The 115,343-nt window shown below is 51.2% G+C and carries 91 protein-coding genes and 1 riboswitch (1 of these 92 only partly in view); of the genes, 35 read left to right on the top strand and 56 right to left on the bottom strand.

Features of this window, described 5'->3' with window-relative positions; genetic code table 11:
* Positions 1-2: 2 nt before the first annotated feature.
* From epsG to ABD07_RS05255, 5 genes are all read right to left on the bottom strand, one after another.
* Positions 3-908: a chain length determinant protein tyrosine kinase EpsG gene (gene epsG / locus ABD07_RS05275; protein WP_108697367.1), complete on the bottom strand. Its 906-nt coding sequence runs from the start codon at positions 906-908 to the stop codon at positions 3-5.
* A 31-nt stretch (positions 909-939) separates the two neighbouring features.
* Positions 940-2,304, bottom strand: coding sequence for a chain length determinant protein EpsF (epsF, locus tag ABD07_RS05270; protein ID WP_160817432.1), 1,365 nt, complete (start codon positions 2,302-2,304; stop codon positions 940-942).
* 79 nt (positions 2,305-2,383) lie between these two features.
* Positions 2,384-3,187 carry a polysaccharide export protein EpsE gene (epsE, locus tag ABD07_RS05265; protein ID WP_240142420.1) on the bottom strand — a complete coding sequence of 268 codons (804 nt, stop codon included), beginning with the start codon at positions 3,185-3,187 and terminating at the stop codon, positions 2,384-2,386.
* An 86-nt stretch (positions 3,188-3,273) separates the two neighbouring features.
* Positions 3,274-4,242 carry an EpsD family peptidyl-prolyl cis-trans isomerase gene (locus tag ABD07_RS05260; protein WP_160817430.1) on the bottom strand — a complete coding sequence of 323 codons (969 nt, stop codon included), beginning with the start codon at positions 4,240-4,242 and terminating at the stop codon, positions 3,274-3,276.
* Positions 4,243-5,035: 793 nt separating this feature from the next.
* Positions 5,036-8,944 (bottom strand): EAL domain-containing protein, encoded by a 3,909-nt coding sequence (locus ABD07_RS05255; protein WP_275689490.1) that lies wholly within the window; start codon positions 8,942-8,944, stop codon positions 5,036-5,038.
* A gap of 331 nt (positions 8,945-9,275) precedes the next feature.
* On the opposite strand from ABD07_RS05255, the gene ABD07_RS15175 reads away from it, so the two are divergent.
* On the top strand, positions 9,276-9,512 hold the full coding sequence (locus tag ABD07_RS15175) for a cupin domain-containing protein (RefSeq protein ID WP_338040526.1): 237 nt from the start codon (positions 9,276-9,278) through the stop codon (positions 9,510-9,512).
* A gap of 108 nt (positions 9,513-9,620) precedes the next feature.
* Here ABD07_RS15175 and rpmE read toward each other — a convergent pair whose 3' ends face one another.
* The 16 genes from rpmE to ABD07_RS05170 form a co-directional block, all read right to left on the bottom strand.
* Positions 9,621-9,833, bottom strand: a complete 213-nt coding sequence (gene rpmE, locus ABD07_RS05245) for a 50S ribosomal protein L31 (protein ID WP_108697361.1) — start codon at positions 9,831-9,833, stop codon at positions 9,621-9,623.
* A gap of 97 nt (positions 9,834-9,930) precedes the next feature.
* Positions 9,931-11,190 carry a transcription termination factor Rho gene (gene rho, locus ABD07_RS05240; RefSeq protein WP_108697360.1) on the bottom strand — a complete coding sequence of 420 codons (1,260 nt, stop codon included), beginning with the start codon at positions 11,188-11,190 and terminating at the stop codon, positions 9,931-9,933.
* Positions 11,191-11,340: 150 nt separating this feature from the next.
* Positions 11,341-11,667 (bottom strand): thioredoxin TrxA, encoded by a 327-nt coding sequence (trxA, locus tag ABD07_RS05235; protein WP_108697359.1) that lies wholly within the window; start codon positions 11,665-11,667, stop codon positions 11,341-11,343.
* Between the two features lie 217 nt (positions 11,668-11,884).
* A complete protein-coding gene (locus tag ABD07_RS05230; RefSeq protein WP_160817427.1) occupies positions 11,885-12,940 on the bottom strand; it encodes an ABC transporter ATP-binding protein in 1,056 nt (351 codons plus the stop codon).
* Between the two features lie 4 nt (positions 12,941-12,944).
* Positions 12,945-14,546, bottom strand: coding sequence for an ABC transporter permease (locus tag ABD07_RS05225; protein ID WP_160817426.1), 1,602 nt, complete (start codon positions 14,544-14,546; stop codon positions 12,945-12,947).
* A gap of 95 nt (positions 14,547-14,641) precedes the next feature.
* A complete protein-coding gene (locus ABD07_RS05220; protein WP_160817425.1) occupies positions 14,642-15,655 on the bottom strand; it encodes a Fe(3+) ABC transporter substrate-binding protein in 1,014 nt (337 codons plus the stop codon).
* A 115-nt stretch (positions 15,656-15,770) separates the two neighbouring features.
* Complete coding sequence (locus tag ABD07_RS05215; protein WP_338040524.1) at positions 15,771-16,532, bottom strand: DUF3750 domain-containing protein; 762 nt, start codon at positions 16,530-16,532, stop codon at positions 15,771-15,773.
* 109 nt (positions 16,533-16,641) lie between these two features.
* Positions 16,642-18,195 carry a GTPase domain-containing protein gene (locus ABD07_RS05210; protein ID WP_160817424.1) on the bottom strand — a complete coding sequence of 518 codons (1,554 nt, stop codon included), beginning with the start codon at positions 18,193-18,195 and terminating at the stop codon, positions 16,642-16,644.
* A complete protein-coding gene (locus tag ABD07_RS05205) occupies positions 18,192-19,421 on the bottom strand; it encodes a YcjF family protein (RefSeq protein WP_160817423.1) in 1,230 nt (409 codons plus the stop codon). The genes ABD07_RS05210 and ABD07_RS05205 overlap by 4 nt, the downstream gene beginning before the upstream one ends.
* Positions 19,422-19,554: 133 nt before the next feature.
* Positions 19,555-21,162 (bottom strand): type I restriction-modification system subunit M, encoded by a 1,608-nt coding sequence (locus tag ABD07_RS05200; protein WP_160817422.1) that lies wholly within the window; start codon positions 21,160-21,162, stop codon positions 19,555-19,557.
* Positions 21,163-21,175: 13 nt separating this feature from the next.
* Positions 21,176-22,036, bottom strand: coding sequence for a DNA damage-inducible protein D (gene dinD / locus ABD07_RS05195; protein WP_160817421.1), 861 nt, complete (start codon positions 22,034-22,036; stop codon positions 21,176-21,178).
* On the bottom strand, positions 22,036-23,031 hold the full coding sequence (locus ABD07_RS05190) for a PDDEXK nuclease domain-containing protein (RefSeq protein ID WP_160817420.1): 996 nt from the start codon (positions 23,029-23,031) through the stop codon (positions 22,036-22,038). The genes dinD and ABD07_RS05190 overlap by 1 nt, the downstream gene beginning before the upstream one ends.
* Positions 23,028-24,281 carry a restriction endonuclease subunit S gene (locus tag ABD07_RS05185; protein WP_160817419.1) on the bottom strand — a complete coding sequence of 418 codons (1,254 nt, stop codon included), beginning with the start codon at positions 24,279-24,281 and terminating at the stop codon, positions 23,028-23,030. The genes ABD07_RS05190 and ABD07_RS05185 overlap by 4 nt, the downstream gene beginning before the upstream one ends.
* Positions 24,271-27,255: a type I restriction endonuclease subunit R gene (locus ABD07_RS05180; RefSeq protein WP_160817418.1), complete on the bottom strand. Its 2,985-nt coding sequence runs from the start codon at positions 27,253-27,255 to the stop codon at positions 24,271-24,273. Before ABD07_RS05180 ends, ABD07_RS05185 begins: the two co-directional genes overlap by 11 nt.
* Before the next feature lie 288 nt (positions 27,256-27,543).
* Positions 27,544-29,022 (bottom strand): hypothetical protein, encoded by a 1,479-nt coding sequence (locus ABD07_RS05175; protein ID WP_160817417.1) that lies wholly within the window; start codon positions 29,020-29,022, stop codon positions 27,544-27,546.
* A gap of 2 nt (positions 29,023-29,024) precedes the next feature.
* The gene (locus tag ABD07_RS05170) at positions 29,025-31,847 is read right to left on the bottom strand and encodes a peptidoglycan-binding protein (RefSeq protein ID WP_160817416.1); all 2,823 of its coding nucleotides are present in this window, start codon (positions 31,845-31,847) and stop codon (positions 29,025-29,027) included.
* A 333-nt stretch (positions 31,848-32,180) separates the two neighbouring features.
* On the opposite strand from ABD07_RS05170, the gene ABD07_RS05165 reads away from it, so the two are divergent.
* Positions 32,181-32,789 (top strand): hypothetical protein, encoded by a 609-nt coding sequence (locus ABD07_RS05165; protein WP_160817415.1) that lies wholly within the window; start codon positions 32,181-32,183, stop codon positions 32,787-32,789.
* Positions 32,790-32,958: 169 nt separating this feature from the next.
* Here ABD07_RS05165 and ABD07_RS05160 read toward each other — a convergent pair whose 3' ends face one another.
* From ABD07_RS05160 to ABD07_RS05135, 6 genes are all read right to left on the bottom strand, one after another.
* Positions 32,959-33,138, bottom strand: a complete 180-nt coding sequence (locus tag ABD07_RS05160) for a type II toxin-antitoxin system HicB family antitoxin (protein WP_160817414.1) — start codon at positions 33,136-33,138, stop codon at positions 32,959-32,961.
* Positions 33,139-33,142: 4 nt separating this feature from the next.
* Positions 33,143-34,426, bottom strand: coding sequence for a sensor histidine kinase (locus ABD07_RS05155; protein WP_160817413.1), 1,284 nt, complete (start codon positions 34,424-34,426; stop codon positions 33,143-33,145).
* The gene (locus ABD07_RS05150; RefSeq protein ID WP_160817412.1) at positions 34,413-35,096 is read right to left on the bottom strand and encodes a response regulator transcription factor; all 684 of its coding nucleotides are present in this window, start codon (positions 35,094-35,096) and stop codon (positions 34,413-34,415) included. Before ABD07_RS05150 ends, ABD07_RS05155 begins: the two co-directional genes overlap by 14 nt.
* A gap of 137 nt (positions 35,097-35,233) precedes the next feature.
* Positions 35,234-36,571, bottom strand: a complete 1,338-nt coding sequence (locus ABD07_RS05145; protein ID WP_160817411.1) for a SulP family inorganic anion transporter — start codon at positions 36,569-36,571, stop codon at positions 35,234-35,236.
* 549 nt (positions 36,572-37,120) lie between these two features.
* On the bottom strand, positions 37,121-41,497 hold the full coding sequence (locus ABD07_RS05140; RefSeq protein WP_160817410.1) for a TIR domain-containing protein: 4,377 nt from the start codon (positions 41,495-41,497) through the stop codon (positions 37,121-37,123).
* Positions 41,498-41,546: 49 nt separating this feature from the next.
* On the bottom strand, positions 41,547-42,851 hold the full coding sequence (locus tag ABD07_RS05135) for a M18 family aminopeptidase (RefSeq protein ID WP_160817409.1): 1,305 nt from the start codon (positions 42,849-42,851) through the stop codon (positions 41,547-41,549).
* A 247-nt stretch (positions 42,852-43,098) separates the two neighbouring features.
* Here ABD07_RS05135 and ABD07_RS05130 point away from each other — a divergent pair, with 247 nt between their 5' ends.
* Positions 43,099-44,736 (top strand): L,D-transpeptidase scaffold domain-containing protein, encoded by a 1,638-nt coding sequence (locus ABD07_RS05130; protein ID WP_160817408.1) that lies wholly within the window; start codon positions 43,099-43,101, stop codon positions 44,734-44,736.
* Between the two features lie 50 nt (positions 44,737-44,786).
* Positions 44,787-45,386 carry a peptidoglycan L,D-endopeptidase MepK gene (mepK, locus tag ABD07_RS05125; RefSeq protein WP_160817407.1) on the top strand — a complete coding sequence of 200 codons (600 nt, stop codon included), beginning with the start codon at positions 44,787-44,789 and terminating at the stop codon, positions 45,384-45,386.
* 18 nt (positions 45,387-45,404) lie between these two features.
* Here the strand turns inward: mepK and ABD07_RS05120 are convergent, their stop codons facing one another.
* The 8 genes from ABD07_RS05120 to pyrE form a co-directional block, all read right to left on the bottom strand.
* A complete protein-coding gene (locus tag ABD07_RS05120) occupies positions 45,405-48,224 on the bottom strand; it encodes a CHASE domain-containing protein (RefSeq protein WP_160817406.1) in 2,820 nt (939 codons plus the stop codon).
* 329 nt (positions 48,225-48,553) lie between these two features.
* Complete coding sequence (bfr, locus tag ABD07_RS05115) at positions 48,554-49,021, bottom strand: bacterioferritin (protein ID WP_108697345.1); 468 nt, start codon at positions 49,019-49,021, stop codon at positions 48,554-48,556.
* A gap of 184 nt (positions 49,022-49,205) precedes the next feature.
* Positions 49,206-49,964, bottom strand: a complete 759-nt coding sequence (locus ABD07_RS05110) for a hypothetical protein (protein ID WP_160817405.1) — start codon at positions 49,962-49,964, stop codon at positions 49,206-49,208.
* 10 nt (positions 49,965-49,974) lie between these two features.
* Positions 49,975-52,830: an NACHT domain-containing protein gene (locus ABD07_RS05105; RefSeq protein WP_160817404.1), complete on the bottom strand. Its 2,856-nt coding sequence runs from the start codon at positions 52,828-52,830 to the stop codon at positions 49,975-49,977.
* A gap of 43 nt (positions 52,831-52,873) precedes the next feature.
* A complete protein-coding gene (locus tag ABD07_RS05100; protein WP_160817403.1) occupies positions 52,874-53,164 on the bottom strand; it encodes a type II toxin-antitoxin system RelE/ParE family toxin in 291 nt (96 codons plus the stop codon).
* The gene (locus tag ABD07_RS05095) at positions 53,161-53,388 is read right to left on the bottom strand and encodes an addiction module protein (protein ID WP_160817402.1); all 228 of its coding nucleotides are present in this window, start codon (positions 53,386-53,388) and stop codon (positions 53,161-53,163) included. The genes ABD07_RS05100 and ABD07_RS05095 overlap by 4 nt, the downstream gene beginning before the upstream one ends.
* 210 nt (positions 53,389-53,598) lie before the next feature.
* Positions 53,599-54,213: a PEP-CTERM sorting domain-containing protein gene (locus tag ABD07_RS05090; RefSeq protein WP_160817401.1), complete on the bottom strand. Its 615-nt coding sequence runs from the start codon at positions 54,211-54,213 to the stop codon at positions 53,599-53,601.
* A gap of 110 nt (positions 54,214-54,323) precedes the next feature.
* On the bottom strand, positions 54,324-54,968 hold the full coding sequence (gene pyrE / locus ABD07_RS05085) for an orotate phosphoribosyltransferase (protein ID WP_160817400.1): 645 nt from the start codon (positions 54,966-54,968) through the stop codon (positions 54,324-54,326).
* 27 nt (positions 54,969-54,995) lie between these two features.
* Here pyrE and ABD07_RS05080 point away from each other — a divergent pair, with 27 nt between their 5' ends.
* The 3 genes from ABD07_RS05080 to zapE are packed head-to-tail and all read left to right on the top strand — an operon-like array spanning position 54,996 to position 58,371.
* The gene (locus ABD07_RS05080; RefSeq protein WP_160817399.1) at positions 54,996-55,769 is read left to right on the top strand and encodes an exodeoxyribonuclease III; all 774 of its coding nucleotides are present in this window, start codon (positions 54,996-54,998) and stop codon (positions 55,767-55,769) included.
* Positions 55,766-57,142: an AmpG family muropeptide MFS transporter gene (locus ABD07_RS05075; protein WP_160817398.1), complete on the top strand. Its 1,377-nt coding sequence runs from the start codon at positions 55,766-55,768 to the stop codon at positions 57,140-57,142. Before ABD07_RS05080 ends, ABD07_RS05075 begins: the two co-directional genes overlap by 4 nt.
* A 17-nt stretch (positions 57,143-57,159) precedes the next feature.
* Entirely contained in the window at positions 57,160-58,371 is a 1,212-nt protein-coding gene (gene zapE, locus ABD07_RS05070; RefSeq protein ID WP_160817397.1) for a cell division protein ZapE, read from the top strand.
* Here zapE and ABD07_RS05065 read toward each other — a convergent pair.
* The gene (locus ABD07_RS05065) at positions 58,368-59,159 is read right to left on the bottom strand and encodes an adenosylcobinamide-GDP ribazoletransferase (RefSeq protein ID WP_160817396.1); all 792 of its coding nucleotides are present in this window, start codon (positions 59,157-59,159) and stop codon (positions 58,368-58,370) included. The two genes, zapE and ABD07_RS05065, sit on opposite strands and share 4 nt — an antisense overlap.
* Before the next feature lie 191 nt (positions 59,160-59,350).
* Between ABD07_RS05065 and ABD07_RS05060 the strand changes: the two genes are divergently transcribed.
* The 4 genes from ABD07_RS05060 (at position 59,351) to ABD07_RS05050 (ending at position 64,794) form a co-directional block, all read left to right on the top strand.
* Positions 59,351-60,259 carry a TIGR01777 family oxidoreductase gene (locus tag ABD07_RS05060; RefSeq protein WP_160817395.1) on the top strand — a complete coding sequence of 303 codons (909 nt, stop codon included), beginning with the start codon at positions 59,351-59,353 and terminating at the stop codon, positions 60,257-60,259.
* A 26-nt stretch (positions 60,260-60,285) separates the two neighbouring features.
* Positions 60,286-61,587, top strand: coding sequence for a cryptochrome/photolyase family protein (locus ABD07_RS05055; RefSeq protein WP_160817394.1), 1,302 nt, complete (start codon positions 60,286-60,288; stop codon positions 61,585-61,587).
* Between the two features lie 367 nt (positions 61,588-61,954).
* The gene (locus ABD07_RS14690; protein ID WP_164502760.1) at positions 61,955-62,110 is read left to right on the top strand and encodes a hypothetical protein; all 156 of its coding nucleotides are present in this window, start codon (positions 61,955-61,957) and stop codon (positions 62,108-62,110) included.
* 197 nt (positions 62,111-62,307) lie between these two features.
* Positions 62,308-64,794 (top strand): cation-translocating P-type ATPase, encoded by a 2,487-nt coding sequence (locus tag ABD07_RS05050; RefSeq protein ID WP_240142417.1) that lies wholly within the window; start codon positions 62,308-62,310, stop codon positions 64,792-64,794.
* 66 nt (positions 64,795-64,860) lie between these two features.
* On the opposite strand, the gene ABD07_RS05045 is transcribed toward ABD07_RS05050, so the two are convergent.
* The 3 genes from ABD07_RS05045 to ABD07_RS05035 are packed head-to-tail and all read right to left on the bottom strand — an operon-like array spanning position 64,861 to position 66,752.
* Positions 64,861-65,280 carry an ExbD/TolR family protein gene (locus ABD07_RS05045; RefSeq protein WP_160817393.1) on the bottom strand — a complete coding sequence of 140 codons (420 nt, stop codon included), beginning with the start codon at positions 65,278-65,280 and terminating at the stop codon, positions 64,861-64,863.
* A gap of 2 nt (positions 65,281-65,282) precedes the next feature.
* Positions 65,283-66,044: a MotA/TolQ/ExbB proton channel family protein gene (locus ABD07_RS05040; RefSeq protein WP_160817392.1), complete on the bottom strand. Its 762-nt coding sequence runs from the start codon at positions 66,042-66,044 to the stop codon at positions 65,283-65,285.
* Between the two features lie 3 nt (positions 66,045-66,047).
* Positions 66,048-66,752, bottom strand: a complete 705-nt coding sequence (locus ABD07_RS05035) for an energy transducer TonB (RefSeq protein WP_160817391.1) — start codon at positions 66,750-66,752, stop codon at positions 66,048-66,050.
* A 299-nt stretch (positions 66,753-67,051) separates the two neighbouring features.
* On the opposite strand from ABD07_RS05035, the gene ABD07_RS05030 reads away from it, so the two are divergent.
* The 7 genes from ABD07_RS05030 to ABD07_RS05000 all read left to right on the top strand — a co-directional run bounded on the left by ABD07_RS05030 (position 67,052) and on the right by ABD07_RS05000 (position 75,256).
* Positions 67,052-67,543, top strand: a complete 492-nt coding sequence (locus ABD07_RS05030) for an RDD family protein (protein ID WP_160817390.1) — start codon at positions 67,052-67,054, stop codon at positions 67,541-67,543.
* A gap of 242 nt (positions 67,544-67,785) precedes the next feature.
* The gene (locus tag ABD07_RS05025; RefSeq protein ID WP_240142416.1) at positions 67,786-68,694 is read left to right on the top strand and encodes a GGDEF domain-containing protein; all 909 of its coding nucleotides are present in this window, start codon (positions 67,786-67,788) and stop codon (positions 68,692-68,694) included.
* 178 nt (positions 68,695-68,872) lie between these two features.
* Positions 68,873-71,170, top strand: coding sequence for a DNA translocase FtsK (locus tag ABD07_RS05020; RefSeq protein WP_160817388.1), 2,298 nt, complete (start codon positions 68,873-68,875; stop codon positions 71,168-71,170).
* Positions 71,171-71,223: 53 nt separating this feature from the next.
* Positions 71,224-71,850, top strand: a complete 627-nt coding sequence (gene lolA, locus ABD07_RS05015; RefSeq protein ID WP_160817387.1) for an outer membrane lipoprotein periplasmic chaperone LolA — start codon at positions 71,224-71,226, stop codon at positions 71,848-71,850.
* On the top strand, positions 71,828-73,162 hold the full coding sequence (locus tag ABD07_RS05010) for a replication-associated recombination protein A (protein WP_160817386.1): 1,335 nt from the start codon (positions 71,828-71,830) through the stop codon (positions 73,160-73,162). Before lolA ends, ABD07_RS05010 begins: the two co-directional genes overlap by 23 nt.
* Positions 73,163-73,198: 36 nt before the next feature.
* Positions 73,199-74,515, top strand: a complete 1,317-nt coding sequence (gene serS, locus ABD07_RS05005) for a serine--tRNA ligase (RefSeq protein ID WP_160817385.1) — start codon at positions 73,199-73,201, stop codon at positions 74,513-74,515.
* A 42-nt stretch (positions 74,516-74,557) separates the two neighbouring features.
* Positions 74,558-75,256 carry a DUF6781 family protein gene (locus tag ABD07_RS05000; RefSeq protein WP_160817384.1) on the top strand — a complete coding sequence of 233 codons (699 nt, stop codon included), beginning with the start codon at positions 74,558-74,560 and terminating at the stop codon, positions 75,254-75,256.
* A gap of 10 nt (positions 75,257-75,266) precedes the next feature.
* Here ABD07_RS05000 and ABD07_RS04995 read toward each other — a convergent pair whose 3' ends face one another.
* On the bottom strand, positions 75,267-76,157 hold the full coding sequence (locus tag ABD07_RS04995) for a recombination-associated protein RdgC (RefSeq protein ID WP_108697322.1): 891 nt from the start codon (positions 76,155-76,157) through the stop codon (positions 75,267-75,269).
* A gap of 46 nt (positions 76,158-76,203) precedes the next feature.
* On the opposite strand from ABD07_RS04995, the gene ABD07_RS04990 reads away from it, so the two are divergent.
* Positions 76,204-76,533: a putative signal transducing protein gene (locus tag ABD07_RS04990; protein WP_108697321.1), complete on the top strand. Its 330-nt coding sequence runs from the start codon at positions 76,204-76,206 to the stop codon at positions 76,531-76,533.
* A gap of 25 nt (positions 76,534-76,558) precedes the next feature.
* Here ABD07_RS04990 and ABD07_RS04985 read toward each other — a convergent pair whose 3' ends face one another.
* Positions 76,559-77,584: a Fic family protein gene (locus tag ABD07_RS04985; RefSeq protein ID WP_160817383.1), complete on the bottom strand. Its 1,026-nt coding sequence runs from the start codon at positions 77,582-77,584 to the stop codon at positions 76,559-76,561.
* A gap of 155 nt (positions 77,585-77,739) precedes the next feature.
* Positions 77,740-80,154, bottom strand: a complete 2,415-nt coding sequence (locus ABD07_RS04980; protein WP_160817382.1) for an AAA family ATPase — start codon at positions 80,152-80,154, stop codon at positions 77,740-77,742.
* Between the two features lie 389 nt (positions 80,155-80,543).
* Between ABD07_RS04980 and ABD07_RS04975 the strand changes: the two genes are divergently transcribed.
* Complete coding sequence (locus tag ABD07_RS04975; protein WP_160817381.1) at positions 80,544-82,769, top strand: Tex family protein; 2,226 nt, start codon at positions 80,544-80,546, stop codon at positions 82,767-82,769.
* 27 nt (positions 82,770-82,796) lie between these two features.
* Here the strand turns inward: ABD07_RS04975 and ABD07_RS04970 are convergent, their stop codons facing one another.
* Positions 82,797-85,547: a TIR domain-containing protein gene (locus ABD07_RS04970; protein WP_160817380.1), complete on the bottom strand. Its 2,751-nt coding sequence runs from the start codon at positions 85,545-85,547 to the stop codon at positions 82,797-82,799.
* Positions 85,548-85,855: 308 nt separating this feature from the next.
* Positions 85,856-86,563 (bottom strand): PEP-CTERM sorting domain-containing protein, encoded by a 708-nt coding sequence (locus tag ABD07_RS14940; protein ID WP_240142415.1) that lies wholly within the window; start codon positions 86,561-86,563, stop codon positions 85,856-85,858.
* A 466-nt stretch (positions 86,564-87,029) separates the two neighbouring features.
* Between ABD07_RS14940 and ABD07_RS04960 the strand changes: the two genes are divergently transcribed.
* The gene (locus ABD07_RS04960; protein WP_160817379.1) at positions 87,030-87,740 is read left to right on the top strand and encodes a TetR/AcrR family transcriptional regulator; all 711 of its coding nucleotides are present in this window, start codon (positions 87,030-87,032) and stop codon (positions 87,738-87,740) included.
* An 82-nt stretch (positions 87,741-87,822) separates the two neighbouring features.
* On the opposite strand, the gene ABD07_RS04955 is transcribed toward ABD07_RS04960, so the two are convergent.
* The 3 genes from ABD07_RS04955 to ABD07_RS04945 all read right to left on the bottom strand — a co-directional run bounded on the left by ABD07_RS04955 (position 87,823) and on the right by ABD07_RS04945 (position 90,323).
* Positions 87,823-88,092, bottom strand: coding sequence for a hypothetical protein (locus ABD07_RS04955; RefSeq protein ID WP_160817378.1), 270 nt, complete (start codon positions 88,090-88,092; stop codon positions 87,823-87,825).
* Positions 88,093-88,304: 212 nt separating this feature from the next.
* Positions 88,305-88,565, bottom strand: coding sequence for a DUF5062 family protein (locus tag ABD07_RS04950; protein WP_108697314.1), 261 nt, complete (start codon positions 88,563-88,565; stop codon positions 88,305-88,307).
* 45 nt (positions 88,566-88,610) lie between these two features.
* Positions 88,611-90,323: a glutamine--tRNA ligase/YqeY domain fusion protein gene (locus ABD07_RS04945; RefSeq protein ID WP_160817377.1), complete on the bottom strand. Its 1,713-nt coding sequence runs from the start codon at positions 90,321-90,323 to the stop codon at positions 88,611-88,613.
* 236 nt (positions 90,324-90,559) lie between these two features.
* Between ABD07_RS04945 and rplM the strand changes: the two genes are divergently transcribed.
* The 6 genes from rplM (at position 90,560) to erpA (ending at position 94,197) form a co-directional block, all read left to right on the top strand.
* Positions 90,560-90,994 (top strand): 50S ribosomal protein L13, encoded by a 435-nt coding sequence (gene rplM / locus ABD07_RS04940; RefSeq protein ID WP_108697378.1) that lies wholly within the window; start codon positions 90,560-90,562, stop codon positions 90,992-90,994.
* A 5-nt stretch (positions 90,995-90,999) separates the two neighbouring features.
* Complete coding sequence (rpsI, locus tag ABD07_RS04935) at positions 91,000-91,392, top strand: 30S ribosomal protein S9 (RefSeq protein WP_108697312.1); 393 nt, start codon at positions 91,000-91,002, stop codon at positions 91,390-91,392.
* Between the two features lie 105 nt (positions 91,393-91,497).
* Entirely contained in the window at positions 91,498-92,526 is a 1,029-nt protein-coding gene (argC, locus tag ABD07_RS04930; protein ID WP_160817376.1) for an N-acetyl-gamma-glutamyl-phosphate reductase, read from the top strand.
* A 61-nt stretch (positions 92,527-92,587) separates the two neighbouring features.
* The gene (locus tag ABD07_RS04925) at positions 92,588-93,322 is read left to right on the top strand and encodes a DUF6776 family protein (protein WP_160817375.1); all 735 of its coding nucleotides are present in this window, start codon (positions 92,588-92,590) and stop codon (positions 93,320-93,322) included.
* 12 nt (positions 93,323-93,334) lie between these two features.
* Positions 93,335-93,796 (top strand): bactofilin family protein, encoded by a 462-nt coding sequence (locus tag ABD07_RS04920; RefSeq protein WP_160817374.1) that lies wholly within the window; start codon positions 93,335-93,337, stop codon positions 93,794-93,796.
* A 56-nt stretch (positions 93,797-93,852) separates the two neighbouring features.
* Positions 93,853-94,197 (top strand): iron-sulfur cluster insertion protein ErpA, encoded by a 345-nt coding sequence (erpA, locus tag ABD07_RS04915; protein WP_160817373.1) that lies wholly within the window; start codon positions 93,853-93,855, stop codon positions 94,195-94,197.
* Positions 94,198-94,229: 32 nt separating this feature from the next.
* On the opposite strand, the gene ABD07_RS04910 is transcribed toward erpA, so the two are convergent.
* A complete protein-coding gene (locus ABD07_RS04910) occupies positions 94,230-95,330 on the bottom strand; it encodes an anhydro-N-acetylmuramic acid kinase (RefSeq protein WP_160817372.1) in 1,101 nt (366 codons plus the stop codon).
* A gap of 82 nt (positions 95,331-95,412) precedes the next feature.
* Positions 95,413-96,663, bottom strand: coding sequence for a M23 family metallopeptidase (locus ABD07_RS04905; protein ID WP_338040522.1), 1,251 nt, complete (start codon positions 96,661-96,663; stop codon positions 95,413-95,415).
* Between the two features lie 239 nt (positions 96,664-96,902).
* On the opposite strand from ABD07_RS04905, the gene tyrS reads away from it, so the two are divergent.
* Both tyrS and ABD07_RS04895 read left to right on the top strand, forming a co-directional pair.
* Positions 96,903-98,105 (top strand): tyrosine--tRNA ligase, encoded by a 1,203-nt coding sequence (gene tyrS / locus ABD07_RS04900; protein ID WP_160817371.1) that lies wholly within the window; start codon positions 96,903-96,905, stop codon positions 98,103-98,105.
* 266 nt (positions 98,106-98,371) lie between these two features.
* The gene (locus ABD07_RS04895; protein ID WP_160817370.1) at positions 98,372-99,742 is read left to right on the top strand and encodes a DEAD/DEAH box helicase; all 1,371 of its coding nucleotides are present in this window, start codon (positions 98,372-98,374) and stop codon (positions 99,740-99,742) included.
* An 87-nt stretch (positions 99,743-99,829) separates the two neighbouring features.
* On the opposite strand, the gene ABD07_RS04890 is transcribed toward ABD07_RS04895, so the two are convergent.
* From ABD07_RS04890 to rfbA, 4 genes are read right to left on the bottom strand one after another with little or no spacing between them, the layout of a single operon-like run.
* Positions 99,830-100,615, bottom strand: a complete 786-nt coding sequence (locus ABD07_RS04890) for an alkaline phytoceramidase (RefSeq protein WP_338040521.1) — start codon at positions 100,613-100,615, stop codon at positions 99,830-99,832.
* A gap of 20 nt (positions 100,616-100,635) precedes the next feature.
* Positions 100,636-101,985, bottom strand: coding sequence for a DNA repair protein RadA (gene radA / locus ABD07_RS04885; protein ID WP_160817369.1), 1,350 nt, complete (start codon positions 101,983-101,985; stop codon positions 100,636-100,638).
* 31 nt (positions 101,986-102,016) lie between these two features.
* A complete protein-coding gene (gene rfbC / locus ABD07_RS04880) occupies positions 102,017-102,562 on the bottom strand; it encodes a dTDP-4-dehydrorhamnose 3,5-epimerase (protein WP_160817368.1) in 546 nt (181 codons plus the stop codon).
* On the bottom strand, positions 102,562-103,479 hold the full coding sequence (gene rfbA, locus ABD07_RS04875) for a glucose-1-phosphate thymidylyltransferase RfbA (RefSeq protein WP_160817367.1): 918 nt from the start codon (positions 103,477-103,479) through the stop codon (positions 102,562-102,564). The genes rfbC and rfbA overlap by 1 nt, the downstream gene beginning before the upstream one ends.
* Before the next feature lie 199 nt (positions 103,480-103,678).
* On the opposite strand from rfbA, the gene ABD07_RS04870 reads away from it, so the two are divergent.
* Positions 103,679-105,364 (top strand): ABC transporter transmembrane domain-containing protein, encoded by a 1,686-nt coding sequence (locus ABD07_RS04870; RefSeq protein WP_160817366.1) that lies wholly within the window; start codon positions 103,679-103,681, stop codon positions 105,362-105,364.
* 57 nt (positions 105,365-105,421) lie between these two features.
* On the opposite strand, the gene ABD07_RS04865 is transcribed toward ABD07_RS04870, so the two are convergent.
* The 3 genes from ABD07_RS04865 to ABD07_RS04855 form a co-directional block, all read right to left on the bottom strand.
* Positions 105,422-107,317, bottom strand: coding sequence for a polysaccharide biosynthesis protein (locus ABD07_RS04865; protein WP_160817365.1), 1,896 nt, complete (start codon positions 107,315-107,317; stop codon positions 105,422-105,424).
* A gap of 1 nt (position 107,318) precedes the next feature.
* Positions 107,319-108,293, bottom strand: coding sequence for an MraY family glycosyltransferase (locus tag ABD07_RS04860; RefSeq protein ID WP_338040520.1), 975 nt, complete (start codon positions 108,291-108,293; stop codon positions 107,319-107,321).
* Positions 108,294-108,423: 130 nt separating this feature from the next.
* Complete coding sequence (locus ABD07_RS04855; RefSeq protein WP_160817363.1) at positions 108,424-109,641, bottom strand: pyridoxal-phosphate-dependent aminotransferase family protein; 1,218 nt, start codon at positions 109,639-109,641, stop codon at positions 108,424-108,426.
* Between the two features lie 528 nt (positions 109,642-110,169).
* On the opposite strand from ABD07_RS04855, the gene ABD07_RS14935 reads away from it, so the two are divergent.
* From ABD07_RS14935 to uca, 5 genes are all read left to right on the top strand, one after another.
* Positions 110,170-111,165, top strand: coding sequence for a VWA domain-containing protein (locus tag ABD07_RS14935; RefSeq protein WP_275689489.1), 996 nt, complete (start codon positions 110,170-110,172; stop codon positions 111,163-111,165).
* Positions 111,166-111,362: 197 nt separating this feature from the next.
* Positions 111,363-111,468: riboswitch (guanidine-I (ykkC/yxkD leader) on the top strand.
* A gap of 62 nt (positions 111,469-111,530) precedes the next feature.
* Positions 111,531-112,979 (top strand): APC family permease, encoded by a 1,449-nt coding sequence (locus ABD07_RS04845; protein WP_160817362.1) that lies wholly within the window; start codon positions 111,531-111,533, stop codon positions 112,977-112,979.
* Between the two features lie 13 nt (positions 112,980-112,992).
* Positions 112,993-113,718 carry an urea amidolyase associated protein UAAP1 gene (locus ABD07_RS04840; protein WP_160817361.1) on the top strand — a complete coding sequence of 242 codons (726 nt, stop codon included), beginning with the start codon at positions 112,993-112,995 and terminating at the stop codon, positions 113,716-113,718.
* A complete protein-coding gene (locus ABD07_RS04835) occupies positions 113,715-114,374 on the top strand; it encodes an urea amidolyase associated protein UAAP2 (protein ID WP_160817360.1) in 660 nt (219 codons plus the stop codon). Before ABD07_RS04840 ends, ABD07_RS04835 begins: the two co-directional genes overlap by 4 nt.
* A 27-nt stretch (positions 114,375-114,401) precedes the next feature.
* Positions 114,402-115,343, top strand: the beginning of a protein-coding gene (gene uca, locus ABD07_RS04830; protein WP_160817359.1) for an urea carboxylase. It continues 2,667 nt past the right edge of the window; 942 of the gene's 3,609 nt are visible here — the first part of the coding sequence; the start codon lies at positions 114,402-114,404; its stop codon lies beyond the right edge, outside the window.

Here is a 115,343-nt window from a genome sequence, read left to right as displayed (position 1 = left end):
TTCTAGAAGTCAATTAATACAGAACCAACCACTTCGGCCCCACTGTACTTAAGCTGTTCATTAATCAAATTGATATCACTTAACCGGGTATTATTTTTGTGCGCAACCACCAATACTCCATCCGTACGAGCAGCAATAGCAAGTGCATCGGCACCACTTGAAACAGCCAAAGTATCATAAAGAATCACATCAAATTGATTTGCAAGTTGATCGTTTAATTCATCGAATAGACTCCGATTGAGAAGCTCCAGAGGATTCGGCGGAAGTGTTCCTGCCGGTAATACGGAAAGATCAATAAATGAATCTATTTTTGCAATTACTTCGGAAATATTTGCTCGACCGGCAAGCACATCGGATAGTCCTTGCCTGTTTCTTAAATTGAATATCTCATGCTGTTGAGGACAACGTAAGTTAGCATCTATCAGTAATGTACGTTCCCCAAGTTGGGAAAATACGACCGCAAGATTTGCTGCAAATAGACTCACACCATCACTCAGGTTATAACTCACTACTGCAAGTGCTTTATGACCTGAAGTAAACCAACGTAACATTAGTTGACTACGCACCGCACGAAAAACTTCTACTTGAGCACCAAATGGTTGATAAGCAACAACCAACTCTGGTGGATGATTCCCTTGTCCAGGCAATAAATATGGATAATCAAATTGCTGCGCCAAAACCAGCTGTATATCAGCTTCAGTAATTAAGCCCAATTTAAGTGCAGCATCACCAAAACGCAATCCGGTCTCTTTTTGTAAGCGCAACACACGCTCAGCTTCAACTGGTGTAATTTTTCCCATATCCAGAAGGATATGTCCAATACTAAACTTCCGGATATGAGATGAATTTGCGCTAATAGAACCGGAATCGCTAAGCTTCTTGGTCTCTGAGGAACTTGTAATACTCATTTTATTCTCCATGTTTTGAGCCTAGACCGGTTCATCGTATTAAACGTGGCCAGCTCAATTGCAGGCGTTTTTGTTTTGGTATTCCTTTTTTTATCACACCAAGTACAGGTACATGAAGCACATCGACAAGATCTTCAGGAGAACGCACGCGACGATCAATCATCTCTGCAAGCAAACCCATTCCGAGCCCAAGCAAAGTTCCTAAGATCACAGACAAAACGACGTTTAACAGTAGTTTCGGGCTATCCGCTTTATCGGGGATTTTTGCCGTATCTAGTATAGAAACACTTGACAAATTAGCTTGTCCTTCAAGGCTAGTCTGATTTAAACGCTGCATAGCACTATTGTATGCTTGTTGAGCACCTTCCACTTCTTTAAAATGGAGATACATTTCGTTTCTAGCTTGATTTAAAGCTAACACTTTAACTTTCTGTTCTTCCAATGCTGCTCGTATCTCTCTTTCCTGACTGACAGCAGAGTCCGTAGTAGTTCTAATATGTTTATTAAGTTCAGCTCTCAATTTTTCCATTTCAGCTTTTGCGCCCGCGTAACTAGGGTGATTATGACCCAACTTCTGAGAGACTTCAGAAAACCTCGACTCAGCCTGCGACAAACTTAACTTGAGGTTACTGATCATTGCATTTTTAGCAATATTGTTAGTTTCACCTCCTCGGTGCTTGATGTCTTGTTCTGAAGCTGTTCCCATCAATTCTGCTTGGGCGAATACTAGTTGACTAGAGAGATCATTTAAACGTTTTGTTTCAATATCAAGCCGAACATCGGCATCAATGATTCCTGCTTCCTGTTGATATTCGGTTAGTTTTTTCTGGGCTGTCTCAAGTCTTTCGCGCAATAAATTAAGCTGATCCGTAAAATAAACTGCCGCTTTTTGCGAAGGTTCCACCGTAAGGCGAATACTTATTTCCTGATAAGCATTTGCGAATGCGTTTGCAATAATTGAAGTAAATGTAGGATCTGCGCCTTTATAACTAATACCAATCACACTGCTATCACGAGAGGTTTCAATATCCAAATTTTTCAGCAGCAAAGCTGCCAACCATTCACGTAAACCTAAATTACTCCCACTTTCTTCAAATTGCCTCCTGACCACATCGTTCTGATCAAGTCTAAGTTGATCCACTACCATCAATGCAAGCCTAGTGCTCTTAATAACATCTAATTGCGTCGCTAAATAACTAGGATTCAGTTGCGCTGACGAAACCATTCCAGTTACAGGATCAGCCCCTTTGTAAGTAAGAACGAGCGTAGCTGTAGATTTATAGCTTTTTGGTAAAAGTAGACTAACGACCGAAGTTGTTAAGACCGTAACAATCAATGTGAATAAAATCAGTTTTCGCCGAGCCAATATGATTAGAAAAAAACGAGAAAAATCCATGTGCAAGCCCCAGTCTGAACTTAATAAGTTACGATAATTGTTTTAAATAAATCTGGTATAAGAAATTCAATAGTTAAAATCAGAACAGGCTTTCCTTGATATAGATTACATCGTCAGGTTGCACTAAATCACTGGATTTCGGAGTAAATATCTGTAAATTACCTTCTGCGTCACGACGTTGAATCTTTAATCCTCGCTCAGTCCCACGCTGTGTCAATCCACCACCTACTGACAGAGCCTGTATTACCGTCATATTTCGTTCAAGCCTATATGCCCCGGCACGCTGTACTTCACCATAGATATAAAATCTCGGGGCCCGTTCAATATAAATAAAATCATTACTCTGTATATTTAAATCCCGCGATAGATCACCAGTACGAACCATTTCCTGGATATCTATCACTTCCTTAATAAATTTATTTCCGTCGGCACGAATCAGAACAACAAGCTCTCCTCCTTCAGGAACGACACCTCCTGCCATCGCAAGAATCTCGGTTAGACTGCGCTTCCCTTCGATAGGATAGCGCCCCTGATTACGAACATTGCCAAGCACAGATACCATCTGACTCTGTAACGAAGCAGTAACAATCGTAACTTGCGGTTTACGCAGAATATCTCGACTTTCCAGAAGATTTGCTATCTTTCTTTCCGCAGCTGATGGAGTTAGTCCATCTACTACGATTTCACCCAGAAGGGGAAATGTTATTTTCCCAGTCTCACTTACTTTCGTTTCGGTAGTCATATCCGGATGGCCGTAAACAAACACTCTTAGCGCATCACCAGGTCCTAATGCGCTTTCTCCTGTCTCCGCAGCCACTACATTCCCAACACAACCAATCCATAACAAAGTAATGACTATCGCTAAAATCTTCGCTGTTTTCATAACACTTATCATTTGCCTAAATCCTTAATTCATACTGTACTGAACATTACATCAGGAAAGATAAACTACTCAGTATAAACATGAGCTTACTTTAACCCCATAATACCACGTTCGATCGAACTGTCTGATGCTGGCTCCGTCAGATTTAAATTATTTGTTGCATTATCAGCACTTGGAGCAGCTTGTGGAGCTGCCTGCTTCTCAGCAGCACTGGATTCTGGTGCTTTTGCATTCAAATATTCTATTTTTGCAGCTGTGCGTAAACGTGCGACTTCCGCATCAGTTGCTTCCTTATACTTCTGGTTCAACAGAAATCGCTCAATTTGAGGCGCAGCAACCGCCAGTGCAATAGGACTATCCTTTATTGCATTAACCGAAATCAGCAAACTATTCTCTTGCTCGTTAACGATAAAAATAGTGTCCTTACTTTTTTCCTGTAGCATTTTAGCCATCTGAGGAGGCAGATCGGTGCTACTACGTGATGCCAAGCTTCTTTGATAAGGAACTTTATTTTTGTCAAGCCAAGTCACAACCTGATCTACAGACTTTGCTGCATCGATAGTTTTCTTTAATTCACTACTGAGATCCTTCGTTGCAACACGAACTGTTATCAAATCAAATTGCTTACGCTGCGAGAAAAACTCAGGATGTTTCTGGAAATATTCATCGATCTCAGCTTGAGATGGTTTAGCAATTTTACTCACAATACCCTGCATGTAAGCTTGTGCTATCACTTGCGCATTTGCACGATCGCGTGCTTGCATTACATCAGGAGTACGATCCAGCTTGTTGCTAACCGCTTCGTCGAGAATTAATTGACGAACAATCAGTGATTCCAAAAGCTGCTTACTCGCGGCTTCATACTGTTCAGGACGGACATTGGCACGCTTGATTTCTTCATTGAGCTGAAGCATGGTAACTTCTTTGCCATTGACACTAACCAGTGCCTGCCCGGTTTTTTTTTCTTTTGGCTCATTGCTGTCACAAGCCGCCAGAACTAAAGCGAAACCAATCGTGAATCCTATTAGTGCCGTCCGAGTATTTGCCAATACCATAATATTTCCCTTAATGATTACAAATATAATGAAACAAACTCAAAAAAATCCAACGCACATCTCTTTTACACAATACCTAACCACAGAATGAGAACAATACGTTCCATTGATCATCTCTGAAGCTGGATACGACAATTAAATTATAAACTTTAATACTTAAAGTATTTCTTTATAAAGAACATCAATATACATTGATAATCAACAATATACAAAATATATTCCGATTTAATACTCGAAACTCGCTTTTGAGTACGGAACATTCCGCATAACCGATTAATTTATCTAAAAAATATATGACAAAGAACTGTACTGACTTGTTCCTTCAAAATCATCACTATCATAAGATTATTAGTCATATGATATACCTTGAATCTTTAATATCTCTCTATTTCTGCTACTAAAGTTAACAAAAACACGATTAAGCCTTGTGAGCCACTATTTGGCAAAGTTCCAAGAAGATTCAAGCAATACAATTTTCGCGCACTTATATTGTCATCATGTGACAAACGAAAGCGTGGAATAGCTTCAGCCTACCCAAAGTCACAATAATAACGCTTTGAATTGGTACCTTACCCGGTGCGCCAACTGCAATACCAGTCGCATCCTAATTCGCCTGGACAACCATGGCACCACTCCGCTCTGAAGCGCCGTTCAGTTTTCACTACTAAGCAATTTGCCCAACCAATCCCAATATCCCATACCAACGATTTATCTCATGATGTAAGATAAATCTGTATTCATTTTTACCAGGATTCTCCACTCTTAACAAACACAAATTACAGATTTACGGGTATTAATTAAAGCAAGAGTTGTTAAATTGCTTTAATTTCCGAATAGTTTCTAACGCAGAAAGTGGTTTACTAAAATAGAATCCTTGATATTGGCTGCATCCGCGCTGTTTGAGAAAATCAATTTGTTCCTTCGATTCAACGCCTTCTGCTATTACCTGAATATTCAAGCTACCAGCCATTGCAATAATCGCCGTAACTATTGCCGCATCATTCTCATCGATAGCGATATCACGCACAAAAGAGCGATCAATTTTAAGTGCATCAATCGTATAGTGCTTCAAATAACTCAAATTAGAATAACCGGTTCCAAAATCATCGATCGATATCTTGAATCCCATTGCACTTAATTGCTGCAGCGTTTCATTCACTTCAACGATATTTTCAGCCAGCATGCTTTCTGTAATTTCCAAAGTCAAGCAACTCGCCGAAACTTTTGCTTGCGTTAGAATATTCGCTACATCTTGCACAAACAGTTTTTTCTGAAATTGTTTGACGGAAAGATTGATAGCAATTCTCGGCACACTTAACCCTTGATCTTGCCACGCTTTTAGCTGCTCACACACCGATCTGATAACCCAATCCCCAATCGGTAAAATCAGGCCCGTTTCCTCGGCCAGCTTTATGAACTGAACAGGCGGAATCAATCCCTTTTCAGGATGCTGCCAGCGCAACAGCACTTCCAGACTGACCAGATCATTGGTATTCATATCAATAATCGGTTGATAATACAATATCAACTCGTTATTTCTTATGGCTCTATGCAAATCGTTACCCAGCTCGTGCTTCTCTTGAATCAAACGATCCATCTCGGCCGAATAAAACTGATAGTTGCTGCGCCCCGTAGCTTTGGCATGATACATCGCCAGATCGCTATGTTTTAACAATGCATCGACATCCTTGCCATCCTTGGGATACAGCGCAATTCCGATACTGCTATCAATGTGGAGTATCCGTTCATTGATATGATACGGTAGCGCCAGCAAGTGCAATATTTTCTTCGCGATCGATTCAACATCTTCCAGATCGGTGATTTCCGTCAATATCACGATAAACTCATCCCCGCCTTGACGGGACGCCGTGTCCTCGCTGCGTATGCTGGATAAAAGCCTTACGGCTACTTCTTTTAACAACAAATCGCCAAAGCCATGACCCAGGGTATCATTCACAACTTTGAAGTGATCCAGGTCTATAAACAGCACCGCTGAAAAATCATGATGACGCTGATTATGCGCCAGTGCCTGCGACAAGCGGTCCTGCAACAACAATCGATTCGGCAATCCTGTCAGCACGTCATGATTGGCCATAAAACTGATGTGCTGCTCCAATTGCCTGCGCTCCAACCATAGCCTGAAATCGTCCGCGATATAATTAATCAGGTTTTGTTCGTCCGGCAGCATGAATGACTTTTCTTCCCGGTAGAAAACCTGCAATTGACCGCAAAAATGCCCATCCACTTTGATTCTTGCGAAAATCCCATGAGTCAGGTCTTCGTTATAGTGATTTGAAGTATAGCGTTGCTCATAAATACTGATCATGCAGGCCGCATGGTCGGGAAACTGCATCGCCGGAATCAGATGATCGAATATCCGCTCACAAAGCTCTCCGACAGAAAGGTCTTGTTCCATCTCCCGCCGGATCGCATATAAACATGTTCTTTCCTTGAGCCGTTCATGCAAAATCAATTCTTTCTGTTTGCGCGCGGTAATATCCACACGGACGGATATATAGCGAATTATCTGGCCGTTACTGTCTTTGAACGGAACGATAGTGGAATCCACCCAGTACAAGCTGCCGCTTTTTCTCCGGTTACAAATCTCTTTATGCCAAATCTTGCCATTGGTGATGGTTTCCCACATGTCTATAAAAAAGTCGCTCGAATGCACGCCTGAATTGAGAATGCGATGATCCTGACCGATAAGTTCGGAGCGGCCATACCCGCTAATCTCACAAAAACGGTCATTGGCTTCAATGATCCGGCCGGACCGGTCACTCACGGAAACCAGCGCAAGCTGTCCAATGGCTTCAAGGTAAGCTGTCAGTTCCGCATTGGTGGATTGCAATTCCTTGTAAAGTAATTTTAATTTAGACTTGGATGCAACTAACGCTGCATTGGCTGTCTGTAATTCCTTATTCGTCGACAGCAATTCTTCATTGGTCGATTGCAGTTCTTCGTTGCTAGATCTCAGTTCTTCTTGCGAAGTTTGCATTTCCTCATGAGTGGCTTGCATTTCCTCACGCATCAGTTGCAGTTCGGTCATCATCGCCAATACAATATCATCGTTTTTTTCCGATAAATCGACTGCTTGCTCGATGTTTGAAAGCCGTAGGATTTCTTCCAGACTGATCATTGGATTTTTCTTGGTCATCGCTTGAAGAGAGAAATCCTGAATCAGATTGGGCCTTTTTTGCTGTAATCCATTATTAAGACGTTTGTACACTGCCAAACTGCGCTCCAGGGGAGTAAACATCTCTGGAAAATAATCGATCGATTCCGCAGTTCCCAATAGCAAAATACCGTCAGGATTCAGCGCATAATAAAACAGCGGGAGTAATCTTTTCTGTAATTCGCGATCCAGATAAATCAGTAAATTCCGGCACGACAAAATATCCAGCTTGGAAAATGGCACATCGGCAATAAGATTTTGTGGCGCGAATATCACCATCTGGCGTATTTCATTACAAACCCGGTAACCATTTTCGTGCTTGACGAAAAACCGGTTTAAGCGTTCCAATGAAATATATTGGCTGATCGCTATGGGATAAAAACCCTGCCGGGCCTTCGTGATGGCATCCTGATCCAGATCGGTGGCAAATATTTTCACCAAGTACCGGTCTTGCACGCCCCTTTGCTCCAAAGCTTCCCGGAAAAGAATGGCGAATCCATAAGCCTCTTCTCCAGTTGAGCAAGCGGGCACCCAGATTCGCACTGTCTTTCCTTCAGGATGGGCTGCCAAAATGGGAGGAATAATCTCCGCTTTAACATACTGCCACATGACCGGATCGCGAAAAAAATGCGTCACATTGATTAATAGCTCCTTAAACAACAAATCCAGTTCAACAGGATTCTCGTTTAAGAAACGCGCATAATCTTCAACCTTACTGATTTGATTCTGTTGCATCCGCCGGTCCACACGACGATACAGCGTGCTTCTCTTATACTGAGAGAAATCATTACCCATCCGCTTGGACAAAAGTTGCACAACCTCACTCATGGCACCGGCAAGATGAAATCCTTGCGATTTGGATTTCAAATAACTGGTAACAATATCCGGTAAAACATCGAGTGCTACGAGCGTATCCACCGTGCTTGCTTCAATCGCGCGATCCCGCATACCACCCGGTTCACTGAACATCGAATCCTGTGCAAGCCCCAGTCCTCCTTTTTTCCTTATGGCGCGCAAACCCTGAGTACCGTTTGCACCCAAACCGGAAAAAATAACACCAACCGCCGACTCCCTATATTCTTCCGCCAAGCTGTGGAAGAAAAAATCGATTAAGGAATTCGATGCATGTCCCGGCTCGGCGTCCAATACACACAAAAAACCGTTGGAAATAAAGATATTCTTGCCTGATTGCACGACAATATAGATACAATCGGGCTGCACTTCCATCAGATTTTCCACGTGCACTATCTGCATGCTGGTAACATCTTGCAGTTGCAAAGGAGATAGATTTCCTTGCGTCGCATCTGATTGTTGAATAACGACAAAAGCCGCGCCGCTATCCGCTGGCATCCGGGTAAAAAACTGCCGCAGAGAGCTGAGTTCCGTAGCTGAAACACCAATCCCCACCACTGGGAATAATGTTCTTTCAGAATCAACTGGTTGGTGAGATGGAATAGATGGGTTTATACGCGATTTTTGTTTTATTGCAGTCAACTTCTTCGGATTTGAACTCGTTTTTCTGATCATCAAAAGAAGCCTCTGATTCTTTGAAGTTAACAGGAAAATTTTGATTGGTGTTTATAGCATAATTTTATGAAAATTTTTAGCTTTATAAATGCAAAGTAAAAATGGATTTGAAGATTTGCAACGCACCAATTCCAACTCGGCCTTGCGCCACTACATAATAAACACAAAGAAGCCATTTTGACGCAGAAAATTCACTGTTGCATGTACCATACAAGCTCAAGAATTCACGCAACCTTATTTATTCCTTCAGATGAAATCACACAATATATTCACCGGAATCCCCCAGAACCTGGATCAGGAATTATTTGAATTTCTGGCCGGAAACGACAAAGTGGTGATCGAAAAGATCATCTCGAAAGGGCAAAAGTCGCCAGAATCCGGCTGGTACGATCAGAAAAAAAACGAGTGGGTTATGGTATTAAAGGGCAAGGCTGCACTGTCTTTTGAAGATGGAACGTCCATACATCTCAATGAGGGAGATTTTATTACTATCCCCGCTCATAAAAAGCACAAAGTGTCATGGACAGATCCAGACAATGAAACGATCTGGCTAGCTGTACATTATTAAAGCGACTATTTAACTTAGAATCAAACAGCAGAATCTGGAAGAAATTTTGTTACCCAGGCTCACCATTATAAACTTGGTAACAACCTGATATTACTTGTTTCTTGACAATTAACTGCGCGCTTGCTTGCTATATTTCTGACGGAATTTCTCAACCCTTCCGGCAGTATCCACAATTTTCTGCTTGCCCGTGTAGAACGGATGACAAAGCGAACATACCTCAATATTCAACGGTTTGTTCATGGTAGAACGTGTCTTAAAAACATTACCGCAACTGCAAGTCACGGTAATTTCTTGATAGTCTGGATGAATGTCTGCTTTCATTGCCTATATCCTTAATTATTCCATCCCCAATGGGAAGATTAAAAAGCGGTGTATTATCCTTTAATGTACGTATTGGCGCAACTGTGAAAATTAAGTCCTAAACCCGCCGCATGGAATCAAAAAAGTCGGAATTATTCTTGGTTGCCTTGATTTTATCCAAAAGAAACGCCATCGCATCCATATCGTCCATCGGATGCAGTAACTTGCGCAGTACCCAGATTTTTTGCAGTACATCGGGAGAAATCAGCAATTCTTCCCGGCGAGTTCCTGACCGGTTCACATTAATCGCTGGATATATTCGTTTCTCGGCCATTTTCCGGTCAAGATGAATTTCCATATTGCCGGTACCCTTGAATTCTTCATAAATCACATCGTCCATGCGTGATCCCGTATCAATCAGCGCTGTCGCGATGATCGTCAACGATCCACCCTCCTCGATATTACGCGCCGCACCGAAAAAGCGTTTGGGTCGCTGTAACGCACTGGCGTCCACACCACCGGTCAGCACTTTGCCGGAAGCCGGCACCACGGCATTATAAGCGCGCGCCAGCCTTGTAATCGAATCGAGCAGTATCACGACATCTTTCTTGTGCTCGACCAAGCGCTTAGCTTTCTCTATCACCATTTCGGCGACTTGCACGTGCCGCGTGGCTGCTTCATCGAAAGTGGACGAAATGACTTCCCCTCGCACCGAGCGGATCATTTCCGTCACTTCTTCCGGACGCTCATCAATCAGCAGCACCATTAAAATCACATCCGGATAATTAGCCGCAATGGCGTGCGCAATGTGTTGCAGCATCACGGTTTTACCCGACTTGGGGCTGGCCACTAACAAACCGCGCTGCCCCTTTCCAATCGGAGCAATCAAGTCGATGATGCGGCTGGTGATATTTTCTTCGGCTTTGATATCGCGTTCGAGCACGAGCCGCTCATCCGGAAACAACGGTGTCAAATTTTCAAACAGGATTTTCTGTTTGGAATTTTCTGGCGGTTCGTTATTGACCTTATCAACCTTTACCAGCGCAAAATAACGTTCCCCTTCCTTCGGCGGACGAATCTCGCCGTCAATCGAATCCCCGGTATGCAAATTAAAGCGCCGGATCTGACTGGGTGAAATATAAATATCATCAGGCCCGGCCAGATAGGACGTATCGGGAGAACGTAAAAATCCAAAACCATCCTGTAATACTTCCAGCGTCCCATGACCGTAGATATTTTCGCCCTTACGCGCCTGATTTTTAAGCAATGCGAAAATCAGATCCTGTTTCCGCATTCGGTTGGCTCCATCAATTTCGTTTTCGACGGCCATTTTTACTAGTTCAGTGACGTGTAGGTTTTTTAAATCGAATAAGCGCATGAAAAAGCTCGTGAAAAAATAATACTCAGGTAAAAGATAATGATGCTGGAAGGAAAGTTGTTACGGATGGGATTATTAAATATAAGGTGGTGTGGGCTTCTTACCAGTCACCTAGTCCACAAATCTATTAGGTTCAGTAGACTAGCGGGTTTAAATATGGCTGTCAATAAAGGCGGTTAATTGCGATTTTGATAAAGCTCCGACTTTGGTCGCCTCGATATTACCGTTTTTAAACAGCATCAGGGTCGGGATACCGCGAATACCGTATTTCGGCGGTGTTAGCTGATTTTCATCAATATTCAATTTAGCCACTTTAAGGCGTTCACCATATTCGCTCGCAATCTCGTCGAGTATCGGCGCTATCATTTTACAAGGGCCGCACCATTCCGCCCAGTAGTCCACCAGCACGGGGGTTGTCGATTGCAAAACTTCCGCATCAAAATTAGCATCAGTAACGTAATGAATATGCTGACTCATATGATCCTCATTCAATTATTCAGTATTAAGAAGAGTAAACCTAATTATCTCAAAGATTGGTTTACCGGATTGGTTGGAATAACGCTGCAAAAGAGTGGTATAAAACTAAATTGTTATGCTATAGAAAAAACTGTTAAAAGGGAAGTAGCTTTTTAAAATAGCACTCGGAAGAAACCCGGGATATTGTCTCGCACTCTCAGGAACCGGAATCGGACAATCATCCTTCCAATTGTTGAAATGCCACAATATGATCAGCCTCGAGTTTGATGCCTATTTTCCCGCCAATGACATGATCATGATGACTCGGCACTAACGCAAGCACTTTGGCGCCGCCCGCCAGACGCAACGTATACAAAATCTCCGCGCCGCGGAACGCCTTATGGACCACTGTCGCCTGCATCGCGCTGCTATCATCGTGCACAATGTCGTCCGGACGCAGCAACACATCCACGCTGCAACCAGCCTCACAGTGCTGCGGAACCATCCCGTTTAACACACCCAATTCAATTTCAACCTGTTGCGCATTGATCACTTTACCGGGCAGAAATACCCCCTGACCGATAAAATTAGCCACAAAACGGTTGGCCGGACGGTGATACAGATTGAATGCCGAATCCCACTGTTGAATCTCGCCGTGATTCATCACGCCGATCTCATCGGCAATCGCAAACGCCTCCGCTTGGTCATGCGTCACCAGAATCGCGGTGGTTCCTTGCTGTTTGATGATCTCGCGGACTTCCGTGCTCAACCGTTCACGCAAACTCACATCCAGATTGGAAAAAGGCTCATCCAGCAGCAACAGATCCGGTCTCGGCGCCAGCGCACGCGCCAGTGCAACGCGCTGCTGCTGCCCGCCCGACAATTCATGTGGATATTTCTTCGCAACACCGGCCAGATGCACGACATGCAGCAGTTCTTCAACCCGCCGCTCACGCTCCACCCGTGTTAACCGGTGCAGACCAAAACCGATATTGGCAGTCACATCCAGATGCGGAAACAACGCATAATCCTGGAACACCATGCCGATCCGCCGCTGTTCCGGCGGCACGAAGGAATCCGCACTGCTCACACAGACGCCATTGAGCACGATTTCTCCGGCTGCAACCCGCTCAAAACCGGCGATACAACGCAAGGCCGTGGTCTTGCCGCAACCGCTCGGGCCGAGCAAACAACCAATCTGCCCCTTCTGCAATTGCAAAGATAAGTTACGGATAACAACCTGCTCGCCATACGCTTGCACAACGTGATTCAGTTGCAGCAACCCTGTACTCATCGGTTCACTTCTCAGTTTGTCGCATAAACAAGAAAATCGGAATCAGCCCCGCCAGCACCAGCGTAACCGCGGGCAACGCAGCCTGCTCCCATTGCCCTTCGGAAGTCATTTCATAAATTCGCACCGCCAGTGTATCCCAGCCAAAAGGCCTCGTCATCAGCGTAATCGGCATCTCTTTCATGACATCGACAAACACCAAGGTCGCCGCCGTAAAAATTCCCGGTTTCAATATTGGAATATGCACTTTCCGGATCATCGCCCAGCCATGCAACCCGAAACTCATCGCCGCTTCGTCGATATTCGGCGTAATCCGTTGCATCGCGCCATCAATCGGATAATGGCTGACCGCCATAAAGCGGATCAAATAGGCAATCAACATAATCATCAGCGTGCCCTGAATCAATTGCCCTGTCTCGATTTGCAGCCAGTTCATCATCCACTCGCTGAACCGCCCATCGAGCCAAACCAGCGGCACATACACACCAATCGCCAGCACCGTACCGGGCAGCGCGTAACCGATTGTGGCAATGCGAATCGCATAGCGCGTGGCCGCGCTGGGATAACGCCGCGCCGCATAAACCATGGCGATGACAACCAAACAGATCAATAAAGCCGCCAGACCGGACAACGATAGCGAATGCCAAAGAAACTCCAGATAGCGGGCCACGTCATAATCTTGCGTAAACGATCGCATTGCCCACTGGCACAATTGCAGCACCGGCAGCAGAAATGCCAGAAACAAGACGCTCAGGACAAAACCGGCCACCAGCCAGTTAGACCATCCCGTCAACCGGATACGCTGCGCACGCTCGGTTCTCTTGCTTTCCGCATAACGCATACGCAAGCGAAACTGCTGCTCCAGCACGATCACAACAAAAATGATCAGAATCAATAACGAAGCGAGCTGCGAAGCCGCGGGCAGCGAAAACATGCTAAACCACGCTTTGTAAATCGCGGTCGTGAAAGTGTTGTAATTAAACACTGCCACGGTACCGAAATCCGCCAGCGTCTCCATCAGCACCAGCATCATGCCTCCGGCTATCCAGGGACGGGACATCGGCAACACCACTTTGAAAAATCCTTGCTTTCGATTGAAGCCCAGCGATTGCGCTACTTCCAACGAGCGTTTGCCTTGACTCAGAAAAGCATTGCGCGCCAATAAGTAAACATAAGGATAAAAAGCCAGCGTCATCACCACAATCACACCGGCCCTGCCACGGATATCCGGAAACCAGGACAAATCCGAATCCAGCCAGGCGCGCAATACCGTTTGTACCGGGCCGGTAAAATCAAACAATCCCAGCGCGACAAATGCCGTGACATAAGCGGGCATCGCCATCGGCAACAGCAACGCCCAGGAAAAAAACCGCCGCCCGGTGAAGTCATAAACTGCGGTGAGCCACGCCAGGCTGATGCCCAATAGCGCAGTCCCGCTGACGACACCCAAGGCCAGCCAGAACGTATTGATCAGCAGCTGGGGAAGCGTTGTTTCAAGCAGATGTTGCCAAACATCGCTGGCGGGTGCAAAAAATGCGGACACGATCACGCCCACGGGCGCCAGTACCAATGCAGCAGCTATAAAAGGAACCGAGCGCCAAATGGCCATGACATGTTGGTGAAGAAACAGAACGAAAAAACTGGCGTAAAAGCTATTGTTTCTAGCGTTTACGCCGCATTGATCTTTGTGGTGACCGTACTTTTTTACTGATAACCCGCCCGGTCCATCAGTTTTACCGCAGTGGTCTGCAATTCACCGGCCTTCACCAGATTCATCGGGTTTTGCTTGAAACTGCCCCACGCCGCGACAAACGGATCCGCTGCAATCTTCGGATTGACCGGATATTCCATATTCACATCGGCGAAGAGATTTTGCGCTTTGTCGGACGACAGGAATTCCAGCAATTTAATCGCAGCTTGAGTGTTTCGGCCATGGCGCGTGACACCGGCGCCGGAAATATTGACGTGCACGCCGCCATCATTCTGATTCGGCCAGAAAATCGCCAAAGGCAAATTCGGGTCTTTTTTCATCAACCGGCCGTAGTAATAGGTATTAACCACCGTTACATCGCATTTACCGGCAGCGACGAATTCCAAAGCCCGAGTGTCATCGGATAGCGGATCGGTCGCCAGATTGGCCACCCAGCCTTTGACAATTTTCTCGGTCTCGGCTTCGCCATGTTCGGCAATCATCATCGCCACCAGGGATTGGTTATACACTTTCTTCGATGTGCGCAGACACAGCCGTTTGTTCCATTTCGGATCGGCCAGATCTTCGTAGGTTGAAAGCTCTGAAGGCTTCACTTTCTTGGTGTTATAAATCAACGTGCGCGCCCGGATCGACAAACCGAACCATTCTTGCTGAGGATCGCGCAAATGCGCCGGGATATTCGCTTCCAGCGCGTTCGATTGCACCGGCTTCAACAAGCCTGCCCGTGCCGCTGCCCAAAGATTACCCACGTCGGAAGTAATCAACAGATCCGCGGGGGTATTTTTTCCCTCCGCTTCCAGCCGGGCAAGCAATGCACCTTCGTTATCGGTGGTGTATTTGACCTTGATCCCGGTTTCCTTGGTAAACGCGTCAAACATCGGTTTGATGAGTTGCTCAATACGCGCGGAATACACAACCACTTCCTCGGCATGTGCCAGCGGTGCGATCAGTGAAGAGAAAAGAAAAAAAACGGCAAGATATAAACGGCTTACATTCGATTTCAACATGAAAAAATTCCAGGCAAAAAGGTTCATCAAGCGAATTAATTAGTGAGGGTTACTATAGTATGAATAAGAATAATTATCAATTAAATACCGTAAACTCAAGGTTTAAAGCACGCAATCAATTTTCAACCGCAGGCTCAAACCATGAATTCAGTTCTTTGCGCCCGAGCAGCGGCAATTTGAGCGCAGGCGGATCGAGATCGACACCGAACGACAATCCCAGCAAATTCAGCTCGATACCTTCCACCGCGCTGACCAGCACGCCCAGCAAGCCAAAAATGGAAACTTGCAAGCCGCTGCCGCTCGGTGCTTGCGAAACCAGCCGGTACCCCAGGTAATCCTTACCAATCGCAGTGGGCGGCAGATCCAATTGCAGCTCCGGAACGGCGCGTGAAATCCACGCCGTAAAGGTATTGGAATTGGGGCCGGGCCAAATCGTGTAATCCTTTGCATACGGGTAACTTTGTGCCGCCTGGTCAATTTTCTCGATCAGCGCATCCACGCCATCGCCCCGTTTCTCCAGCAGAAGCTCCGGCATATTGCCGTACCAGCGCCGGTCCGGCACATTTTCATAAATCACCACCACCGGGAGCTTACGGCGTTGCAACCAGCCGATCACCTCATAAATGGTGTACGACTGCGCCGCCGTGGGTTTCACCGCAATCCAGGTATGAATCCCGAAGTAGCCGCGCCAGCTGAATGCACGTGCGCCATAAACCTGCACAATCGCTTCCGGCGTTGACGCCGGATCGGGCGCCAGACCCACCGGCTCACGGCTCGCACTCCACCAGTTTTGCGCGCGTGCGCGATCCGGCACAACCGTCAACACGATCAGCCCCACGGCAAATAACAGGAAAACTACGATTAAGGTGCGCTTCACTGAATGACTCAACTGATTAGAGATTAAAAATGATGCAATCCAGGCGCATTGAAATGGATCGCAGTATAGGCGAAACCCGGTTTATTGATGTATTTCCATAGCCACCCCATTACCGTCCGGTGCGTTTTCCCAATATGTCCGGCAAATCCCGCACAAACCGGCCCGCACCGGCCATCTGCCGCCGCAACATGACCCAGTCCTCGGCGCGCTTTCTAGCGTCCAGGCAGCGCATCAAGCGCACCCGCAACGCTTCGTCCTGATGATTCAGAATCGCGGCCCAAAGGGTATCGTCGACATTATAAACTTTACCCGCCAGCAGACAGACAGGTATCACCTGTTCAACCGCTACCGCCAGATCGGCCGCGATAACCCGCACCGCCGCAGCGATATTGCTTGCCTTGCTGCCCGCCGGATGCGTCAGGTCGTACGGCGGCTGCCATTCGTTGACCGGCCGCAAGCGATCGATAAAACTCGCCACCACCAATAGCGGCGGCGGACGGCGATCGGTGCGCGCGGCCTGGGCGGCGCGCAGCCCGTCCAGACAATCGCGCTCCGTCTGCCGGTCGGGCCGGTTGGCCGGGCTCAGCCACAAAATCAGATCGGCATTTTCCGCCGCAGCCAGCATGCGCTGACGATCAAACAATGCACTATCGCATCCCGGACTATCGAAAATCAGCGCTTGCGTCAAACCCTCGCGCGACAAAACAAACGGCTTAACGGCTTGCGTGGTATCCGGCAATACATCGGCAGCCGTCGTCAATGTGCCAAACAACGCATTGATCAGGCTCGATTTACCCGAATTGGACCGCCCTAACACGAGAATGCGCAACGGCTCAATCGCGGGTTTTGCGGTTTCTTCGACCTGCCCCAGATCGGCTTCGGATTGCGGGGTTGGCGCAGTCACAAATTCTTCATCGCCTAGCGGCAAGCGGCCGCTATACAGATCAATCGCGTAGTACCCCACTTTGCAAACATAGGTACGCAAAAACCAGCGGTGCAATTCATCCTTGGCCTGGTCAAAACTGCGCTCGCGCAAATGCCGCCACGCTTCGCTCAACAAAGCATTGACCGGATTGATGAGCAAGCTGCCGGCGCGATAAATACCAAACAGCCGTTCCGCCTTGGCCTTCCAGCGCTGTATCCGGAACAAATCACCAATGGTCAGGCGGTTGCTGAACGGTATTTTCTCCGCGACATCCTGGCGCAGATCGCGGCTCGCCCGCTCGATAATCATCAAGGTATGCGGTATGGTCAGTTCGAGCAACGGTTTTTCGACATCCGGGTGATAACAATGCGCAACCGTTTCCATCGTTTTCTGTCCCAGCGCCAGCACCCAGGTGCCCTCCTCGATCGGCCAATCCTGCGGATTACACGTCTCGGCCAGCGCTTCGACTTGCCGCCAGACCGCATCCGCGCTCGGCGGCCAATCCGGATTAGGTTCGGTGGCCGAATCCGTTAGCAATTGCCGCTCCTGCCGCACCAGCCAATACTGCAAGCCGTATCCCAGGCCGCCGCACAGCACCATGGCGATCAGCCAATACTGCAAATAACCGCTCTGCCACAGCCAGAAGACGCCGAATCCCAGCAATGCCAGCAGCGGCAGCAACATCAGGACGAAGACCATTAACCGCAGCGGATTAACGGCGGGCAGCGGTGTTTTCATGCGGATTTTCCCCGCAGGCGGTCTTTGAGTATCGCTGCGCTGCGCTCCAGTTCTTCCGCATAAATCTGCCGCAAGGTATTAGCATCGACGTTCAGGCCATCCTTACGCCGCGTGAAGAAATAGATCGCCGCCTTGCCCAACGCGTATGTGGTCGCACCGCTGGAACTGGCGCCCCATAACGCCCCCACGGTCTGTCCCCAGACCGGTATGAATTTGGTCACAGCCCGGGTCAACAGCCGGGTCAGATAACTGGTGGCAATTCCCGCACCCGCCAAACCGATAAATTCCGTGACGGTGCTTTTGTCCCAGCGCTGCCCGTACAGCAGCGCCAGACTATGCAGCAGTTTTGCCTGCACCGCCGACACCGCGACCCAATCCACCACCGGCAAAGCACCGAGTCCCGCCGCAGTCAGCGCATAACCCGCGATATGCTGATGCGCGGTGCGCGCGTACAAATCCTGCACTTCCCGGTCACCGCTCAGTTGATGCTGCAAACCCAAGGATGTCAGCGCTTCGATTGCCTGCCACAATGCCTCCAGACCATAATCCGGCGGCGTTAAGCCATCTTCCGGCAATGTCAAATCGACCGCTACCCAGCGCACCGGCGCAAAACCGGGTAACAGCTTTAAAGCATCGCGCTGCGCCTGCAAAGCACGGCGCAAATCGAGCGGAATGGAATCAGGCAAGGGATCGCTGCCATACGGCCACGGCTGAATATGCGCACATTGACCGGGATACAGTTCGTGCAAACCAGTTTGCACGATCAGCAACGGCCATTCCGGATGACGCCGTCGGATCGCCTGCAACACATCGAACACCGCAGCCTGATGGACATCCGCCACTTTCATCACCGCTACCAGCAAATGCGCCTGCGCTTCGCAGTAATGCATATCGTCACCGGGATCGTACGCCACTTCGCCCAGGCCGCGTGTATCGAGAAACCGCACCACCGGCGCTTCTGCCGGGAAATCGTAAAACCGCGCACTGCGCGTGCACGGCTGAAAACCATTGCCGATCTCCGCCGCCGCACTGCCCGTCAGTGCGCGGATAATCGATGTCTTGCCGGATTGCGTTTTACCCAGCAGCCATAGCACCGGCACCGGCATCTTCGCACGCGCTTCACGTAGCGATGCTTCCAGCATAGACTTGTCGACACTGGGCTCCAGCAGCGCGGCACGAAGCTGCTCCCAGTAGTCCGTCCAGTTTTTCAGATCGCTTAATTTCATGGGATCATCTTATCACCGTGGCAAGGAAAATACCGGCCGCCGCCCCGGGCAATTGTTTCAGTCGGTTTATCGAGAATTCCCTGCGCTTCAAACGAATTTTCATTGATTGCCGGTTTGATCATGATTACCGGAACTAAGGCAACAGCGGCAACCCTAATTCCTTCAAAAATTCGTTGTGTTTCCCGGTATTTTCCTTGATCCGTTTTTCCAATTCCGTCAACTCATTATGCACCAACGCCAAATCAACCTCCTCTTCCTGCCTTGCAGTGCTGATATAGCGCGAAATATTCAGGTTGTAGCCATTCGCCACTATTTCATCCATCGTCACCCGGCGGGAAAAACGATCTTCCTCGCTGCGAAATTGATAGGTCGAAACGATCTTTCCGATGTGCTCCGGCAACAAGCGGTTCTGACGTTTACCTTTCTCAAAATATTCACTGGCGTTGATAAACAGCACATCGTCCGGCTTTTTGCACTTCTTCAACACCAGAATACAGACCGGAATACCCGTTGAGAAAAACAGATTGGCGGGCAAGCCGATCACCGTGTCGATATGGCCGTCTTTCAGTAGTTTGGTGCGGATACGTTCTTCCACTCCGCCACGGAACAACACGCCGTGTGGCAGGATGATGGCCATGACGCCCTCAGGTTTCAGGTAGTGAAAACCGTGCAGCAAAAAGGCGAAATCGGCGGCGGATTTTGGCGCAAGCCCATAATTCTTAAAGCGCATGTCTTCACTTAAGCTTTCGGTCGGCTCCCAGCGGTAACTGAAGGGCGGATTGGCCACCACTGCGTCGAACTTCGGCATCTTTGCCGGGTTGGTCTCGCGCAGCCAATCCCAGTCGTTGGTGAGGGTGTCGCCGTGAACAATCTCAAATTCGGAATCCTTCACCCCGTGCAGCAGCATGTTCATACGCGCCAGGTTGTAGGTGGTGATGTTCTTCTCCTGTCCGATAATTTTGCCGATGCCGTGCGGGCCGAGCCGGTGACGCACATTGAGCAGCAACGAGCCGGAGCCGCAGGCAAAGTCGAGCACGCTTCCCAGTTGCTTTTTGGTGCCGGTAGCGGGTTCCTGGCTATCCAGCGTGACGATGCCCGACAAAATGCTGGAAATCTGCTGCGGCGTGTAAAACTCGCCCGCTTTCTTGCCGGAACCGGCGGCAAACTGACCGATCAGGTATTCATAGGCATCGCCCAGCGTGTCCTTGCCGGTGGAAAACTGCGCCAGTCCCTCGGCAATCTTGCTGATGATGGTACAAAGCTTGGCATTACGTTCGGGATAGCCCTTGCCCAATTTTTCCGAATTCAGATTGATCTCGGAGAATAATCCGCCAAAGGTGCTGGCAAAGGATTCGTTTTCGATGTAATCGAAGCCTTTCTGCAAGGTATGCAGCAATTCCTTGTCTTGCGTGCGAGCCAGCTCCGTAATACTGCCCCAGAGGTGCGACGGCTGGATCACATAATGCGTCTTGCGGCGCATCTGTTTTTCAAATTCAACGGTATCGTCCGGGTTCTGCGCATACCATAGCGCCAGAGGTGTGCGGCGATCACCGGCTTCCAGCTTCGGATAATCCGGCCCCAGCTCCTTTTGCGCCGCCGTCTCGTAGTTATCCGACAAATAGCGCAGGAACAGAAAGGACAGCATGTAATCGCGAAAATCGTCCGCGTTCATCGCACCGCGCAATTGGTCGGCAATGCTCCACAGAGTGTTCCCCAGTTGTTTTTGATCTTGTTCGGTCATGGTTGATTCGGCTCTATCGATTGTCGTCATGCGGTGGCAGAGTTTTGGTGCGCTTAGCCAGTTTCTTTTCTTCTGACTTCACTCGGCGCTCCAGCTTCTGCAAGTCTTCCTCGGCGGCCAGTTTTTCCGGTTTGATGCCGCGCTGCCCCAGCATGTCGCGCACGCTCTCGTTGTTCTTTATATGCTCATGGGTGATTGCGTGTTCCCCGAGCAAATTGGCTTGTTCCACGTTGTGATTGGTCATTTCGGTAGCCAGGTTTTTGGCGGCAATCGTCAGGGTGGGCAAAAAGTCCGCCAGCGGACGGCTTTTCACAATGCCATATTTGTCTTTCATGGCTTGCGTGGTATGCCCGCCGAAGAGCGCCTGATCACCTTTCGAGCGGATACGGCCAAAACCGGCATCATCCACGCCGCGCTCGAAGATGTTCTGCGATAGGGCTTTTTCCGATTCCCTCAGCCGGTCGCGGGCCTCCATGCGCGCCTGTAGCCGCATACGGTCTTCAATCAGCTCCTGCTTACGGGTTTGCAAGGCAAAGTAGCTTTGCGCAAAGGCAATCTCGGGCTTGCGCGGATCACCGTTCTGGGCAATCAGGTAGCAGGCGTAACGGGTAAGCATGAAATCATCAATTTCCCGCTCCCCGCCCTTGCCGTGAACGATCAATTTCGTGACGCCACGAAAATGATCCAAAATCGCATGGCCAGAGGCTTCGCAGGACTCCATGGCGCGCTGGATGGCGGTTTGAAAGTTCTCCCAACGAGCATACCCCAGAGGCGCTTGCAGATCGCGAGCAAACCAGAATTCAATGCCTTCGGCATCGGCGCGCTGCACAGCGGTTTCAAGGTTTAGTTGCGGGGCTTGAAATTGCTTATCCATCACTCTCTCTCCTCTATCAGCCGCTTCTCCCGCTCAATTTCGGCAATCAATTCCGCTTCGGTCGGGAGTATGCGCTGATACTTGGAAGCGAAAAGTTGCTGGCTCTCCTTGATCACCGAGTATTTAACAATGGTTTCATCCTTGCTGTCGCAAAGAATAATGCCAATGGTGGGATTGTCGTCTTCGCTCCGTTTAAGATCGTCGAACATGCGCACATACATATCCATTTGGCCGATATCTTGATGACTGAGCTTGCCGGTCTTCAGGTCAATAATGACAAAACACTTGAGTAAGTAGTTGTAGAACACCAGGTCGAGATAAAAATGACTGGTTTCGGTGCTGATACGCATCTGCCGCGCAACGAACGAGAAACCCTTGCCCAGTTCCAGCAGAAACTTTTGCAACTCATCGATAATCGCCTGCTCCAGCCGGCTTTCTTTTACCTCGCCAGTTTCCGGCAATTGCAAGAATTCCAGCACATAAGGGTCTTTGATAAATTCCAGATGGGCAGAGGTGCCCTGTGCAGATGAAGGCGGAATCTGGGTTGACAGCAGGCGCTGAAAACTCTGGCTTTTGATATTGCGTTCCAGTTGGCGTACCGTCCAGCTCTGCTCTCTGGTTTCGCGGCAATAATAGTCAATGGCTTGCGGCGAATCGACGCGCATGATCAAGCGCAAGTGGCTCCAGCTCAATTCTCTACACAGCGTGTAGAGAATCTCCTGATCGGGAAAGGTCAGGTAAAACTGGCGGCAGTTGTACAGGTTGGCATAGGAAAAGCCCTTGCCGAAATCCGCCATCAGCGCTACCGAGAGGTCTTCGATCAGCCGTTTACCATATTGAGCTTTGTGCTGCCCAAACTGCTCTTCTTCCACAATCCGTTGCCCAATCTGCCAGTAGGCTTCGACCATGGCGGCATTCACCGCCGAACGCGCCTTGCCCCGCGCCTGCTCGAGGATGTTTTTGATATCCGCGTGAAATGCGGTCAATGTGCTCACCCTTGCGCCTCGTCCAGAGTGGGAAAAAGCTGTTGCATCAGTCCTTTTTTATGGGCCTTGAGCGTGTCGAGCTTTTGGGTTTGGGCGGTGATCAGTTCGTCGAGGGAAGAGAGGCAATCGGCGATTTTTTGTTGTTCAGTTGGTGACGGTGTATTGATGAGAAAATCATTTAGGTCACTTGTATCTAACTTACCCGCACCAATACCTGTCGAGGTAACTGCCCGCAGCAGTTTCGGTTCGGATGCCACGAGAAAATACATCAAATATTGTTCGGTGATATTAGACTTAAGTTCCAGTGCTTTGACATCTTGATTAAATGCGACGTTAACTTCTGCAATACCTAGTGGAATGCGCTTATGCAACATGCTCCCGCGTACCAATAAAAGCAATGTCCCTTTTTTTGCAATTCGTGCGCCCGCACTTACAGCCAGTTCAGTGATATTTGAATCGGATATTTCAATCTTTGTATTGTGCATTGAGGATGCACTAATCCAGGGAATATATCCATTCCAATACTCAGCAACATCTTTTGAAGGAGTTCCGCCTGAAAAAAATTTAGCGATTTCTTCAAAACGGAATGCCTCCCACTCCCCCTCATCCCGAAACTCAGGAAAGCGCAGCTTGGGCAGGGTTTCGCCTTCGGCAGGGAAAAGTTGCTGCATCAGTCCTTTTTTATGGGCCTTGAGCGTGTCGAGCTTTTGGGTTTGGGCGATGATGAGGTCGTCGAGAGAAGCGAGGCAGTCGGCGATTTTTTGTTGTTCTTCAATTTCAGGGATGTGACATTTCCAGCTTTCTATAGCTCCTTTAGTAATGTGCATTAGGCCCAAACCATTAGCCGACTGCGATTTCATTCTTTCAGTTTCATACCCGAGTAGGATAAACAGAAAATTCCTATCAACTCCGTTTTTCTCCAATACCTTCCAGATGTGATAGTGATAAATTACTTTTTCACCTTGCCATATTCTTGGGCCAAAAGAAGCAGACCATGCATAAAGAAGATCGCCTTTATCGCAGTACTTGTCTTCCCCCAGCTCTAGATCAGAGTAATACCATTGGTTGTTAGAAAAGAAGTTCCCAACACGAAGAACTCTATACTTACCTTTATCAAGCAACTCATCTTGTTTGTATGCTCTGCCATTTATGAAAATCGCGGCTTTGCCAAAAGTATTCCCATTCCACTCTCCCGCTTCCCGAAACTCAGGAAAGCGCAGCTTGGGCACCAATCCGCGTTTTTCCACCTTATTGCTCATACGCCCCCAATCCTGAAATCTCCCGTCCTTGGGCGAGCTTTTTGAGCAGCGGAATCAGCTCTTCCATCAGCGCCAATTCCGCCTTGGTGCGTGCTTTCCAACCCAGCTCCTGCGAGGCGAAGAGTTCACTCAAGGTTTCACCATCAAAGATCATACGGCGCAGGATGGTGTCCACAAAGGTTTGCAGCATGGCGGCGTCCAGCCCGTGCTTTTCTGCGACGGCTGCCAACTGGCGGGCGTGCTTGCCGGCCTTGAAGCGTTCGAATCCGGTGCGGATGGCTTGTTCATCCAGCGCCTTGCCCGTCTCCAGCGTGCCGATGTATTCGGCGATGTCGTCGCGCTCGTCGATGAATTTGGCATCGGACTGAATTAAGCCAATGAGCTGGTCGCGGCTCATTTTCTGCTTGCCCGGCGTTTGGCTGGCGTAGCGGGCAATCAGTGCCATGATGTAGTCGTAATCGATTACGCTGCTTGCAAACAGCACGAATTCGAAATCAAGCTGCTGCACCTCGGGCGGAATACTGCCGCCGCCTTTGTCTTGTTGCGCTTTCAAGCGTTGCGCGGTTTCCAGGTAAGTGCTCCTGAAACTCAGAAGCTGATCCTGCGGAAGGATGGCATCGATTTGAGCCTTTTGTGTGTAGTTCAGATCGGTGTACTGGTCGAGTTGCGTCTTGAGCCGCTGCACTTCCTTGAAGCGGTTGATGAACTCGATGCGGGCAGCGTCGCCTTTCAGGTTATAGACCTGCTCAGGCTCGCACACCAGATTTTTGTTTTGCATGAAGCCCGCCATGCCGGAAACCGCAGCCTCATACTTGCGTATCACTTCAGCGGCTGGCTCAACCAGCCAGATTTCCTTGGCGGGTTTGGCGGCTTCACCGGAAAACAGGCCGATGGCGGTATCGACAGCGTCCTGCTGCTGGCGGAAGTCGAGAATATTGCCGTAGGGCTTGGTGTCGTTGAGCACGCGGTTGGTGCGCGAGAACGCCTGAATCAGGCCGTGGTACTTGAGGTTTTTGTCCACATAAAGAGTGTTCAGGTATTTGGAATCGAAACCGGTGAGCAGCATATCCACCACGATGACGATGTCGATCTTCTGCGCATGAGGCAAATCCTGGTTGGGATATTGCTGATCCTTGATGCGTTTTTGCACGTCCTGATAGTAGAGGTCGAATTCGCCAATGCTGTGATTACTGCCGTAGCGGGCGTTGTAGTCGGCGATGATGGCCTTGAGAGCGGCTTTCTTCTCATCCGGCGCTTGTTCATTGTCGGCCTTTTCCTGCGGCAGGTCTTCCTGGATCTGCTGCACGTCCTTGTTGCCCTCGGCGGGCGGGGAAAATACGCAGGCAATGTTGAGCGGCTGGAAATCACCGCCCCCTGACTCGATCTGGGCCTGTTTTTCCACCTGCACGGACTTGAACAGCGCGTAATATTCAATCGCGTCGTTGATCGAGGCCGTGGCCAGCACGGCATTGAACTTGCGTCCGTTGGTGGCGGCATCGTGCTTGGACAGAATCGCCTCGACGATGGCTTTCTTGGTCAGCGCCTCGCCCGGCTTCGGCTTGTTTTTACCCTCGGGCTTGTAGTAATCCACATGAAAGCGCAGCACGTTGCGGTCTTCGATGGCGTGGGTGATGGTGTAGGCATGCAGTTGTTGCTGGAAGATGTCCGCCGTGGTTTTGAATGATGCCTGCTGGCCTTCGATCTGCTGATAACTGGCGTTGTCGTCGAAGATCGGCGTGCCGGTAAAGCCGAACAATTGCGCGTTGGGAAAGAACTCCTTGATGGCCTTGTGGTTCTCGCCGAATTGCGAGCGGTGGCATTCGTCGAAGATGAAAACTATGCGTTGGTTACGTAGCGGTTCCAGCCGGGCCAGATAATTTTTCTTATTGCTGCCGTCCAGCGCCAGGCCGAGCTTCTGGATGGTGGTGACGATCACCTTATCGGCGTAGTCGCCGGAAAGCAGGCGGCGCACCAGGGTTTCGGTATTGGTGTTTTCTTCGACGCACTTTTCCTGAAACTTGTTGAATTCCTCCCGCGTCTGTCGATCCAGGTCTTTGCGGTCGACCACGAACAGGCATTTATCGATAGCCGGGTTGTCCTTGAGCAGAGTCGATGCTTTGAACGAAGTGAGCGTTTTTCCGCTGCCGGTGGTGTGCCAGATGTAGCCGTTGCCACAGTTCTGGTGGATGCACTCGACGATGGCCTTGACGGCATAGATCTGATACGGGCGCATCATCAGCAATTTCTGCTCGCTGGCCACCAGCACCATGTAGCGGCTGATCATCTCGCCCAGCGTGCACTTGGCGAGAAACTTCCCGGCGAAACTGTCCAGATGGGTGATCTTGTTGTTGTCTTCGCTTGCAAACTGATAGAACGGCAAAAAGCGTTCGTCGGCGTTGAAGCTGAAGTGACGGTTGTTGTTGCTGGCAAAGTACCAGGTGTCTGAGCGGTTGCTGACAATGAACAATTGCAGGAAGCACAGCAGGGTTTTGCTGTAACCGTTGCCAGGGTCGTTTTTGTAATCGACGATCTGCTGCATCGCCCGGCGCGGACTGATGGCGAGAGCTTTCAACTCGACCTGCACCACCGGCACGCCGTTGATGAGCAGTATCACGTCGTAACGATGATGGCTGTAGTCGGTGTTAATGCGCAGTTGATTGACGACTTCGAAACTGTTCTTGCACCGGTCCTTGATGTTGACCAGCGTGTAATTTAGCGGTGTACCGTCGTCACGGAAGAAGGTGTTACGTTCGCGCAAGTGGCGGGCGGCAGCGAAAACATCGGCGTTAACAATCCCATCCTTCAACCTGGAAAATTCCGAATCCATCAGCTTAACGCGATTAAGTGCCTCGAATTTCTCCCGGAAATTGTTTTCCAGTGCTTCACGATCACGAATATCCGGACGGTAGGTATATTTGAGCGCTTCAAGCTTAGCGATCAGATCTTGCTCAATTTGGGTTTCTGTTGCTGTCATCGGGACGGTTCGGAAAGTTCAACTTAGTAATTTTACAGACACTGACTGCTTCATCGTCATTAGTGAGAATGGCTCTATACCAGTGATGCAGTCCTGAGCTACTTTCAATACTCTGCCCAGCTTTTTAGATCTCTCAGTTCCATTACCTTGTCATCTTATCATCAGTCGCAGCGGCAAAAAACCGGGATGGCACGAGGCGTGACTTGCTCTGCAAGAAAAACTCACTATAAATAGTGGCGAATGGTGATGAAACAAAGTTTGCCGGAAAAACCGTCTGACCGGCGGCAATCAATGCGGTGCTTGAAACGGCACGCCGAGGAAATGACGCCGGTTGAATTCCGACTCATTCAGCACTTTATCGTAGCGGGCGAATGCCGCCACTTCGTCGGATGGAGACGAGGTACTGCCCGAAAACGTGATGAGTCCGGTGCGAAAACGGCGTAAATCGGCGCAGCGTTCCACCGCTTGGGCGACGGTCATATGCCCGCTTTTCATACCGAAATCCTTCAGACTCTCCATCTTGATGCCTAACTGCACGGTGGACGGATGAATACCGGCGCTGGTGATCGATTTCAGGATTTGCACATGGCGTTTTGTCAGCGAATCCTGCGCAGTGGATGATTTTTCTGTTTTCTTTCCGCCACCAGCTTGAAACCCTTCGTCGTAAGCCATGATCCGCGCAATCACATTGGCGCGCCCCGCGGCCAGCCCGATCGGCTGTATCCGGGTGTGGCCAAAAATATAAACACCATCATCAAACTTGCCGGACTTGGCATCCACAAACGCAGCCGTGGCGTAAGACACAAACCGTTTCTTGGTGATCAGCAATTGCGCCAGCGTGTGATACAGAATACGTATATTATCCGCCGCGGCTTGTTCCTTTTTGGCGGCCGGATCGGACGATGTAGGCCTGGCAACCACCCAGTCCTTGATCGTTTTACCCTGCTTGAACCAGGCTTTCATGGTGTCGCTTTGTTCACTCGGGCCAATACCGTTCACCTCGATATCGAAGCCGACACCATCAAAATCCCAGGTATCGAGCACATCGCGAATGCGGTTGGCGTGATCGGTCATATCGGAATTCCGTGACGTAATGAACGATACAAAATTACCCTGTGTTTGTTTGCCGAAGTCGTCACGCACTTCATAACCGGCAGTGACTTGAATGCCGAGTGAATGACAAGCGCCGATCAGATTCTTGAGCGCCAGCTCAACAAAATTCCGCTCCTTGCCGGGTTTATTGCCAACCGCGTGGCCGAACACCGCCAGCTCCGGGGAGAGATCGACCGAGCCGTCCGGCCTTCTGCCGATCGTGGCGATCAGCGAAATATCATCCAGGCCTGCACAAAATTTGCTCATGAACGATTCATACTGCTGCGCCGACGGAATCTGGCCTTCGATGTTGTGCGCGACCGCCACGCGCTTGGTGAAATTGGCCAATCCCGTCCACAGCGACAACCGGGATCGCGCCGACAGAATTGCGCGCAATGGCGTACCCGCCTCGACCTTGGGAATTAACGCCGATTGACCCGCCATGCGCCACGCATACGGCACGTTCAACACACGCCGGCGGATATCGGCTACGCTCCACGGATCGGCAGTACCGCTCGACCACTTGCAGGAACCATTGGCATCGGGCTGCAAAACCTGGGACTCGTTAGCGCCGCGAAACACTACGACTTCGTTGCTCTTCCAGCCGAAAGCCGCCTCCTGCGCCGACGGTTCAACAAACGATGCATCGGCAAACTGCACTTCGAAATCGGCCATGCCTACAACTGCCGTCCGGTTTTCGGATCGTACGCCACCGGTACCGGCACCACTTGATCGGTCGGCAGCACTTCCACCCATTGATCGAAGACCTCAAAATCTTCACCGCCCTGCAACGCACGGAAGCCGCCTTGCAGCGGATAAAAACCATGCTCGTAGACCTTGTCGACCGGCGTAGCGGAAACGCGGTTATCGTCGTTGATTTCATCGCCCGGATATCGCCCCACTTTCATCGACTTGGCGTGTTTGTCCGCGACCACGTCGCACAAATGGTTGATGGCATCGCGGATCGTCACGTTCGGGCCGCTGTGCGGGATTTTGGCCAGCTCATCTGCGGGCGCGACGTAGTTATCGTCCAACCCTTCGGTGCCTTCCACATGCAAACGTTGCAACCAGTTCATCGCGGCGCGTTCCTTGCCGGGACGGATCGGAATCACGGCTTTGACCCACGGCGCATTCAGGAAGGCATTGCGCATGTTGTCGCCGTCGAGTTGCAACAGCCAGCCCAATGAGGCCCCCAGCTTGGCGGGATCGGATTCTTCGGTAATGTAGTAGTTATCCACCCGGTTATCGTGCGCTCCGCCCCAGGTCACGGTATCCATCGACGCAATTTGCGTGTTTTCCGCTACCGCAGCCGCGGCGGTGATCAGGTTCTTGGCTGCCTTGCTCTTGATTTGCGTATGAACCGAACCGCCCGCAGCGGCGGCGCTTACCGGCGCGGGCGTAACGGAAGACGGTTTGCGGATGCCGCCCAAGCCTTGATGGCTGTGATGCAAACGCGGCCGCCACCATTCCGGCGCGACGAAGTACAGCATCTTGTCGATATCGAAAATCGTATTCAGCAATTCCGATACCACATGCCGCGTGCGGTCGTCCGGCATCGGCAACCCTTTGGTCAACATATCCTGGATCAGGCTGCGGTACACCACGATGCGTTCTTCCTCGCGCAAGTCCTCGAACTTGCGCGTTTCGATGCGCGACATCTTGTTGATGCGGTCACGCGCCGCTTCGACAAAGGCCTGTTCGTATTCAAATTTGGTTTTCTCGTTGAATTCCTTGATTTTCAGTTCGTTCTGCGCGGTGACCTCGTCGTTCAGCTTTTTACCCGGTTGCCAGGTAATCTTGGCAATCACGCGCAGCGGCGACACATTGTGGAAGTTCACATGCTTGACCTTGACGGAAAAACGGATCGCGCCGGGTTTATCTTCCTGCACTTCGTCCAACTGCAAGCGGATATCGCTGCCGCCATAGTCAAAGCTGATAAAACCGTCTTCACCGTATTCGTAACCCGGTTGATCGCATTGCGCCTTGAAACCGCCAAACTTCCATTGAATCTGTTCCGGCTCGCCTTCGTTGTCATCCAGATTCACTTCCTTGCCTTCGCGGTACACTTCGTCCATATCTTCTTCCGGCAGCGTGTCCTCGGTTTTCGGCACAAACGGAATATCGATGCTCAAGTCGGTCGTGACCGGTTGCGGCATCGGAATCGCTTCCGGCGGCGGTATCTCGCCCACTTCGGGGCCTTTGGCCAGATGCACCAACTTGGCGATACCGAGCTGGCGGCCCGGATCGTCCACATACGTCTGCCAGCACAAATACGTGCCGATATCCTGCACCTGCACACCAACCTGGCGCATTTTGCGGCGCATTTCATAATTGAGCAGATCGGGCGTGGTGTTGTTCAACACGTAGCGCTTGCTCGAGGTATCGGTGGTTTCGGTAACGGTGCGGAAAGTCGATTTATAGTTCTTGCGGATCTCGGTGGAAATTTTTTCGGTCTGCTGGCGCATGTGCTTGTGCGAGACTTCGCGCGCTTTCGACTGCGTATTGGCCATATCGATACTGGCCGATGCGCTGGCGCTGCCGCCGATCCAGCTTTGATTGGCGGTGGCGTTCATGCCGAATTTGGTATCGGATTTGTTGTCTTCCTTCACCGCTTGCGACAGTTCGTCCTCCTCGGTCAGCGACTTTTCGGTTCTCAGCACCGTTTCCAGCGATGTTTCCAGCGTGCGTTCGACCAATGTCCGGCGCGTGCTGACTTCGACCAATTCCACGCTGCTGCCCGGACTGAGCCACACATGCCCGACCGCCGGACCCAGAAACGTGTCGAACTCGAAGAAATATTGGCGGAACAAATGCACGATGCCGATGGGTGACAACCCGGCGCGGTCGAGATCCTTGAACGGATCCATATAGTCGAGCGGATCCTTAAAACTGAGCAATTTTTGCAGATTCGCCAGTTGATTATCCTGCTTGTAGAACAACTGCTTGAGGGTGTCGTACTGCTTGGTTTGCTTCAAATGCAGCACATAACCCGCCACCGTGGATTCGCGCTGCAACTGCTCCGCCGCCAGTTCGTTGGCGGCTTCCACGCTGCGAGGATTCGCCCGCGCGTCCTGCGCAGTCTTGTACCACTCGGTCACCTTGGGAATCACATCCTGGTTCAATGTCGTCTTGATGCGATCCGCATCGATCAGCTTGTCCCAGATGCGCTCGTCGTAACGCTCCAGCGGCGGCAGCTCGCGCGTGAGATTCTCAATGACAAAGCTGCCCATCGCGCCCTTGCGCGGCACGTCGCTGCCACCCGTTTCCAGCCGCGAGATCTTCTGCAACACGCCACGCTCATCCAGCACCATCTCGAAATCGCCGCGGAAACGCTTGAACAATTGATCGCGCACCTTGCTCAAATCCGCACTGAAACCCTTGTCCATACGCTGCTTGATGCGCTTGGATTTCCAACCGATCATCGGTTGATACACACCAAAGATCTCGCTATCGTAAGGCAGGATATTTTTGTACCGCGAAAAGTCGTTGATTTTCTTCATGACGGATGCTCCTTTCGTTGAATATTGCCGGTAAGGATCGGGAACACATCTAATTGCGACTATAGGCAAATCTGAGTAACCCGTCAAACGGCAGGGAGAATCTCAACCATCCTTGCCAGGTAGAATGGATTAGCGCCGAACGAGATCTGATAGTTATATAAGATAGGCCTCATGAGCGTGAATTGGTGCTTCAAAGCTGGCCCAGGAAATTTCTTACAAATAAGTTTCTCCAGTCATCCCTTTTCAATTCCCATGCGTTAAACCGGCGGCAAATAGCAGTTCAATTTGCTTTAGTCTGTTTCCAACAATACCTAATATAGGGAATCAATAAAAATGAAAAAGCTTCTTCTGGGTTTAAGCCTTCTCGCGATTAGCAGTTCTTGCTTTGCCATTGTAAATTTCACTAGCAGCAATGGAGCGCTTGTCATGCGGGATGTAGTAGTGGATGACACTACGGTTTATGACAGCGTAACTCTCAAGCTAGATCTTGCTTCTGGAACTTTCACTATTTTAGATGCTACTTTAAAAAAGGATCATTTCTCCAGCATAGCCTTGGATTCCATAACAGAAAATGGATTAAAAGTTGATTTCCATGGATGTGCCCTATCTGGCAAGAATCAAATTACTTGCATGACCAAAATTGTAGCATTGGATAATAATTTGGCTATGAATGCTCTTGGAGGTGCGACTAGCAATATATATGATAATTTGAGCAATCAGTATAATCCATCGACAGTAACTGCTCTCGATAAAACAAGTTCTATTCTTGTATCATTTAATTTAATTCAAGGCATACCAGTTGAAGTGAAATTTATATACAACAATATTAAACCTACAGCGGAATCCCTCTCGATTTTTCAACCGAAATTTGGCTTTGGTTGTACGATTGATGGTTTCGGCTGCACGTACGTTACCGGAAATTTCACAGACGTAGCATTCTAGATCTGAATATTATTCATAATAAGCAGCGCCTGGCGAAATCAGGCGTTGCAAAAACAGATATAAGCAAGAATAAAATTCCAACAAATTCGTTTAGCGATATTCCTGTTTACTCGAGTATCTCTGGTTAGAGATTCAGTTTCCGGTTTAAGGTGATTCGGTGCAATACAGCTTATGCATGCCCCTGGAGGAAAACGGTCATCGGAAATTCTTCAAGATACAGCCCGGTTGCTTCGGCCAGGTTGGCCAATGCTTCTTCAACGGTTTCGCCTTGCGTGGTTGTTCCGGTTTCCGGGTTAAAAGCGACATAGCCGCCTTCCGCTGCCGGTGTCAATACTGCGGATAGTTCCATGATTTTATCCCTCTTCACTTCCGAAGCCCCTAACAGTAAACCGGCTACCTTGCCCCTTTGTGCTTTCAACCAAAATGGTCCAATTGTAATGTTCGCAGATGCGCTGGACGATCGACAAACCCAGTCTGACTCTATCCGAGTTGTTGGGATTGTATACCGCATAGCCTTTGAATATTTGCGCTTGCATGCTGGGATCGATACCCACACCGGTATCGGCGACGGTGAATCGATCGGGTCCCAGCGTCACCACCACACTACCCCGTTCGGTGTAACGAAATGCATTGCGCACCAGATTGGCAACCAAAACGCTCAGGATACCCGCAGGCGCCGATACGGCTAACCGGCCATTCTCTTCGACAACGACTTCAACCGGCTTATTACCCAGCCACACCCGTTGCTGCTCGATCACTTTGCGGACGATAGGCCCCATTTCGTGCGTGCCAATATCCGTCGGTTCGTTATGAATCTGCGCTAATACCAGGAACGTCTCGATCAGCTCGGACATCTCTCCGGCAGCGCGTTGAATGCGTTGTATCCGCTCATATTCTGCCGCGGACAAATCCTTTTTGGTCGCCAATACCTCCGCCGCCAAGCTGATGCTGGTCACGGGTGTCCGTAACTCATGACTGACGTTGCTGGCAAACTCTTTCTCACGGATCAGCAGTTGCTGTAATTGCTGATGATAATGCTGCAGTTTATGCGCCAGAACGCCGATCTCATCATTGCCAAATTCAGATAAATCAAGAACCTCACCGGGTTGATTCTTGAACGCCATCACTTGATAGGCCAGCCGCCTGATGGGGCTGATCACATAATGCGCCATTTTCCAGCCAAAGATAAACGCGATCAGCAAGGTAATGAACGCACACAATCCAACGAGGCGGATGAACTCGCGTTCACGCTTATGGATGCTGGTGTCGTCAAATTTGATAGCGTACCGTGCATCGCCGATATTTTCGACCAGCACCCGATAGTCGCGGCCATTGTAAGTTACATCGTGAATGCCGCGAGGAAGGTTACGCAGGTATACCGGAATGGTATCCGCTTCGTTTGGCAGAGCGGAATAAATGACGATGGTTGAGCGCGAATGCGAGAGTCCGGATTTCTGTGAATCATTGCCTTGCTGCTGAAACCGTTTAAGCTCGGCATGCAGTATTTCATCGAGTATGTTGATTTCAACCGTTTTCAATGCAACAACCAGACTCAGACCGAGTAACAGCGTGATCACGGCGCCCAGAAATAGAAACGACAGGATGATGCTGCGGCTGAGCCGCTTAGTCTTCTGCATTCCGGTCCGTAATCTTGAACCCGAAGCCGCGTACCGTACGCAAAAGCGGCTGATCAAACGGCCGGTCAACGAGCTGCCGAAGATTGAAAAGATGAGTCCGCAAAACATCGCTGTCCGGCGGACTATCCTGCCAAACGACGCGTTCCAATTCTTCCCGGGTGATGACGCGATGGGGATTCTGCATTAGATACATGAGTAACCGGAATAATGACGGGCTGAGTTCTATCCGTTTGCCCGCGCGATAGACTTCGTGAGTGCTCACATCGAGCGTGAGATCCCCGATCTGTAGTCGTGAATCGGGCACACGGCCAATGCGTTCCGATAATACTTTGATCCGGGCGGCGAGCTCTTTCAAGGAAAAAGGCTTCACCAGATAATCATTCGCACCGGATTCAAAGCCTTGTAATTTATTCTCCAGTAGACCTCTGGCAGTCAACATGAGCACCGGAACTGAACGGTGTGCGTCGTGGCGAATCCGGTAGCAGATATCGATGCCATCGATATCCGGCAACCCGAGATCCAGAATGATCACGCAATAGTCTTTCGTAATCGCCAGATTCAATCCGGTCATGCCGTCGCTTGCTATGTCGACTGAGTAGTTTGCATTCTCCAGATAATCGCGAATACTGGCAGCGATATCTTGATTATCTTCTATGACAAGCACTTTCATGGTGCATTTTAACCCAATAAAATCCGGAAGAATTAATTAGGATCCCGGCAAGAAGTTGCGCAACTCTCCAGTCAACGAGGAGCGGATTTGATAGTCCACCCCCTGCGCGTCGTTCTTAAGAAAATCACAACGAAATGTTACCGCAAATTGCTGCTGCTATCTTTTCTCAAATTATCAAAGTACCGCTTGACGACCGTTTTGCCTGACAAGTTGTCGTGTTTGGTAAACACCATAAAGTGAATGATACCGTGTAATACCATCGCAATCAGCAGACCTTCGAAAATACCCACCTTATAAACCAGCCCTGCGGTTAAAAAAGAAAGTACCACCGCATAAGGGCCATAATGCGTCACATGCACCAATCCGGCAATCATCTTGTATCCGGTAAACATCATGATCGCCGCCAGCGAGAACTTAGGTAAATAATTAAGATAGTGGGTATTGAAGGTAAAGAAGCAAACCACCGATCCAATGATCAGAACGGAAAACTTGGTCATGGCACCAGCGAGCTTATTCGTGGTGCTTTTGGCCAAACCATCCAGATTGGTCATGCCATGAAAGAAGCTGGATCCCAGATTGGCAATCCAAATGGCCAGCAAACTATTATTGCTATTGGTCTTACGCCGTAATGGATCGATTTTCTCGATCGCCGCATTGCTCATGACCTGTTCGATGACATCAACAATCGCCAGCATGGCGCAAAACAGCACCATATAAGTCAACATCAGGAAAGATACATCCGCTTGCGGCAATGGTAAGCGCAAATGAAGATCGACATCTTGCACGGAAAGCATCGGCACGCTGACAAAATGAGCCAAGATCACACCACCGATAATGAGCACGAAATATGGAATGGCGGGTTGCGTGTTCTTAAATCTGGAGAATAGTAATAAAAATATCGCAAGACCCGCAGCTGAGATCGCTACCATCTGAATACGCGCACTATTCCAGAACTCTTCGGTAACCAGCGTATCTGAAATTTCGTAAGTAAATTCCGAAAACTTCAGCAATATTTTTAACCCCACACCGGCCAGCAATCCTTCAACCAGATAAACCGGAACCGCGACCAGCAGATACCGCTGCCAATTGAATTTCCAGATAATCGCTTGCATGATCGCCGTCAGAAAAATACAAAACGCCATATTTTCCCAGCCGAAAGTAGCAACACCCATTGCCAGCACCGGCGCCAAACCCGCTGCGATACCCGGTGAGCCGATGTAATTACCGGGCTTGAACCAGGCATTAATCCAGCCAATGAAGGAAGCAAAAGCGACTGTCGCCAGTCCCACTTTGATCGGGTAATCGGACATCATCGCAATACCGACCGTCAGTGGAATCGCCATTGCACCGGTAATCAAACCTGCTGCAGTATCGCGTAACAGGTATTGCGATTGAAAAGCGGCGGAACCGGTTTTAGTAGCTACTGTAGCTGTTTGTTCGCCAGGCAACAATTTTTCTATTGCTTGTGGTTTCATAAACTGTTTCCCCCAATAAAATTAAATGACAGTGAACAACAAGAGATTTAATGTTCGAGGCTCTATTGCGTAACTCTCCTCTTACTTATTGTCGGTAATAAGTTCTATTGCCTTGATAGTTTATTTATATCTTAATTGATGTGAAATTTTCGCAAAATCCATGTGAAGACTTTGTTAAGAACAATCCCAACATAGCTTGATACTGCTTGCGACCTTCAGATATTCCTACTTTCCTGAGAACTCAGATACCTTATCATCAGTAGAAAAGAACTGAGACGACACATGGCGTGACTGACATTAATAGCGAAGCTGGCAATGCTTGGGAGTGAGTCGATGATGAAGCAAAATTCCGGAAAAGATCGTCTGAACAGCGGCAATCCATGCGGTGCCTGGAACGGCACACCTAGAAAATGCCGCGAAACCGCTTGAACAATTGATCACGCACCTTGCTCAAGTCCGCACTGAAACCCTTGTCCAAACGCTGCTTGATGCGCTTGGATTTCCAGCCAATCATCGGCTGATACACGCCGAAATGCAGAAAATCGCAAACTAGCCCGATTTTTCCAACGCTTCGATCAGCAATAGGATTTCGGCAGCCATCGTATAGTCCAGATCGGGTACATCGGCAAGACTGCGGTCGCGACTGCCGTCGGCAATGGCTTGCAGTGCTTGGATGAAAGGCTGAAGCCAGTCGGCTTCAGAATCATCGGCGAGTTGCTGCAGCAACGTTGTGGCCGCTGCAGTATCTCCGGCAAGCAATCGCTCGGTTATCGCAATGCTGAGGCGCCCATCGGGATGGTGATTCTCACCGCCGTCGCGGCGATAAGCAAGGTAGCTAGAAATTGCCTTTTGCTTTGCTTCAGCGGCGGCAGCGGAATTACCGGTCTCGGTTTCGATGTCGGCAAGAATGCTCCACGTCGTCCAAGGTGTGACAGCGTGACCCAATGGCGCTTTGCACGCTATCGCACGATGGATTTCCTGCCGCGCTTCATCGAAACGGCGAAGCTTGCATAAGGCGTTGCCAAGATTACTTCTTGCTATTCCTTCACTGGCTGTATCGCCGATCTCAACATACTTATCTGCTGCTTGTCGGTAAAAAGCCACCGCTTCTTCCGGGCGGTCGATAGCATTATATAGATTTCCCAATTGGTTGAGTGTCCTCGCCTGTCCGCCAACATTGCCGATCTGAACTTTGATTTTGAGCGATTGCCGGTAGGCATCTTCCGCTGCAGTGGGTTGTTCCATCGCTAGATACACGCCACCTGTCTGATGCCAGCTCATAGCTACAGAAACCGGTTCGTTCATTTGCGCAAATTGTTCACGAGCTTCGGCATACGCTTGCAGCGCTTCGGGATATTTGCGCTGCTCCAAATAAACGGTTCCAAGCTGCGCTTTACCCACGGCGACACCCCTATCATCACCGAGTTGTTTTCCGCGGCGAATTCTTTCTTCATACGCCACGACAGCTTCATCCAATCGACCCAAATCGCAAAAACAATCACCTTGCTCCGTAAAGCACGCTGCTGCCATTCCTTCTGCGGATTTGTTATCTCGTTGCTGTGCAATGGCTTCGAAACGATATCGGGCTTCGTTTAGCAATGGCAATGCCTGATCAGCGCCACCAGCCCTTATCAATACCCGTGCGAGTATGAAATGCGCCATCGCCAGATCGTAATCGGCACTAGGGTATGCTTGTTGCCCCGCCATTCGGGCGCGCTGCAACAATGCTTGCGCTGCGTCGAAAGCCTCACGCAACCCGCCAGTAGCCAATTGCTGCTCGATGCGGGTTCGTTGCGCGCCAAATTTCGCGTGATTCCAAGTATCGCCGAGCGCCATTGCTGCGACATCGCGTACTTGCCCGACCTGCTCCAGCAAGCGTGGTTTGCCGATATTTTGCAATAAAGAGAAAAGTGAATTAGCCAGGTCAATCGTCGTTTCCACATCTCCGGTACGTTGTACCCGATCCAGCAGCGCAAACAAGTTTGGTAGCTCCAGCACTGTCAGCGTTGCTGCGATTTCGGTGTTCTGACTTTGTTGCTGCTCAAGGTAGTCAACATACGGTTGCATCCCCTCAACCCAATGCGTTGTCAACGATTCCCGTTCGTTATCCTCTAACTTTCTACGCAAATAGGGGCAAAGCGCAGGGTTCAGCGTGAGGTGGTTGTAACGATCCGGTGTCGCCAGTCCTGTTTCGATCAGTTCAATCGCCAGCGAAATTACATCGGCTTCTTGCCATTGCATCATATGACGAAGCACATCCAGATCGGCTACGCCGTGAAACACTCCCAGCGCATGCACCCGTTGTCGATTTTCTTGCGACAGGCGGCGCAACGACAATTCGACGCTGGCAAATACCGATTGCTCACGGCTGCCGGGAAAGCGCCGTTCCATGTCAGCCATTAACTCGACGAGCGATGCGTGCGTTGCGGTAACACCGCGGCTGCGCAATGCCGGCGCCAGCAGCAACAAGGTGCGGGCGTGTCCATGCACCGCGTCGACCAGTTGTTCGATTTCTTCGCGGGCGGCGTCGCTGGCGGTACCCGCTTCATCACCGGCGGCATTCAACACCCGTTCGACCAATTTCACCGCATCGTCGCGGTCGAGCCGGTGCAATTCGCGGCGGTTGCGTTCGGCATCGAACGGCGTAGGCAAGGATTCTCGGCTGGTAAACAGCAATCGTGTGCCGCCAACTTGTAGCAGCCGTTGGCATAAGCCGAGAATTTCCTGCAACGTTTCGCGCGCGTCGTCTGACAAGGATTGTGGGGTTTCATGCTGCATAAAAGGCGGCAGCAGGATGCTTTCCATGTTGTCGACGATCAACAACGCGGTTTGTTCGCGCAATGCCTTTTCCACCGGCAGCATGGCTTGGTCGAGATTTTTGAACGTGGCGACCGAATAATTTTGATCCACTAACTGGCGGCCGAGCACATCGAGCACTGCGGCTGCGTGGCTGTGCGCTTCAACCGAAACAAACGCGGTGCGGCGGATTTGCTGCGAGCGTACCATCCAGCGGGCAAATTCGGCAGCCAGCGCGGTTTTGCCTTCGCCGCCTTGGCCGCGCACCACGGCATAGCGCTCGTGCAGCAGTAGCCGCTGCAATGCCAACAGTTCGCGGCTGCGCCCGACAAAACCGGTTTGCGGTTCCGGCGGCAATTCACCGAGCCGTATCTGCAACCTGGATTGAAAATTTTCCCATGTTTGCTTCGCGGGTGCGGTTTTGAACAGTTGCGGATCGTCCTTTTCCTGGAACAGCACCGGCACGAACCAATCTTCCAGTCGCAGCTCACCGGCACCGAAAATGCGTCTGCGAAAGCTATCGTCCTTCAGTTGCCGCTGACCGGCTAGCATGGCGTCGCCGACGCGTTTGCCTGCGGACAATGCCTGGTAAAACGCTGCGACAAAACGTTTTGCTGTTTCAACCAGTACGCTGTGACTCATGGCGACTACGGAAGCGATACCAACCTTCAGTAATTCGGAAGCGACGGATTCAGAGGCTTTTTCCGCTTGCGCGGTTTGACACGCTTCAAGGAAAACCAGCGGAATGCGGTGATCACGCAGCAATGGGCCGAGTTCGTTCGTGTAGATGGTGGCATGGCGGCGCCACTCGAGCTTGACGGTATCTTCGGGAAGCTCGAAACACAATCCGCCAAGACCCGCATAGCGGTCATATACGCCGTGGCCGTCGAAATGAACGACGTGATATGGTTTGTTTTCGTCGCGCGCTCGCTCGAGTTCTTTGCGCAAAGCCGGTAATGTCGGCGGATTGAGCACCCGCAGCTTGACTAAACCGGGCAGCGCTTCCAGCGCTTCGACCAGCGGCAATGCGCTGACACGGTGATCGAGGTAGCCGCAAGCTTCGTCTTCCGGTCTGGCGGTAACCAGCAGGATACGGATCGGTGTGGCGACCACCGGCACATCGTATACGCCGGTATTCGGTAAGCGGCGGCGCACCCGGGTCGGTTTCGCTCCTTGAAACAAGTAGCTATCATTATCGTGCAGCAATTCCCACGGCAGACCAAGCAACAAGGTAGCAACTTCGCGTGCTGCATTCACTTCGGCTTCCGGCGCGTTCGCTTCAAGTGCGGTATCGACGTGAACCGAAAACCGGCGTCCGGCGCCGCCATTAATCCGCGCCCACGCTTGCATGACATTGGCGGTATGCGCGGCAGGTATCGCCGCTTCGTAAAGCAGTTTTCCCCACGCTACCAGATTTTCTTCTACTTTGCGTGCCCGGTCGCGGAAATAATGGCTCGGCCAAATGGCGTATTTTTCCAAATACCAGCGCAATTCTTCGGCTTCGATGGGGCCAATGGGTGCAATGAATCGCCATGATTGCACGCTTGTAACTTCACGTTGCCCTGGTGTCGCCGGTTCGTAAACCAGCCGGGCGCGAGCCGAGGCACAGCATTTGCCTTCGCTGTCGTTAAATCTCAAATCACTCAATTCGAGTACGAGTTCTTCCAGCGGCTCGGCTTTAGGCTGCGGTGTGGCAGCGACGTCAGCAGGATCTCGCAACCTCAATGCGACCAGAATTGCATCCATTGCGGCTTCGACACCGCCTGCTTGGCTGTTCATGGAAATACAAAAGGGCTCTTCATCAAAATACCTCTTCAGTACGCCAAGCTTTGTTCCATCGAGTAACAGCGGAATCACCGGAAATTGTTCTTTGCATCGTTGTTTCTGCAGTTCCAGAACGTAATTTAGCTCCTCACCCACCCATTCGGATTGCAGTGAATTCGTGCTGACCACGACTGCATACGCCGATGCGTTATCAATGGCTTTCTGAATTTCCGTCCATAGAGGATCACCACCGCGTAACTCGCGCGAATCGATCCAACCGGCTTGACCATGATCGGCAAGCGCTTCACGCAGTTCGCGAACAAAAGCATCGTCTTGCGAGCTATGCGAAATAAAAAGTTTGGTCATGTCTAGCCCGGTATTCAAATTTAGTAATATGGCAGTAAGTTTACTGCATCTAATCGCTAAAAAACCGCTTCAACACTTGGATCATATAACCATGATCCTGCACACCGGCGCTTTCGCGGACACTGTGCATCGCCCACATCGGACAGCCGACATCGACGCTGCGGATGCCGAGTTTTGCCGAGGCGATCGGGCCGATGGTGCTGCCGCACGGCAGGTCGCTGCGGTGTGAGTAGCGTTGATGGGGAACGCCCGCTTCCTCGCACCATTGGATGAAATGTGCAATCGACACGCTTTCCGAGCTGTAGCGGCGGTTGGCGTTGGATTTGATCACCGGGCCTTTGTTGACGAAAACGCGATGATCGGCGTCGTACGCCGCAGGAAAGTTGGGGTGATAGGCGTGCGCCATGTCCGCGCTGATCAGAAAGCTTTGCGCCAGCGCGCGCGCCGTGTCTTCGCGCTCGGATGAAGCCGCGCTGCTGATGCGTTGCAACACATCGGACAAAAAGCTGCCACCCGCGCCGATATGGCTTTCGCTGCCGATTTCCTCGTGATCGAAAAACGCGCACACCAAGGTACTTTCGGCATGATTCAGCACGCTATCGTCCAGCAAGGCTTGCAGCGCGGCGTGACACGAGGCCAGGTTGTCGATCTGGCTGTCGGCGTAAAATTCCTCGTTCGCGCCCCAGAACGCACCCTTCTGCGTATCGTATACCGCCAAATCCCACGACAGCAGTTGCTTAGCACCGATGCCCGTTGCTTGTTCCAGCAGTTGCAGAAAATAAGGTTTCGGTAACTGATCGCGAGTCAATTGCGCGAACAGCAGCGGCAATTCGTTTTGTTTATGCAGCTTCAAGCCGTCCTCGTTGACGCCGCGGTTCATGTGAATCGCCAGATTCGGTAAGCGCAGCAACGGCCGGTCGAAGCGCACCCTTTTGTAAGCGAGATTTCCGTGCACGTCGAGGTAGCTGATGCGACCGGCCAAACTCAGATCGCGATCGGCAAAGGTCGCCAGAATCGGTCCGCCGTAAATTTCGACCCCAAGCCGGGCAAGGCCGTCATTTGCGGTCGCGGCGTTCGGCCGGATGCGGAATCCCGGCGAATCGGTATGCGCGCCCACTATCTTGAAACCCGACTCAGCCGGAGCTTTATTTCCCAACACGAACAGCACAATCGACGAATCGTCGCGCACGACATAGTACCGCCCGCCCGCTTGCAATGACCATTTGGCGGTTTCGTCCAGGCGGGTAAATTGCGCCGCCTGGATCGCCGCTTCGACCGTAGCCACCGCATGCCAAGGGCTCGGGCTTTGGTCGATGAAATCCAGTAAATGCTGCACGTGTTGTTTGGCTGTCATGATTAGTATTTTTCTCAATGATTTATTCAGGAACATGGGTAACCGGTTCTGGTGCGGGAAAAATATACGGAAAGGCACAGACTCCGTCAATGATGCTGCCGCGCAATCCAATCGATCAGATTCACACCGTCTAAAGCCGAAAATAAAAGGTGATTCCCCGTTTCAGGCACATGCATGACGGTACTACATTGATGATAAAATCCCGGCAACTTCATTTAATCACACTGTCCAGCAAAGGAACCGCTGCGTGCGCCGCTTTCAAAATAAACTTTTTTTACCGCATTTCCAGTTTTTCTGTTGTTTGTTTCTTCTGTTCAATCCATCGGTCACCTTCGCATCGATCGCGGACGCAAAAGAAATCGAACGGCAACTTGCAAACCCCGCGCCGCTTTCGCTGAGTAAAAACGGGCTTGCCGATTTGCAGCGATTCTATGCCGCGCGGCATTCCCAACCCGTATGGGTCACGCCAAACCCGGCATCGTCCTTGCTCGATGCAGCGTTAACGTTCATCGCCAGCGCGGAAACCGAAGGGCTGAATAGCGAAGATTATCAACTGCAACACTTGCAGCAATTGCAGCATCGCGCCGGACAATCCTCGTCCGCGGCAATCGAGCTGGAAGTGCTGACAACGCATGCCGTGCTGATGCTGGCGCGGGATCTGGCGCGCGGGCATTTGACGGCCACCGCGGCCGACAAGGATTGGCACATTCCACAGCGCACATTCGACGCCGTCGCGTTCTTGCAGGAAGCGCTCAAAAAAGACCGTTTGCAGCAGGCGTTCGATGAGTTATCCCCGAAGCATCCCAGTTACCAGTCACTCAAGCAGACATTGGCGCACTACCGCCAGCTCGCCGGAAATCACACCGAATGGATTCATATTCCCAGCTCAGCCTCGATACGGCCGGGTGACAACCACCCGCATATTCCCTTGATCCGTCAGCGCATGGTGCAAGCGTATGCGGCCGACGGCGTTGCCGAATATCGCATCGCCGCCAGCGGAAACCAGCACTACGATCCCGAGCTGGTGACGGCAGTGAAAGCTTTTCAAGCACAGCACGGCTTAAACAGCGACGGCGTAATCGGCAAAAACACACTTCGCGCCTTGAATCGGCCGCTGACCTGGAAAATCCGCCAGCTGCGCATCAACATGGAGCGCTTGCGCTGGCTGCCGGGAAATTTGGGTGCGCGTTATTTGCTGGTCAATACCGCCGGTTTCAAGCTTTCGGCGTTTGAAAACGGCGAGCAAGTTCTGGATATGCGCATCATCGTCGGGCGCGATTACCGCAGCACGCCCAGTTTCAACGGCGCGCTGTCGCACATGGTGATCAATCCTTATTGGAATGTTCCGGTGAGTATCGCCACCAAGGACTTGCTGCCAAAGCAGCAAAGCGACCCGACGTTCTTCACGAATGGCGGTTTCAAGATTTATCCCGGCAACAACCGCAACGGCGAACCCATCGACCCGGGCACCATTGATTGGCATAGCCTCAAGCGTGGATTTCCTTATGTCCTGCGCCAGGATCCCGGCAAGAACAACGCGCTGGGCCGGCTTAAATTCATGTTCGCCAATTCTTTCGATATCTATTTGCACGATACGCCATCCAAATCGCTGTTCCAGCGCGATATCCGCACGTTCAGCTCCGGCTGCATCCGGCTGGAAAAGCCGCTGGAATTGGCGGCTTTCGCTTTGAACAAAGAAAGTTTATGGGAAAAATTCACGGAAAATATGGAAGGCGACAAAACCGTCACCACACATTTACCTAAACCGCTGCCGATTTACTTAGTGTATATTACGGCCTGGGCTAATGGGCCGGACAAATTAGTACATTTTTACCCCGATATTTACGACCGGGATTCAAGCACTTTGCGTTATGCTCGCTGGTAGCAATTGATTATTCGCACACATTCGCAAGATTTTCAGGGAGAAAACAGCCGATGATACGAAGTTTTTTCAATCAAGCAAACTCATCAAAATCAGAACAAGCACCAGAATTAAGCCGCCGCCGTTTTTTACGTGCAGGATTAGGCGCTTGCGCCGCGTTGGCGCTACCCATGGCGGCATCGACCGCGCACGCAGCGATCAGAAGACCGTTTGAAAAGAAGCTCAGTTTCCTTAATTTACATACCGGCGAACGCACTCAAGCCGTGTTTTGGGCCAATGGCCGCTATATTCCGGAAGGGATGCGCGCGATCAACCACGTATTACGCGATCACCGCACCGGCGACCGGCGTTCCATCGATCCCGACCTATTCGATTTACTCTATTTACTGCAACACCGCTTAGGCACCCGGCAAGAATTCCACGTCATCTCGGCCTACCGTTCACCCGCCACCAACGCCAAACTGGCCGAACAAAGCGGCGGCGTCGCTAAAAACAGCATGCATACGCACGGCAAAGCCATCGACATCCGCTTGCCGGGCCGCAAACTCTCCGATATCCGCTCTGCTGCGATGTCGCTGCAAGCCGGTGGCGTCGGTTATTATCCTTCTTCCAACTTTGTTCACTTGGATACCGGCAATTTCCGCTACTGGTAACGGATGGAATAATTTTTTCTAGCGACTGGGGCCGGTGTGCCGGTCGATCCATTTGTTCAGTGTCACTGCCAACAGATTCATATTGACGGGCTTAGCCAGAAAATCATCCATGCCTGCGGCAAAGCACCGCTGACGATTATCCTCGAAGGCATTCGCAGTCAAGGCAACGATAGGCAGATGCGCTGCTCCGGTTTCCCGTTCCCATTGCCGGATTTTCTCCGCTGCTTGATACCCGTTCATCACCGGCATTTCGCAATCCATCAGCACCAGCGCCGGTTGCAGTCCCTGCATCACTGCATCCACCGCTTCTTGGCCATTCTCAACCACTTTGCAGCGGAATCCTTGTTTCTCCAATAATGCGACGATGACCGTGCGGCCGATCGCATTATCCTCAGCCACCAGAATCACCCCGGCTTGCGGAGAAGCTGTTCTTACCGGTACTGCGCCGGTAATGCGGGTTTCGCTTGCGGCAGGATTGCCTGCATCGCCGCCGCTGTCCGGGTGAGCGCGGACCCGGAACCATATTTTGGTGCCTTTGACTTCCTGGCTTTCGACGCCGACGCTGCCTCCCAGCAATTTGGCCAAGTGGTGCACGATGGACAAACCCAGGCCGGTGCCGCCGTATTGACGGGTAGTCGAGGCATCCACCTGGGAAAACGGTTTAAACAATTTATCGTGCTTGTCCGCGGGAATGCCAATGCCGCTATCGGTTACCGTAAACTCCAGCATGGTTTCCGCGGATGCGTTTCTGAGTTCGCGCGCTTCGATACGCACAAAACCTTGCGGCGTAAACTTGATGGCATTGTTGACCAGATTGGCCAGCATCTGTCCTATCCTGAACGAATCCGAGCAGTACCGCATGTGCGGCTCTCCGCGCCATGACACATCGAGCGCCAGCCCTTTCATATTGGCGCTCTCGGCAAATAGCGCCGCCGTTTCCAGCAGCAATTGCCCGGGATCAAAAACATGGCTTTCCAGTTTGATCTGTCCGGCCTCGATTTTAGACAAATCAAGGATATCGTTGAGGATGACCAGCAAGTTGTTGCCGGAAGTGATGATCACCCGGGCATAATCCGCTCGCTCTTTATCGTTGATGTCCGGCATTTGGAGCAGGTAAGCCATGCCCAGAATGCCATTCAGCGGCGTGCGGATTTCATGCGACATGGTGGCCAGAAACTGGCTCTTGGCTAAATTCGCCGATTCCGCCGAGACCATCGCTTGCCGGAGCGCTTCGCTGTTGGCGCGCAATTGCGCCGTCTGCTCATCGACGGTTTCCTGAATCAGCAGGGTCCGGCCTGTGGTGACTAACATCAGCATTTGCAGCATGCTGGCCACGAGTAACCCGGCGAAGCACAGCGCCCAAGCCTGCCATGGCCGGTGCGCGCTCAACCATTTCGCGTCCGGGAAAATGACCAATTCCCAGCTGCGATCGGCCATCATCAGCGTTGTCCGCCAATCGAGATGGGGATCTATCGCAGTTCCCGGTGCCGAACTGAACAACAATTGACTGCCGGGTTGCCCGGCGGAATCCCGCAATTGAAAAATAATACCTGGCGTTGCGATGCTGCCGGTAGCGGATTTGACCATATCGGGAATTTTCAATGCCCCCACCACAAAACCGATAAATTCCGCGGAATACTCCGGGCCGCTGTGATCAAAATTCTGGCGGTAAGCGGGATGCAGTACCAATATGCCCGCTTTATTCTGTTGATCCTGCACCAGATTGATCAAACCCGTGGCCGCGGGCCGGCCGGAATAGCGGGCGCGGTCAATGGCTTCTGCCCGGACGGGATCGGAATAAATATCGTAACCGATCGCTCTTTGATTGCTCCCAAGCGGCGTGATATAGGTCACGACGATATACTCCGGCCGCTTGCTGGCAACGGTTAATTCGCCCTGCGCATCCATTTCGGTTATGCGGAACGGTTTTCCGGGAATACTTCCGGATTGAGTTTGCTCGAACAGAGCGCGCTCCCGGTCACGCACGAGATAATTGTAGCTTAGTCCTGCAATACCATGAGATTCCTGCAATATTTCCTGCGTAAAGTAATCGAATTGCTGGTAGCTCATGGCCGGATTCAATTCGGCCAAACGCCGCAGTGCCGATAGCGTTTCGTTGTAGGCGTTGAAACGCTCCTGTAACAGGAAGGCAATGTTTTGCCCGATACTTTGAATTTCGGCGTGCTGTTGTCTGTTTTCGAGTTTCGATGTGTTAATGAAACCGGTCACGATCAACACCACCAGAATCAGCATAATGGGTGCAATGACGATCTTGCGCGTTTTCCAGCAGGATTGCTTGCCGAAGAAAGCCAGCGCCAACGGTGCGAAAACGAGCACCCCGAAGGTATCGCCTGCCCACCAGTTCCACCATGACCAAGTGATATCGTCCGCTTGGATAGTGCCAGTAAAAAACAGCGTCAGATGCGCGATACTGACCGAGATCACGCAAGACAACGGGCCACCCAGCAGAAAAAAAGCGAAGATCTCTTGTTCCCGCATCAAAATTTGCCAGCGATCCTTGATCCAGCGGCGCACAAGCCAAGCCCCGATGGCCGCTTGCAGCATCGCACCCACGCCTAAAAACGCGGCAATCAGGACGCTATCTTGCGTGAGATCGTTCTGATTCCATGCAACCCAGATATTGAGTCCCATCGAACCGATCCAGATCCCCGGTAACACGCGATATCCCGACACCAGCGCCAGCGCCAGCGCCAAACCGGCGGCGGGAAACACCGGACTCGCATAACCCGGCGGAATCGCAAGCAACAACCCCAGGAAGCCTAACAGCGCATAACCGGCCGCCGCATAGGCATTGTGCCGTATGATCTGTAAAGACACTCCAGGTGATGATCGGGTCTGATCCAGCATGCAAATAAAATTGGTAATAAAAAAAGAGGATTGCTGCGGCCGATAGTGGATTAAGCTGCACTAACGTTGTGATTATATGCGGAATCGTAGCACGGAATGCGTTTTTCTGATTCCGCAAACAATGACAAGTTTCAGAGGGTATTCTTTGCAACAACCGGCCAGCCGGTTGATCGGGATTTATTGCTCAGGCTGCCGGGCGAATCCTGGCCGGTGGTGATTTCGTGAGTACGAGACCGGCTTGAAGCCATCGCTCATGACGCGGATTGTACTGCTTTACGTCATGGGCGATACATCCGCAATCACATCTGCGATTGCAAATAATTCTGTAGCCCAACCCGGTTGATCAATCCCAATTGCTGTTCCAGCCAATGCGCATGATCCTCCTCGGTTTCGGCCAGCAAGTTCTCGAGAATTTCCCGCGTTTGATAATCGCGCTCCTGTTCGCAGATTGCGATGGCATCGCGTAACGCGCTGATCACGGAGCGTTCCAGATTCAGATCGTTTTGCAGCATCTCCGGCACATCCCGGCCAATCCGCAACGCGCTGCGGTTGCCGATCACCGGCACACCTTCGAGCAGCAGAATCCGTTTCACCAAGTGATCCGCATGTTCTTTCTCATCGTTCATTTCGTGATCGATCCGTTCGTACAGCTTGTTGAATCCCCAATCTTCGTACATGCGCGAATGGGCGAAATATTGATCTATGGCCGTCAGTTCCTCGGCCAGCAGTTTATTCAGCAAATCGATAATTTTGGGATTGCCTTTCATGATGGTGCTCCTTTACGCGATTGGATGACAGGCAGCTCTTGACAGATTTTTAAGCGACAAGAGCCGTGAAGCATTTTGCAAACACCCGGCATTATACGAGCCAGAGCATGCAAAAACAACAACAAATTATTGATTAAAAACGATAATAGTTCTTGATACCGTTATCATTATGTTCAGGCGAATATTAGCGGCAATACTCGGCCGTCTCCACGACCCGCTCGATTTGATACGGTGAGTTCGGACTGAGAATATACTCACTCGCGCCGACACGGCCTGCCGGATTACCCCAGTCGTAGGTGTAACCCAGCCCGGTCCACGGCACGCCGGGACGGTAGCGGAAATCATTGAAATAGAGGTTCTTATAGAAAGCCGGATAATCAGCGATGTTCTTCACCGCTGGAACTTTGTCTTCGGCAAATTTGAGCTGACAACTGCCATCGTCAATCTCCGGATCGGCACAAGGCCGGAACACATCCGCCGGATCGACCCACAACTCGATAAACACCTCGTAATGCCAATCCGGATTGAGCCCCAAATATTGCTTCAGCCTCTGATTGAGATCCCCATGCGGATTATTCTTGACGAAATCCCGGCAAAACGCCTGCAACTGCGGCGCCGCCGTCACCCAAGTCACATACTTCTCCTGCGGTGCCGTATGCGTCTGGTTCTTGATGTATTTTTCGAAATCATCCGCACTTTTCCAGGTCACCATCAACACTTTGCCAAACCACCACTTCAAATCCTTGTTATCCCGATGAATCGCAAATAACCGCTCATTGATTTCACTTTCCTCCGCTACTGCCGCGTCTATGACTGCGCGAGTGTAGGCGGTGGAGGGGTCATGTAGGCTTGCTGGATAGAGTTGCAGGATTGCACAACCGGATAACATCGCAATAGTGATTGCGGCTAAATATTGCTTTAACACGACAAACCTTTTCAACATTTCGGTAACTTCATTTTCGAATATCACCAAAATCTTGAGCAGGACCTAGAAAGTTATCAATTTTCGAATGATCTTCTCTATGGCCGTCCGGAAACCGCACTCGACCTTCTGTTAATGTTCTTGTTGAAAGAAAAAAATAGCTCCATTTGCTTTGGGGGCGCTGATTAGCCTTACGCCAATGCACTATTAGGAATCGATAATAGACTTCGATGAAAGCAAAAGAGCCTAATCTCAATGTCAATGTACCTGCAAACATGCTTGTAAACACCAATATTGAAAATGCTGCTGTGGCAAATATGAAACTTTCTTCTGTTACTTCTGCTACTCGGCCAGGCTTAAGAAACTCTAAAAAATCAATTGTAAATAGTACAAGTATAAGTAAAAGTATAACTGGTACAAAACTTGAAAATATTACTGCGTACCATAACCTTCTAGGTTCATCTGTATGTTCCAATCTATCAAGGTAATTTGCTATCCCTTCTTCATTCACGTCAACTGTGTTTGGTCGGAATCGATTAAGTACTCGGATTATTACTCTAGTAATTAAAGTAGCTAGAATTTCAATAGAGCTATCTATTTTAAGTAATATTTTATGAGGCAGATAAAATATTTCCGAAATACTGCTTCCAATACATTCAGCTAAATAAGAAATAGAGTTCACTTCATTTATCAGTCTCTCATAGGGATTCTTTTGATCTGAGGACTTGAGAATTAATTTTGCTGCTGGATTATCACGAGCGATCCTAACAATACAAAACCCTTTACAGATAAGGTATTCATAAAACTGTTTATGCGGGTATCGCAAGTTTGTGTTACCACCCGCCGGATCTGGTACAAGCAATCCGGCGCTGCAGATTTCGGATGTAATGATTTCAATCTTGTCGGCCAACGTTTCATCCGCATGGCGTCGCTCGAATTCCATTAATCCGTCGGTAATTACAGGTGCAATTTTATTTGCTTTTGCAATAGCGAAAAGATCATCATAAATATCACGCACCATATTGCTAATTTCAACTCTGGCAATGGTGTTTTGTCCCTGAAGACCCGACATTCTCCACGCCACGCATATCGTCATCAATTCACGAACCGGCTTTGGCAGCACAAGATAACGAGCTCCCGAAGGAGCGCCATATTGCACACGGTCCCGTTCAAGCTCGGCCTCTTTGCGTGTATAGATCGCTTGCAGGTAACGTTCAATGAGAAGCGCGCCAGTCAATTCGCTGCCGGATTCTCTAAATCCTTCGATCTCATCCCAAATCGTTGCAACTACTGGTAGCATTGATGGGCGTGAAATAATTTCCATGAATTCGGGATGACACTTAATCGAATCGACAATACCAATTCTTACCCGATTTTCAAAACTACGGCAGGCCATTTCTATTTGATCGATGTTTAATTTCTCGAGATTCCAAATTTCAGTAAAAGCCTCACCTGCAGCACCTTTTAGTCCACTTGTTCTCAATGTCCTATTTGCTTCTTGGTCATCCAAGAAAAAATTAGGGCGTCCTGTAAAAATCAACTTCGTCTTGGGGTAAGCAAGCCGCCAAAGCGCATTAAAGTGTTGATGACGCTCAAACGCACGTCCGGAATTCTTCAGTTCATCGAACCCCTCAAAAATAACAATCGCATCGCCAGTTTTGATCAGGTTTAGTACTTGCTCTGGTAAAAGAGCATATCGTGAGCACCAAGTCGATATAAAAGCGAGTGGATCCGTTTCTGATGGGTTACGCCCTCTCAACTCAATTAACAATGGAACACGCTCATTGATCCGATTTTCTTGCAAGAACCGTTCAGCCCAATCACAACAATACTGCAACATCGCTGTGCTTTTACCTTGACCATACTCGCCTGTAATCGCTAAATGCCTCCTCGATGATTCCTGTATCCAAGTATTCAATACTTCAGAAAGTGGTTTTGAAACAGAATTTTCTCCTTTGGAATGCACGTTCAATTCTACAAAAGAATTTGCAAGCGTTGCCTCAGTTCCGCCAGCTTGAGTAGTTCTGAATGTTTTTAGTAAGGCTCGAGCATAATTCTTTAAGTCGAGGCTATTAAAAATCATTTCTCGGGAAGATAAGAAACTGATCTTTATGCCTTCAATTTCATGGGCTCCTGAGATTTCTTCTTTATCTTCTTCAGAGAAATACAATCCATATAAATGAATATCCGAATTATGTGATTCTTTTTCGAATAGTTGCTTAATACGTTCCGATACGTTTTTTAGAGTCGGTGTTTCTTCAAAAATTAAAACAATTAATGGTTCGAGCTTATTTCCAACTCCAACATAAATCTCTCCAACCCAAAATTTTCCGGTGTCTCGCCAACCTTCCTCGGGAATATTTGTTTCTCGTATACATGCATGAAATAAATCTTTTAATAAGAGTCTTGTTTCAACAGATTTTGGCGATTCCGAAAACCGGCGATCCCAAGACTTTGCATACTCACTGGCAATCGGATCAGATTGTCTTTGTACCAGCAACTTAAATTGACTAGCTGCAAGTCTGATGATGTCATTTTGCGAATCTTCCTCTGCAAGCTTAACTTCGGATACACGCTGCGGAGCCTCCCAGTTTATTACTGCCGTTTTGGCAAATCGATAGATAAAGAAACAGACAATTACTGTCAAAGAAGCTGTAATAAAAGTTAACGTTGTATCATTTAAATCAAGTTTGAAGAACTGAGACAACACCTTCGATGGAATTCCAGCAGAAGTTGTCGTAAGAAAAGCAAGGAGGATTGTTGAAAGAGTGGTTACTGTTGTAAGTGCAAATCTTCCTTTCGAAACGCGCATTCGCCATCGCATCCAGAAAAGAGCAGTAACCATAGTTAATATGGCAATCAACAAAATTACCAACCATATTTCCACTTCGCTCTCCCTATGATCAAACGCTATTTTGAAATAGATTATGCTACCTGCGATGCTTCCAATAATCCGGATCACGATGCAGGTTCATAATGGCCAAAATGAACAGTCCACTGGGCTCAATTGAATACAAAACACCGTACGGGAAACGCCTGACCAGGCAACGCCGGATATCAGCTTCCAAAACAGGCCATGCGTTCGGATAAATAAGCGAGCGTTGTATCGTTGCATATACTTCGATGGCGAAATCATAACCAAGTCCGGTTTCAATTTCCTCGTAATAGTCGATCGCTTGTCTAAATTCGCTTTCCGCATCAGGATGAAACCAGTAGCTCATTTTTGAAATCGCTGCCAGACCCTGTCAAAGACTTCATTGCCCGGTATCGCTGTACCTACAGATCCGGCGCGCATTTCCATCAAGCGTTGGTGAGCAACTTCAATCCATTTTTTGTCAATTTCGGATTCTGGTTGATTGAGACTGCGAAGCAGTGAATCGATGATCATCACGCGTTCTTCTACTGGAAGTGCGGTAATTTCTTCGATCATTTTTTTTGAATTCATCGTTACTACCTACCCTGCAAATCGGTTACATTAATTCACGCTATAATAACACTCAATGACGCTACCCTAAACGGCTCACAGATGTGGGCTATCACTCTGCTGCAGAAAACCATCCACAAATCATCTTTTCGTGGTTGGCTCAATAGAATGAAAATGGAGCCAGAAACCATCTAAACAGCCTCTGACTCCACTCGATTCAAAAACTAAAACCTATCCGCGGGTTCTGGCCACGCTGAATCCTAACAAGCCCAAACCGGCAAGCAGCATCGCCCAGACGCCGGGTTCCGGCACCGGGTTGATGTAGAAATCGTCGATGAAATAGCGGTCACGGCCGCCAGTGGATGGAAAAATGTAATTGAGTCCGACAAAGCCGTCAATGGGGTCCGTCGATACGATGCCGACAAATCCCGAGGTTGTGCTGCCAACCGAAACGATCGTCGAGCCGTTCAATTCGATGGAGTCCATGCCGCCGCTGATGTAGTTAAAAGCAAAAGCGTGTACCGGATTGGTAAAGTGGCCGCCGACCGCTGCGACAAAATTGATTGCAGCAACGCCGCCGGTATCGGTGATGCCATCGCTGTTATGAAACACGCTGGAACTGCAACTTGCCAGTCCGAGGTCGCAGGTGCCGAACGTGACCGCAGCGCTAAAACTGCCGCCGCCGACAGTGGCGGCTGGCGATCCGGCAAAGTCGATATAGGTGGTTGTCGCTCCCACGGCCGCCAAATAAGCGGCTTGCGATGTATACAGCGTAACCGCCGCTTGGGCCGAGGCGCCGACCAATAAACACAACATCATAGACGCACTAACGATGGTTTTTTTCATTGAAACGCTCCCATTGGAAAGTTTTTTAAAAATAAACACTTTGTTGCTGGAAGTTAATGTAACGAAAGAAGAATGCTGAGTCAAACTTTGTAACAAACGATCAAAAAAGTTTAATAATTCGCGCCATATTGATCCCGGTAGCGTTGCACTGCCTGCAAGTGCTGCGCCAGTTCCGGGTGATGGTGCAAATAAGCGACCAGATCATCCAGATCAATGATCGGCGTGACCGTCAGACCGTGCGTCTGCTGCACTTCCTGCACCGCCGATAATTCGCCGGTACCGCGTTCCATGCGGTCGAGCGCGATCACGACGCCGCCGGGCGTTGCGTTGGCAGCTTTGATCAGTTCGACCGATTCGCGCACCGAGGTACCGGCGGAGATGACATCGTCGACGATCAGTACACGGCCTTGCATCGGCGCGCCGACCAGCACGCCGCCTTCGCCATGATCCTTGGCCTCCTTACGGTTGAAACAGAATGGATAATTCATGCCCATTTCCGCCAGCGCGATAGCGATGGTGCTGACCAGCGGAATACCTTTATAAGCGGGACCGAACAGGGTATCGAACGGAAGCTCGGCATCGACGATCGCTTTGGCGTAAAATTGCCCAAGTTTGCGTAAGGCATCGCCATCGTTGAAGAGTCCTGCGTTAAAAAAATACGGTGACATGCGCCCCGCTTTGGTTTTAAATTCGCCAAAACACAGCACGTTGCGCTCGATGGCGAATTGAATGAAAGCTTGCCGGAAATCGGACATACACTTAACCATCCCGAAATAAAAAAGATGCAAATTATAACGCTTAACCTCAATGGCATCCGCGCCGCCGCGAAAAAAGGCTTTTTCCCCTGGCTGGCCCAGCAAACGGCGGATGTGGTGTGCGTGCAGGAGTTGAAAGCGCAGTTGCCCGATCTCTCCGCCGAGATGCAAGCACCGGACGATTATCACGGTTATTTTCATTGCGCCGAGCAGAAAGGCTATAGCGGCGTGGGCATTTATACACGCAAAAAACCGGATCGCGTCATCGAAGGTGTTGGTGTTGCGGATATCGATATTGAAGGGCGCTATCTGCAAGCGGATTTCGGCAATCTGAGCATCGTGTCGCTTTACCTGCCGTCCGGCTCCAGCGGCGAGCACCGGCAGGTGGCAAAATTCTACTTTATGGAGAAATTTTATCCGGTACTGCAAAGCCTGATGGCCAGCGGGCGCGAATTGATTTTATGCGGCGACTGGAATATCGCGCACAAGGAAATCGATTTGAAGAATTGGCGCTCAAACCAGAAAAATTCCGGCTTCCTGCCGGAAGAACGGGCCTGGTTAACGAATGTGTTCGATGAAATCGGTTTTGTCGATGTATTCCGCCGCTTGAACACCGAGCCCGATCAGTACACCTGGTGGTCGAATCGCGGCCAGGCTTGGGCGAAAAATGTCGGGTGGCGCATCGATTATCAGATCGCCACACCAGCCATCGCGCAAACAGCGCGCAGCACCTCAATATTCAAAGACGAGCGCTTCTCCGATCATGCGCCGCTGATCGTCGATTACGACCATTTGTTATGACCGCTCAAGCACCGTCCAGCTGGTTGCAGGCGCTGCGGGTTTACACGCACCCGCGCGTGCTTGGCATGCTGTCGCTGGGATTTTCCGCCGGACTGCCGCTGCTGCTGATCATGGGCACGTTGTCGTTCTGGCTGCGCGAAGCGGGCATCGATCGCGCCACCATCGGCTACTTGAGCTGGATCGGGCTGGCGTACAGCTTTAAATGGCTGTGGTCTCCGCTGGTCGATCGCATGTCGCTGCCGTTGCTGACACGCTGGCTGGGCCGCCGTCGCGCCTGGCTGTTGCTGTCGCAAATCGTCATTACCTGCGCGCTGATGGGCATGGCCGTGACCGACCCGGCCGCCAATCTGACGCATTTGGTATTTTTTGCGCTCGCGGTAGCGTTTGCCTCGGCAACCCAGGACATCGCACTGGATGCCTATCGCATCGAAGCGGTCGCAGTGGAATTGCAGGGTGCAATGGCCGCGACTTATCAAGCCGGTTACCGCATCGCGATGATCCTGGCTTCCGCCGGTGTGCTGTGGATCGCCGCCGCGATTGATACAACGGCCGATACTTACGACCACGCACCGTGGCGCTTCGCCTATTTGGTCATGGCGGTCAGCATGGCGGTTGGAATGATTACGACGTTGATCATCCGCGAACCGGATGTGCCTTACAGCCGGTTGATTTCCGACAATGAAAAAATCGCGCGGCAAGCTATCGCAAAATGGCAGTTGCCTGCACGCATCGGCAACCTGCTGGTGTGGCTGTACGGTGCGCTGATCGCGCCATTCCGCGATTTTATCGTGCGGCATGGACGGCAGGCGTTACTGATCCTGGGATTGATCGCGATCTACCGCATTTCCGATGTCGTCATGGGCGTCATGAGCAATCCGTTCTACGTCGACATGGGATACAGCAAGGACGAAGTCGCCACGATCTCCAAAGTGTACGGCGTGATCATGACGATCGCCGGAGCCGCGATCGGCGGCGTGCTGACGGCGAAAATCGGCGTCATGCGCACGCTGTTTCTCGGCGCCGTATTATCCGCCGCGACCAATTTGCTGTTTGTCTGGCTCGCCGGACGCGGCCACGATGTCAGCGGACTGGTGTTTACCATCTCGGCCGACAATCTTTCCGCCGGTATCGCCTCCAGTGCTTTTATCGCTTACTTGTCCGGTCTGACCAATTCGGCGTATTCGGCGACGCAATATGCGATATTCAGCTCGGTGATGCTGCTGTTGCCGAAATTCATTGCCGGTTTCAGCGGCCAGTTCGTCGACGCTTACGGTTACGAAAGCTTCTTCATCGCCACCGCATTATTGGGTCTGCCGGTATTGATTCTGGTCTGGCTGGCCGGACAAGCGACATTTGCCCATTCCAGCGAATAAACCACCATCATTCATCCATGTCACAAGCACCACAAAAAACCGGCCCCGAAGCGGAATACCATGCACTGATCGAAGCGGGCGAACTAAAACTGGATGCCGATCAAGCCCACGCGGTAGCCGCACTCGAGCGGCTGTACCGGGATTTGCCCGATCTTCCGGCCGGGCACACGCGCGGCGAGCGTTCCAGGTCGCGTTTATCGACGTTATTGTTCGGTTGGTTAAACAACAGCAAACCGGCGCCGAAAGGGATTTATCTCTACGGCGGTGTCGGGCGCGGCAAATCGATGCTGATGGATCTGTTTTATGCGGTGGCACCGGTCACAGCCAAACGGCGCGTGCATTTCCATGAATTCATGCTGGATATTCACGCACGGCTCAAGGCCTGGCATGAGCTTTCCGCGCGCGAAAAAATCCAGCAAGGCGGGCGCGCCAACGATGACGACCCCATGCCATTCATTGCGCGGAAAATCATCCAGGAAGCGCAACTATTATGTTTTGATGAGCTGCAAGTCACCGATATCGCCGATGCCATGGTGTTGACGCGCCTGTTCAAGGAATTGTTCGCCCAAGGTGTGGTGGTGGTCGCGACATCCAACCGCCCGCCCGATGATCTGTACAAGAATGGTTTGAACCGCCAGCGCTTTCTGCCTTTTATCGAGCAGATCAAAGAGAAGCTGGACATTATTCCGCTCGAAGGGCCGGTCGATTATCGCTACAACCGCCTGCAAGGCGCGGAAACCTATTATTTCCCCATCGATGCGGCAACCACTGCGCAGTTATCGGCGGCGTTCTTCCGCCTCACCGACCGGCGCGTGGAAGACCGCGCCAAGGTGCCGAGCGATGAATTGATGGTGCAGGGACGCCGGTTGTTCGTGCCGAAAGCGGCGCGCGGCGTGGCCGTTTTCTCGTTTAAACGCTTGTGCGCCAATCCGCTCGGCAGCGCCGACTATCTCGCCATCGCCCGCGCCTATCACACCGTCATCATGGTCGCGATTCCGCAATTCACCAAGGAAAACAGCGACGAAGCCCGGCGCTTCATTCATTTTATCGATGCATTGTACGAGCATGGCGTCAAATTCCTCTGTTCCGCCGCCGTGCCGCTGCCATCACTGTATAGCGGCGGCGATGCCGGTTTTGAGTTTGAGCGCACGGTCTCCCGCTTGACGGAAATGCAATCGGAAGATTATCTGACCAGAGGTCACGGCAAAATCATCGATGCAACACGCTAAATAGCCGTGCAGGCCAGCACACCCAGGTAAAAAGAGATTTCGGTGAGTTGCTGCATCGCACCCAAACAATCGCCGGTGTAGCCGCCGATGCGTTTTTTTATCACGAGGCTAAACCACACCCAGACAGCCGCCACCGGCACTAAGCCCAAATACCAGGAGTAATCCAACCAAAGCAACGGCAGCAAACCCGGCAAGGCGGCAATACCGAGATGGGTAAGCGGTATCACGGTCGCAAGGGGTTTGGATTTGCCTGCGTATTTCACATAGCGTTGCGTCGCCATCACCAGCACCGAACAAAAACGGCTCATACTATGGCCTGCGATCAGCACTGCCGGTACTAGCACAGGGGAAAGATGCGTCAGCGCGGTAAATTTCAACAACAACGCCATGACAATGCCCACCGTGCCATAGCTGCCAATCCGGGAATCCTGCATGATGTGCAGTACTTGTTCCTTTTCCCAGCCGCCGCCAAGACCGTCGACTGCATCCGTCAAGCCATCTTCGTGGAAAGCACCGGTGAGCAATAAAGTGGCGACCATACTGAGCAGCACGGCAATGTCCTGCGGCAACACTGTGCCGGCAAGCATGTACACCAGGGCCGCAAAGGCTCCCACCATGATGCCGACCAAAGGAAAATACTTGGACGCCAGATTCAATTCCTGCTCCTGAAAATCCGGCAAATCTGGGACTGGAATGCGCGTAAAAAAACCGATAGCGAGTAAAAAACTGCGCCATTCCTGCTGGAGAAAAGGGCGATTCGGAGGAGGAGTGTGCGACGGGATCGTCATGGAGGCTGAGTGTAGCGGCAACCGGCCTTTTTCGCTAGTGGCTGCGTCAATGAAGATAATTCAAGCCAAACTACAGCGCAGCTAGTTTTTCCCTGAGTGCGGATGCTGGTTGCAATGCACCGGCGGACTGAAAAAACCCCGGAATCGGTGTATCCTAAACTCATTTTTAACCTGCCCATGAGCATGGCACAATGAACATACTGATCACAGGCGCAACCGGGTTTATCGGCCGGCATTTGGTACAACGTTTACAGCAGGACCAACACACCATAACGGTACTGAGCCGCAATAGCAGCAAGGCAAGCGAACTGCTGAATGTACCCGCATTTGAATGGGATTATGCGACGCAGGACGTACCCGCCGAGGCGCTGCACGATTGCCAGGTCATCATCAATCTGATGGGTGAGAATCTGGGTGAAGGCCGTTGGACAAAAGCGCGCAAACACGAGATTTACGCCTCGCGCATTCTCAGTACGAGGAAATTAGTCGCGGCTGCGCCAGATAGCTTGCAGGCCTTTATCTGCGGCTCGGCCATCGGTATTTATCCGGGCGTTGGCGATGATCTTTACGATGAGTCCTACGCCGTGCCTGAGCAACTCAGTTTTATGCAATCCATTTGCCATGATTGGGAGCAAGAAGCGGCAAGAATCGAAAACAAAGGCGTGCGCCGGGTCAGTATCCGCACCGGTGTGGTGCTCGGTCACGGCGGTATGCTGAAAAAATTGCTGCCGGTTTTCAAATTGGGCTTGGGCGGGCCGGTTGGCAACGGCCAGCAGTGGCTGCCGTGGATACATCTCGAGGATATCGTGTCGGTTTACTGCAATGCTGCGCTGGATACACGCTACCAAGGCCCGGTCAATGCCGTATCACCCCATCCGGTGCGCTACCGCGAATTTGCAACGGCGTTTGCAAACGTATTGCACCGCCCTGCGTTCTTCCCTACTCCGGCATTTGTCCTGAAACTGGCATTAGGCGAAGCCGCTGCGCTGGCTTTGAACAGCTATCACATCACACCAGCAAGATTGCTGGAAGAATACGGCTTCCAATTCAAATTCGCTCATTTGCCGGCAGCATTGGCGGATTTATTTGACCATCATTGAATTTTGCGGCTCGGCAGAACACTACCATGACAACCCCGCTTGCAGTTTTTTGGTTCCGGCGCGATCTGCGTCTGGACGATAATGCCGGACTTTCGCATGCCCTGGCATCGGGACGACCGGTTTTACCCATTTTCATTTTCGACCCGGCCATTCTGGCCGGATTACCGCGGAACGACGCTCGCGTCACGTTCATTCACGATACTTTGCAAGCCCTGCGGGCAGAGCTTGAAGCAAAGTATGCCAGCTCAATCGCGCTGTATCACGGCAAGCCGCTGGATGTTTTCGCGCGCATTCTACGTTCGCACCCGGTTGCCGCGGTGTACACCAACCATGACTATGAGCCGTACGCGCGCGAACGGGACGAGGCTGTGCGCCAATGGCTGGAAGCACAGCGGGTAGCGTTTCGCACCTACAAAGACCATGTGCTGTTTGAAAAAGATGAGATCAGCAAGGATGGCGGCGACGCGTATACGGTATACACCCCGTACATGCGCAAATGGAGAAAGGTGCACAGCCAGACACCATTGACACCTTACGCGACCACGGCCAAATTGACCAACCTGGTCAAACAAACAGCGCTGCCGGATGTGTCATTGGCGGATATCGGTTTCACCCGTTCGGCCATGACCATCCCGGCTTACCGGCTGGAAGACGACATGCTGCAACACTATGCGCGCGATCGCGATTTTCCGTCGTTAACCGCCACATCGTTGCTGGGTCCGCACCTGCGCTTCGGTACGGTCAGCATCCGGCAAATATTCCAGCATGCATTCCCCCGTAGCGATATTTTCTGCAATGAGCTGATCTGGCGCGAGTTTTTCAGTCAAATTCTATGGCATTTTCCGCATACGCCACACCGCAGCTTCAAGCCGCAGTATGACCGTATTCAATGGCACAACGATGAGACGGAATTCAAGCGCTGGTGCGAAGGAACCACCGGCTATCCGCTGGTCGATGCCGGTATGCGCGAGCTCAATGCAACCGGCACCATGCACAATCGCGTAAGAATGGTTACCGCCAGTTTCTTATGCAAGCATCTGCTCATCGACTGGCGCTGGGGCGAGGCGTATTTCGCGCAAAAATTATTGGATTATGAAATGGCCAGCAATGTCGGCAACTGGCAGTGGGTAGCCGGTTGCGGGGTTGATGCCGCGCCCTACTTCAGGATTTTCAATCCGAGCGCGCAAACGGAAAAATTCGACAAACAGTTCGCTTATATTCAAACCTGGGTAAGCGATTGGCATACCTTGACTTATCCCGCGCCGATCGTTGATCACACGTTCGCGCGCGAACGCTGCTTGCAAGCGTACCAACAGGCCGTGGGTTAGTTGAACGGCATAACCTTCCGGTTTTATTCTTGAATTATTGCTTTTTGGCTGCAAACCGACTTACTGACTCGTTATGCCCACTGTTGATTTTCCAGGCTGGCAGAGTTGGTAATATATTCCATACTTTTTTTTTTAGTGTTATCCTTACTAGGAATAAGTAATTTTCTTATTCGTGATGAAACCATATCTTGTTTTTAGAAGATTCTTAGGTTGCACAATCATTTGATCTTCTAAAAAGGTCTTTTTCTGCGAAAGATAGTTTAATGCCGGATTAGATTCGGGATATGGCTTGTAGCTGATTAAGTTCCAACGTGACATTAAATTTGTTGATAAACAATTTTTGATTTTAATAACAAAGGAGATTTTCATGAAATACTCACTCTTAGCTATCGCCTTTATCGCATTTACAGCCACAGCCATACTTGCTGGATGTGGCGAGCCTAAACCATACAACAAACCACCAAGCTTATACAAAGATCCTGAATCAGGCGAAAGGTTAGGTGCCGAAGCCGGTAAAAAATAATCGGTTGATTGATTATCAAACGGCTCCTAGCAGTTATGAGGAGCCGTTTTTTATTGAGGATCATTCAGAGAAACCATTCTCTTCACCACCGTTCCAATCTTTTCACAGCAGTCACATCAGCACGGTTATCGTTCACAATCATTGCTTTGATGTAGCTTACCCATACTGTTTCAGACCAACCCGAATCGACATTTAAGATGCTGCGCTACGCGCCCCCGGATCGTCTGAATATTCCCGGCTCATTGCAAGATGGGCTTGACTCCGCACAAATAAAAATACGCCAACAGCAATATGGCGATAACCGGATCGTTGAAATACCGCCATCCGGCTGGCGGGATATTCTGCGCAATACCCTGCGGGATCCGATGCTATGGTTCCTGCTCGGCACTAGCGCATTGTTTTTGATTGTCGGAGAATTAGCCGAAGCCGTGATTCTGCTCGTGGCGCTGATTCCTTTTCTCGGCATGGATGCCTATCTGCACCGGCGCACGCAAGCTTCCGTAGCGGGTCTGAGCAGCTGCCTGGCAGCGCAAACCACGGTGATACGAGACGGCCAGCAACAGCGAATCGCCGCGGCAGAACTGGTTCCCGGCGATTTGGTGCTGCTCGGCACGGGGGAATCATGCCCTGCCGATGGATTGATCGAACATGCCGAAGATGTGTTGTGCGATGAATCGTTGTTGACGGGCGAGGCCTTTCCGGTGCGTAAACTTGCCGTCGCCGCTTTGCCGCAGCACGAAAACGCCGCGCACATCGCCAGTGAATCCTGGTTGTTTGCCGGTACCCGCTTGTTAAAGGGCAACGTCCGCTTGCGCATTATTTTCACCGGCGCGGAAACTCTCTATGGCGAAATCGTGCATTCGGCGATACTCGGCACGCATGCTCGCACGCCGCTGCAAAGCGCGGTAGGCAGCCTCGTCGCCGTACTGCTGGGTGCGGCCGCTGTCATCTGCCTGGGCTTGGCGTGGGTGCGCTGGGAGCAAGGGCACGGTTTAATGGATGCGTTGCTGAGTGCGGTAACGCTCGCAGTGGCGGCATTACCGGAAGAATTTCCGGTTGTTCTCACCTTTTTTCTCGGCGTGGGCGTCTACCGCTTAGCCAAGCGGCAAGCCTTGGTGCGGCGCGCTGTCGTGGTGGAAAACATTGGCCGCGTATCCTGCATCTGTTCCGATAAAACCGGCACACTGACGGAAGGCCGCTTACTGTTATCGCACCGTTATCCGGCACAAGGGTTCAGCAAAGCGCGCTTGCTGGAAATCGCCGCACTGGCCTCGCGCCTAGAAACCAGCGATCCGGTGGATCTGGCCATTCTCGATGCGCTTGCAACACCATTGCATGCCGCAACGGTTGAAAACTTCCCCTTTACCGAAGACCGCAAGTGCGAAGCCGCCATCATCCGCTCCAACGATACGCTGCTCGCCGTAGTCAAGGGCGCTCCGGAAATTGTACTGGCGCGCTGCAAGCTTGATGGAGTGACACTGACCGGCTGGCAACAACGCATCGATGAACTGGCCGATAGCGGCCACAAAGTAATCGCTTGCGCCTGGCAAACACTCGATGGCGCGAGCTGGCATGGCGGCGAACCGGACCGCGATTTCATTTTCGCCGGTGTGCTGGCATTCGAGGATCCGGTGCGGGCAGGCGTGCCGGAAGCCGTGCGGCAGTGCCGCGATGCGCGGATCCGCATCATCATGATCACCGGGGATCATCCCGCTACTGCGCGTGCAATCGCCAAAGAAATCGGTTTAGGCGGAGCAACGCCGCAGGTGGTAATCGCGGATGAGATCCAAACCCAGTTGGCGCGCGGTGAATCTGATGTTCTGCGCAACATCGATGTGATCGCGCGTGCCGTGCCCGCACAAAAATTGCTACTGGTGCAAACATTGCAAAACAGCGGAGAAATCGTCGCCGTCACGGGCGATGGCATTAACGATGTGCCCGCCCTGCAAGCGGCCGACATCGGTATCGCGATGGGACAACGCGGCACCCGCAGCGCGCGCGAAGTCGCCGCGATCGTGTTACTCGACGACAATTTCCACAGCATCGTGCAAGCCATCGCCGAAGGGCGGCAATTGTTCACCAATCTGCAACTAAGCTTCCAATACCTGCTGATGATTCATTTGCCACTGGTGCTCACCGCCGCGCTCATTCCGCTGGCTGGATACCCGATGCTGTATCTACCCATTCATATCGTTTGGCTGGAACTCATCATTCATCCCACCGCACTGCTGGTATTCCAGGAAATGGCTGGCAACGAAAAATTGGCCTACCAGCCGCGTTCAACACAATTGCGCTTTTTCAGCAGGTGGCAGTGGTTCGTGATGGGATTGGCGGGATTAACCGTAACCGTGATTGTGATGCTGGCTTACATCCACAGCCTGGGTGATGGATACGATGTCGAGCATGCCCGTGCGATGGCATTGATGACCTTGATCGCCACCAGCATTGGAATCACTACCGCGCTGAGCCGTATGCATTCACGTGCTGCGTGGTACATCGTCAGCCTCACCATTGGATTGTCATGCGTGCTGGTGCAGATACCTGCGCTGGCCGGATTCCTGCACCTCGCACCGCTGCATGTTGACGATTGGCTATTGGTTATTGCCAGCGGAATGATCGCCGCGGCATTGACTTTATTCGGCCGCGTTGATGGATTGAGTATCTTGCGGAAGCAAAAAACATAATCCCGGCAACGCAGCGATCAACTTAGCCGGTCATGCAGGCCTGCATCAACCGGCTTTGAATTGCTTTTACTTCTCGGATGGATCGGTAATAAAACCGATTTTTGTCAAACCAGACTTGGCGGCAATACTCATGAGCCGGGCGACATGTTCGTAATGCGCCAGCTTATCGGCGCGAATATGCAATTCGGTATTGGGCGCTTGCGCTACTTTTGCGGCAAAGCGCAGCGCCAGTTGTTCCTGCAACACCGGTTCACCATTCCAAAAAAGACTGCCATCGGCGCGAATCGCCAGCTCGACATGTTCAGACTGGGTGATATTGGGATTGCTTTCCGCTTTCGGCAGATCGATTTTGACGGAATGCGTCAGCAGCGGAGCCGTGATGATAAAAATGATCAATAGCACCAGCATGACATCCACCAGCGGCACCACGTTGATTTCCGACATGGGCGCCTGGCGCCCGCTATCCTGCATGCTTCCGAACGCCATGCTTATTGCCCCCTTTCAATCGCGATATCGGCAGTTCCGGGAACCGCCGCCGTAACCGGCGATGGCGATACGGCTTCCGGCGGTTCATTGTTATCGCCGACAGTAATGAGTATGAACAGATCATGCGCGAAAGCTTCCAGACGTGCGAGCCAGATGCGGTTACGGCGGACAAAAGCGTTATAAGCCAGTACCGCCGGTATCGCTACGGCCAACCCCAGCGCGGTCATGATCAGCGCTTCACCGACCGGACCGGCAACTTTGTCCAAGGTGCCTTGACCGGAAAGTCCGATTTGAATAAGCGCGTGATAAATACCCCAGACGGTTCCAAACAAACCGATATAAGGCGCGGCCGAACCGGCGGTTGCGATCAATGTAAGGCCATTTTCAACGCGCGTCGCCTCCTGGTCGATACCGTTGCGCAAGGTCCGTGTCAGAAACTCGCTGGTTCCACCCGCTGCAGCCAGTTTGTGAGAGCTATGGATCTTGGAATCGGCCGCCGCGTCAATGCCCAGTTTGGCAAGCTCAGCAAATGCGTTATCCGGCGCGGCATTTCTGAACTCGACATGCACCGCTTCCAACGAATCGAAGCTCCAGAAGTGTTTTAAAAACGCCTCGGCGCGCCGCTTCGCCATCAGATTGGCGATACTTTTGGTGATGATCAGATACCAGCTCGCCACCGAGAGCGTCAGCAGCAACACCAGCACGCTCATGCCTACGCCGTCAATCTGATCGAGAAAATGAGAAAAACCAAGCCCTTGTTCCATGAATTAATTTCCTTGCAGTACAAAATTAAAGGGTTGTAAGGCAACAGCCCGCACCGGCTGACCGTCACGCAGCGACGGATTGCATTGCCAGCTCTTCACCGCGCTCAGCGCGGCGGCATCAAGCCGCTCATAGCCGCTGCTGTTAAGCACTTTGGCATTATCGATATGTCCGTTTTCATCCAATTCCACACGCAGCACCAGTTTCCCTTCTTCCCCCATGCGCCGGGAAATCGCAGGATATTCGGGCGGCGTTAGTTTGGGGCAGGATACCGACAATTCCGAAGACAGAGCCACCGGTGCTGTCGGCATTTGTTTCGGCGGCGCTTCAACCACGGGCGGAGCACTCACCTGCTCGGTCACCGGCTCCTGCAACGGTTTGGGCGCTGGCTCAGCTTGTTTCTTTTCGGAGACTTTCGGGGATTTCGCTACCAGCTGTTCCTGCTTGGGTTTGACCACCGGCTTTTTTACCGGCTGGAGTTTAACCGGCGCCGGTTCTGGCGATGCTTTAGGCGGCGTAACCGGCGCGGGCGGTGTAATCAATTCGGCAAACAATGTCAGCGCCTGTTCCGGATTTGGAATCAAACGCTGATGCCACAAAAAATAAAATAGCGCGGCATGGACAATGAGTACAAACAACAGCCCAGGTAATGAAATAAGGCGCTGCTGCCGCCCTAAATAGTCAATATTTTTCCGGGATAGTGAATGCATTACAGAATAGACAAATCAGACAAACTTCTTATTTACTTGATCTAAAATACGCCGGACACCGTTGATTTTGATTTTTGACTCACCAGCAACACCCCCTGAAAACCACGCTATGCAGTCATTAAACGCGCATCTATTCGGATTAAGCCAGTCAAATAAACATTTTAACGAAAACGATAATAATTATCAATAACCAACGCTTATATTAAATTCCATTTCAACATACAATGTGATCGATTCCGGGCGATGCATTTGCAGTCATCGCACAGACAGTTTCATTACTTTCATTAATAACCATTAACATGACCTATTCCACTCCCAGTTTCTGGCGCCGCATCGTTTGCCTGATTTATGACTTTCTTCTGATATTGGCTGTTTTGTTTATCGCCAGCTTCATTTTTCATTTTATTTTCACCGATACGCAAGCTGCTTACTTCAAGCCGCTTTTTCAATGCTATTTGTTTGCGATCATGGGCTATTACTTTACCTGGTTCTGGACTCATGGCGGACAAACGCTCGCGATGCAAACCTGGAAAATGCGGCTCGTCACCGCGGAGGGCCGCGGCCTGACAAAAAAACAAGCCATTGCCCGTTACCTGTATTCCTTAACGGGTATATTCATTTTTGTCGTTATCGATTGGGTCTTTCCCATTAATTTTATTTCTTACTATCAGCTCGTACTCATCAGCATTCTTATTTTTGGCTCCGGATTCATTTGGGCATTATTCGATCGCGATCGCCAGTATCTTCATGACCGGTTAGCCGGAACGCGTATTATCCGGTTAGCGCAGTGATTGCCGGACTCAATCACCACTGGCGAGACAATGATAAATTCTCATTTATTTGCATAAATTTATATGCAGAATTTATAATTTAGTTTTTAAAAGAATGTATAATGAATTGATTGTTATCAGTTTAGTTATGCACTTATTTTTACATAAAGTTTAATCCCCGGAACCCGTAAAATAAGCAACCCGACTTTTTCCACATTAAAATACAACCCATGCGTAGCCAAATTATCTCAGCAGCCGCTGCTTTGAAAGTCCTATTCAGAGAATGTGCAATTCAGGCAAACACGCTCATTATCTTAGCCTTAACACTTTGCATTTTTGTCATCGACTTAAATACGCCATTGGGTGTAGCCGCAGCGGTACCGTATGTGCTAGTGGTCTTTGCCAGTCTGTGGGTACCCGGAATCCGTTTTACCTACTTGATTGCCGCTCTCTCATTCACCTTGACCATTGTCGGCATCTATTCATCCCCAGGCATTGTAATGCCAATGAATATCGTGTTGTTTAACCGCGCCTTGTCATTGTTAATCATAGTTTGCTCGGCATTGATGGTCATCAAGATCAAAAAAACAAATATTGACATATCCTCTTTGATGACACAGATCCTGATCGATCCGATAACCGGATACAAAAACAGACAGGCTTTTGAATCCGATCTGGATACTGAAATCCTGCGCTCCAGACGGTACCACCGCAGTTTCTCCGTCGCCATCATCGATCTCGATCTGCTGAAGCTATTTAGCGATAACTACGACTACAAAAACAAGAACGATTCGATAAAACAAATTTCTCACGAAATCAAAACCAATATCAGAATCACCGACCTGTTTTATCGCATTGATATCAATGTATTTGCGATTTTATTTCCGGAAACGGATCTCTGCGAGGCGAAAAAAGTATGCGAATCGGTGCGCAAAAAAGTTTCCGGCAAAATGGATAAAAACACTGAAAATAAAATCATGATCAGCATCGGCATCGCCATGCTGGATGAAACCGATAACAAGTTAAAATTGTGTAAACGCGCGGAAGACGCACTCTTTGCCGCAAAGCGGAATGGCGGAAACCAGGTTTCCACGCTGCCGCAGATCGTCAATAAAGATAAATCGACGGTTCCTGCAATTTTATCGCGCTCGAGATCGACAGATACCGTTTAAGTTTTTTTGCGTGCGCTTTTTACACGCTCGAGCTCGCCAAGCGCGGCGTACCACACATCAATACCCGCTGTTAATACAGTAATAAATGCATTTACTGCTGCATTAAAGAAATTACTGCACATTCTCTTATATAATCCAGCGTATCCGTCAGACACAACGATGCATTTCTGAGATACCCATGAGTTTAATAAACAAGCCGATGGCCAAAAAATCAAACGGCCATTCCTTCTCACCCAGAGTAGCCCGGTTATTGCGGGAATCAGGTTTGCTGATGCTGATGGGCGCCGCGCTTTATTTGGTGCTGATATTTTTCAGTTACGACCGTGGCGATGCCGGTTGGTCGCATAGCGGCGATTTCAATCAAATCCAGAACGCCGGGGGACACGCCGGGGCTTGGCTCGCCGATTTGCTGCTGTACTTATTCGGCGCATCGGCATGGTGGTGGGTGGCATTCTTCCTGTCCGCAATTGCGTGGAGTTACCGCCGCATCGATAGCGCCGGAATTTTTGACCGCCACTCCTTGTTCCTGACCTTGGGCGGGTTTTTCTTACTGCTGGCGGCCAGCAGCGGATTGGAGTCGCTGCGGTTTTATTCCATCAATATTGCCCTGCCGCTGATGCCGGGCGGCATGCTGGGCAACACCATCAGCCATTATCTGTCGCAAATTCTCGGCTTTACCGGCGCGACGCTGACCTTACTGATTCTCATCGCCGTCGGCTTCAGCCAGTTCACCGGGTTGTCCTGGGTACGCTTCGTCGAAAAAATCGGTGAGAGCGTCGAAAATGCGCTGCTGTGGCTAATCAACACGTGGGAAACACGGCAGGATAAACTCGCCGGTATCATTGCCGCGCGAACGCGCGATAAAATCGTCGAGAGCGAAAAAAAACGGGTGGAGAGCACGCCATTACTGCATATCGAACCACCTACGACGGTGATTATTAAATCGCAGCGCATCATCAAAGAAAAACAACCTTCGCTGTTTTCCGATCTGCCCGATTCGCCGCTGCCGCCTTTGCATCTGCTGGACGAACCGGATAAAGATTTTGAGGTGTTGCCCAAAGAAACGCTCGAGTTCACCTCCCGTTTGATCGAACGCAAGCTCAAGGAATTCGGCGTCGATGTCAAAGTGGTTGCCGCTTTCCCCGGCCCGGTAATCACTCGCTATGAAATCGAGCCCGCCGTGGGCGTCAAAGGCAATCAAGTCATCAATTTGATTAAGGATCTGGCGCGCGCTTTGTCTGTCGCCAGTATCCGCGTGGTGGAAACCATTCCGGGAAAAACCAGCATGGGATTGGAAATCCCCAATCCGAAACGGCAAATCGTGCGCTTGCAGGAAATCCTCAGCTCGCAGGTTTACGCCGATTCCCCCTCCCCGCTCACCATCGCGCTGGGTAAGGATATCAGCGGCCGCCCGGTGGTATCCGATCTGGCCAAAATGCCGCACGCCTTGGTCGCGGGAACTACCGGCTCGGGCAAATCGGTTGCGATCAACGCAGTCATTCTCAGCTTGATTTATAAAACCACGCCGGAACAAACCCGGCTGATCCTAATCGATCCGAAAATGCTGGAATTATCGGTGTACGAAGGCATTCCGCATCTGTTGACACCGGTTGTCACCGACATGCGCGAAGCCGCCAGCGCGCTACACTGGTGCGTCGGTGAAATGGAACGGCGTTACAAGCTGATGTCGGCACTCGGTGTGCGTAATCTCAGCGGCTACAATCAAAAAATACGCGATGCGGTTAAAAGCGAAGAACCCGCCGTTAATCCGCTGTTGCCGCCGGGAGAAGAACCGGAATATCTGGATGAGTTGCCGCTCATTGTCGTGGTGATCGACGAATTGGCCGATCTGATGATGGTCGCCGGTAAAAAGGTCGAGCACTTGATCGCCCGGCTGGCGCAAAAAGCGCGCGCCTCCGGCATCCATCTGCTGCTGGCAACACAACGCCCGTCGGTCGATGTGATTACCGGTCTGATCAAAGCCAACATTCCGACCCGCATCGCCTTTCAAGTATCGAGCAAAATCGATTCGCGCACCATTCTCGATCAAATGGGCGCGGAAGCCCTGCTCGGCCAAGGCGATATGCTGTATTTACCGCCGGGCAGCGGTTACCCGCAACGCATACACGGCGCTTTTGTCGCCGACCACGAAGTGCATAAAGTGGTTGAATATCTGAAAGAACATGGCGAACCCAATTACATTGAGGAAATTCTGCAAGCCGGGGATGAAGAAAACGATAGCGGCGATTCATCCGAGCTGAAAAAGCCGCAAGGCGAAACCGATCCGTTGTATGACGAAGCGGTGGCCATCGTCGTCAAAACCCGCCGCGCATCGATTTCCCAGGTACAAAGGAATTTACGCATCGGCTATAATCGCGCCGCCCGTCTTATTGAAGATATGGAGCGCGCCGGTCTGGTCTCATCCATGCAAAGCAACGGCAACCGGGAAGTATTGGCTCCGGCACGCAACGAATGATCGATTACCCAGCCGTCATGCGCTTCGTACAACCATCTCATTTTAGGAATATTATGGCCCGCTCTAGCTGTTTCGTTTTTCTCCTGCTCGTTAGCAGCCTGATACCGCACTGGGCTGAAGCAGCCGCCATCAATAGCTTGAAAAACTTCATCCAGCAAACACGCACGGTGCGCGCAAACTTTTCCCAGACGCTTTACGACAAAAGCGCGCGCGCGGTGCAAGAATCGAAAGGCACGATGCAATTCGAACGCCCGGAAAAATTCCGCTGGACCTATGATAAACCTTACGAGCAATTGATCGTCGGCGATGGCAGCAAAGTGTGGTTTTATGACCGCGATCTGAACCAAGTCACCGAACGGTCATTCAATATCGCCATCGGCAGCAGCCCGGCTGCGCTGTTGGCGGGCAGCAGCGCCATCGAAGACAATTTTGAGCTGGTTGAGCTGGGTGTGCAAAACGAAATGGAATGGCTCGAAGCCATACCGAAAAGCAAGGAAAGCGCATTCGAGTTCATTCAAATGGGTTTTTCTCCAGATGGCGTGCTCAAGATCATGGCATTACGCGATAATTTCGGCCAGACCACCATCCTGTCGTTCTCCGATCTGGACAAAAATCCAACGCTGCCTGCCGATTTATTCCAATTCACACCGCCTGGAAATGCCGACGTTATCCGCGAGTGAAGCCGGTCTGTTTGCACCGAATCAACCTCAAGTACCGCTGGCGGAACAATTACGCCCCAAGCATCTGAACGACATCATCGGGCAAAGCCACCTGCTCGGCGCTGGCAAGCCATTGCGGCTGGCGTTTGAATCGGGCAAACCGCACTCGATGATTTTGTGGGGTCCGCCGGGAACCGGTAAAACCACGCTGGCCCGCATCATGTCGACCGAATTCAATAGCGAGTTCATTGCACTATCCGCCGTGCTGTCCGGCATCAAGGACATCCGCGCCGCCATCGAACAAGCCGAATTGACGTTACAGCAAAGCGGACGGCATACCATCTTGTTTGTCGACGAAGTGCATCGTTTCAACAAATCACAGCAAGATGCTTTCCTGCCGTACGTCGAACAAGGATTGATCACCTTTGTCGGCGCCACCACGGAAAACCCATCGTTCGAGGTCAATAATGCGCTATTGTCACGAGCGCAGGTTTATGTGCTGACCGCCTTGTCGGAAGCGGAGTTATCCCAGCTCCTGGAGCGTGCGCAAAAACTCGCGCTCGGTAACCTGCAATTTTCCGCCGAAGCGCGGCAATTATTGATCGAATTTGCCGATGGCGACGCCCGGCGTCTGTTGAATCTGCTCGAACAAGTCCAAACTGCGGCAGAAACTGGAGCCATCACGCACATCGAAAAGGACATGGTCGTTAATACCTTGTCGCGTAACGCGCGTAACTTCGATAAAGGCGGCGATGCGTTTTACGATCAGATCTCCGCATTGCATAAATCGGTACGCGGATCCTCCCCGGATGCGGCGCTTTACTGGCTGTGCCGCATGCTGGACGGCGGGGCCGATGCGCTGTACATCGGACGGCGGTTGATCCGCATGGCGACGGAAGACATCGGTCTGGCCGATCCGCGCGCCCTGCGCCTGACGCTGGATGCGTGCGAGACTTACGAACGGCTGGGCAGCCCGGAAGGCGAGCTGGCGTTGGCGCAAGCGGCGCTGTATCTCGCCTGCGCACCGAAAAGCAACGCCGCCTATTTGGCTTACAATAAAGCACGCTCACTGGTTGCACACGACAAATCGCGCCGCGTGCCGGTGCATTTGCGCAACGCGCCGACGAAACTGATGAAGGATATCGGCTACGGCGATGCCTACCGCTACGCGCACGATTGCCCGGAAGCCTATGCTGCGGGAGAGAATTATTTTCCGGACGATATGCCCGAAGTCAGTTTTTATCAGCCGACCGCTTACGGCCTGGAACAGAAAATCCGGGAAAAACTGGCTTATTTGCGCAACCTGGATGAGAAAGCCAAGCATAAAATATAGCCATCTGTTTCTATCGATTATTTTTGGAGTTTTTGCATGTTAGAAATTCAACAATTACGCACCGACCTGGACACTGTCACCCGGCAGCTGGCCAAACGCGGTTACGCCTTTCCCGTGGAAGCATTCAATGCCCTGGAAGCTGAGCGGAAAAAAGTCCAGACCGAAACACAGGAACTGCAAGCGCAGCGTAATTCGGCGTCGAAAAAAATCGGCCATGCCAAAAGCAAAGGCGAGGATGTCTCCGCCATCATGGCCGAAGTCGCCAATCTGGGCGATGCGTTGAAGCAAGCGGAAGATCATCTGGAGCAGATTCAACAGCAACTGCAGAAAATCTTGCTGGAAGTCCCGAATCTGCCGCATGACAGCGTGCCGGAAGGCAAAGACGAAACCGGCAACGTGCAAATCCGCCGCTGGGGCGAACCGCGTTCATTTGACTTTGCCATCCAGGATCACGTCAGTGTCGGTGAGGGTTTGGGATTGCTCGATTTTGAAACCGCCGCGAAACTCAGCGGCGCGCGTTTCAGTTTGATGAAAGGTGGACTGGCGCGCTTGCACCGCGCCTTGGCCCAGTTCATGCTGGATACGCACACGCAGGAACACGGCTACACCGAAACCTATGTGCCCTATCTGGTCAACCGCGATAGCTTGCGCGGCACCGGACAGCTACCCAAATTCGAGGAAGATTTGTTTTCCGTTCATGCCGGTGGCGCAAATGCTCCCGGTGAAGCGCCTGCTGCTAGTTTCCATCTTATTCCCACCGCCGAAGTCCCGATCACCAACATGGTGCGCGATGACATCGTACCGCTGCAAGCGCTGCCGCTGAAATTCGTGGCGCATACGCCGTGCTTTCGTTCCGAAGCGGGCAGCTATGGCCGCGATACGCGCGGACTGATCCGCCAGCATCAGTTCGATAAGGTCGAACTGGTGCATATCGTCCATCCCGATCAATCGTATGAAGCGCTGGAGCAACTGGTCGGCCACGCGGAAAAAATTCTGCAAAAACTGGCGCTGCCGTACCGCGTCATGGCCTTGTGCACCGGCGATATGGGTTTCTCGGCGGCAAAAACGTACGACATCGAAGTCTGGCTGCCGGCGCAAAACACCTACCGGGAAATTTCTTCGTGCAGCAATTGCGAAGCATTCCAGGCGCGGCGCATGCAAGCGCGTTTCCGCAATGAAAACGGCAAACCGGCGCTGCTGCACACGTTAAACGGCTCCGGCCTGGCCGTCGGACGCACGCTGGTGGCGGTGCTGGAAAATTATCAGAACGCCGACGGCAGCGTGACTATCCCGGAAGTTTTGCGCCCTTACATGAATGGCCTTGACCAACTCGCAAGTAGCAGAGGACAATGAAATCGGACCTCATCTTTTCACCTTCTTATAGGACACGTCATCATGCACAACGAAAATACCCATGAACCTAACAACACCCCGGGCAGCGACAACGATATCAAAACGTTGGAAGCCGAAGTGCGTGAAGCCATCGCGAACGGCTCGCATATTCAGGAAACGGTGCACCGCTTAACGCTGAAAGCCATGAATGCGAAAAACATCGATCCGGAATCGTTGCGGCGCATCATCACGGCCGTGATGCAAGGGATACATGATGGCGCGGCGCAGCAACTGCAACAAGCAACCAATCAAACCCAGGCGGCTAAATCACAAATCACCGATGCCGTGGCCGGATTGGATTCAGCGCTGGCAAGATTTGCCGAGGCCTCTAAACTAGCCATCGAAGAAGCGGCAGGTCAGGCCAAGAGATTCTCCGATACCGAACTGGCGCGCACCCGTTCCGAACTGGAAAGCCTGGAAAGCCTGTTCGTGGAGACGCTGCATCACACCGCCACCGCAGCACAGGGGCTGATTGCCGATGTACTGCTCGATCTGAGCCACCATGCCAAAAATACCGGCACTAACGTGGGCTCGCAGCTGAAGGAAACCTTAGCCACTTTTGCGCAGCAGATCGCGTCGGTTGGCAATGTACAAGTGGAAACCGGCGCCAGCTTGGCGCAAAAAACCGCCGATCTGGTCAGCAAAGCCGCCAACGGCGTACTGTCGGGAATCAAGGATCAAACCAAAACGGGCAAACCCTGAGCAGGTTAATTTAACTGCGGTCTTCACCGCCGAGCGCATCGACGATATCCGTGATCAGCTGGCTCAGCTCGCCGGTCATGATGGTAAAGTCGCTGACGAATAATTCCTCGGCGCTCTCGGTGGATTCTTTCAAAATATCCTGCGGTGCAATGCGCCGCAGCTGCAAGTTGTCCTGCAATACAAACGAAATTTTGCTATCCCAGGTCATGGCGAGCTTGATCGCCTTTTTCCCGGCGCGAATGTGGCGCGCGGTTTCTTCCGCTTCCAGCACGTGATGGGAATATCTGATGGTTTCCTTTTCATCGCTCATCCCTTGCAGCTCGCAATCGCGATCGATGGTAAAAATCGACGGCAAATCGCCATCGACCGTCAGCCAGCGCGTCATCGCCGATGACGGCGAGATCTTCGTTTCCAGCGGCGCCAGCGTGAATCCTGGCACTGTTTTCACCAGCACTTCGATGAATTCCTCGGCTTTATGGCTGCTGGATGTATCCAGAATCAACCGGTTATTGAGCGCATCGATCCAAGCGTAGGTTTTATGGCGCTGTGCAAAAGCGCGCGGCAGCAGCTCGACGATGGTCGCTTCCTTGATATCGCGCACCTGTTTCTTACCTGCCTTGTAACCCTGCATCTGCTCGATCTGTACGATACGGTTTTTCGCATGCTGGTTGATCACCCCAGCAGGCAATAGCTTTTTCTCCACCCCGAAAGCAATCAACCAATGCTGGCCATAGGCATGCACAAAATTCGGCTGCTCGTCACGCGGCGTCAGCCAGCCGCGGCTTTGCAATTCCATTTGCATGCAGGGCTGCAACGCACGCTGGGAAAGCGCTTCTTCCAGGCTATCCGGGGTTATATTTCCACTGGTAATACGATAAGCTTGTATATTTCTGAACCACATAGTTTTTGTCAGTTAATCGATTGATCTGTTGGGTACTCATCACGGCATGAAAAAAATTTATTCCGCCAATAATCTGATGGAAGCGCAGATAGTACTTGATCTGCTCGAACACGCCTACATTCCGGCGCAAATTTTTAACCAGCACGCGCAAGGCGTCGCCGGAGAAATCCCCTTTACGCACGCCTACCCGGAAGTATGGGTCAAGCGCGACGAAGACTATGCGCGCGGCAAAAACGTGATTGAAACCTACGAAAATACACCGGTAGCGATTGGCAACGTGCAATGCCCATCCTGCGGCGAGGAAAATCCGGCGAATTTTCAGTTATGTTGGAAGTGCGGGGGTGGATTGGAGGTTGCCGGACATCGCCAACCCTGAGCTGATTCTGGCTTTTGATCTCTCGTCACCCGGTTTGCCTTAGCAGCCATTGCCGTCCCTTCAGGGTTAATCGATAACGTTGTGTGGGACTGCGCGGTGAATCGGGTTGCGTGCGCTCAATCCAGCCACCCGCCAATGCCGGATTCAGATAATTTCCCCGGAAAGTCGGGCGATGCATCAGCCCCAAAGCCTGCATCAAATCATTACTGCCAAGTTCGCCACTACTCATTGCCTGGATAAGTTTTGCTACTTGGTCGCTTACTTGGTCGCTTACTTGGTCGGTCTTTTGATGAGTATCGACCGCTTCACTGATAGCAGCAAGTAACTTGTTAAGCATATATTCGACGAAAGGTGTCGCATCCGCTCGCTCATCCGCTGCCGCCAAGGCTTGGTAATAACTTTCTTGATGCTCCCTGACCATTGTCTCCACAGGCAGGTAAGCCAACAAAGCATTCCATTCCCGCAAAATCAAAGTTTGCCACAGCCGCCCCATCCGGCCGTTACCGTCGGCGAAGGGATGAATGAATTCAAACTCATAATGAAAGACACAACCGGCAATCAGCGGATGTTCGGTAGTCGTTGCAAGCCACTCGAGCAGATTAGTCATCAACTTCGGTACCCGATTGGCAGGCGGTGCCATGTGGACCAACTGTTTGCCCTGAAAAATACCGACACCGCCGGAACGGTAGCATCCGATTTCATCCATCAATCCTTGCATCAACAGCTCGTGCGCCGACAACAAATCCCGCTCGGAACCGGCACGCCAACCCTCCATCACCTCATAGGCGGCAAAGGCATTGCGCACCTCCTGAATTTCGCGTGGATGACCCAGCACCTGCTTACCTTCGATTACGGCGGTCACCTGCTCCAGCGTCAGTGTATTGTTCTCGATGGCCAACGAGGCATGAATGGTACGGATACGATTATCCCGCCGCAGCCGCGGCGTCAGGCGCTGCTCGGCCAGCACGGTGTAGCGGCCGATGGTTTCGCTGATCGCAGCAACCAAATTCACGATTGCCGGGGTGATGGTGTAGGGTGGTTGATATTTCATGGAGCATTTCTAACAGTTCGCAAAGTCAGTTGCGACAAATAGCTGCATTTGGCTTTGAAATGTACTTCTATACCATAAACTTTTTTTCCAAATCTTCATCGCTTCGTGAGTGACGGTCGGATTGAAATCGAATTGTGGAAGTTGGTGGGTATGAGTCACGCTTGTACCTCTGGCTCCTTAGATTCGCCGATGCTTTTAAGTAAAGCTGAGTATTGCTCATGATCATTCTTCAGTCTTTTGATGATTTGCTTTGCGGCTTTCTGCATCTCTGGAACTTCAACGGGTGTTGAACCACGCTCAAATATGCCGCACAAGTGGGAATATTCGTTATTGATTCTGTCTGTCAAAACGGCAGGAATCTTTTCTTGATCAAAGAAACGACTCAGCGTTGCTTTTGTCATTCCCTCATCTGGATACTTGTAATAGAGGTAAATCTCAAAGAACTTTCGGGCGTTATTCGCGAAATTATAAAAGGTTGTATAGTTGCTATCATCAATAGAGTCGATTACCGCACACTTAAAAATTTGATGAAACAAGTAATTGAACTCGGTAACATATTCTTTGAGATACTTTGGCATTAGGCGTAAAACAGATCGCCCATGCTGCCTTTCAACAAGAAAATGCTGATATCGCTTCTTTTCTTCTTTTATTTGCTCGGATTGGTACGCTCCTGGCAACCGCTTTAGAAATTTAAGGAAATCCAGATTGTGCGTTGAAATGAACAATTGCGAGTGAGCCTGACGTTCAATAACTTCCTGACTTAAAAGGCTATAAACAAAGAAAATATGATTACTGTCGAGACTGGATATTGGATCATCAATCCAGATAATCGGCTTTGAATCTCGGGTATCGGTATCGTCAAGTTTTGCAAGAAAATAGCAGAATGCCAGCAAACTGCATTCACCTTCGCTCAGATGGTAAGCTTTTTTACCATCCCGGATGACTTCAAACCGAATTCGTTTTGAATCCATTCCAAAGATTCCGTCCTTCTTGGCTTCAAGCGAAAGGAATTGATGTCCGAAGAAGTTGTTCAAATATTCGTTTACCTTCTTTGCGCCTTTTTCCTCGTCGTTCAGTTCTCGCTTCTTTGATGCGATTAGTTCTTCCTTCTGGCGGATATCGCTATCCATACGATTTTTTTCTCGCTCGGCTTCGTTAAATTTGCTTCTGAGGGCTTCAATTGCTGAGAGCTGCTCTTGGTATTGAATGGTTACGAGGTAATCTGAAACTTCCCTTAATCGCAAAGCCTCTTTGGTATTTGCCTGCTCAGTGCTTAATGATGTTGAAAAAACATCGGATTCAATTCGAATCGCTTCATACGAATTCCAGACAGCTACCAGATTGTCAGAAGCATCATCAGGTCTATCAAATAATTTTGGATTCAAAATATCTTCTTTTCTGGTTTTTAGTTGAGCAGTCAAGTCATCCAGAGATATTGCGTACTTGCCAACGGCCTCTCTTAGCTTTTTTTCCAATTCGTCTAGCTTATTGTGGAATTTTGAATAAAAACGAGATTTTTCGATGGATAGTGCAGAGGCTACCCTGCTCTTCTCCATTTCAATTTTGACTAATAGCTCACTAATATTTTTTTCGAGCTGTTCTGACTCTGCATCAAAATGCTTTTCCAGTTCCTTCCAGCGATCCTCAGCAATGGGATTGGCACAGAAAGCGCATCTATCGCGCCTGCCCTTGTGGTGAGTACGGCCTTCATTAACCCAGCGATTAAGAACGGCATCCTTCACTAACTCTTCGAGCTTATCTGTTTCGCTGATTTTCTTGGATAAAAGAGTTTTTGTTTCATTTACCAGACTTGGAAAATTAAGTATCGGTACATGAAAAAACGGGATGGAATCGAGCAATTTTTCGGTAATCAGTTTTTCATATTGAGCCAGTTGCTCATCAGTTGGCAGCTGATAATTAACATCCTGGATTTTCTCGATATCTGCTCTTAGCTTTTGGATATTGTAGTTTTGGTCGCCAAACCGCCCCGACTTGTACTTGATGCCGATCTTTTTATCGGTTGCCTTATCGCTCAATTGTTTTTCAAGTGTATCGGAGGTTTTTTTATGATCTTTCTTTACATTTTCTAAACCTGAGTTCGCTTGTGCTCTCGCGGCATACAAGTATGTCTCTTTTCCTTCTTCCTTTGAGCCGAGTTCACTTTCGAGGATTTCGATTTCCTTCTCAATCTTGTTATTATCATCACCAAGGATGGCGAATGGTTCGATGCTGTCATCGGGGTTAGTGATGAACCGCAGATTGTCACGGACAAAATCTTCATTAAATACTCGGATTGCCTTTCCGTGAGTAGTAAGAGTCGTTTGCGTTGATTGAGTCCCATCGGCAAAGGCTACGCAAAACGAAGGCAGTTCGAATTTGTCGGAAAGTTCTCCGGTTTCCATGGCGCGCAAAATACGCGAAAGAGTTGTTTTGCCGGAATAGTTTCTGCCATAAAAAATATTGATTTCCTTGAAATCAAGGACGTTTCCATCCAAATCGAGTACTTCCTTGTCCCACTCGAATCCTTTGAATACGGCGAGATTGCCAATAGATCTGAATTTCTTGATCATAAGACAGTTTCCGCCAAGTTTTCGTACACTTTGTGTTTCTCGTGGTACATCCTTTCCGTGCCTTCCATGGTTTCCTTAATTGGCAACAGCGGCCTCGGCTGCGGCTAAACCCAATCGCGCTGTTTTTGTCTCTTACTGGAGCACAGTCCGATTAGTCATTTTTTATTCACTCATCGAGCAGTCTTGGTTCACTGCCGGAATCGTCGCAAAGCACCTTATGCCGCAGCGAGTTAGCAACCTTCAACATCATACCATCGCGTAAATCGTTGGAGTTCCTATCGTCACCCCAACCTACTATCATTCCCCGAGTCAATTTTGCGATCGATTGCGATTTCGCGATAACTTGGTTTACTATCCCTACCCCGCATTCAATCACCAGACACAACCCCATGCTGCCTTCCATCGAACAACGCCTCGCCACCGAGCTCGCGGTTAAATTCTCGCAAGTCCAGGCCACCATCCAATTACTCGACGACGGGGCGACGGTGCCGTTTATCGCGCGTTACCGCAAGGAGGCGACCGGGGGGTTGGACGATGCACAGTTGCGCTTGCTGGCGGAGCGCTTGCATAGTTTGCGCGAGCTGGAGAAGCGGCGCGCGGCGATCATCGGGGCGATTGAAAAGCTTGGCAAGATGACGCCGCCGCTGCTCGACGCGCTGACGCATGCGACGGATAAAGCGCATTTGGAGGATTTGTACCTGCCGTACCGCAAGAAACGCCGCACCAAGGCGCAGATTGCGCTGGAGGCGGGTTTGCAGCCGCTGGCGGATACGCTGCTGAACGATCCTCGGCTCGATCCGCTTGGCGAGGCCGCCAAGTACTTGAAAGCGCCGTTCACCAGCGAGGAAGGCGACAATCCCGGTGTGGCCGATGCGGCTGCCGCACTGGAAGGCGCGCAGCATATTTTGATCGAGCGCTTTGCCGAACATGCGCCGCTGTTGCAAACCTTGCGCGATTATTTGCGCACGCATGGCGTACTGACCGCGAAAGTGGCCAAGGACAAAAAGGACGGCGATACCAAATACACCGATTACCACGATTACAGTGAAGCCATCACAAAAATCCCGTCGCATCGCGCGCTGGCGTTGCTGCGCGGCGAGCGTGAAGGGGTGTTGAAAATCAAGCTGCTGCTCGATTCCGAATTGGAGGAAAAAGCCCGCAACTTGACGCTCAACCCCTGCGAACAACAGATCGCGCGGCAATTCAATATCCGCGACCAGAACCGTGCGGCGGACGGCTGGCTGATCGACACGGCACGCGCCGCTTGGCGCACAAAAATTTTCTCGCACCTGGAAACCGAATTGATGGGCAATTTGCAGGAGCATGCGGAAACCGAGGCGATCCGGGTATTCGCGCAGAACCTCAAAGCCCTGCTGCTCGCCCCTCCCGCCGGGGCAAGCGTAACCATTGGACTCGATCCCGGTTTGCGCACCGGTGTGAAAGTGGCGGTGGTCGACGCCACCGGCAAAGTGCTCGCCACTGCCACGATTTATCCGCATGCACCGAAGAACGATTGGGATGGCGCGATTCAAACCTTAAAACAACTGGCCGAGCGCCACCAAGCCACGTTGATCGCCATCGGCAACGGCACCGCGTCGCGCGAAACCGATCAATTGGCGAAGGAGCTGATCAAGCGTTATCCGCAGCTCAAGCTCACGTCGATCATGGTGTCGGAAGCCGGTGCGTCGGTGTATTCCGCGTCCGAGCTCGCGTCGGAAGAATTGCCGGATCTGGATGTGTCGCTGCGCGGCGCGGTGTCGATTGCACGGCGGTTGCAAGACCCGCTGGCCGAATTGGTCAAGATCGACCCGAAATCGATCGGCGTCGGCCAGTATCAGCATGACGTTAACCAAGGCCAGCTGGCACAATCGCTCGACGCGGTGGTGGAAGACAGCGTCAACGCCGTCGGCGTGGATGTCAACACCGCCTCCCCGGCGTTGTTGCGCTACGTGGCCGGGCTGAGCAGCAAAATCGCGCACAATATCGTCGCTTACCGCGACGGCAAAGGCCGGTTTGCCAAGCGCGCAGAATTGCTGAAAGTACCGGGGTTAGGCGAGAAAACTTTCGAGCAGGCCGCCGGATTCCTGCGCATTCCGAACGGCGTCAACCCGCTCGATGCCTCGGCCGTGCACCCGGAATCGTACCCGTTGGTCGAACACATTCTCAATGACATTAAACTCAATGTCACGGCATTGATCGGCAATTCATCTGCATTAAAATCGATCCGCCCGGAAAAGTACGTCACCGCGCAATTCGGCCTGCCGACCGTGAAAGACATCCTGCATGAACTGGAAAAACCCGGCCGCGACCCGCGCTCCACGTTTAAAACCGCCACGTTCAAGGAAGGCATCGAAACGATGAAGGACCTGCACCCCGGCATGGTGCTCGAAGGCGTGGTCACCAACGTCGCCGCATTCGGCGCGTTCGTCGACATCGGCGTGCATCAGGACGGCTTGGTGCATATCTCGGCGCTGGCGGACAAGTTCGTCAAGGACCCGCACAGCGTCGTAAAAGTGGGGCAAGTCGTCACCGTCAAGGTGGTGGAAGTGGATGAAAAACGGAAAAGGATCGCGTTGACAATGCGGCTGGGCGATGGTGCGGCGATAAAGCGGTAAGCTTGGTCTCCTTTTCGCGGCTCAGCATCAATCGTCTTTATCCGCCTGATTGGATTCGAACAACCAAACCAAATGTGCAGGTACCTGAATATTTTCATCCCGGACACCGCGCTTGATATGTTGCAACTGAGCCCTGATGTCCACTAACCGTTTGGCGTCCTCGGCGGATGGTGTTGCATTCTCTGCCAAACGATTTAACAGGTTATTGAGGCTGTCCGCCAGAGCCGGGCCGTACGCGGCGAAGTTGTCCTGCGCCAATTGCTTACGGATCGCCACCGCGCGCTCGATCGCGGCCAATCCTTCCGCGCGCCGCCCGGCTTCCGCCAGATCAACCGACAGGTTGTTGAGGCTTCTCGCCAGATCCGGGCCGTACGCGGCAAAGTTGTCCTGGGCCAACTGCTCATAGATCGCCACCGCGCGCTCGATCGCGGCCAATCCTTCCCCTCGCCGCCCGGCTTCCGCCAGGCGAACCGACAGGTTGTTGAGGCTCATCGCCAAATCCGGGCCGTACGCGGCAAAGTCGTCCTGCGCCAATTGCTCATAGCTCGCCACCGCGCGCTCGATCGCGGCCAATCCTTCCGCGCGCCGCCCGGCTTCCGCCAGGCGAACCGACAGGTTGTTGAGGCTGCCAGCCAGAGCCGAGCCGTACGCGGCAAAGTTGTCCTGCGCCAATTGCTCATAGCTCGCCACCGCGCGCTTGATCGCAACCAATCCTTCCGCGCGCCGCCCGGCTTCCGCCAGATCAACCGACAGGTTATTGAGGCTCAACGCCAGAGCCGGGCCGTACGCGGCGAAGTTGTCCTGCGCCAATTGCTCGCGGATCGCCACCGCGCGCTCGATCGCGGTCAATCCTTCCGTTCGCCGCCCGGCATCCGCCAGACGAACCGACAGGTTGTTGAGGCTCAACGCCAGAGCCGGGCCGTACGCGGCAAAGTTGTCCTGCGCCAATTGCTCGTAATTCCGCACCGCGCTTTGATCGGTTACGATGGCCAGCGGTAACAATGTACGCTCCAGATAATTCCGGATTAAGGCAGCGTTGATTGTGGCACTGCGCTCGGCATCCTGACTGACCCAGTCTATCAGCGCTTGCAGCGGCCACGCCTGTTTCAGGATCAATTGCGCGTCGTGAATCAGCCGGCCCAGAATGGAACTGGCTTCACGGCTATTCACAACGGCGGCTATTGTACAGTATTGCCACGCCCCGGCTTGATCACCCGCAGCTTCGGTCAATGCATAGTGCAGCAGGTCGGCGGCGAGCAAATCGGGCTGCACTGCATGAATGCCGCCGTCCAGCCACAGACTGGTTTGTTTAATTTGAGGTAGCTGGGGCAAACGGCAATCGAGCGGCAGGATTTCGCTGGCCTCGATTAACTGGCGCAATGCCGCACTGTCCAGTTTTCCGGCAATTCCGGCCAGCGCGCGTAGCATCACCAGGCTGTAGGGATCGAGTGACAGTTGCTTGGCTTCCTTGAACAAGCGGTTGACTTCGTATTGCTGCACCAACGCGCGCAGGATCGCCGGTGCACTGAGGTCGCTGGCATCGGGTTGCAACATGCGGTGGATCGCCAACGCGAGCACGAACAGCGGACGCCGGTGTGCTGCGTTGTGCTGCTGCCAGTGTTGAAAACCGGATTCCGTCAGCGGCAGAAGCGGCACGGCAAGCTGCTGGCGCCGGTACAATTGCTGCCATGCGGCTTGAAACAGTTGCCAGCCGTCGGAATCGCTGCCATCCGCCAGTCCGGTTAATTCAAAACCGGGCGCCATGATCATTTGCGCGGTCTGCGTCAGGTGCTTCAAAAAATCCCCGTTACGCCCCAGCAACAACACGCGCAGTTTGCATGACAACGGCTGCCGGGCGAGCGCATCCAGTAATGCGCTGACTTTCTCCGGGCGTTGCTCCGGATAATCGATGACCAATAATGTTCCCGCAGCGGCGGTATACCAGCACCCGCTCAGCCCTTGCGCTTCACCCGCTTGCCAGCCTTTTTGTTCGCGCAATTGCCGGGCGAACTCGAACGCCAGCCGGGTTTTACCGGCGCCGCCTTCACCGGTGATCATGCAAGCGCTGATCCGATTCGGCGAGTCCGCCCAGCCGTGCAAGACATTGAGTTCCTGCTCGCGGCCAATCAGGTCGGTCAAGCGGCTTTTCCAGCTCAGCAGGTACTCGATGTTGTCCGCATTGAAGCTGCCGCTGAAATCGGGAATGTTGAGGCAGTGCTTACCTTGGCCTTCGCTCACCCAGCATTCGTTTTCCTGCCATGCAAAACATAAACCGCTCAACCATTGTTGCAAGGTTTGCAGCAGATCGGCAGGCGCAGCCGCTTCGGCCTGGATTAATTGGCGCAAGTGCGCCGGATCTTCACCGCGCAACAGTCCGGCCAGCACACGATGCGGCAGGGGGTCGTCCAGAGCACGAAATTTCAAGGCGTTGACGCCTTGCAGAAACAACGAACATTGCGCGATGTGTTCGGGCGACGCGCCCGGCAGCAGCACCGGAATGATGCAGTGCTGCCGTTGCTGAATTTGCCGCCGCAATGCGGCATCGGCTTCGGCTTGTTGATACGAACCGACGCCGTTCGATCCGAAGAAAATCAGGATGAAGCGGCTGCCGCTGAGCTCATTCTCCAGATTCCGCAGCCATTGATCGCCTGGCGAAATATCCCATTTATCCAGGAAACATTTCACCCCCTGCTGCTCCAGCGCAGCAGCGATGATCTCTACCGCAGGCTTATCGGCACTGTTATGCGACAGGAAAGCGTCATTCAAATAATGAGTCATCGATCATCCGGGAGAGGTGGTAGAGGGCTGCAATCAATCGTGCCGATGATAAATCGTATTTTTAACGGTTGGGAAATTTTTAAGCAAAACTGCTGCAGGATGGTGTCCAGAAAAAAATGTCAGCGATGACTGTTCGTAAACGGCGCTTTCGCTGTGACGGATAATTAGTCAGGTTCAAAACGGCAGCTTCGGCTCCCGTTTTTGTTGGTGGAATCTCTCCCTCAATGCAACACCGCAGATACGATGGGCAACCGCAAACAAAAACCCCGTCACTCGGACGGGGTTGTCTTAAACGCGGGAAAGTCAGTTCAAACGCTTTGCTTTCCGCGGCGCGCCATGAATCCGATCAATCCTAGTCCTGCCAGCAGCATCGCATAGGTTTCGGGTTCCGGTACGGCGGTCACTTGATCGAAATTGATATTGTCGATTCCCACGTTCCAATCGTTATAACCGAAGCGGATCGATATAGGTCCTGCAAATGTCAGGCTCGGTGTGAACGTGCTGTGCGTACCGCCAGCTCCCAGAATAGTGACCGGGGAGTAATCAAGCAAAACAGTATTGCTGGTGCCATCCAGAATGCGCACTTGAGAATTCGGATGATCGACACCAGGATAACCAGCCAGATCAAAGCTGTTCAGACGAATCGCCCAACCGGGTTCGGGCACCAGGGTGATTTCCGCGAAATGATCGCTACTGGTCACGCTAAAAGCTACTTTCGACAAGTCGCCGTAACTATCATGCCAAAAATCCAGATTATTGTAGGCCACCGTATCGGTGCTGATTTGCCATGTGCGGTATTCGGTCGTCACATTGGGCGTATAGCCGTTACCCATCAAATACGTTCCAACCGCGTCGCTTGCGGCGTTCACGTTATCGCCGTAGCTTCCGGGAATATCACCATAATTCGGTATATCCGGGTCCAAATCGAAAGTCAGCACTGTGGCGTGAGCCGATGCGGCCAGCAAAACGGCGGCTCCCGCTAGTGTTGTTTGTAATAAAAGCGATTTAGCTTTCATAATATATTCTCCTCATTCGTAATCCGATGCGACCAGTATTATTGTTGTGCCGAGGCGCACGCAATCTAACGATCACTCGTCTAATCATTAAAAAATAAAAAAGTTTTTCGCAAAATTCCCAGTATCAAATTTCACGGTAGCAATGCGAAATAAATTATACATTCATCAAGTTACAAACATGCAGGAAAAATAAACGCTCGTTTACCGGATGAATGACCATAAAAATACGCACCTTCCCATAATAAGCGTTAGAACAACAAGATAGCCATAGTTCATATGGCCTTCTTTTACCAGGATATTTGTCATTATTATGGGTACCCCCTTCTTTCCGCCAGCCTGTTGATCCCACCCGGCGTTCAGCGATCGCTGAATATTTGTGGCGGCATCACATCGCATTTTTGAGTGTGTTATAGTAAAAACGGCATCGCATCACGCCACTCCTGTTAACGCTATGTGGAGGATCGAGATGAAAAAAAGTAAGCTTGATTTACGTGAAGCAATTGTGGATACTGCAATCGCCATCGCGGAACATTCTAACTGGGAAGCGGTACGGTTGTTTGATGTAGCGGCGGAACTCGATATTACGCTGGATGAAATCCGGGTTCATTTTCGCGAAAAGGAGGATCTGGTCGATGCCTGGTTCGACCGGGCCGACAGCCGGATGCTACGAACGGCGGAAACGGTTGAATTCATGGCGCTGCCGCCACGCGAGCGCTTGCAGTTGCTCATCACGACCTGGCTGGATGCCTTGACCGCGCACCGCAAGGTCACACGGCAGATGATCGGCGCAAAACTGGAACCCGGCCATCTGCATATCCAGATTCCCGCCATCATGCGTGTCAGCCGCACCGTGCAATGGATGCGCGAAGCCGCGCAACGCGATGCCACCTTTGTGCGCCGCGCACTGGAAGAAACCGCGCTGACCACGATTTACCTGGCGACATTCGCTTACTGGATGCAGGATGACTCGGAAAATTCGCAGAACACACGCGACTTTCTGGCGCACAAACTGAAGTATGCGGAATCCCTGGATCATCTGGTTTATAGCACTCCGCATCAAGATACCGCAGCCAGCACCGTCTCAGAAACACACGCCACCCATGAAATCCCGGAATCGTTTGAATCCTCACCGTTGACCGAATCGATAGCACATGTAAGGCATGCGAAATCCGGTTAAACCGTCGATCGCATCACGCATGCCTTAAGCAGTGCTCTGCTGCCGCTATGGGCATGGTTACTGGCTTGACTAGCATCAAGACTTACGCGCATTTGCCCAGCTCCCGGTGCTGGAGCGCATCGATATTCTGGAGCAAAGCCAATGCGCTTGGTTCTACGATCTGCGCTTCAAATTCCTGGAATTGCCGCCCTCTTTCCGCTACGGCGTATGCCGCCAGAACGGTCACATCGATAGGAAAATGGCCCGGCAACGGGGATTGTTTTATATCGACTGACAGCACAGCCAAAAAGCACACACGCACGATAGCATGCACAGCAACACAAGCACTGTCATTCAGTTTATGATGTAACAATCATCACACAAGGAGACGATCATGGCCAAAGGACAGCAACGCAAAAACAAGGAAGCGAAAAAACCTAAAAAGGAAGCACCGAAGTAATTAAGAAACTAAGATCGTGAATTAAGAAATTTTTTGCTTCTTTATTTTGATTCACGATCTGATCGCTGCAACAAGTTATCCATCCAATACAATGTTCTTCGCCTTTGATATATCTCTATTAGATATCACTTCAACAACGGATGATCTTTTGGCAGCTGTTTGGCATACCATAAGGTAAGCTTATGCCGCATGGTTTTCTCGGCGACTTGATCTTCCGGTAAGGGTTGCATAACTTTATCATGTACCAGCAAACGATAAATGTAGAGCAGTTTCTCACTCGCCGAATCGGTCGCTTCAAATTGCACCACGCCCCGCCCTTCCGCATACTTCACGCCCGCAAGCATGGCTTCCTTGAATAAAGCAGCTTCATTTTTCAGTTTTTTCATGGCGACCCTCGTTAATTCCCGGTTGTCCGGTTCTGTTTTGTCCCCTTACACACTTGAAGCCACAGCTTTACCCCACGAATCGCGTAGCGTCACGGCGCGATTGAACACCGGTTTGCCGGGTTTCATGTCGAGCCGGTCGGCGACAAAATAGCCGTTGCGTTCAAACTGAAAGCTTTGTTCCGGTTGCGCATCGCACAGCGATGATTCCACATACGCGGTGATGATTTGTTTCGATCCGGGATTTAGTGCGGTTTTGTAGTCCTTGTCGCCGCTATCCGGATGGGGATCGGAAAACAAGCGGTCATACAAGCGCACTTCCGCCACTTGCGCATGCTTGGACGAGAGCCAATGGATATTGCCTTTGACTTTGCGGCTATCCGCGCCGGGCGTTCCGCTTTTGGTATCGGAATCGTAGGTGCAATGAATCGCTTCGATGTCACCTTGCGCATTTTTATCGACTTGCACGCATTTGACGATAAAAGCATAGCGCAGCCGCACTTCCGCGCCCGGAGACAAGCGGAAATAGCCTTTGGCGGGCACCTCCATGAAATCGTCGCGTTCGATGTACAGCACTTTGGAAAACGGGATCGTGCGCTTACCCCATTCCGGTTTTTGCGGGTGATCCGGCGCAAAGCAGTCTTCTTGCTGATCTTCCGGATAGTTGTCGATGATCAGCTTGAGCGGCTTCAGAACGGCAACACGGCGCGGCGCATGTTCGTTCAAGTCCTCGCGCAGGCAATCTTCCAATATGCTCATATCGATCCAGGAATCGGCCTTGCTGATGCCAATGCGCTCGGCAAACAAGCGGATCGCACGCGGCGTAAAACCGCGGCGGCGCACGCCTGCGAGTGTGCTCAAACGCGGATCATCCCAGCCGTCGACCAGTTTACTTTCCACCAATTCAATCAGTTTGCGCTTACTCATGACCGTGTAGGTCAGATTGAGCCGTGCAAATTCGATTTGCTGCGGGTGGCACGGCACTTTATCCGCCAGTTGATCCAGCACCCAGTCGTACAACGGACGGTGATCTTCAAATTCCAAAGTGCACAGGGAGTGCGTGATGCGTTCCAGTGCGTCGGAAATACAATGCGTGTAATCGTACATCGGGTAAATGCACCATTGATTGCCAGTGCGCTGGTGATGCACGTGACGGATGCGGTAAATCACCGGGTCGCGCATGTTGATGTTGGGCGATGCCATGTCGATCTTGGCGCGCAGCACGTATTGACCGTCGGGAAACTCACCCGCCTTCATGCGGCGGAATAAATCCAGACTTTCTGCGGCCGGGCGGTCACGGTAGGGGCTGTTTTTTCCGGGATGAACGAGTGTGCCGCGGTATTCGCGGATTTCCTCAGCAGAGAGGCTCTCGACGTAGGCTTTATCCTGAGTGATCAGGTATTCGGCAAATTCGTACAGTTGATCGAAGTAATCGGACGAATAATACCGGTGCTTGCCCCAATCAAACCCCAGCCATGACACGCTGTCGCAAATCGAGTCGACATATTCCTGCGCTTCCTTTTCCGGATTGGTGTCGTCGAAACGCAAATGACACACCCCGCCGTAATCATGCGCGATACCGAAATTCAGGCAAATGCTCTTGGCGTGACCGATGTGCAAATAGCCATTGGGCTCGGGCGGGAAGCGCGTTTCCACACGTCCGTTCCATTTACCGGTACGGTTATCTTCGTCGATAATATTGCGGATGAAATTGGCTGGCGTGGCGTCAACGGAAGGATTGGTTTCTGGTTTTTCTTTCAAAGCGGGTCTCTCGGTATGTGATTGATACGTTAAGGTGGAATGCTTGTCATCCCTTATAGGATGAGATTATAGCGGCGATTGATTTAAAATCCATCATTCTTCGGCAAGCCTTGCTGGCTTCCGGTTTACTGCAAAAATACGCCAACCCGGCATAAAATAACGCATTCTATATTTGACTTTTGTTGATCCCTGACTTAAAATTCGCGGCTCTTTTTGAATACGCAGGACAGGTTTTTGTGAAAACATTTTCAGCCAAACCACACGAAGTAAATCATGACTGGTTTGTCATTGACGCGACCGGTAAAGTTTTGGGCCGCCTTGCTTCGCAGATTGCTTACCGTTTACGCGGCAAGCACAAACCCATTTATACCCCGCACGTTGATACCGGCGACTATATCGTTGTAGTCAACGCCGACAAATTGCGTGTCACGGGTAACAAAGCGGAAGATAAAATTTATTATCGCCACAGCGGTTATCCAGGCGGGATCTACGAAACCAATTTCAAGAAAATGCATGCGCGTTTTCCAACCCGTCCGCTTGAAAAGGCTGTGAAAGGCATGCTGCCTAAAGGGCCATTGGGTTATGCGATGTTAAAAAAATTGAAAATATATGCTGGCGATACGCATCCACACGCCGCTCAACAACCAAAACCACTTGAAATTCGAGCATAATATTTATGGCTACTCAATATAACTATGGTACTGGCCGGCGTAAAAGCGCTGTCGCTCGTGTTTTTATCAAACCGGGAAAAGGCGCGATTATCATCAACGATAAACCGATTGATGTTTACTTCTCCCGCGAAACGGGCCGCATGATCGCAAGACAGCCGCTAGAACTTACAAATAATGCCAATACTTTTGATATTATGGTCAACATTCATGGCGGCGGCGAATCCGGTCAGGCTGGCGCAGTACGTCATGGCATTACGCGTGCACTGATCGATTACGACTCAGCTTTAAAACCTGTGCTCAGCAAAGCAGGACTGGTTACTCGCGATGCACGTGAAGTGGAAAGGAAAAAAGTAGGCTTACGGAAAGCCCGGCGACGCAAACAATTCTCTAAACGATAATTTTTTATCGCAGGGATTATCAAAAAGCCGCCTCCTTCCGGGCGGCTTTTTTATTGGATAGCAAATAAGTAAAACCTAAAGCGAAGAAATATCACAGGAGTTACGATGATCAATGTCGGCATTGTCGGTGGAACCGGTTACACAGGCGTAGAGCTATTGCGCTTACTGGCGCAGCATCCCAAAGTAAAAATCAAGGCGATTACATCGCGCAGCGAAGCGGGCATGAGTGTCGCCGAATTATTCACCAATCTGCGCGGACATATCGATCTTAAATTCAGCGATCCTGCTGAAGCAAAACTCACCAAGTGCGATGTGGTTTTCTTTGCCACACCGAATGGCATTGCCATGCAGCAAGCGGAATCCCTGTTGAAAGCGGATGTAAAAGTCATCGATCTGGCGGCTGATTTTCGTATTAAGGATGTCGCAGAGTGGGAAAAATGGTACGGCATGCAGCATGCTTGCCCCAATCTGGTTGCCGAGGCTGTGTACGGCTTGCCGGAGATTAACCGTGAGCAAGTCAAGAATGCCCGCTTGATCGCCAATCCGGGTTGTTATCCAACAGCCGTGCAACTGGGTTTCTTGCCGCTGATCGAAGCCGGTGTGATCGATATCAAACATCTGATCGCCGATGTCAAATCCGGCGTTTCCGGCGCAGGCCGCAAAGCCGAGGTACATACGCTGCATGCCGAAGCATCGGATAATTTCAAAGCTTACGGTGTTCCGGGGCACCGGCATCTGCCGGAGATTAAACAAGGTCTATCCAATGTAGCCAAAAAACCGGTCGGCTTGACGTTTGTCCCGCATCTGGTGCCGATGATTCGCGGTATTCATGCAACACTCTACGCCAAGCTGACAAAACCAGTGGATTTGCAAGCGCTGTACGAGAAACGTTACCAAAATGAAGCTTTTGTCGATGTGCTGCCCGCCGGTAAACATCCGGAAACCCGCTCCGTGCGCGGTTCCAACCTGTGCCGCATCGCCGTGCATCAACCGCAAAATAGCGATACCGTCGTGATTCTGTCGGTAACCGATAATCTGGTTAAAGGTGCTGCAGGGCAAGCGATACAAAACATGAACATCCTGTTCGGCTTACCTGAGCCACTCGGTATCAATCAGGTTCCGCTCCTGCCTTGACAATGCCGAATACGCCGGTGTTAGCGCATAAATCGAATTTGCATCAGCGGGGCGCTTAACGGTGTTCAAGCTTTTCCAGAAGAAACCGCAAATTCTCTCCCAGCGCGTTGTCGTACGCCCGCACCGTTCATGGCAATTCTACTTAGCCGCCGCTGCAATAGTCTGCTCCTTACTGGCTGCGCTTTCCTGGGGCATGTACGAAGCAGGCCGGCACTCTGTGGACGAGCTGGACGATAGGATCGAGGAAAAAACGTCGTATCTATTTGATCCCGGCAGCTGCCGGCAAACCAAAAAACAAAAATTATGCACGCAGATTGGTGATTTGATTCAACAATTGCAAATCAGCAATACCGCCAACCAGAATCTCGCCGAAGAGGTAAAGTCGCTCGCTGCCGAAAATGATCATCTCAAGGAAAAACTGGAGTTTTTCCACAATCTTGTCGCCAACAATACAAAAAGCGGGATTTCCATTTATCAATTCAGTCTGAAAGAAACGCAAACACCCGGTCAGTACCGCTACGCGCTCACACTCATTCAGGGCGGAGAAAGACCGAATGATTTCAAGGGGAACTTAAAATTCAAAGTAAAATTGCTGCAGAAGGATAAAAGTAAAGTAATACCGCTGATCAATAAGAATTCCAAGCAGGACTTTCCTATCAGCTTCAAGTTCATCCACCGGCTGGAAGAGCATTTCCAAGTCTCTCCGGACACCATCGTGGAAAACATTCAAGTACAAATTTACAAGAATGGCGACAAAAAACCTATCGTTACCGAAACTGTCCAACCGGCATCGTGAAGGAGAAAGAATATGTTCGGTAGAAAAAAGAAAAACCAGCTCCATCATCATATCGATACCTTGATTGGCGCAAATACAAATATTTCAGGCGATATTCATTTCACCGGCGGCCTGCGAATTGACGGACATATTACCGGCAATGTTATTGCAACCGATGACGAGGACAGCACCCTGGTTCTCAGTACCGAAGGCCGCATCGAGGGGAAAATAAAAGCCGCGAATGTTGTCATCAACGGTACGGTCATCGGTCCTATCGATGCATCAGGCTATTTGGAATTACAAGAAAAAGCGAACGTACATGGCGATGTGCAGTACGGTTCGATAGAAATCCAGCTCGGCGCTTCCGTTGACGGAAAAATGCTCCATCACAACAAGCCGGAATCCGGGAATGCGCAACAGCTCGAGAAAATGATAACATTATTGTCACCCTCGGCTGATCAGCCACACATACCGGCAGAAAAGGAAGCATCATAGCGAGCAAGCCGCCGGATGTTTGCTATACTGGAAAAAATTATGAGGATCAAACCAATATGAGCACTGAAAATCACACCCCTCTTTTATTTACTGAAAATGCGGCTTTTAAAGTCAAACAATTGATTGACGAAGAAGGCAACACTAATCTAAAACTCAGAGTCTTTGTCAGCGGCGGCGGCTGCTCGGGCTTTCAGTATGGTTTTACTTTTGATGAAACCATCAACGAAGATGACACCATCATGGAAAAAAACGGCGTCAAACTGCTGGTCGATCCGATGAGTTTTCAGTACCTGATTGGTGCTGAAATCGATTACCAGGAAAACATAAAAGGCGCTCAGTTCGTTATCAAGAACCCTGGCGCCAGCAGCACATGCGGTTGCGGTTCGTCGTTCTCGGTATAAATTTCACGTGGCAGTGTTCATCTAGCCGCCATTCAGGCGGGATAAATCGCGCCTAAAATCCTGTTTCCTTTAGCTCCGGTCACTTCCGCCAAACTACCCGTTTTCCGCGCAATCGTCTGGTGCGCCAGCCAGGCAAATGCAAATGCTTCCACCCAATCGGCCGCGACACCGAGTTGATCGGTCAGCGCCACAATTTTTCCCGGCATGCTGGCGGTCAGGCGATCGACCAGCGTCGTATTATGTGCCCCTCCGCCGCACAGATAGATTTGTTCAGCCGCCGGACAATGTTCTTGTATCGACCGCACAATCGTCGTTGCGGTCAATTGCAACAAGGTGGCCTGCACATCGTGCGGTGCTTCACCGCCACATAGCTTTTGCTCCAGCCAATGCAGATTAAACAAATCCCTGCCGGTGCTTTTGGGCGGTTTGCGGGCAAAAAAATCCTCGGACAAGAAGCGCTCCAGCAACGCCGGAATGATGCGGCCGCTCGCAGCCCATTGTCCGTCTTTGTCATACGTATTTCCGGTATGACGCGAGCACCAGGCATCCATTAATAAATTTCCCGGGCCGCAATCGAAACCGCTGACAGGCAGACGGGGATCGAGACGAGTGATATTCGCGATGCCGCCAATATTGACGATGACACGATGATGATTGGCATGTTTAAAAACCGCATGGTGAAACGCCGGAACCAATGGCGCGCCCTGCCCGCCCGCCGCAATATCGCGGCTTCTGAAATCCGCAACCACGGTAATCTGCGTCAGTTCCGCCAGCAAAGCGGCGTTGATGAGCTGGATGGTGTAATGCTTACCGGTTTCGGGACAATGCCGGACCGTTTGGCCATGACACCCGATGGCAGCGACTTGCCGCGCCGCGATGCCGGTATTTTCCAGCACCCCCGCAGTGGCCTGTGCATAAAGGGAAGACAGGTGATTACTGAGAATAGCCGCGCGATTCAGTTCATCGTGACCGGGTTGATGCAGCGCCAACAGCTGCTGGCGCAATTCGTCATCGTACGGACAAAAGAAAGTTCGCCGCAGCACGGGCGCTGCCGCGCTGAAATCCACCAGAATGGCATCCACACCGTCCAGACTGGTGCCGGACATGATGCCAATATAGTAAGCGGATTCCAACGATTTTTCGATGCTTAAAGCAGAGTTGATGACGGCGGTATTACGTCAAAAACCGCCGTCTGTGGGGGTGTATAAGCTGGAATTATTCCAATGCAGCGAGATGAATATTACGCATGATGTTCAAGCGTGCAACCAGCGCATGGGTTTCCTTCTGGAAAGTATTCAAGTCCCGTTTTGCAATCGGCGGCGCCGATGGCAGCACCACGTTGGTCGGATCGCGCTGCACACCGTCGATGCGCAATTCGTAATGCAAGTGCGGACCGGTCGCCATGCCGGTCGAACCGACATAACCGATCACGTCTCCCTGGCTGATACGCTTACCTTTACTCATTCCACTGGCGAAGCGCGATAAATGACCATACGCGGTTTCGTATTTACCATTGTGTTTCAGCACAACCAAGTTGCCGTATCCTTTTTGCGAACCGGAAAACGCCACGATCCCGCTGGCTGTCGCTTTAACCGGTGTACCGGTCGGCGCGGCATAATCTATGCCTCTATGGGCGCGCCATTCTTTCAGGATGGGATGAAAACGCGCATTGGTAAAACCGGAGCTGACGCGCGAAAAAGTGAGCGGCGAAAGCAGGAATGCTTTACGTAAACTTTCCCCTTCCGGGGTGTAATATCCGTCCGCACCGTTGGATGCTTTGAAGTATATCGCTTGATGCGATTTGCCTTTATTGACAAATTCAGCCGCTAAAACACGTCCGGTTTTGGCGCGCTTGCCATTGTCATTGGCGAATGTTTCATAGACGACGGTAAAACGATCGCCCTGGCGTAAATCACGGTAAAAATCGATTTCCGATGCAAAAATTTCAGTCAATTGCATCGCGATGTTATTGGGTATGCCTGCATTATCGGTTGCTGCAAACAGTGAGCTGTTAATTTCGCCGGATTTCATGTGAATCCGCGTATCCAGCTCGACCGGCTGTTCGGTCATTTTGAATGCATCATCTGTTTTTTCCATCAAAAACAGCTCTTCGTTACCGAAGAAATAGCGCAACGTTAACAACTCGCCGTCCGCTGTGGTTTGCGCATAAACGGTTTGTCCCGGTTTCAATTGGCGCATAGCGCGGCTTCCACGCGCAGCTTGCAGAAAATCCGTTGAATCCTGATTACTTACGTCCAAGCGGTTCAGGATCGCTGCAATTGTGTCGCCACGGCGGATATTTTCCTGACGCCAAAAGGTTTGATTCGCTTGAGTCTCAGCAATAGCCTCGGGAATGGATATATCCAGAACGACTTCTTCGACTTGGATTTCTTCAAATGAGGGGGAATTAGGTGCAATACCGAATGCAGTGACTATACCGAATAACGGTATGCTGGATAAAGCCACCAGCCAGCGAATTGATTTTTTTGTTAGTTTTGATGATTTTTGAGCTAGAATCCCTTGTTTATTGCTAATAAGCGTATATAGCATCTATGAAGTACCTCCAGTCATTTGTATCATTTTTGCAAACAGGCGCGAGTCTAACATGAAAATAGTTAATTTGTACTAGAAAACAACTAATATTGTACTAATAAACTCTCTTTAATTACACAAATTTTAATAAAAATCATAAATTTAGCAATATCGTGAAAAAATCAATATTATCTGATCTTGAAATTATAAAACGCGGCAGTCACGAACTATTAGTGGAAACAGAGCTGGAAAGTAAGCTTATTTCCGGGAATCCACTGCGTGTCAAAGCGGGATTCGACCCGACAGCCCCGGATTTACACCTCGGGCACACGGTTTTATTGAATAAATTGCGTCAGTTACAGGATATGGGGCATCACATTCTGTTCCTGATCGGTGATTTCACCGGTATGATCGGCGACCCCAGCGGAAAGAACAGTACCCGCCCGCCCCTGACACGGGAGCAAGTCGCGGAAAACGCCCAATCCTACACCACGCAGGTTTTTAAAATACTGAAACAGGAACAAACCGAGGTCGTGTTCAACTCCACCTGGATGGATAAGCTGAATGCCGCCGATCTGATCAAACTGGCTGCAACGCATACCGTCGCGCGCATGCTGGAGCGCGATGATTTCGATAAACGCTACCGCAACAACCAGCCCATCGCCATTCATGAATTTCTTTATCCTTTAATACAGGGATACGATTCCGTCGCACTGAAAGCGGATCTGGAATTAGGCGGCACCGATCAGAAATTCAACCTGCTGATGGGACGGGAGTTACAAAGGCACTTCGGCCAGCCGCAGCAATGCATTCTCATGATGCCGCTGCTGGAAGGACTCGATGGCGTCAACAAAATGTCCAAGTCGCTGAATAATTATGTCGGTATCACGGAAAGCCCGAAAGAGATCTTCGGCAAGCTGATGTCGGTATCGGATCAATTGATGTGGCGCTATCTTGAGTTGCTTTCTTTTGAATCGTTGCAAACCATCCAGACATGGCGCGAAGAAGTCGAGAACGGCCGTAATCCGCGCGACATCAAAGTCAAGCTCGCGCAGGAAATCGTCGCGCGCTTCCATAGCCAGCAGGCTGCCGAAGAAGCGCTGGCCGATTTCGAAGCGCGTTTTAGACACGGCGCACTGCCCGACGAAATACCGGAAAAAATCATCCCAACCACGAATGGCGAAATTCCACTGGTGCAATTATTAAAACAAGCCGGATTGACTGCCAGCACCAGCGAAGCGCTGCGCATGATCGAACAAGGCGCAGTCAAATTGGATGGCGAAAAAGTGGAAGATAAATCCATCAAAATCAAACGAGGGGACTCCGTCGTTATCCAGGTCGGTAAACGCAAGTTCGCCAAAACCATCATTCAGTAACTGACCGACTGCGAATAATTTGCATGCCCGGGAAGAACCCGCTATACTTCGCGGCCTAAGTTGATCGGTATCACTGATTCGATCAACTTTTTCTGGTCCCATCGTTCCTGGCCTCTCCTTAATTTTTCAAGTTTCTTCCGGAAAATGTGCAACAACTTTGGTTAGCGGCGATGCTTTATTAATGCGCTTGCAAGGTTATGCACCATCACCATTTTGGCAATGTTTTCTTGCCCGCGCGTTCTATTTCACTTTTTTAGGAAATCAACGTGTCTTTTGAAGATTTAAATCTAAACTCTGCTATTATCAAAGCAATCAGCGATGCGGGATACACCGTCCCGACCCCGATTCAAAAACAAGCAATACCCGAATTGATAGCCGGCCACGACGTCATGGCATCGGCGCAAACCGGAACCGGTAAAACCGCCGCCTTCATGCTGCCCGCATTACATCTGCTGGCAACACCATCGCAAGCGCGCAGCCGCGGACCGCGCATTCTGGTATTGACGCCAACCCGTGAACTGGCATTGCAAGTTTCCGAAGCAGCCAAAAAATATGGCAAATATCTGCCGCGTATCAACGTGGTCAGCATTCTGGGCGGTATGCCGTATCCCTTGCAAAACAAACTGTTGTCACAACCCGTTGATATTCTGGTTGCAACACCCGGCCGGCTAATCGATCACATCCAACGTGGCCGTATCGATTTCAAACGCTTGCAAATGCTCGTGCTCGATGAAGCTGATCGTATGCTGGACATGGGTTTCATTGACGATGTCGAAACCATTGCAGCCGCAACACCGGACACACGCCAGACTCTGCTGTTCTCCGCTACGCTCGACAATGCTATCGATAAAGTTGCGACAAAACTATTGAAAGCGCCAAAACGTATTCAAGTGGCCTCGCAAAAAGCCAAACTCGATAACATCGAACAGCGGCTACATTATGCCGATGACATGTCGCACAAAAACCGCCTGCTGGATCATGTGCTGCGTGACGAGAATGTGAAACAAGCGATCGTCTTCACAGCGACCAAACGCGATGCGGACACCTTGGCCGATAACTTATATTCGCAAGGCTTTTCAGCAGCGGCATTACATGGCGATATGAATCAACGCGAACGTACCCGCACATTGACCCGTTTGCGTAACGGCGGCTTACAAGTGCTGGTGGCAACCGATGTCGCGGCCCGCGGTATCGACGTAGCCGATATCACGCACGTAATCAATTTCGATCTACCCAAATTCGCCGAGGACTATGTGCATCGCATCGGCCGTACAGGCCGTGCGGGTGCGGCGGGCATTGCCGTCTCGTTTGCATCCAATAAAGATAGCGCGCACTTGTCGAAAATCGAACGTTACACCGGACAGCGCATCGTTTCACACATCATTCCCGGCCTGGAACCACGCGTCAAACCGCGTTTCCAGAGTAATGGCCCGAAAAGCGCGCCGAGTGTGGCACAAAAACGTAAACGCGCACCTTTCTCAGATCAAGACAATCGCCCCGCCTTCGGTGCCGCCAACGAGTCAGGCAGACCCCGCAGCGGACAACGCGGCCGTCCATTCGATCAGGAAAACCGCGGCAATTCTTTCCGCAGTAATAGTAGCAACAAAGCCGGCTTTCAGGCTGCACGCACCAAGTAATTGCTTCTAAAATCCTTTGCTCCGCAATAGCGGAGCAAAGGATTCATCACATCGCATTTTCCCAACGCCAACACGCATTCGCTAGCATCAATTCATTGCTTTTCTTTTCCGCAATATTTGCACAATCCCATAAGCCGCAAACGCCGCAACCAAATGTTTGAGCGTATGGCCGCTGATCCAGCCGTTTGTCCAAGCGAAAATTTGCGCATCCAGCATTTCAAATACTTTTGCGATCGCGTAGAGCGCGATGATCCGATAGATGGCGTTGCCATGCGTGTACCGCGATGGAAAGCGCAAGCTGATCCAGACGATTAGCAGGATCGAATAAAACTGCATCACGATATAAAAGTTCAGATTGCCTGCGCCTTGCAGTTCCGTCCAGTACCAATACAACACGCTCAGCACGGCCATCACAACGAGTAGCGGTAAAGCCCAAAGCCCTGCGGTTCGGCTTACGCGCTCAACCAGTGTGGCCGATAACAGCGCGGTTATGGCGATGACGATGGGCAGACGATCCCATAGCAAGTGATCGATATCCGGTGTCCAGTGGTAGTAAATGGAACTGAAGGCGACGGAGGCGATAACTGAAAACAGCACCCAATACGGCAAATTTTCCCTGCGATCTTGAAACGTGGTTTGCGCGGGATTTTGCTGCGCGCGCCATAGGAATATCAAACCGGCGGCGCCACTGAACAGAAAAGCCAGATTGGAGGCCACATCATTGAAATTCGGAATGCCGAGAAAACTACGTTGATCGGCGAAATAATGGTAACCGGCAGGCTGCGCAAACGGCGGCAGCAACATGGCAGTCACGATGATCAGAATCGAAATTCCCGTCAGTATCCGGATGTGCCGGTTCATAGGTGTACGCACACGGAAATTTTCAGTAGCAGCTAGTGCATGTGCGCGACCGCATCCCTGATGCGCGCCACCGGAATGATGTTCATACCGGCAATCTCTTGTTTGGGCTTATTGGCCAGCGGAATAATCGCCTGTTTGAAACCCAGTTTCGCGGCTTCTTTCAATCGTTCCTGGCCGCGCTGCACGGGGCGGATTTCACCGGCCAGACCGACTTCGCCGATGACGATCATTTTCTCCGCCAGCGGCTTGTTTTTGAGCGACGAGACCACCGCCAGCAGGATTGCCAGATCAGCGCCGGGTTCTGTGATTTTGACACCGCCCACGGCGTTGACGAACACATCCTGGTCATAACACGGAATCCCGGCATGGCGATGCAACACCGCCAGCAGCATTGCCAAGCGGTTTTGTTCCAATCCGACACACAATCGCCGCGGACTGGGCGAGCGCGCTTCATCAACCAGGGCCTGAATCTCCACCAGCAGCGGACGCGTGCCTTCCTGCGTGACCATGATGCACGAACCCGGTACTTGCGTATCGTGATGCGATAGAAACAATGCCGAAGGGTTTTTGACTTCACGCAAGCCTTTTTCGCCCATCGAAAACACGCCCAATTCATTGACCGCGCCAAAACGATTTTTGAACGCGCGGATCATGCGGAAACTGGAATGCATGTCGCCCTCGAAATACAACACGGTATCGACCATATGTTCCAGCACGCGCGGACCGGCCAGCGCGCCCTCCTTGGTGACATGACCGACCAGAATGATACAGGTCCCGCTCGATTTCGCCAGACGCGTCAATTGCGCCGCGCATTCGCGCACCTGCGCGACCGATCCCGGCGCGGATTGCAGCGCTTCGGAATAAATGGTTTGAATCGAATCGATCACCGCCACCGACGGTTTGCGTTCCGCCAGCATCGCCTGGATTTTTTCCAATTGAATTTCCGCGTACAAATCGACCGACCGCACATCGAGCGCCAATCGCTTGGCGCGCGATGCGACTTGCTGTGCCGATTCTTCGCCGCTGATATACAGCACGGAATGCTGCGCCGACATGAACGACAGTGCTTGCAATAGCAGTGTCGATTTACCGATTCCCGGATCGCCGCCCAGCAACACCACCCCACCCTGCACCATGCCGCCGCCGAGCACCCGGTCCAATTCCTCGATACCGGTCGGATAGCGCGGTTCTTCGCGTGCTTCGATAGTGCTTAAATTTTGCACCTGCCCGGTTTCCGATACCGGACTGAAGCGCGCCACGGATTTTTCCGCGATGGTTTCAACCAGTGTATTCCAGGCCTGGCAATGCGGACACTGGCCTTGCCATTTCAACGTTTGGCCGCCGCATTCGGTGCAGGAATAAATGGTTTTTGGTTTGGCCATCAGTCAGAGAAATTTTATGATTCTTGGTTCATCAATCGTAAACCTCGGCCGCCGCAAATGTAGCGCCACGGGCATCCTTTTCCGATAGCACCGGAGATCCCGAGATCGGCCAGTTTATCGCCAAGGTTTTATCGTTCCACACAATGCAACGCTCGAACTCCGGCGCCCAGTAGTCTGTAGTGTTGTACAAAAACTCAGCGGAATCGGATAACACCACGAAGCCGTGCGCGAAACCGGCGGGAATCCACAGTTGTTTTTTGTTTTCCGCGCTCAGGATCTCGCCCACCCAGTGCCCAAAAGTCGGTGAAGAGCGTCGGATATCGACGGCGACATCGAACACTTCCCCCGCCACGACGCGCACCAGCTTTCCTTGAGCGTGCTGGATTTGGTAATGCAAGCCCCGCAACACGTTATGCGCGGAGCGCGAATGATTGCTTTGCACAAAACAGACGGGCTTGCCAATGGCGGATTCAAACGCACGCTGATTAAAGCTTTCATAGAAGAAGCCGCGATCGTCGCCGAAAACGCGCGGTTCCAGCAGAAAGACATCGGGGATGCTCAGGGCTGTCGCTTTCATCAGAACTCCCGCTTCAGCACTTGTTGCAGGTATTGCCCGTAGCCGTTCTTGGCCAGTGGCAGCGCCAGCGCTTCGAGCTGCGCGGCATCGATCCAGCCTTGCCGGAAGGCAATTTCTTCCGGGCAAGCGATTTTCAAGCCTTGGCGGTGCTCGATGGTAGCAACGAATTGACTCGCATCAAGCAGCGATTCATGCGTGCCGGTATCCAGCCAGGCGTAGCCGCGCCCCATGATTTCCACGCTGAGCGCGCCATGTTCCAGATAAATGCGATTCAGGTCGGTGATTTCCAGTTCGTTACGCGCCGACGGCTTCAGGCTTTTGGCGTAATCCACCACGTGCGCATCGTAAAAATACAAACCGGTCACGGCATAATGCGATTTCGGCTGTTCGGGTTTTTCTTCCAGGTTCACGACCTTGCCACCGGCATCGAATTCAACCACGCCGTAACGCTCTGGATCGTGCACGTGATACGCGAAAACACTCGCGCCTTGCACACGCTGCATCGCATTCGTCAGCAAATGATGAAAATCGTGTCCGTAAAAAATATTATCGCCCAGCACCAGCGCGGAATTATCGTTACCGATGAACGATTCGCCGATCAGAAAAGCTTGCGCCAAACCATCCGGAGACGGTTGCTCGGCATAGGAAATGCTCAATCCCCATTGGCTTCCGTCACGCAATAATTCCTGGAAATTACCGACATCGCGCGGGGTTGAAATCACCAGAATATCCCGGATCCCGGCCAGCATCAGCGTGCTGAGCGGATAATAAATCATCGGCTTGTCGAATACCGGCAGCAATTGTTTCGAGACGGTTTGCGTTACCGGATAAAGCCGCGTTCCGGAACCGCCGGCCAGCACGATGCCTTTTCTCCGCGCAAGCGTCGATTGAGTATTGGAAGTATTGAATATTGGCATAAATAAAAACCCGGATTTTCAAAACGCATCAAGGCATCGTTTCCATCCGGATCCATTCATTAAAGGAATGGCGATTGTACTATATCCGCTTCACGCTCCGGATAATTGCACAATACCGGGATGATTGCCGCCGCGAATCGCTGCCACCCGCATCACGCAACCCGCGATTCCTCAGCCGGTTCATGTAAAATGACGCATTATGATCGACTTGCAACATTACCAGCGTTTAGCCCGAAAACTGGCGCCTTACTGGCAGTTACTCTTGCTGGCATTATCCGCCATGCTGATCGTAGCGGCATTGCTGGCGTTCCTGCCCCTACTCGTGAAGCACATGCTGGCAGGCGCATTTGTCCTGCAAGACCCCGCACTGATACAAACCACGTCGCTGACGATGGTTGCAGTATTTACCGCGCGCGCATTGGCGGGTTATATCAGCCTCTACGCCACCGGTAAAGCCGGCGGCAAGTTAGGCGCGGATTTGCGCATGGAATTCTTTAACAAGCTGCTGACGCTGCCAGTCCGTTGTTACGCGCATTTCAATTCTCATCAGACCGGCGCGCTGATAGCGCATATCGATACGATTACACAAACCGCCACCGGGCACATCGCACGGTTAACGCAAGATTGTCTGACGATTGCCGCATTAATGATTTGCACGCTGCGTCTCAATCAAGAATTTGCCATCCTGCTCCTGCTGGCGATACCGCTCATTCTGTTGATCCATCAAATGACTCAGAGCCGTTTCAATAAACCCGGCTATCAACACTCACCGGCGGCTGACGATCTGATTGAACAGTTAGCGCAATCCGTCGCGCACTACAGAAAAATCCGGCTGGACGGCGGGCAACAGCATGAAAGCCAGCGTCTCGGCAAAATTTCCGGAGCGATGTATCAAGCCGGCATACAGCAAGTGCGGATCAGGTCCATGGTAATTCCCGCAGGCCAGTTCATCATGATGTTGATTATGCTCGCCGTGGCCTACATTATTGCGCTGCAAGCGATCAATGGCGCGCTCGGTCTGCCCGAAACCGCCGCGCTGATCACCATCGTATTGCTGTTCATCCTGCCGGTACAACGCATCGCCAATCTGCCCAAGCAACTGGAACATGATCAAGCGATCCTGGAAGCCATTTTTGCATTCCTCGATCAGCCATCCGAACAGGATAGCGGCACCCTCGGCATTCCGCAGGACTGCGCCAAGCTGGTATTTGACCAGGTGCGTTGCGAAGACGACGCAAGCGCCAAGCCGATTCTCAATCACATGCAGTTCACCGTACGGCCGGGCGAGGTCGTGGTGTTTACCGGCCATACCCTGGAAGAAAAAAATGCATTGATCGATTTGATACTGCGTTTGCGGCAACCGGCCAGCGGGAAAATCTTACTGAATGACCAGCCGCTGCCGGATATCCAATTAAACCGTTTGTACGCGAACATTGCTTTGGTTTCCCCGGATACCTTTCTACTTGACGAAAAAATCGCCGGAAACATTGCCTATGGCGCGATGCGTTGCAGCAATGAAGCAAAAATCACCGCAGCCGTGCAAGCATCGCACGCCATCGAATTTGTCCGGCACATGCCCGATGGCTTGCAAACCGATATCAGTTCCAAAGGCACGGCGATCACCCAGCACCAACTGCTGCAGCTCGCCATCGCGCGGGCATTTGTGAAAGATCCTCGCATCTTGATCCTGGACGAATTATTCACACCCCATGAACACGATCCGGGAAATCTGCTGCCCATCTTGGAAAAATTGATGCAAAACCGCACCACGCTGATTTTCAATCCATCGATCCCGCAATTGCAAACGATCGACCGAATCTTTGTGCTGGAAAATGGCTGTATTGCCGAAAGCTTAAGAGCAGCGGATAGTTTTCAGCGCACTTAACTCAATTCAAATTCACCCTGCTGGCGATGAAAGGACGCACTGGCGTTCAAGAATGCACTACTTACCGTTCCAATCTTTACTATTATATTCCGGCACCCAATTTACCAGCTGATCGCGGACTTCCTGATCGCTTAACACCGAAATCTTATTCAACCACGCCGTCAAATCGGATAACCACTGTTCATCGACTTGGCGCGCTTGTGCGATACGCAATTTTTGATGCGGTGTGGGGAGTGTATTTTCGCTGGCGGACAATAGCTCTTCATGCAGTTTTTCTCCTGGGCGCAATCCGCTGAAAACGATACGGATATCGTCTTCCCCCAATCCGGATAAATGGATCAGATCATTGGCCAGGTCGACAATTTTGACCGGATCGCCCATATCCAGCACGAAAATTTCCCCGCCGCCATCGGTGCCGCCCATCAATGCCGCTTGCAATACCAGTTGCGCCGCTTCGGGGATGGACATGAAATAGCGCGTCATTTCCGGATGGGTGATAGTAATCGGGCCGCCTTTGGCAATCTGCTCGCGAAATTTCGGAATAACGCTGCCGGTGCTGCCCAGCACATTGCCGAAACGCACCATCACAAAACAAGTCGGGCGCGATTGGTCATTCTGATCCGGCTGGTTATGCTTAGCCGCGATGGATTGCTGCAGGGCCTGGCATACCATTTCCGCCAGGCGCTTGCTGGCACCCATGACGCTGACCGGATTGACCGCTTTGTCGGTCGAAATCAGAACAAATTTTTCCACCGCGAAACTGATCGCGACCTGCGCCAGCACATACGTGCCCAGCACATTATTCAGCAGCGCCTGGTAAGCATTTTCCTCTTCCATCAGCGGCACATGCTTGTAAGCAGCGGCATGAAAAACCACGGCGGGATGGAATTGCGAAAACAATTGCATCATGCGCGCGCGATCCTTGACATCGCCAATCACGAACGACATTTTCATCGCAGGAAAGCGCGGCAGAAATTCTTCCTGAATGCTGTAGAGCGCAAATTCGTTCAATTCCAAAAAAACGATACGATCCGGTTCAAACGCGGCCAGCTGGCGGCATAGCTCGGAACCGATCGAACCGCCCGCTCCCGTTACCAGAATCACTTTTCCCGTCAACAAACCGTGCAAACCGTCATCGTCCAGAACCACCGGCGCCCTGCCGAGCAAGTCGTCCAGCTGAATTTCGCGGATATTCGTCACCATCGCCTTGCCGCTGATCAGATCCGCGTACGACGGCACCGTCATCGCTTTTACATCGATTTCCGAGCACATTTCCAAAGCTTTACGGTGAATCTGGCGTGACACCGACGGTGTGGCGATAATCACATGCTCGACATTCAGTGTATGCACCCAGTGCGGCAACTCGTCGATCCTGCCCAGCACCCGGATCCCTTGCAAACGTGTGCCCAACTTGCGCGGATCGTCGTCCAGCATACCGACCACATGCCATTCGCGGCTTCCCGTCAATGCCTTGACCAGGTTCACCGCGGTGCTGCCCGCGCCAATGATCAAAACCAGTTTGGCTTCATTACTTTCCAAGCCGTACAGGCGGCGCTCTTTCCAGGCGCGATAGATCAAACGGCTGCCACCCATGATCAGCATTAACAGCAATGGCGCCAGCACGACCACCGCCCCAGGAATTTTAGCCAGAAAACCGGACAACCACAGAAGCAACAGCTCGGTTAACAAGCCGGACATTATTGCCACAAAAATGCGCTTCAAATCGGGCAGACTGGCATACCGCCACAGCCCCCGATACAGTCCGAGCCACAGAAAGAAACCGCCTTGCACCAGCACTAGCCAGGGCAGCATTTCCAGCAATAACCGAACCGAATCAGCTGGAATCTCAAAATTGAAACGGAATAAATAAGCCAGCCACCACGCCACTGCGATCGCAATGAAGTCATGGGTGAAAGCAATGAATGTGCGTATTCCGTATTTTTTGAGAAGCATGCTATCCCCGGTTGGAATAATATTTCCGGTGGCAATCAGAGAGAAACATAAACAGCAGATAAATGCTTCCCCAGGCCATGGCGACCCTGCTTTGCACCGTCAGATCCTGCCCGCCTGCCCAGACCGCGCAGCCGCCGGCAGCCAGCATCAGCGCATAACTTAACAGTGCAGTATTGCGATGACCCAAGCCGCTTTGCACCATGCGTTGATAATAATGTTCACGATGCGCCTGCCAGATTTTCTCGCCGCGCATCAGGCGCTTGGTTATCGTTACCGTCGCATCCGCGATGAAGGGTGAAAATATCAGCACGGGCACCCATAGCGACCACAGTCGATCGAGCCATCCCAATATTCCCAGCGCCGCCGCCAGAAAACCAAGCGGCACTGCGCCCGAGTCGCCCATGAAAATACGCGCGGGATGAAAGTTGTAGCACAAAAAAGCCAGGGCCGCCGCCGCTATCGACCAATTGATCACGGCAAAATCGCTATTTCCGGCCAAGTATGCAAACAAACCATAGTATCCAAACCCGATTACCGCCATCCCGCCGGCCAGCCCGTCCGAACCATCCATGAAATTATATAAATTGGACATCCAGATCACCGCAGCCGTAACACACAGCACAGTCAATCCACTCGTGACATCCAGTAAAAAAACCGCAGCAAACGCGGCAGCAACGATGCTGTGGACCAGTAACCGGCACCACACCGGCACATGCCGGATATCGTCAAGCAATGATATTACCATCAGTAAGCCGACACCGGCCCAAACGGTTAGCGGAATCGCTACGGAAAAACACAACCATGTGATGAGTACACCCGATAACAAACCCAATCCGCCGGTGCGCGGTACGGGCACAGTATGAAGCGAACGCGCATTAGGATGATCCAGCCCCCAGCGCGCCTTTCTTTTAATCAACCATAAAATGGAGAAGAATGATAAAACAAACGATAACAGTGGCGCTGTGATAATTGTCACGGGAAAATCCAACACCTGCCTTTATGACCGGATCATCCGGGGTGGATCAATAAAAAAATAATCCACTTTCTCATCGTGTATGACAAGAAAGTGGCATCGGAAAAACCAGCTCAGCTAGCCTGAAACAACCTTAGAACATAGGCTTAGCCGCATAGCTCTTGTGAGCGGCTGCGGCTGCGGCGCCGCGTTCCACTTTCATACCCAAGTCGGATAATATGGTTTCCACTGCATTCAAGCAGAAAATCACATTTTCCACCCGGCAGGAGGTGCCCATCAAGCCAAAACGCCATACTTTCCCGGCGAAATCTCCCAGCCCTGCGCCAATTTCAAGATTGTACTCATCCAACAAGCGGCGGCGTACTTCTTTTTCATCGACACCGGCCGGTACAAACACGGAATTCAGTTGCGGCAAACGATGTTCCTCTTTCACCACATAATTCATGCCCAATGTCGCAAACCCGGCTTTTAGCGCCTCATAATTATAGCGATGGCGCGCCCAGGAATGTTCCAATCCTTCTTCCGCCAGCATCAGCAAGGATTCATGCAAGCCATACAACGCATTGGTTGGCGCGGTATGGTGATAAGTCCGTGCGGACGATCCCCAGTAATTCAACAGCAGGCTGATATCCATAAACCAGCTATGCACCTTGCTTTTACGATTTTTAACCAGCTCGGTCACGCGGTCGGAGAAACTCACAGGTGACAAGCCCGGTGGACAGGACAAACATTTCTGGCTGCCGGAATAAATCGCATCGATGCCCCACTCGTCCACTCTGATCGGTGTACCACCCAGCGAAGTCACGGTATCGGCGATGGTCAGACAATTGTATTTGCGTGCGATTTCGCACAATGTTTTAGCATCCGACTGCGCACCGGTAGAAGTTTCGGCATGAACAAACGCGATAATTTTGGCATCGGGATTCTTTTTCAGCGCATCTTCCACTTTCTGCGGATCAACCGGCTCACCCCATTTATCGTCAACTACCACGGCAACACCGCCATGACGCTCGACGTTTTCGATCATACGGCCGCCAAACACGCCGTTACGGCACACGATGACTTTATCGCCCGGTTCGATCATATTGACGAAACACATTTCCATCCCCACCGAGCCAGGCCCGGAAACCGGGAAGGTCATGCGGTTCTTGGTTTGGAATGCATAGCGCATCAAGCCTTTGATTTCTTCCATCATCTCGGTGAAAACAGGATCCAAGTGACCCAAGGTCGGACGCGCCATGGCGTTCAGCACGCGCGCATGCGTATCCGACGGACCAGGTCCCATCAAAACACGTTGCGGCGGATAAAAAACTTTAACTTCTTTTTCGGGGCGAAAATCTTCGGTATTCATGAACAATCCTAAGTTAATAATAGAGTCTGATTTATTTTTGAAAAACAGTGATTCTAACAATTGAAAGCAGAGTTTACTATAAGCAAAGACATACTCAATAAATTATCCTTATGGATAGACTAAGCGATTCTCACAACTCACTGAATTTATCGCTGAAGAATGAATATCAACTCGCCCATAAAACATGCGAGATCACCCTGCGGTATTGTTTTTTCCTGAGTGGAGTATTGAGGTTGCTGCATATACAAAGGTGATGACGGAATTCTTTTCTTCATCTCAATCCGCCACAGCTCTCGGCTGGCATGCATCATCTATCCATGATCCCCAAATAATCATTTTCTTGCATATTAAAACTTATCTCATACTTTAAGTACATGCTAGAATATGCTTACGTATTCAGCAGATTATTTCTTACTCTTACGATCATAAAGTATAAGAGGTAAATTGCATTATCAGTCAAAATCATAATAGAGTACGCCAATGAGGGCCATTTTTTAAACTTGTTAAATCTTAATAAAAGGATAAAAAATGACAAAAATCATTAGACAATGGCTTGTAGTTTCTGCGGTAGCATCAATCGGATTAGGTGTATCGAGTACATCCATAGCTGCGGTAGCAGTATCGTGGACGGGACCTTCTCCTCTGGCGACCTATTCTGTAGGCGAAATAGTCAACCCATTTGGCAATGCCAACGCCAGCGGCATCATCGGTGGCACAGGCCTTGATCTGGCCTTAGTCCTCGATTCATCGGGCAGCATGAGCACTATAAACAGCGGAAAGTCCCGCAACGCTTGGTTGGAGGAAGCTTCTGCCGCACTGGTAAACGCTCTGCCGGTGGATAGCACTTCGGTAGCTGTCATCGATTTCGACAGTAGTGCCTCGCTATTGCAAGGGCTCACACCGTTATCCAGTGGCTCAGCTTCGGTGCTTTCAGCAATCACAGCAATAGACGCTTCAGGTGGAACTGCCATTGACGCTGGTATTGACCGTGCAAGTACCGAGCTTACTGGCTCCAACCATATCGACGGCCGCACCCAAATGATGGTAGTAGTGTCTGACGGTGAAAGCAACCGTGCTGCTGCGGTCGCCAGCGCCACCGCCGCACTGGGTTTGGGTGTCGACGCTATCCATACCGTAGGCATTCCCGGCCATAACGTGTTGACAATGCAGAGTATCGCTACCGCAGGAAACGGCATCTATACCAACGCCAGCGATCTAACTAGTTTAGTAGACTTGTTCAATGGCACGGCTGGTAATCTAGTGGGTATTGATTACGTGGATGTGACGATGAATGACGGTTCGTTCATCAGCCATATCGCTATCGATGGTCTAGGAAACTTCGTATTACCCGATGCTACGCTATTCTTCGGCGCTAATGTGTTTACTGCTGTTGCATACGATACGCTAGGTAATAGTGCTACTGCAGAATTGATCCTCACTGCAGTACCCGAACCCAGCACCTACGCAATGCTCGGATTGGGTCTTGTGTTAGTAGGCTGTGCATACCGTCGCCGCATCGCTTGATTATGCGCGCAACATAAACTGAAGCCGCACTTCAAAAAAGTGCGGCTTCTTTATTTTCTCAGTCATCACTTCAAGCATAACCACTTTATAGCTTTCCATTGCTTTTTCCAAAATTCAAACTTAAAATGCCACTCGTTACTCGCTTTCTAAAATGCCCGTTGAACGATTGGTGGCGTAGCAACTCAAAAAGCGGTAACGCAATGGGAAACTAGGGTTCCGGCCAGTGTAATAAAAGGCGTCAGGTCCAAGAGTTTCCGGTCTCGTGATAACGAGGCTCCACGGAGGGATAAAAGCCCGGGAGATTAAGCGTAATGTGCTCGAAGTACATTACAATCCCGCTAAACCCTTTGGTATGGAGACTGGTTATGTCAGATTCAACAAAACAAATCTCTGCTGCGCAAAATGCCCCTGTGGCAAGCGATACGCTGAGCCGCAGCATGAGTGTATGGCACAGTTTCACGCTCGGTTTTGCGGTGGTCTCACCGGTGGCCGGACTGTATGCCATCATCGGCGTACAAACGGTGGTCGCCGGTGGCGGCTGGTTTGCCGCGCTGGCGGTTTGTTTGCTCATGCAGTTATTGGTGGCTACCGTTTACGCCGAATTGTCTTCACAATTTCCGATTGCCGGCGGCGCTTATAAGTGGGCGCGGCAACTCGGCGGCGCGATCGCCGGGCAATATGCCGGTGTGATTTATATTTGCTCCACCATCGCCATGGTCACCACGACCGCTTATACCGGCGGCTTCTGGCTCGCCACCTTTTGCGGATCGCCGGGGGCTGGCGGCGGTATGATGGTGCTGTGGGGTGCCCTATTTCTGCTGCTTTGCACATTCCTCAATCTAGCCCCGGTCAGTATTTTCAATCTGGTCATCAAACTGGGTGTTTACGCGGAAGTCGCCGGGTCATTCGGCGTGGCGCTGTTATTATTCTTTTTCTTCCGCCAGCATCCTGTCATGGAATTGTTCCAGCACATGGGCACCGGCACAGCTCCCAGCGAAATGGCTGCTTTTCTGGCCGCACTGGCCATTGCCGGTTGGGCTTTTATCGGTTTCGATGCCTGCTCCACCACCGCGGAAGAAACGCATCAACCGAAGCGCATGGTGCCCCGCGCCATTTTCATGTCGCTACTCGTCGTCGGCACAGTCGTCTTGTTCAATTCAGCCGCGCTGATTCTGGCCTTTGAACATGACACCTTGAGAAATTCCAGCCATACCGCCGATCCGGTCACGCCCTTGATCGCCAGCAGCATCGGCGATTGGTTTGAGAAACCGTTTCTGGCCATCGTGATGACGGCTTTCCTGGCTTGCGGCGCATCGATGGTCAAATACACCTCGCGCATTGTTTTTTCCATGGCGCGCGAAGGCAATATGCCCGCAGTATTGAGTCAAGTCACGGCGAGCAAAACGCCGCGTAACGCGGTTCTCTTTACCGTTCTGCTGGCGGGTTGCGGGTTGATTTTCGGGCTCAATGACGATGCCGTGGCCACCATCATCGCGTTCGGCACCGGCGGTTTATACGCCATGTTCACGTTCACCACCGGCTTTGCCTTGTTTGCCCGGCTCACAGGACGGTGGAATCCCGCATTGGGCGAATTAAAGCTGGGCGCGTGGGGATTGATCATCAATGGCCTGGCGTTTATCTGGTCATTGTTTGAGCTCATCAACATTGCCTGGCCGCGCCCTTATGCCATTTCCGCGGATGCGCCGTGGTGGCAGTTATGGGCGACGCCTCTGGTGCTGGGATGTATTTTAACCTGCACCACACTGTACATCCTGTGCAAAAAATGGATGCCCAGCAAGTCAACCCATTTTTAATGAGGAATTCATCATGAATCAACACAATAAACCCATCTGGCAACAACTCATTCCAGGCGGATGCCACTGGTCCGGGGTACTGCGGCGCGGCACCACGCTGCGTCTCACCGATGTCAGCGGAGGCGCGAATGCTGCTGTGCTATTCTTCAATCAGGAAGAAAAGCTGGAGCGCTATAACATGGCGGACACCCTGAAATCGCAGCATACTTTCCGCCTCACCAAAGGCCATGCGTGCCATTCCGATATGGGACGGATATTTTGTTGCATCACAGCCGATACCGCCGGTTGGAACGACACCGTATGCGGCCTGAGCGACGCCAATCTGATCCAGCAAAAATACGGCACCGCGCGTTATCAGGAGCACCGCAATCAAATGTTCCGCAGCGGCCTGGACGGCATGCTGATCGAACTGGGGAAATGGGGGCTGGGCATGCGCGATGTGGTCGCCAACATCAATTTTTTCAGTAAAGTGACCGCCGATCACTTGGGGGAACTGCAATATCAAGTCAATCACAGCAAAGCGGGCGATTATGTCGACCTCAGTTTTGTCATGAATACCTTGATGATATTGTCCGCCGCACCGCATCCGTTGGATCCGGGGAAACCGTATCAGCCCGGCGCGGTCAATCTGGAACTATTCGATACGCCAGCGGATGCAGCCAGCGAATGCCTGCATATCGCCGAAAATATCCGCGCGCTGCAGAACGCGCAACACTTTTATTGCGAGGGTAAACAATGAATACCTCTACTCAATTTGCCAGTCCGCTCGATCCCAGCCAAGCGCTGATCAATGAAATTTGCCCGGCCGGTGAGCCGTGGGTCAAAGCAATCAAACGCGGACAAACATTCCGCATTGTCGATCTGGAAGGCAATCAAGCGGTCGATACGCTGTTTTACAATGCGCACGACGCGCAAGAACGCTACAGCGCGACCGATACCATCAACCGGCAGAATAAACTGTACCTGACCACCGGCAGCAAGCTGTATTCCAACTCCGGCAATGTCATGCTCACGATCGTTGCCGATACCTGTGGGCGGCACGACACGCTCGGCGGTGCTTGTGCAGCAGAAAGTAATACCGTGCGCTATGCCCTGGAGAAATTTCCGATGCACAGTTGCCGCGACAATTTTCTGCACGCTTTGGCGCACGATCCGCTGTGCCAGCAATTGGGCATGAGCAAGCGCGACCTGCCCAGCAACATCAATTTCTTCATGAACGTGCCGGTCACGGAATCGGGCGGATTGGAGTTTGCCGATGGTGTTTCGGCGCCCGGTAAGTATGTCGAAATGCGCGCGGAAATGGATGTCGTGGTATTGATCTCGAATTGTCCGCAACTGAACAATCCGTGCAATGCCTATAATCCGACACCGATACGTTTACTGATTTGGGATTAACGCTAGTTTCGGATTCCGGAGGATCGTATGTTCAATAAAGTGCTCATCGCCAACCGCGGCGCCATTGCCTGCCGCATCATACGCACGCTGCGCCGCATGAACGTCACCAGCGTCGCGGTATACACCGAAGCCGATGCATTATCGCGGCATGTCAATGAGGCCGATGAAGCTTATTGCATCGGTGAAGGCGTCGCGGCCGACAGTTACCTGCGCACCGATAAGATCCTGGCCATCGCGCAGCAATCCGGCGCGCAGGCGATTCATCCCGGCTACGGGTTTCTCAGCGAAAACGCCGATTTTGCCGGACAGTGCGCGGCGCACGGTATTTGTTTCATCGGTCCGACGCCGCAGCAAATGCGCGCGTTCGGTCTGAAGCATACGGCCCGGGCGCTGGCGCTGGAAAATCAAGTGCCGCTGCTGCCCGGCACCGGTTTGCTGGCGAATCTCGACGATGCTTGCCATCAAGCCAAGCACATCGGCTATCCGGTGATGCTGAAAAGCACCGCCGGTGGCGGCGGCATCGGCATGCGTTTGTGCTGGAACCAGGATGAGCTGAGCGGCGCTTATGAATCGGTCAAGAATCTTGCGCAAAATAATTTCAAGGATGCCGGTTTGTTTCTGGAAAAATTTGTCGACCAGGCACGCCATATCGAAGTACAAATCTTCGGCGACGGTTACGGCCAAGTCGTCGCATTGGGCGAACGCGATTGCTCCATGCAACGGCGCAACCAGAAAGTCATCGAGGAAACCCCGGCGCCTCATCTCGCCCCGCCATTGCGCCGGGCGCTGCTGGACACGGCGGTGCGTCTCGGCCAAGCGGTCAATTATCAATCCGCCGGTACGGTGGAATATATTTTTGACGCTGCCAGCAACCAGTTCTATTTCCTCGAGGTCAACACGCGCTTGCAGGTGGAACATGGCGTGACCGAGGAAGTAACTGGCATTGACCTGGTGGAATGGATGGTGCGG

This window comes from Nitrosomonas oligotropha (assembly GCF_009833085.1).
GTDB classification, from domain to species: domain Bacteria; phylum Pseudomonadota; class Gammaproteobacteria; order Burkholderiales; family Nitrosomonadaceae; genus Nitrosomonas; species Nitrosomonas oligotropha.
The sequence above is the reverse complement of the archived record's forward strand: the minus strand, read 5'-3'. Positions and strand labels throughout refer to the sequence as shown.

Bases quoted from the DNA above. Each gene is read 5' to 3' on its own strand.
- epsG (WP_108697367.1), bottom strand. From the start codon at position 908: ATGAGTATTACAAGTTCCTCAGAGACCAAGAAGCTTAGCGATTCCGGT.
- epsF (WP_160817432.1), bottom strand. From the start codon at position 2,304: ATGGATTTTTCTCGTTTTTTTCTAATCATATTGGCTCGGCGAAAACTG.
- epsE (WP_240142420.1), bottom strand. From the start codon at position 3,187: ATGAAAACAGCGAAGATTTTAGCGATAGTCATTACTTTGTTATGGATT.
- ABD07_RS05260 (WP_160817430.1), bottom strand. From the start codon at position 4,242: ATGGTATTGGCAAATACTCGGACGGCACTAATAGGATTCACGATTGGT.
- ABD07_RS05255 (WP_275689490.1), bottom strand. From the start codon at position 8,944: ATGATCAGAAAAACGAGTTCAAATCCGAAGAAGTTGACTGCAATAAAA.
- rpmE (WP_108697361.1), bottom strand. From the start codon at position 9,833: ATGAAAGCAGACATTCATCCAGACTATCAAGAAATTACCGTGACTTGC.
- rho (WP_108697360.1), bottom strand. From the start codon at position 11,190: ATGCGCTTATTCGATTTAAAAAACCTACACGTCACTGAACTAGTAAAA.
- trxA (WP_108697359.1), bottom strand. From the start codon at position 11,667: ATGAGTCAGCATATTCATTACGTTACTGATGCTAATTTTGATGCGGAA.
- ABD07_RS05230 (WP_160817427.1), bottom strand. From the start codon at position 12,940: ATGAGTACAGGGTTGCTGCAACTGAATCACGTTGTGCAAGCGTATGGC.
- ABD07_RS05225 (WP_160817426.1), bottom strand. From the start codon at position 14,546: ATGGCCATTTGGCGCTCGGTTCCTTTTATAGCTGCTGCATTGGTACTG.
- ABD07_RS05220 (WP_160817425.1), bottom strand. From the start codon at position 15,655: ATGTTGAAATCGAATGTAAGCCGTTTATATCTTGCCGTTTTTTTTCTT.
- ABD07_RS05210 (WP_160817424.1), bottom strand. From the start codon at position 18,195: ATGAAAACACCGCTGCCCGCCGTTAATCCGCTGCGGTTAATGGTCTTC.
- ABD07_RS05205 (WP_160817423.1), bottom strand. From the start codon at position 19,421: ATGAAATTAAGCGATCTGAAAAACTGGACGGACTACTGGGAGCAGCTT.
- ABD07_RS05200 (WP_160817422.1), bottom strand. From the start codon at position 21,162: ATGACCGAACAAGATCAAAAACAACTGGGGAACACTCTGTGGAGCATT.
- dinD (WP_160817421.1), bottom strand. From the start codon at position 22,036: ATGGATAAGCAATTTCAAGCCCCGCAACTAAACCTTGAAACCGCTGTG.
- ABD07_RS05185 (WP_160817419.1), bottom strand. From the start codon at position 24,281: ATGAGCAATAAGGTGGAAAAACGCGGATTGGTGCCCAAGCTGCGCTTT.
- ABD07_RS05180 (WP_160817418.1), bottom strand. From the start codon at position 27,255: ATGACAGCAACAGAAACCCAAATTGAGCAAGATCTGATCGCTAAGCTT.
- ABD07_RS05175 (WP_160817417.1), bottom strand. From the start codon at position 29,022: ATGGCCGATTTCGAAGTGCAGTTTGCCGATGCATCGTTTGTTGAACCG.
- ABD07_RS05170 (WP_160817416.1), bottom strand. From the start codon at position 31,847: ATGAAGAAAATCAACGACTTTTCGCGGTACAAAAATATCCTGCCTTAC.
- ABD07_RS05165 (WP_160817415.1), top strand. From the start codon at position 32,181: ATGAAAAAGCTTCTTCTGGGTTTAAGCCTTCTCGCGATTAGCAGTTCT.
- ABD07_RS05160 (WP_160817414.1), bottom strand. From the start codon at position 33,138: ATGGAACTATCCGCAGTATTGACACCGGCAGCGGAAGGCGGCTATGTC.
- ABD07_RS05155 (WP_160817413.1), bottom strand. From the start codon at position 34,426: ATGCAGAAGACTAAGCGGCTCAGCCGCAGCATCATCCTGTCGTTTCTA.
- ABD07_RS05150 (WP_160817412.1), bottom strand. From the start codon at position 35,096: ATGAAAGTGCTTGTCATAGAAGATAATCAAGATATCGCTGCCAGTATT.
- ABD07_RS05145 (WP_160817411.1), bottom strand. From the start codon at position 36,571: ATGAAACCACAAGCAATAGAAAAATTGTTGCCTGGCGAACAAACAGCT.
- ABD07_RS05140 (WP_160817410.1), bottom strand. From the start codon at position 41,497: ATGACCAAACTTTTTATTTCGCATAGCTCGCAAGACGATGCTTTTGTT.
- ABD07_RS05135 (WP_160817409.1), bottom strand. From the start codon at position 42,851: ATGACAGCCAAACAACACGTGCAGCATTTACTGGATTTCATCGACCAA.
- mepK (WP_160817407.1), top strand. From the start codon at position 44,787: ATGATACGAAGTTTTTTCAATCAAGCAAACTCATCAAAATCAGAACAA.
- bfr (WP_108697345.1), bottom strand. From the start codon at position 49,021: ATGAAAGGCAATCCCAAAATTATCGATTTGCTGAATAAACTGCTGGCC.
- ABD07_RS05110 (WP_160817405.1), bottom strand. From the start codon at position 49,964: ATGTTGAAAAGGTTTGTCGTGTTAAAGCAATATTTAGCCGCAATCACT.
- ABD07_RS05100 (WP_160817403.1), bottom strand. From the start codon at position 53,164: ATGAGCTACTGGTTTCATCCTGATGCGGAAAGCGAATTTAGACAAGCG.
- ABD07_RS05095 (WP_160817402.1), bottom strand. From the start codon at position 53,388: ATGAATTCAAAAAAAATGATCGAAGAAATTACCGCACTTCCAGTAGAA.
- ABD07_RS05090 (WP_160817401.1), bottom strand. From the start codon at position 54,213: ATGAAAAAAACCATCGTTAGTGCGTCTATGATGTTGTGTTTATTGGTC.
- pyrE (WP_160817400.1), bottom strand. From the start codon at position 54,968: ATGTCCGATTTCCGGCAAGCTTTCATTCAATTCGCCATCGAGCGCAAC.
- ABD07_RS05080 (WP_160817399.1), top strand. From the start codon at position 54,996: ATGCAAATTATAACGCTTAACCTCAATGGCATCCGCGCCGCCGCGAAA.
- ABD07_RS05075 (WP_160817398.1), top strand. From the start codon at position 55,766: ATGACCGCTCAAGCACCGTCCAGCTGGTTGCAGGCGCTGCGGGTTTAC.
- zapE (WP_160817397.1), top strand. From the start codon at position 57,160: ATGTCACAAGCACCACAAAAAACCGGCCCCGAAGCGGAATACCATGCA.
- ABD07_RS05065 (WP_160817396.1), bottom strand. From the start codon at position 59,159: ATGACGATCCCGTCGCACACTCCTCCTCCGAATCGCCCTTTTCTCCAG.
- ABD07_RS05060 (WP_160817395.1), top strand. From the start codon at position 59,351: ATGAACATACTGATCACAGGCGCAACCGGGTTTATCGGCCGGCATTTG.
- ABD07_RS05055 (WP_160817394.1), top strand. From the start codon at position 60,286: ATGACAACCCCGCTTGCAGTTTTTTGGTTCCGGCGCGATCTGCGTCTG.
- ABD07_RS14690 (WP_164502760.1), top strand. From the start codon at position 61,955: ATGAAATACTCACTCTTAGCTATCGCCTTTATCGCATTTACAGCCACA.
- ABD07_RS05050 (WP_240142417.1), top strand. From the start codon at position 62,308: ATGCTGCGCTACGCGCCCCCGGATCGTCTGAATATTCCCGGCTCATTG.
- ABD07_RS05045 (WP_160817393.1), bottom strand. From the start codon at position 65,280: ATGGCGTTCGGAAGCATGCAGGATAGCGGGCGCCAGGCGCCCATGTCG.
- ABD07_RS05040 (WP_160817392.1), bottom strand. From the start codon at position 66,044: ATGGAACAAGGGCTTGGTTTTTCTCATTTTCTCGATCAGATTGACGGC.
- ABD07_RS05035 (WP_160817391.1), bottom strand. From the start codon at position 66,752: ATGCATTCACTATCCCGGAAAAATATTGACTATTTAGGGCGGCAGCAG.
- ABD07_RS05030 (WP_160817390.1), top strand. From the start codon at position 67,052: ATGACCTATTCCACTCCCAGTTTCTGGCGCCGCATCGTTTGCCTGATT.
- ABD07_RS05020 (WP_160817388.1), top strand. From the start codon at position 68,873: ATGAGTTTAATAAACAAGCCGATGGCCAAAAAATCAAACGGCCATTCC.
- lolA (WP_160817387.1), top strand. From the start codon at position 71,224: ATGGCCCGCTCTAGCTGTTTCGTTTTTCTCCTGCTCGTTAGCAGCCTG.
- ABD07_RS05010 (WP_160817386.1), top strand. From the start codon at position 71,828: ATGCCGACGTTATCCGCGAGTGAAGCCGGTCTGTTTGCACCGAATCAA.
- serS (WP_160817385.1), top strand. From the start codon at position 73,199: ATGTTAGAAATTCAACAATTACGCACCGACCTGGACACTGTCACCCGG.
- ABD07_RS05000 (WP_160817384.1), top strand. From the start codon at position 74,558: ATGCACAACGAAAATACCCATGAACCTAACAACACCCCGGGCAGCGAC.
- ABD07_RS04995 (WP_108697322.1), bottom strand. From the start codon at position 76,157: ATGTGGTTCAGAAATATACAAGCTTATCGTATTACCAGTGGAAATATA.
- ABD07_RS04990 (WP_108697321.1), top strand. From the start codon at position 76,204: ATGAAAAAAATTTATTCCGCCAATAATCTGATGGAAGCGCAGATAGTA.
- ABD07_RS04985 (WP_160817383.1), bottom strand. From the start codon at position 77,584: ATGAAATATCAACCACCCTACACCATCACCCCGGCAATCGTGAATTTG.
- ABD07_RS04980 (WP_160817382.1), bottom strand. From the start codon at position 80,154: ATGATCAAGAAATTCAGATCTATTGGCAATCTCGCCGTATTCAAAGGA.
- ABD07_RS04975 (WP_160817381.1), top strand. From the start codon at position 80,544: ATGCTGCCTTCCATCGAACAACGCCTCGCCACCGAGCTCGCGGTTAAA.
- ABD07_RS04970 (WP_160817380.1), bottom strand. From the start codon at position 85,547: ATGACTCATTATTTGAATGACGCTTTCCTGTCGCATAACAGTGCCGAT.
- ABD07_RS14940 (WP_240142415.1), bottom strand. From the start codon at position 86,563: ATGAAAGCTAAATCGCTTTTATTACAAACAACACTAGCGGGAGCCGCC.
- ABD07_RS04960 (WP_160817379.1), top strand. From the start codon at position 87,030: ATGAAAAAAAGTAAGCTTGATTTACGTGAAGCAATTGTGGATACTGCA.
- ABD07_RS04950 (WP_108697314.1), bottom strand. From the start codon at position 88,565: ATGAAAAAACTGAAAAATGAAGCTGCTTTATTCAAGGAAGCCATGCTT.
- rpsI (WP_108697312.1), top strand. From the start codon at position 91,000: ATGGCTACTCAATATAACTATGGTACTGGCCGGCGTAAAAGCGCTGTC.
- argC (WP_160817376.1), top strand. From the start codon at position 91,498: ATGATCAATGTCGGCATTGTCGGTGGAACCGGTTACACAGGCGTAGAG.
- ABD07_RS04920 (WP_160817374.1), top strand. From the start codon at position 93,335: ATGTTCGGTAGAAAAAAGAAAAACCAGCTCCATCATCATATCGATACC.
- erpA (WP_160817373.1), top strand. From the start codon at position 93,853: ATGAGCACTGAAAATCACACCCCTCTTTTATTTACTGAAAATGCGGCT.
- radA (WP_160817369.1), bottom strand. From the start codon at position 101,985: ATGGCCAAACCAAAAACCATTTATTCCTGCACCGAATGCGGCGGCCAA.
- rfbC (WP_160817368.1), bottom strand. From the start codon at position 102,562: ATGAAAGCGACAGCCCTGAGCATCCCCGATGTCTTTCTGCTGGAACCG.
- rfbA (WP_160817367.1), bottom strand. From the start codon at position 103,479: ATGCCAATATTCAATACTTCCAATACTCAATCGACGCTTGCGCGGAGA.
- ABD07_RS04870 (WP_160817366.1), top strand. From the start codon at position 103,679: ATGATCGACTTGCAACATTACCAGCGTTTAGCCCGAAAACTGGCGCCT.
- ABD07_RS04865 (WP_160817365.1), bottom strand. From the start codon at position 107,317: ATGCTTCTCAAAAAATACGGAATACGCACATTCATTGCTTTCACCCAT.
- ABD07_RS04855 (WP_160817363.1), bottom strand. From the start codon at position 109,641: ATGAATACCGAAGATTTTCGCCCCGAAAAAGAAGTTAAAGTTTTTTAT.
- ABD07_RS14935 (WP_275689489.1), top strand. From the start codon at position 110,170: ATGACAAAAATCATTAGACAATGGCTTGTAGTTTCTGCGGTAGCATCA.
- ABD07_RS04845 (WP_160817362.1), top strand. From the start codon at position 111,531: ATGTCAGATTCAACAAAACAAATCTCTGCTGCGCAAAATGCCCCTGTG.
- ABD07_RS04840 (WP_160817361.1), top strand. From the start codon at position 112,993: ATGAATCAACACAATAAACCCATCTGGCAACAACTCATTCCAGGCGGA.
- ABD07_RS04835 (WP_160817360.1), top strand. From the start codon at position 113,715: ATGAATACCTCTACTCAATTTGCCAGTCCGCTCGATCCCAGCCAAGCG.